This window comes from Pseudomonas sp. LBUM1653 (assembly GCF_059716115.1).
Genome location: NZ_CP166803.1, coordinates 2,293,501 through 2,405,615 on the forward strand (window position 1 = coordinate 2,293,501; position 112,115 = coordinate 2,405,615).

106 protein-coding genes, 1 tRNA gene and 2 pseudogenes (2 of these 109 only partly in view) are annotated in these 112,115 nt (G+C 59.2%); 51 read left to right on the forward strand and 58 right to left on the reverse strand.

Annotated features, from left to right (window positions below):
• On the reverse strand, positions 1-54 hold the beginning of the coding sequence (locus ACA054_RS10380) for a RidA family protein (protein WP_497689300.1). It extends 297 nt beyond the left edge of the window; 54 of the gene's 351 nt are visible here — the first part of the coding sequence; the start codon lies at positions 52-54; its stop codon lies beyond the left edge, outside the window.
• A 135-nt stretch (positions 55-189) separates the two neighbouring features.
• Between ACA054_RS10380 and ACA054_RS10385 the strand changes: the two genes are divergently transcribed.
• Positions 190-1,065, forward strand: a complete 876-nt coding sequence (locus ACA054_RS10385; protein WP_497689301.1) for a LysR substrate-binding domain-containing protein — start codon at positions 190-192, stop codon at positions 1,063-1,065.
• A 177-nt stretch (positions 1,066-1,242) separates the two neighbouring features.
• Here ACA054_RS10385 and ACA054_RS10390 read toward each other — a convergent pair whose 3' ends face one another.
• The 3 genes from ACA054_RS10390 to ACA054_RS10400 all read right to left on the reverse strand — a co-directional run bounded on the left by ACA054_RS10390 (position 1,243) and on the right by ACA054_RS10400 (position 2,836).
• Entirely contained in the window at positions 1,243-1,824 is a 582-nt protein-coding gene (locus tag ACA054_RS10390) for a hypothetical protein (RefSeq protein WP_497689302.1), read from the reverse strand.
• A gap of 110 nt (positions 1,825-1,934) precedes the next feature.
• A complete protein-coding gene (locus tag ACA054_RS10395) occupies positions 1,935-2,369 on the reverse strand; it encodes a VOC family protein (protein ID WP_497689303.1) in 435 nt (144 codons plus the stop codon).
• A gap of 53 nt (positions 2,370-2,422) precedes the next feature.
• A complete protein-coding gene (locus ACA054_RS10400) occupies positions 2,423-2,836 on the reverse strand; it encodes a hypothetical protein (protein ID WP_497689304.1) in 414 nt (137 codons plus the stop codon).
• 195 nt (positions 2,837-3,031) lie between these two features.
• Between ACA054_RS10400 and ACA054_RS10405 the strand changes: the two genes are divergently transcribed.
• Positions 3,032-4,492, forward strand: a complete 1,461-nt coding sequence (locus tag ACA054_RS10405; protein ID WP_497689305.1) for an MFS transporter — start codon at positions 3,032-3,034, stop codon at positions 4,490-4,492.
• A gap of 82 nt (positions 4,493-4,574) precedes the next feature.
• On the opposite strand, the gene ACA054_RS10410 is transcribed toward ACA054_RS10405, so the two are convergent.
• The 7 genes from ACA054_RS10410 to tspO all read right to left on the reverse strand — a co-directional run bounded on the left by ACA054_RS10410 (position 4,575) and on the right by tspO (position 12,649).
• Positions 4,575-5,195: a TetR/AcrR family transcriptional regulator gene (locus tag ACA054_RS10410; RefSeq protein WP_497689306.1), complete on the reverse strand. Its 621-nt coding sequence runs from the start codon at positions 5,193-5,195 to the stop codon at positions 4,575-4,577.
• A 91-nt stretch (positions 5,196-5,286) separates the two neighbouring features.
• Entirely contained in the window at positions 5,287-6,714 is a 1,428-nt protein-coding gene (locus ACA054_RS10415) for a purine-cytosine permease family protein (protein ID WP_497689307.1), read from the reverse strand.
• Between the two features lie 92 nt (positions 6,715-6,806).
• The gene (locus ACA054_RS10420; RefSeq protein ID WP_497689308.1) at positions 6,807-7,949 is read right to left on the reverse strand and encodes an acyl-CoA dehydrogenase family protein; all 1,143 of its coding nucleotides are present in this window, start codon (positions 7,947-7,949) and stop codon (positions 6,807-6,809) included.
• On the reverse strand, positions 7,939-9,105 hold the full coding sequence (locus ACA054_RS10425; RefSeq protein ID WP_497689309.1) for a CaiB/BaiF CoA transferase family protein: 1,167 nt from the start codon (positions 9,103-9,105) through the stop codon (positions 7,939-7,941). Before ACA054_RS10425 ends, ACA054_RS10420 begins: the two co-directional genes overlap by 11 nt.
• Before the next feature lie 142 nt (positions 9,106-9,247).
• Positions 9,248-10,927, reverse strand: coding sequence for a urocanate hydratase (gene hutU, locus ACA054_RS10430; protein ID WP_497689310.1), 1,680 nt, complete (start codon positions 10,925-10,927; stop codon positions 9,248-9,250).
• A gap of 393 nt (positions 10,928-11,320) precedes the next feature.
• Positions 11,321-12,073, reverse strand: coding sequence for a histidine utilization transcriptional repressor HutC (gene hutC / locus ACA054_RS10435; protein ID WP_492642560.1), 753 nt, complete (start codon positions 12,071-12,073; stop codon positions 11,321-11,323).
• Between the two features lie 135 nt (positions 12,074-12,208).
• Positions 12,209-12,649 carry a tryptophan-rich sensory protein TspO gene (gene tspO / locus ACA054_RS10440; protein ID WP_497689311.1) on the reverse strand — a complete coding sequence of 147 codons (441 nt, stop codon included), beginning with the start codon at positions 12,647-12,649 and terminating at the stop codon, positions 12,209-12,211.
• Between the two features lie 422 nt (positions 12,650-13,071).
• Here tspO and ACA054_RS10445 point away from each other — a divergent pair, with 422 nt between their 5' ends.
• The 5 genes from ACA054_RS10445 to ACA054_RS10465 all read left to right on the forward strand — a co-directional run bounded on the left by ACA054_RS10445 (position 13,072) and on the right by ACA054_RS10465 (position 19,050).
• Complete coding sequence (locus ACA054_RS10445) at positions 13,072-14,268, forward strand: OprD family outer membrane porin (protein ID WP_497690273.1); 1,197 nt, start codon at positions 13,072-13,074, stop codon at positions 14,266-14,268.
• A 41-nt stretch (positions 14,269-14,309) separates the two neighbouring features.
• Positions 14,310-15,665 (forward strand): spinster family MFS transporter, encoded by a 1,356-nt coding sequence (locus ACA054_RS10450; protein WP_497689312.1) that lies wholly within the window; start codon positions 14,310-14,312, stop codon positions 15,663-15,665.
• A 210-nt stretch (positions 15,666-15,875) separates the two neighbouring features.
• On the forward strand, positions 15,876-16,850 hold the full coding sequence (locus ACA054_RS10455; RefSeq protein ID WP_497689313.1) for an AraC family transcriptional regulator: 975 nt from the start codon (positions 15,876-15,878) through the stop codon (positions 16,848-16,850).
• Positions 16,851-16,945: 95 nt separating this feature from the next.
• Complete coding sequence (locus tag ACA054_RS10460) at positions 16,946-18,052, forward strand: NAD/NADP octopine/nopaline dehydrogenase family protein (RefSeq protein WP_497689314.1); 1,107 nt, start codon at positions 16,946-16,948, stop codon at positions 18,050-18,052.
• Complete coding sequence (locus ACA054_RS10465; protein WP_497689315.1) at positions 18,052-19,050, forward strand: 3-hydroxybutyryl-CoA dehydrogenase; 999 nt, start codon at positions 18,052-18,054, stop codon at positions 19,048-19,050. The genes ACA054_RS10460 and ACA054_RS10465 overlap by 1 nt, the downstream gene beginning before the upstream one ends.
• Before the next feature lie 128 nt (positions 19,051-19,178).
• Here the strand turns inward: ACA054_RS10465 and ACA054_RS10470 are convergent.
• Together ACA054_RS10470 and ACA054_RS10475 are read right to left on the reverse strand one after the other, a co-directional pair.
• Positions 19,179-19,316: pseudogene (locus tag ACA054_RS10470) on the reverse strand (GNAT family N-acetyltransferase); the annotation flags it as partial.
• A 53-nt stretch (positions 19,317-19,369) separates the two neighbouring features.
• Positions 19,370-19,909 (reverse strand): dihydrofolate reductase family protein, encoded by a 540-nt coding sequence (locus ACA054_RS10475; RefSeq protein ID WP_497689316.1) that lies wholly within the window; start codon positions 19,907-19,909, stop codon positions 19,370-19,372.
• A 107-nt stretch (positions 19,910-20,016) separates the two neighbouring features.
• On the opposite strand from ACA054_RS10475, the gene ACA054_RS10480 reads away from it, so the two are divergent.
• Both ACA054_RS10480 and ACA054_RS10485 read left to right on the forward strand, forming a co-directional pair.
• A complete protein-coding gene (locus ACA054_RS10480) occupies positions 20,017-20,214 on the forward strand; it encodes a hypothetical protein (RefSeq protein ID WP_497689317.1) in 198 nt (65 codons plus the stop codon).
• 24 nt (positions 20,215-20,238) lie between these two features.
• A complete protein-coding gene (locus ACA054_RS10485; RefSeq protein ID WP_497689318.1) occupies positions 20,239-20,838 on the forward strand; it encodes a CGNR zinc finger domain-containing protein in 600 nt (199 codons plus the stop codon).
• A gap of 34 nt (positions 20,839-20,872) precedes the next feature.
• Here ACA054_RS10485 and alr read toward each other — a convergent pair whose 3' ends face one another.
• From alr to ACA054_RS10505, 4 genes are all read right to left on the reverse strand, one after another.
• Entirely contained in the window at positions 20,873-22,102 is a 1,230-nt protein-coding gene (gene alr, locus ACA054_RS10490) for an alanine racemase (RefSeq protein ID WP_497689319.1), read from the reverse strand.
• 189 nt (positions 22,103-22,291) lie between these two features.
• Positions 22,292-22,963, reverse strand: a complete 672-nt coding sequence (locus ACA054_RS10495; protein ID WP_497689320.1) for a GNAT family N-acetyltransferase — start codon at positions 22,961-22,963, stop codon at positions 22,292-22,294.
• Between the two features lie 17 nt (positions 22,964-22,980).
• On the reverse strand, positions 22,981-23,427 hold the full coding sequence (locus ACA054_RS10500) for a GNAT family N-acetyltransferase (RefSeq protein ID WP_497689321.1): 447 nt from the start codon (positions 23,425-23,427) through the stop codon (positions 22,981-22,983).
• Positions 23,428-23,436: 9 nt separating this feature from the next.
• Positions 23,437-24,060 carry an FMN-binding negative transcriptional regulator gene (locus tag ACA054_RS10505; protein WP_497689322.1) on the reverse strand — a complete coding sequence of 208 codons (624 nt, stop codon included), beginning with the start codon at positions 24,058-24,060 and terminating at the stop codon, positions 23,437-23,439.
• Positions 24,061-24,150: 90 nt separating this feature from the next.
• Between ACA054_RS10505 and pdxR the strand changes: the two genes are divergently transcribed.
• Entirely contained in the window at positions 24,151-25,677 is a 1,527-nt protein-coding gene (gene pdxR / locus ACA054_RS10510; protein WP_497689323.1) for a MocR-like pyridoxine biosynthesis transcription factor PdxR, read from the forward strand.
• 47 nt (positions 25,678-25,724) lie between these two features.
• On the opposite strand, the gene ACA054_RS10515 is transcribed toward pdxR, so the two are convergent.
• The 7 genes from ACA054_RS10515 to ACA054_RS10545 all read right to left on the reverse strand — a co-directional run bounded on the left by ACA054_RS10515 (position 25,725) and on the right by ACA054_RS10545 (position 37,878).
• Positions 25,725-30,302, reverse strand: a complete 4,578-nt coding sequence (locus tag ACA054_RS10515; protein WP_497689324.1) for a hypothetical protein — start codon at positions 30,300-30,302, stop codon at positions 25,725-25,727.
• A 586-nt stretch (positions 30,303-30,888) separates the two neighbouring features.
• Positions 30,889-31,989, reverse strand: a complete 1,101-nt coding sequence (locus ACA054_RS10520) for a polyamine ABC transporter substrate-binding protein (RefSeq protein ID WP_497689325.1) — start codon at positions 31,987-31,989, stop codon at positions 30,889-30,891.
• Positions 31,990-32,006: 17 nt separating this feature from the next.
• Positions 32,007-33,035, reverse strand: a complete 1,029-nt coding sequence (locus tag ACA054_RS10525; RefSeq protein ID WP_497689326.1) for a histone deacetylase family protein — start codon at positions 33,033-33,035, stop codon at positions 32,007-32,009.
• 975 nt (positions 33,036-34,010) lie between these two features.
• The gene (locus ACA054_RS10530) at positions 34,011-35,003 is read right to left on the reverse strand and encodes an AraC family transcriptional regulator (protein ID WP_497689327.1); all 993 of its coding nucleotides are present in this window, start codon (positions 35,001-35,003) and stop codon (positions 34,011-34,013) included.
• A gap of 64 nt (positions 35,004-35,067) precedes the next feature.
• The gene (locus ACA054_RS10535; protein ID WP_497689328.1) at positions 35,068-35,697 is read right to left on the reverse strand and encodes a LysE family translocator; all 630 of its coding nucleotides are present in this window, start codon (positions 35,695-35,697) and stop codon (positions 35,068-35,070) included.
• Between the two features lie 71 nt (positions 35,698-35,768).
• On the reverse strand, positions 35,769-37,118 hold the full coding sequence (locus ACA054_RS10540; protein ID WP_033044696.1) for an NCS2 family permease: 1,350 nt from the start codon (positions 37,116-37,118) through the stop codon (positions 35,769-35,771).
• A 313-nt stretch (positions 37,119-37,431) separates the two neighbouring features.
• Positions 37,432-37,878, reverse strand: coding sequence for a MarR family winged helix-turn-helix transcriptional regulator (locus ACA054_RS10545; RefSeq protein ID WP_497689329.1), 447 nt, complete (start codon positions 37,876-37,878; stop codon positions 37,432-37,434).
• A gap of 82 nt (positions 37,879-37,960) precedes the next feature.
• On the opposite strand from ACA054_RS10545, the gene ACA054_RS10550 reads away from it, so the two are divergent.
• On the forward strand, positions 37,961-39,127 hold the full coding sequence (locus tag ACA054_RS10550) for an aminotransferase-like domain-containing protein (RefSeq protein ID WP_497689330.1): 1,167 nt from the start codon (positions 37,961-37,963) through the stop codon (positions 39,125-39,127).
• A 175-nt stretch (positions 39,128-39,302) separates the two neighbouring features.
• Here ACA054_RS10550 and ACA054_RS10555 read toward each other — a convergent pair whose 3' ends face one another.
• The 5 genes from ACA054_RS10555 to ACA054_RS10575 all read right to left on the reverse strand — a co-directional run bounded on the left by ACA054_RS10555 (position 39,303) and on the right by ACA054_RS10575 (position 42,088).
• Positions 39,303-39,674 carry a glutathione S-transferase N-terminal domain-containing protein gene (locus ACA054_RS10555; RefSeq protein ID WP_497689331.1) on the reverse strand — a complete coding sequence of 124 codons (372 nt, stop codon included), beginning with the start codon at positions 39,672-39,674 and terminating at the stop codon, positions 39,303-39,305.
• Between the two features lie 103 nt (positions 39,675-39,777).
• Entirely contained in the window at positions 39,778-40,323 is a 546-nt protein-coding gene (folE, locus tag ACA054_RS10560) for a GTP cyclohydrolase I FolE (protein WP_046815589.1), read from the reverse strand.
• A 77-nt stretch (positions 40,324-40,400) separates the two neighbouring features.
• Positions 40,401-40,958: a Smr/MutS family protein gene (locus ACA054_RS10565; RefSeq protein WP_497689332.1), complete on the reverse strand. Its 558-nt coding sequence runs from the start codon at positions 40,956-40,958 to the stop codon at positions 40,401-40,403.
• Between the two features lie 87 nt (positions 40,959-41,045).
• Positions 41,046-41,366, reverse strand: coding sequence for a hypothetical protein (locus tag ACA054_RS10570; RefSeq protein WP_008057273.1), 321 nt, complete (start codon positions 41,364-41,366; stop codon positions 41,046-41,048).
• A gap of 131 nt (positions 41,367-41,497) precedes the next feature.
• On the reverse strand, positions 41,498-42,088 hold the full coding sequence (locus ACA054_RS10575) for a cysteine hydrolase family protein (protein ID WP_497689333.1): 591 nt from the start codon (positions 42,086-42,088) through the stop codon (positions 41,498-41,500).
• A gap of 239 nt (positions 42,089-42,327) precedes the next feature.
• On the opposite strand from ACA054_RS10575, the gene prmB reads away from it, so the two are divergent.
• On the forward strand, positions 42,328-43,236 hold the full coding sequence (prmB, locus tag ACA054_RS10580; protein WP_497689334.1) for a 50S ribosomal protein L3 N(5)-glutamine methyltransferase: 909 nt from the start codon (positions 42,328-42,330) through the stop codon (positions 43,234-43,236).
• Between the two features lie 110 nt (positions 43,237-43,346).
• On the opposite strand, the gene ACA054_RS10585 is transcribed toward prmB, so the two are convergent.
• Together ACA054_RS10585 and ACA054_RS10590 are read right to left on the reverse strand one after the other, a co-directional pair.
• The gene (locus tag ACA054_RS10585; RefSeq protein ID WP_497689335.1) at positions 43,347-44,138 is read right to left on the reverse strand and encodes a hypothetical protein; all 792 of its coding nucleotides are present in this window, start codon (positions 44,136-44,138) and stop codon (positions 43,347-43,349) included.
• A 93-nt stretch (positions 44,139-44,231) separates the two neighbouring features.
• Positions 44,232-45,230: an alpha/beta hydrolase gene (locus ACA054_RS10590; protein WP_497689336.1), complete on the reverse strand. Its 999-nt coding sequence runs from the start codon at positions 45,228-45,230 to the stop codon at positions 44,232-44,234.
• 83 nt (positions 45,231-45,313) lie between these two features.
• Between ACA054_RS10590 and aroC the strand changes: the two genes are divergently transcribed.
• From aroC to ACA054_RS10605, 3 genes are read left to right on the forward strand one after another with little or no spacing between them, the layout of a single operon-like run.
• Positions 45,314-46,405, forward strand: coding sequence for a chorismate synthase (gene aroC / locus ACA054_RS10595; RefSeq protein WP_497689337.1), 1,092 nt, complete (start codon positions 45,314-45,316; stop codon positions 46,403-46,405).
• A gap of 1 nt (position 46,406) precedes the next feature.
• The gene (locus ACA054_RS10600; protein WP_497690274.1) at positions 46,407-47,573 is read left to right on the forward strand and encodes an MFS transporter; all 1,167 of its coding nucleotides are present in this window, start codon (positions 46,407-46,409) and stop codon (positions 47,571-47,573) included.
• A gap of 12 nt (positions 47,574-47,585) precedes the next feature.
• A complete protein-coding gene (locus ACA054_RS10605) occupies positions 47,586-48,128 on the forward strand; it encodes a 1,2-dihydroxy-3-keto-5-methylthiopentene dioxygenase (protein WP_497689338.1) in 543 nt (180 codons plus the stop codon).
• A gap of 78 nt (positions 48,129-48,206) precedes the next feature.
• On the opposite strand, the gene ACA054_RS10610 is transcribed toward ACA054_RS10605, so the two are convergent.
• The gene (locus tag ACA054_RS10610) at positions 48,207-48,482 is read right to left on the reverse strand and encodes a DUF3509 domain-containing protein (protein ID WP_497689339.1); all 276 of its coding nucleotides are present in this window, start codon (positions 48,480-48,482) and stop codon (positions 48,207-48,209) included.
• A gap of 343 nt (positions 48,483-48,825) precedes the next feature.
• Here ACA054_RS10610 and ACA054_RS10615 point away from each other — a divergent pair, with 343 nt between their 5' ends.
• A complete protein-coding gene (locus ACA054_RS10615; RefSeq protein WP_497689340.1) occupies positions 48,826-50,664 on the forward strand; it encodes a long-chain-acyl-CoA synthetase in 1,839 nt (612 codons plus the stop codon).
• A 109-nt stretch (positions 50,665-50,773) separates the two neighbouring features.
• Positions 50,774-51,292: an ankyrin repeat domain-containing protein gene (locus ACA054_RS10620; protein ID WP_497689341.1), complete on the forward strand. Its 519-nt coding sequence runs from the start codon at positions 50,774-50,776 to the stop codon at positions 51,290-51,292.
• Positions 51,293-51,333: 41 nt separating this feature from the next.
• Here the strand turns inward: ACA054_RS10620 and ACA054_RS10625 are convergent, their stop codons facing one another.
• The 3 genes from ACA054_RS10625 to ACA054_RS10635 all read right to left on the reverse strand — a co-directional run bounded on the left by ACA054_RS10625 (position 51,334) and on the right by ACA054_RS10635 (position 55,397).
• On the reverse strand, positions 51,334-52,674 hold the full coding sequence (locus ACA054_RS10625; protein ID WP_497689342.1) for a substrate-binding domain-containing protein: 1,341 nt from the start codon (positions 52,672-52,674) through the stop codon (positions 51,334-51,336).
• A gap of 579 nt (positions 52,675-53,253) precedes the next feature.
• On the reverse strand, positions 53,254-54,066 hold the full coding sequence (xthA, locus tag ACA054_RS10630) for an exodeoxyribonuclease III (protein ID WP_497689343.1): 813 nt from the start codon (positions 54,064-54,066) through the stop codon (positions 53,254-53,256).
• A 275-nt stretch (positions 54,067-54,341) separates the two neighbouring features.
• Entirely contained in the window at positions 54,342-55,397 is a 1,056-nt protein-coding gene (locus ACA054_RS10635) for an RHS repeat-associated core domain-containing protein (RefSeq protein ID WP_497689344.1), read from the reverse strand.
• 267 nt (positions 55,398-55,664) lie between these two features.
• On the opposite strand from ACA054_RS10635, the gene ACA054_RS10640 reads away from it, so the two are divergent.
• From ACA054_RS10640 to ACA054_RS10650, 3 genes are all read left to right on the forward strand, one after another.
• Positions 55,665-56,315 carry a GNAT family N-acetyltransferase gene (locus ACA054_RS10640; RefSeq protein WP_497689345.1) on the forward strand — a complete coding sequence of 217 codons (651 nt, stop codon included), beginning with the start codon at positions 55,665-55,667 and terminating at the stop codon, positions 56,313-56,315.
• Between the two features lie 63 nt (positions 56,316-56,378).
• Positions 56,379-58,106: an autotransporter assembly complex protein TamA gene (locus ACA054_RS10645; RefSeq protein WP_497689346.1), complete on the forward strand. Its 1,728-nt coding sequence runs from the start codon at positions 56,379-56,381 to the stop codon at positions 58,104-58,106.
• Between the two features lie 11 nt (positions 58,107-58,117).
• Positions 58,118-61,792: a translocation/assembly module TamB domain-containing protein gene (locus ACA054_RS10650; protein ID WP_497690275.1), complete on the forward strand. Its 3,675-nt coding sequence runs from the start codon at positions 58,118-58,120 to the stop codon at positions 61,790-61,792.
• Between the two features lie 171 nt (positions 61,793-61,963).
• On the opposite strand, the gene ACA054_RS10655 is transcribed toward ACA054_RS10650, so the two are convergent.
• Positions 61,964-62,716 (reverse strand): anti-sigma factor family protein, encoded by a 753-nt coding sequence (locus tag ACA054_RS10655; RefSeq protein ID WP_497689347.1) that lies wholly within the window; start codon positions 62,714-62,716, stop codon positions 61,964-61,966.
• Positions 62,713-63,219: a sigma-70 family RNA polymerase sigma factor gene (locus ACA054_RS10660; RefSeq protein ID WP_497689348.1), complete on the reverse strand. Its 507-nt coding sequence runs from the start codon at positions 63,217-63,219 to the stop codon at positions 62,713-62,715. Before ACA054_RS10660 ends, ACA054_RS10655 begins: the two co-directional genes overlap by 4 nt.
• 158 nt (positions 63,220-63,377) lie before the next feature.
• Here ACA054_RS10660 and ACA054_RS10665 point away from each other — a divergent pair, with 158 nt between their 5' ends.
• Positions 63,378-64,454, forward strand: a complete 1,077-nt coding sequence (locus ACA054_RS10665) for a catalase family peroxidase (RefSeq protein ID WP_497689349.1) — start codon at positions 63,378-63,380, stop codon at positions 64,452-64,454.
• Positions 64,451-64,996, forward strand: coding sequence for a cytochrome b (locus tag ACA054_RS10670; protein ID WP_497689350.1), 546 nt, complete (start codon positions 64,451-64,453; stop codon positions 64,994-64,996). The genes ACA054_RS10665 and ACA054_RS10670 overlap by 4 nt, the downstream gene beginning before the upstream one ends.
• A 348-nt stretch (positions 64,997-65,344) precedes the next feature.
• Here ACA054_RS10670 and ACA054_RS10675 read toward each other — a convergent pair whose 3' ends face one another.
• Positions 65,345-66,493 carry a M14 family metallopeptidase gene (locus ACA054_RS10675; RefSeq protein ID WP_497690276.1) on the reverse strand — a complete coding sequence of 383 codons (1,149 nt, stop codon included), beginning with the start codon at positions 66,491-66,493 and terminating at the stop codon, positions 65,345-65,347.
• Positions 66,494-66,845: 352 nt separating this feature from the next.
• On the opposite strand from ACA054_RS10675, the gene ACA054_RS10680 reads away from it, so the two are divergent.
• The 5 genes from ACA054_RS10680 to ACA054_RS10700 all read left to right on the forward strand — a co-directional run bounded on the left by ACA054_RS10680 (position 66,846) and on the right by ACA054_RS10700 (position 71,670).
• Positions 66,846-67,514, forward strand: a complete 669-nt coding sequence (locus ACA054_RS10680) for a GntR family transcriptional regulator (protein ID WP_497689351.1) — start codon at positions 66,846-66,848, stop codon at positions 67,512-67,514.
• Between the two features lie 147 nt (positions 67,515-67,661).
• The gene (locus tag ACA054_RS10685; RefSeq protein WP_497689352.1) at positions 67,662-68,468 is read left to right on the forward strand and encodes an ABC transporter substrate-binding protein; all 807 of its coding nucleotides are present in this window, start codon (positions 67,662-67,664) and stop codon (positions 68,466-68,468) included.
• 11 nt (positions 68,469-68,479) lie between these two features.
• On the forward strand, positions 68,480-69,247 hold the full coding sequence (locus ACA054_RS10690; RefSeq protein WP_020800364.1) for an amino acid ABC transporter permease: 768 nt from the start codon (positions 68,480-68,482) through the stop codon (positions 69,245-69,247).
• 1 nt (position 69,248) lies between these two features.
• A complete protein-coding gene (locus tag ACA054_RS10695; protein WP_497689353.1) occupies positions 69,249-70,028 on the forward strand; it encodes an amino acid ABC transporter ATP-binding protein in 780 nt (259 codons plus the stop codon).
• Between the two features lie 31 nt (positions 70,029-70,059).
• On the forward strand, positions 70,060-71,670 hold the full coding sequence (locus ACA054_RS10700) for a gamma-glutamyltransferase family protein (RefSeq protein ID WP_497689354.1): 1,611 nt from the start codon (positions 70,060-70,062) through the stop codon (positions 71,668-71,670).
• Positions 71,671-72,077: 407 nt separating this feature from the next.
• On the opposite strand, the gene ACA054_RS10705 is transcribed toward ACA054_RS10700, so the two are convergent.
• Positions 72,078-72,419, reverse strand: a complete 342-nt coding sequence (locus ACA054_RS10705) for a DUF6124 family protein (RefSeq protein WP_497689355.1) — start codon at positions 72,417-72,419, stop codon at positions 72,078-72,080.
• 129 nt (positions 72,420-72,548) lie between these two features.
• On the opposite strand from ACA054_RS10705, the gene ACA054_RS10710 reads away from it, so the two are divergent.
• A complete protein-coding gene (locus ACA054_RS10710) occupies positions 72,549-73,187 on the forward strand; it encodes a LexA family protein (protein WP_497689356.1) in 639 nt (212 codons plus the stop codon).
• Positions 73,188-73,226: 39 nt separating this feature from the next.
• On the opposite strand, the gene ACA054_RS10715 is transcribed toward ACA054_RS10710, so the two are convergent.
• The 4 genes from ACA054_RS10715 to ACA054_RS10730 form a co-directional block, all read right to left on the reverse strand.
• Entirely contained in the window at positions 73,227-75,182 is a 1,956-nt protein-coding gene (locus tag ACA054_RS10715; protein WP_497689357.1) for an acetyl/propionyl/methylcrotonyl-CoA carboxylase subunit alpha, read from the reverse strand.
• On the reverse strand, positions 75,182-75,997 hold the full coding sequence (locus ACA054_RS10720) for a gamma-carboxygeranoyl-CoA hydratase (RefSeq protein ID WP_497689358.1): 816 nt from the start codon (positions 75,995-75,997) through the stop codon (positions 75,182-75,184). The genes ACA054_RS10715 and ACA054_RS10720 overlap by 1 nt, the downstream gene beginning before the upstream one ends.
• A gap of 115 nt (positions 75,998-76,112) precedes the next feature.
• Positions 76,113-77,720 carry a carboxyl transferase domain-containing protein gene (locus ACA054_RS10725; protein WP_497689359.1) on the reverse strand — a complete coding sequence of 536 codons (1,608 nt, stop codon included), beginning with the start codon at positions 77,718-77,720 and terminating at the stop codon, positions 76,113-76,115.
• A gap of 12 nt (positions 77,721-77,732) precedes the next feature.
• On the reverse strand, positions 77,733-78,896 hold the full coding sequence (locus ACA054_RS10730) for an isovaleryl-CoA dehydrogenase (RefSeq protein ID WP_497689360.1): 1,164 nt from the start codon (positions 78,894-78,896) through the stop codon (positions 77,733-77,735).
• A 204-nt stretch (positions 78,897-79,100) separates the two neighbouring features.
• Between ACA054_RS10730 and ACA054_RS10735 the strand changes: the two genes are divergently transcribed.
• Positions 79,101-80,798 carry an AMP-binding protein gene (locus tag ACA054_RS10735; protein WP_497689361.1) on the forward strand — a complete coding sequence of 566 codons (1,698 nt, stop codon included), beginning with the start codon at positions 79,101-79,103 and terminating at the stop codon, positions 80,796-80,798.
• Between the two features lie 682 nt (positions 80,799-81,480).
• Here ACA054_RS10735 and ACA054_RS10740 read toward each other — a convergent pair.
• The 3 genes from ACA054_RS10740 to ACA054_RS10750 all read right to left on the reverse strand — a co-directional run bounded on the left by ACA054_RS10740 (position 81,481) and on the right by ACA054_RS10750 (position 84,037).
• Complete coding sequence (locus tag ACA054_RS10740; protein ID WP_497689362.1) at positions 81,481-82,380, reverse strand: hydroxymethylglutaryl-CoA lyase; 900 nt, start codon at positions 82,378-82,380, stop codon at positions 81,481-81,483.
• Positions 82,381-82,527: 147 nt separating this feature from the next.
• Positions 82,528-82,929 carry a MerR family transcriptional regulator gene (locus ACA054_RS10745; protein WP_497689363.1) on the reverse strand — a complete coding sequence of 134 codons (402 nt, stop codon included), beginning with the start codon at positions 82,927-82,929 and terminating at the stop codon, positions 82,528-82,530.
• 178 nt (positions 82,930-83,107) lie between these two features.
• Positions 83,108-84,037, reverse strand: coding sequence for a LysR family transcriptional regulator (locus tag ACA054_RS10750; protein WP_497638979.1), 930 nt, complete (start codon positions 84,035-84,037; stop codon positions 83,108-83,110).
• 154 nt (positions 84,038-84,191) lie between these two features.
• Here ACA054_RS10750 and ACA054_RS10755 point away from each other — a divergent pair, with 154 nt between their 5' ends.
• A complete protein-coding gene (locus ACA054_RS10755) occupies positions 84,192-85,421 on the forward strand; it encodes an acyl-CoA dehydrogenase (protein WP_497689364.1) in 1,230 nt (409 codons plus the stop codon).
• A gap of 38 nt (positions 85,422-85,459) precedes the next feature.
• Here the strand turns inward: ACA054_RS10755 and ACA054_RS10760 are convergent, their stop codons facing one another.
• Complete coding sequence (locus ACA054_RS10760; RefSeq protein ID WP_497689365.1) at positions 85,460-86,266, reverse strand: TatD family hydrolase; 807 nt, start codon at positions 86,264-86,266, stop codon at positions 85,460-85,462.
• Between the two features lie 235 nt (positions 86,267-86,501).
• Between ACA054_RS10760 and ACA054_RS10765 the strand changes: the two genes are divergently transcribed.
• Positions 86,502-87,923, forward strand: coding sequence for an MltF family protein (locus tag ACA054_RS10765; RefSeq protein ID WP_497689366.1), 1,422 nt, complete (start codon positions 86,502-86,504; stop codon positions 87,921-87,923).
• Between the two features lie 103 nt (positions 87,924-88,026).
• Positions 88,027-88,461, forward strand: a complete 435-nt coding sequence (locus ACA054_RS10770) for a DoxX family protein (protein ID WP_497689367.1) — start codon at positions 88,027-88,029, stop codon at positions 88,459-88,461.
• A gap of 63 nt (positions 88,462-88,524) precedes the next feature.
• Here ACA054_RS10770 and ACA054_RS10775 read toward each other — a convergent pair whose 3' ends face one another.
• Positions 88,525-89,808 (reverse strand): NAD(P)/FAD-dependent oxidoreductase, encoded by a 1,284-nt coding sequence (locus ACA054_RS10775; protein ID WP_497689368.1) that lies wholly within the window; start codon positions 89,806-89,808, stop codon positions 88,525-88,527.
• Between the two features lie 183 nt (positions 89,809-89,991).
• On the opposite strand from ACA054_RS10775, the gene ACA054_RS10780 reads away from it, so the two are divergent.
• Positions 89,992-90,068, forward strand: a tRNA-Val gene (locus ACA054_RS10780).
• Positions 90,069-90,322: 254 nt separating this feature from the next.
• Positions 90,323-90,634, forward strand: a complete 312-nt coding sequence (locus ACA054_RS10785) for a hypothetical protein (protein WP_497689369.1) — start codon at positions 90,323-90,325, stop codon at positions 90,632-90,634.
• 68 nt (positions 90,635-90,702) lie between these two features.
• Here ACA054_RS10785 and ACA054_RS10790 read toward each other — a convergent pair whose 3' ends face one another.
• A complete protein-coding gene (locus tag ACA054_RS10790; protein ID WP_497689370.1) occupies positions 90,703-91,413 on the reverse strand; it encodes a hypothetical protein in 711 nt (236 codons plus the stop codon).
• Between the two features lie 57 nt (positions 91,414-91,470).
• Between ACA054_RS10790 and ACA054_RS10795 the strand changes: the two genes are divergently transcribed.
• Positions 91,471-91,665, forward strand: coding sequence for a Rha family transcriptional regulator (locus ACA054_RS10795; protein WP_497689371.1), 195 nt, complete (start codon positions 91,471-91,473; stop codon positions 91,663-91,665).
• A 99-nt stretch (positions 91,666-91,764) separates the two neighbouring features.
• On the opposite strand, the gene ACA054_RS10800 is transcribed toward ACA054_RS10795, so the two are convergent.
• Positions 91,765-91,956 (reverse strand): hypothetical protein, encoded by a 192-nt coding sequence (locus ACA054_RS10800; protein ID WP_497690277.1) that lies wholly within the window; start codon positions 91,954-91,956, stop codon positions 91,765-91,767.
• A gap of 48 nt (positions 91,957-92,004) precedes the next feature.
• Here ACA054_RS10800 and ACA054_RS10805 point away from each other — a divergent pair, with 48 nt between their 5' ends.
• Complete coding sequence (locus ACA054_RS10805) at positions 92,005-92,403, forward strand: hypothetical protein (protein WP_497689372.1); 399 nt, start codon at positions 92,005-92,007, stop codon at positions 92,401-92,403.
• 143 nt (positions 92,404-92,546) lie between these two features.
• On the opposite strand, the pseudogene ACA054_RS10810 reads toward ACA054_RS10805, so the two are convergent.
• Together ACA054_RS10810 and ACA054_RS10815 are read right to left on the reverse strand one after the other, a co-directional pair.
• A pseudogene (locus ACA054_RS10810) lies at positions 92,547-93,314 on the reverse strand (tyrosine-type recombinase/integrase); the annotation flags it as partial.
• A 346-nt stretch (positions 93,315-93,660) separates the two neighbouring features.
• On the reverse strand, positions 93,661-93,810 hold the full coding sequence (locus tag ACA054_RS10815; protein WP_497689373.1) for a hypothetical protein: 150 nt from the start codon (positions 93,808-93,810) through the stop codon (positions 93,661-93,663).
• 49 nt (positions 93,811-93,859) lie between these two features.
• On the opposite strand from ACA054_RS10815, the gene ACA054_RS10820 reads away from it, so the two are divergent.
• The 4 genes from ACA054_RS10820 to ACA054_RS10835 all read left to right on the forward strand — a co-directional run bounded on the left by ACA054_RS10820 (position 93,860) and on the right by ACA054_RS10835 (position 98,607).
• Positions 93,860-94,132, forward strand: a complete 273-nt coding sequence (locus tag ACA054_RS10820) for a hypothetical protein (RefSeq protein WP_497690278.1) — start codon at positions 93,860-93,862, stop codon at positions 94,130-94,132.
• A gap of 94 nt (positions 94,133-94,226) precedes the next feature.
• On the forward strand, positions 94,227-95,729 hold the full coding sequence (locus ACA054_RS10825; protein WP_497689374.1) for an MBOAT family O-acyltransferase: 1,503 nt from the start codon (positions 94,227-94,229) through the stop codon (positions 95,727-95,729).
• A 1-nt stretch (position 95,730) separates the two neighbouring features.
• Positions 95,731-96,792: a hypothetical protein gene (locus ACA054_RS10830; protein ID WP_497689375.1), complete on the forward strand. Its 1,062-nt coding sequence runs from the start codon at positions 95,731-95,733 to the stop codon at positions 96,790-96,792.
• Positions 96,793-97,395: 603 nt separating this feature from the next.
• Positions 97,396-98,607: an EpsG family protein gene (locus ACA054_RS10835; RefSeq protein WP_497689376.1), complete on the forward strand. Its 1,212-nt coding sequence runs from the start codon at positions 97,396-97,398 to the stop codon at positions 98,605-98,607.
• Between the two features lie 223 nt (positions 98,608-98,830).
• Here ACA054_RS10835 and ACA054_RS10840 read toward each other — a convergent pair whose 3' ends face one another.
• A complete protein-coding gene (locus ACA054_RS10840) occupies positions 98,831-99,115 on the reverse strand; it encodes a hypothetical protein (RefSeq protein WP_497689377.1) in 285 nt (94 codons plus the stop codon).
• A gap of 404 nt (positions 99,116-99,519) precedes the next feature.
• Between ACA054_RS10840 and ACA054_RS10845 the strand changes: the two genes are divergently transcribed.
• Entirely contained in the window at positions 99,520-99,714 is a 195-nt protein-coding gene (locus ACA054_RS10845) for a hypothetical protein (protein ID WP_497689378.1), read from the forward strand.
• 63 nt (positions 99,715-99,777) lie between these two features.
• Here ACA054_RS10845 and ACA054_RS10850 read toward each other — a convergent pair whose 3' ends face one another.
• Complete coding sequence (locus ACA054_RS10850; protein WP_497689379.1) at positions 99,778-100,530, reverse strand: carbonic anhydrase; 753 nt, start codon at positions 100,528-100,530, stop codon at positions 99,778-99,780.
• A gap of 241 nt (positions 100,531-100,771) precedes the next feature.
• Here ACA054_RS10850 and ACA054_RS10855 point away from each other — a divergent pair, with 241 nt between their 5' ends.
• Entirely contained in the window at positions 100,772-101,227 is a 456-nt protein-coding gene (locus ACA054_RS10855) for a DUF2214 family protein (protein ID WP_497689380.1), read from the forward strand.
• 97 nt (positions 101,228-101,324) lie between these two features.
• Here the strand turns inward: ACA054_RS10855 and csrA are convergent, their stop codons facing one another.
• Positions 101,325-101,516: a carbon storage regulator CsrA gene (gene csrA, locus ACA054_RS10860; protein ID WP_008057174.1), complete on the reverse strand. Its 192-nt coding sequence runs from the start codon at positions 101,514-101,516 to the stop codon at positions 101,325-101,327.
• A gap of 251 nt (positions 101,517-101,767) precedes the next feature.
• Here csrA and ACA054_RS10865 point away from each other — a divergent pair, with 251 nt between their 5' ends.
• The gene (locus tag ACA054_RS10865) at positions 101,768-102,133 is read left to right on the forward strand and encodes an SPOR domain-containing protein (protein ID WP_497690279.1); all 366 of its coding nucleotides are present in this window, start codon (positions 101,768-101,770) and stop codon (positions 102,131-102,133) included.
• Positions 102,134-102,205: 72 nt separating this feature from the next.
• Here the strand turns inward: ACA054_RS10865 and ACA054_RS10870 are convergent, their stop codons facing one another.
• The 3 genes from ACA054_RS10870 to ACA054_RS10880 form a co-directional block, all read right to left on the reverse strand.
• Positions 102,206-102,895 carry an endonuclease gene (locus tag ACA054_RS10870; RefSeq protein WP_497689381.1) on the reverse strand — a complete coding sequence of 230 codons (690 nt, stop codon included), beginning with the start codon at positions 102,893-102,895 and terminating at the stop codon, positions 102,206-102,208.
• Positions 102,896-102,899: 4 nt separating this feature from the next.
• Entirely contained in the window at positions 102,900-103,190 is a 291-nt protein-coding gene (locus ACA054_RS10875) for a DUF1654 domain-containing protein (RefSeq protein ID WP_274076545.1), read from the reverse strand.
• Positions 103,191-103,326: 136 nt separating this feature from the next.
• The gene (locus tag ACA054_RS10880) at positions 103,327-104,415 is read right to left on the reverse strand and encodes an asparaginase (protein WP_497689382.1); all 1,089 of its coding nucleotides are present in this window, start codon (positions 104,413-104,415) and stop codon (positions 103,327-103,329) included.
• Between the two features lie 324 nt (positions 104,416-104,739).
• Here ACA054_RS10880 and ACA054_RS10885 point away from each other — a divergent pair, with 324 nt between their 5' ends.
• The 8 genes from ACA054_RS10885 to ACA054_RS10920 all read left to right on the forward strand — a co-directional run.
• Positions 104,740-105,171, forward strand: a complete 432-nt coding sequence (locus ACA054_RS10885) for a hypothetical protein (protein ID WP_497689383.1) — start codon at positions 104,740-104,742, stop codon at positions 105,169-105,171.
• A 142-nt stretch (positions 105,172-105,313) separates the two neighbouring features.
• Positions 105,314-106,270 carry a sugar ABC transporter substrate-binding protein gene (locus ACA054_RS10890; RefSeq protein WP_497689384.1) on the forward strand — a complete coding sequence of 319 codons (957 nt, stop codon included), beginning with the start codon at positions 105,314-105,316 and terminating at the stop codon, positions 106,268-106,270.
• A 54-nt stretch (positions 106,271-106,324) separates the two neighbouring features.
• Positions 106,325-107,878: a sugar ABC transporter ATP-binding protein gene (locus ACA054_RS10895; RefSeq protein ID WP_497689385.1), complete on the forward strand. Its 1,554-nt coding sequence runs from the start codon at positions 106,325-106,327 to the stop codon at positions 107,876-107,878.
• Positions 107,875-108,852, forward strand: coding sequence for an ABC transporter permease (locus ACA054_RS10900; protein ID WP_497689386.1), 978 nt, complete (start codon positions 107,875-107,877; stop codon positions 108,850-108,852). The genes ACA054_RS10895 and ACA054_RS10900 overlap by 4 nt, the downstream gene beginning before the upstream one ends.
• A gap of 3 nt (positions 108,853-108,855) precedes the next feature.
• Positions 108,856-109,875 (forward strand): LacI family DNA-binding transcriptional regulator, encoded by a 1,020-nt coding sequence (locus ACA054_RS10905; RefSeq protein WP_497689387.1) that lies wholly within the window; start codon positions 108,856-108,858, stop codon positions 109,873-109,875.
• Between the two features lie 76 nt (positions 109,876-109,951).
• Positions 109,952-110,869: a ribokinase gene (gene rbsK / locus ACA054_RS10910; RefSeq protein ID WP_497689388.1), complete on the forward strand. Its 918-nt coding sequence runs from the start codon at positions 109,952-109,954 to the stop codon at positions 110,867-110,869.
• Positions 110,866-111,270, forward strand: a complete 405-nt coding sequence (rbsD, locus tag ACA054_RS10915; protein ID WP_497689389.1) for a D-ribose pyranase — start codon at positions 110,866-110,868, stop codon at positions 111,268-111,270. The genes rbsK and rbsD overlap by 4 nt, the downstream gene beginning before the upstream one ends.
• A protein-coding gene (locus ACA054_RS10920) for a nucleoside hydrolase (RefSeq protein ID WP_497690280.1) crosses the window boundary here: on the forward strand, positions 111,270-112,115 show its 5' portion. It continues 111 nt past the right edge of the window; only the first 846 of its 957 coding nucleotides appear in the window; its start codon is at positions 111,270-111,272; its stop codon lies beyond the right edge, outside the window. Before rbsD ends, ACA054_RS10920 begins: the two co-directional genes overlap by 1 nt.

Genomic DNA, 112,115 nt, shown 5'->3' on the forward strand with positions numbered 1-112,115 from the left:
ATGCCGGACCATGTCCGAACGGCGTTTTATCGTGGCGAAACGTTCAATTTCCATTAGACATTCCTGATGGGTAGGAGCGACGACTCAGTGACTAAAGCATTTGCGAAAACCATCCTTGCAGTTCATTGTTCATAGATAAAATCGATTTATCGTATGCATGAATAAGTTGAACCTATAGAATGGCCATCCATGACGATCTCCCATACGCAGCTCAAGGCTTTCCACGCTGTGGCAATCAACGGCAGTTTCACTCGCGCGGCCGAGCAGCTCTGCCTGTCCCAACCGGCGGTGTCCGACCAGGTGCGCAAGCTTGAGGATTACTACGGTGTGATGGTGTTTTACCGAGACAAACGCCTGGTGCGCCTGACTGAAGTGGGCGAGCGGTTGTTCGGCCTGACCCAGCGCCTGTTTGATATCAGTGTCGATGCGCACGACATGTTGATGGACTACCGCACCCTGTCGACGGGGACCCTGAACCTGGCCGTAGACGCGCCCGTGCATGTACTGCCCTATGTCGCGCGCTTCTGCGCTCGATACCCCGGTGTCGATGTGAAAGTTGAAACGGCCAATACCGATGAGGTCCTGCAGCGGTTGTTCGGGCACCAGGCAGACATTGCCCTGCTGGGGCGCAATATCGAAGATGACCGACTGCTCAAGCTGCACCTTCGCAGCGACCCGATGCTCGCCTTCGTCGCCCATGACCATCCTTGGGCGCAACGAGAATCTATCTGCCTGGCCGATCTGGACAACACGCCCCTGGTGTTGCGCGAGCAGGGCTCGGTTACGCGGCTATCCCTGGAAGAGGAGATGGCTGCGGCGGGCTTGCGAATTCGCAAGGCCATTGAGGTGGAGGGGCGAGAAGCGGCGCGCGAGGCCGTAGCCATCGGCATGGGGGTCGGTGTTGTCTCGGCGGCCGAGCTCGGTTCGGATTCGCGGCTGCGCGGATTGCCGATCGTCGATTGCCAGCAACGCTTCACCGAGACACTGGTTTGCCTTCGGGCGCAGAGTTCCCGACGGATCCTGACGACCTTCTTTGACATTGTCAGAGAGGTGGCAGGCGGGTGATTTTCGTAAGTTCCTGAGCTCGTCAGTCGGGGCTTTTGTCACCACGACTACGGTTCAGCACAGTAAGGTACCCACCGCCCGCGCGCTTGAGTCATCGTAGCGCGGGGCAAAAGCCCCGGTCTTTAACCAGCTGACATTGGCCTATCGTGCCGTTAAGCAAGGTATGGGCTGTCTACGCTAAGTTAGCTCAAATCGCTCTAACGCATAATCCTTACCTGCCAAGGTTAGTTCAAAAGTGGTGGCGCCGAACGTACCCCTTGTCACTTTTTGCTTCACAAGACGCTTGGCTTGGAGCTGCTTTAGACCGGCTTCGACTTCTAGCGTGCTGAGTGAGACAAGCTTGCAAACCGAGTTTAAATTCGCAATTTTCCTGAAGTTCGCATGATAGGCTAAAGCTTCCATCAGTAACGTTTGGTTATCTGTCAGCTGTGGAAACTGTGGGTTGTTCTTTTTGTAAACTTTTCGCTCTATCTCATGTAACTCGCCGTAAGCTCCATCAGTGATGCGGGCGTAGTAAATCGCTACAGACAGCGTGCTGATTAAAATCGCGATAATCATCAGCAGCGACCAATTCGGCATTGGCGTTTCCAGCAAAAGCCAATCCACACAACGTAGCAGCCAGCCCGTGGTATCTGCCAACATTGTCAGGTCGAAGTAAGTGTCGAGCAGCTTCATGGCAGCCCCAGCGACAAGGAAAACTCCAGCCGAGTAGGCCAGAGCCTTGAACATGATCGGGGAATGTTTGCTTTGTGCTGCCATGCTACTCGTCTCTGGTATAGAAACAGTTGTTATCAGCATAGCAGTGGAAATGTGGCCCTATGGCTGCCGACCTGCAAACGATTGTCGTGCGCGCGAGCGAGCCGTCCGCCCTAGCCGAGTTGCTCGGCAAGCCCGACGATAATGCCCTCAGGCCCACGAATATAGGCGAGCCGGTACGATTTTTCGTACTGCATCTGGCCAATGAGTTCTGCGCCATGGGCCTGCATCCGCGCAACGACCGCATCGATGGCATCGACGGCAAACATGATGCGACGAAGTCCCAAAGCATTCACTGGCGTGTCCACGGGCCCAAACCGAACGGCGTCTGGCGTGTGGAATTTGTCCAGTTCAATTCCCTGCCCATCGGGAGTGCGCAGCATCGCGAGGGTCGCTCGCACGTTTCCCAGCCCTATGAGGCTCCCGATAGCAGGCCCTTCAACGGTGGTTTGGCCCTCAAGCTTGAGGCCCAACTCGATAAAGAACGCCTTCACCGCTTCAAGATCGTCGACAACAATCAAGACGTTGTCCATTCGCTTGACTGTCATGTCCTTCGCTCCCTGTTTCAACGGTGTCGTGTATTTGGGGAATTGGCGTGGCACTAGCGACGATAGTAGCGGCGATCGTCCTCGTAGCGATGGCGCATGGCCCGATCATGCTGGCGATCCCAATCACGATGGCGTTCAGCTTCTCGGCGGGCTTGCTCTCTACGCCACTGATCTTTTCGCCATTGGTCTCTACGCCAGTCGTCTCGTCGCCAATCGTCCCTGCGATCGTGCCAACGGCCGTCACGCCAGTATCGGTCGTCATGGGCAAGCAACGGCCCTGGCTGCTTGCCGGCCATACTGGCCAAGGTCGGCCAAGGGTTGCCGGCGGCCTGGACGGGCGTCTGAACGGCTGTGACTTCAGTTGCGAAAACAGGGGTTGAGGTCTTCATCTGTGTTGCTGATGCCGAGCCCATTGCCGCGAACGCGAACAGGCCGAGGAGCACCATCCGTGGGTCATGGAATTTCATGAGCGGATACAACCTCTGATTGACAATGGGACGTGTGGCCATCTGGCTGCGGGTTCGCGCTTGCCGGGGGATGTGCCTATCCAAATAGACCGATAAACAGGGAAAAGTTCTAGGGAGCCGCCGCTCAATTTTGAACTCCCGATCCAGAGGCCAACTCCTATCTCACAATGCACTGCAAGTGACCATGATGTGGCGATGACCCACCAACAGCTGCATAGCCGCGAGCTCGGCGAGATATTCGAAACAGATCTTCCAGCACGCCTGGACCGCTTGCCGTGGGGCCGTTTTCATACCCTGCTAGTGTTCGCGCTAGGCATCACCTGGTTGCTCGACGGCCTGGAAGTGACTCTGGCCGGCTCGGTGTCCGGCGCGCTGAAAAACAGCCCCGACCTGCGCATGAGCAACTTCGATATTGGCTTGGCCGGCGGCATCTACATCGCCGGCGCTGTAGTCGGTGCCTTGCTCTTCGGCTGGCTGACCGATCGCCTGGGGCGGCGCAAGCTGTTCTTCATCACTTTATGGCTGTATGTAGGCGCCACGGCAGCCACGGCGTTCTCCTTCAACCTGGAAAGCTTCCTGCTGTTGCGCTTCCTCACGGGCATGGGCATCGGTGGTGAATACACGGCGATCAATTCGACCATCCAGGAATTCACCCCGGTACGCTATCGCGGCTGGGTCGACCTGACCATCAACGGTACATTCTGGTTAGGCGCAGCGCTTGGCGCCGGCGGGGCCATCGTCCTGCTGGACCCGCACGTGGTCGGCGGCGACCTGGGCTGGCGCCTGTGCTTCGGCATCGGTGCGGCGCTGGGCCTGTTGATCCTGTTGATGCGCCTGTGGCTGCCGGAAAGCCCGCGCTGGCTGCTGGTCCATGGTCGGCACGATGAGGCGCGACACATCGTCGAAGGCATTGAAGCGCGTCTGCGCGAACAAGGCCATGAACTGCCGGCCGTGACCAGCAAACCATTGCGCCTGCACGCGCGGGACCATACGCCGCTGGCGGAGATCTTCCATACCCTGTTCATCAGGTTCCGCCGCAGGGCGCTGGTGGGGATGACCCTGTTGACCGCGCAGGCCTTCTTTTACAACGCGATCTTCTTCACCTATGCGCTGGTGCTCACCGATTTTTACCAGGTACCCGCTGAGCATGTCGGTTGGTACGTATTGCCCTTGGCACTGGGCAATTTCTGCGGGCCACTGCTGTTGGGGCGCCTGTTTGACGTAATCGGCCGACGCGTGATGATCAGCTTCACCTACGCGATGTCCGGGATATTGCTGGCGCTCAGTGGCTATGCCTTCCAGCAGAATTGGCTGGATGTCACCCAGCAAGCCGCGGCGTGGATGGTGATCTTCTTTTTCGCTTCGGCAGCGGCCAGCTCGGCCTACCTGACCGTCGCAGAAACCTTCCCACTGGAAATCCGTGCCTTGGCCATCGCCGTGTTTTACGCGTTTGGCACTGGCCTGGGCGGCATCATCGGGCCGATGCTGTTTGGCCAACTCATCCAGACCCAGCAGCGCAGCAGTCTGTTGATCGGTTATCTGATTGGCGCTGCGCTGATGTGTGTGGCAGCGGTGGTGCAAGCGGTTTGGGGGGTGGCTGCGGAGCGTCGAGGGTTGGAGCAGGTGGCCAGGCCTTTGTCGCAGGCTGGGGATTGAGGGGAGTACTATCAGTCAATGGGCCAAGGTGTTTGCCCGTTGGAGCTCCACAACGACTGGCAAAGGTTCAATCGTTACCGACTCAATATATTCCTTGTCGAGCATTCCCCTTGTTGCTTGCGATAATGCGCATGACGCAACCCGTGAGTAATTCCGTCAGGTGCTGTTGCGTAATACCCAACTCACTCCACTGCAACTGGCCATAGAGCATCCCCATCACTGCATGGGTGATCAGGCAGGTCTCGGCATCTGGCTTGCCCTTCACATCGTATTCATCGGCGATAATTTCGCTCAACAGCGCGCTGTGCGCACGCTTCAACTTATCCGCGTGGAGTTTGTGTTCCTCGTTGAGGTTAACAAACTCGCGGGTCACCAGTATCAATCGGTACTTTTCGTTGAGGGTAAAGCTGACGAAGGCCTGGACAAAGCGACGTACCCGTTCGGAAGGGGTCTTGGCGCCTTTCATGCGGCGCTTGGTCATGACCAGCAGGTCTGACAAAGCCGACTCGATGAGCTCGAACAACAAGCACTGTTTATTTTCGATGTGATGGTAAAGCGACCCGGCTCGCAACCCTATGTGGCCTGCTAGATCACGCAGGCCAATGGCCTGAAAGCCGCGTGTTGCGAATAGCTCGACGGCAGCGTGAACAAGCCGGTCGCGAGCGTTGAGTGGTGAAGTGGCGGATGCATCGACTTCAAGCATGGTGGTCCCATCAAGGAAAAAACTCGATCGATTGGTTTGATCAGTGTTACGTACGGGGCTGCCCTGGCGAGCAGCCCCGTTTTGAGGTGGATCAGACCGGGGTGGACTCTTGCGGAAGAATCAGTCGCGAAGGAATTCGTTGTTGCGATCCTCGCGCCACCCAGTAGTAAATGACGGCGGGAACGGTCAGGCCGATCAACCATGAAATATCGGTGCCGCCGAGGGTTTCGACCAAGGGGCCGGTGTAGAAACTGGTGGCAATGAACGGCATCTGAATCAGTACCCCGAGGATGTAGACCGCAATGCCGGGCAGGTTCCAGCGACCATAGCGGCCATCTGGATCGGACAGGGCGGGTATGTCGTAGCGCTCTTTGGTCACCAGATAGAAGTCCACCAGGTTGATAGCGCTCCAGGGGGTGAAAAACGCCAGCAGGAACAGGATGAAAGCGGAGAAGTCATGCAGAAACGAGTGCCGCCCCATCAGTGCCAGTGCCGTCGCCAGTCCGACCATGACCAGGATGTAGATCAAGCGCAACGTCCTGGAGATTTCCTGATTGCCGCGAAAGCCGCTGACGATCGTTGCCAGGGACATGAAGCTGCCGTAAGCGTTGAGGGTGGTGATGGTGACCTTGCCGAAGACAATGCTGAAAAACAGCAGCGACGCGACAAAACCACTCGCACCCAGGCCAACGATGTAGGACACCTCATGACCTGCAAACTGATCGCCCGCCAGCGCCGCGACGAACACGCCGAAGATCATCGAGATTTGTGTGCCAATCACCGATCCCAGGCCGACGGCGAGAAAGGTTTTCAAGGCTGATGTGGTTCTCGGCAGGTAGCGCGAATAGTCGGCGACGTAGGGGCCGAAGGCGATTTGCCAGGAGGCTGACAGCGAGATTGCCAACAGAAAACTGCTCAGTGAAAAATGCCGATTGGCCAGCAGTTCGCCGATGTCATGGGCCGACAGCAAGCGATAGAACAAGTAGAAGAACGACACCACGCCAATCAGGCTCGACAGCCGCCCGATCAAATGGATGGTCCGATAGCCGAGCACGGTCAGCACGACAATCATTGCCGCGAAAATGAGAATGCCGGTGCCATCACTGACGTTCATCAGTTGGCTGATGGCCTGGCCTGCGAGCACCGAACCACTGGCCGAAAACCCCACATACATCAAGCAGGCCAGCACGATGGGAATGACCGCGCCATAGACGCCGAACTGCACGCGACTGGAGATCATCTGCGGCAGGCCCAGCTGAGGGCCCTGGGCCGCATGCAAGGCCATGATCGCGCCGCCCAGCAGTTGCCCGATCAGCAGGCCGATCAACGACCAGAACACGTCACCGCCCAGCACCACGGCCAGGGCCCCGGTGACGATCGCGGTGACTTGCAGGTTGGCACCGAACCACAATGTGAACTGACTGAGCAGCCGGCCGTGGCGCTCCGATTCGGGGATGTAATCGATGGATCGCCGTTCTATATACGTCTTGCGCTGCGCACTTTCTTTGGAGGCGGACATGGCGGTTCCTCTCGGGTGTCGTGGGATACGACAGCCTTCTCGGGTTGGGATATCAAGGTTGAGGCCTGAGATCAGGCCCCGGTTTTCGTCGATTAACGCTGGGCGTCGAGCACGCTTCGCGAAATGATGATTTTCTGTACTTCCGAGGTGCCCTCGAAAATCCGCAGGATGCGTGCGTCGCGAACATAGCGCTCCAGCGGCAAGTCGCGAATGTAGCCATAGCCACCGTGCAGCTGCAGCGCGGCATCGGTGACGAAGCCGGCGCATTCGGCGGCGAACAGCTTGGCGGTGGCCGATTCCAGGCTGAAACGTTCACCACTGTCGCGGCGCGCGGCGGCTTTCCAGGTGAGCATGCGCGCGGCTTCCAGCTGAGCGTACATATCGGCCAGGCGCCATTGCGTGCCTTGATACGCCGCCAGCGGTTTGGGCCCGATCTGCCGTTCGCGGACCCAGTTCAGGCTTGCCTGCAACGCCGCATTGGCAACGCCCAGGGACATCGCAGCCACTTCGACACGGCCGCGATCAAGCACCGCCATGGCCGTGTTGAAACCGGCGCCTTCACTGCCCAGCAGTGCCGATGCCGGGAGCCAGCAGTCCAGGGCCAGTTCATAGATCGTACTGCCGCGCAGCCCCATGGTTTTTTCAGGGCTGGAAAAACTGATGCCCTCGGTGCCCTGAGGAATCATGAACGCACTGATACCTTTGTGCCCGGCATCGGCGTCGGTCTTGGCATAGAGCACGATGAATCCGGCTTCTCGGGCGTTTGTGATGTAGTGCTTGCTGCCGCGTATTCTCCAACCGCCGTTTTCAGGTACTGCGCGGCAGCGCATGTCGGCCGGGTTGGAGCCCGCTGCCGGCTCGGTCAGGGCGAAGGCACCGAGCAACTCGCCGCTGGCCGCGCGGGGCAGCCATTCCTGTTTCTGCGCTTCGGTGCCGCCGATCAGAATCGAGTCAGTCGCCAGGAAGTGCGCGGTCAAGGCCGACGCCGTGGAGGCGCAGGCACCGGCGACGGCCTCGACCACGCGGCTCATGGCCAGGCTGCCAATCCCCAGGCCGCCATATTCTTCGGGCAGGTTGATGCCCAAGCCGCCCAGCTCTGCCAAGGCTTGAAGACTCTCGGCGCAGAACGTCTCGGTTTCGTCGTAATGCTGGGCGCGCGGCTGGATCACTTCACGCGCCAGTTTTTCAGCTGATTCGATAACCGCCAGTTCGACCTGGTCCAATTCAAAGTTCATGGGAAAGCTCCTGTTTGTTCATTCCGAATGCCGCGTTGTCGGCGCCCAGGCGTGGGGCTTGGGTGAGGGCATGGGGTTTGTGGCCATTGAAGAAAACCGGTTGCGGGACCAGTGGCTGGGCTGCGCCTTCGGGGCGAATCAGTAGCTGTCGAACTTGCGCCTGTTCGCTGTCGGCGGCCTGGGCGAGGTTCCATACCGGGGAGGATGGCACGCCGGCATCGAGCAGAATGTCGCAAGCCCGGTCGACACTCATCTTGCGCGTCCAGTGTTCGATTTCGGCGCGTAAGGCGGGCTCGTTCAGCGTACGTTGCGGGTCATCGGCGAAACGTGGGTCGCTGGCCAGTTCAGGTTTGCCCATGCATTCGCACAACCGCAGGAACAGCTTGTTGCTGGCAACCGCAATGACCACCTGGCCATCCGCTGCGCGGTAAGTATCGAAGGGCGTCGACACCGGATGGCGGTTGCCGACCAGGCCGGGTGCGACGCCATTGGCAAACAGATTGGACAGGCCGGTCATTTGCAGGCTGAACAACACATCGAACATGGCGACGTCGATGTATTGCGGGCCCGGCGCGTGCCGCTCGCGGGCGAACAACGCCGAGCTGATTGCCCAGGCGGCATAAACCCCGGCACACAAGTCCCCGATTGCCTCGCCGCTGCGCGTCGGTCCTGTTTCGGCGAAACCGGTGACGCTCATCAGTCCGGACATCGCCTGCGCAACGATGTCATAGGCTGGATTGCGTGACAGGGGGCCATGCTGACCAAAACCGGAGATGCTCGCGTAGATCAACTTGGGGTTGTATTGCTTGAGGGTGTCGAAATCGATGCCCAGGCGATGGGTTACGCCGGGACGGAAGTTTTCCACGACGACGTCGGCGTCGCGCACCAATTCATACAGGCGAGCCAGGTCCTCGGTGGACTTGAAATCCATCTCGACGCTGCGCTTGCCGCGATTGATCAGGCCGAAGTAAACGCTTTCGCCATTCTTGAAGGGGCCCAGGTGGCGGCTGTCATCACCGTGCCCCGGCACTTCGAACTTGATGACGTCGGCGCCCAGGTCCGCGAGCATTGCGGTGCAGTGGGGGCCGGCCAGTACGCGGCTGAGGTCCAGCACGCGAACGCCCTGCAGTTGTTGGGTAAACGGGCTGCTGCTCATGGCAGATTCCTCGGGAAAGGGGCTGGATTGTTATTCTGGGTTGTGCACCCCCTGTAGGAGCCGGCTTGCTGGCGATTCAGACACCGCGAGGTGCCAGGCAAACCGCCATCGCCAGCAAGCCGGCTCCTACAGGGGTATTGCGTTATTTGCCGGTAATCATCGGCAGGTTCAGCCCTTGTTCCTTGGCGCAGTCGATCGCGATCTGGTAACCCGCATCGGCATGGCGCATGACGCCGGTCGCCGGGTCGTTGTGCAGGACGCGCGCGATACGCTCGGCCGCTTCATCGGTACCGTCGCAGACAATCACCATGCCCGAGTGCTGGGAGAAGCCCATGCCGACGCCGCCGCCGTGGTGCAGGGAAACCCAGGTCGCGCCGCTCGCGGTGTTGAGCAGGGCGTTGAGCAGTGGCCAGTCGGACACGGCATCGGAACCATCCTGCATCGATTCGGTTTCGCGGTTCGGGCTCGATACCGAACCGGAGTCCAGATGGTCACGACCGATCACGATTGGCGCGGACAGCTCACCGCTACGCACCATTTCGTTGAACGCCAGGCCCAGCTTGGCGCGCAGGCCCAGGCCAACCCAGCAGATACGGGCCGGCAGCCCCTGGAAGCTGATGCGCTCGCGGGCCATGTCCAGCCAGTTGTGCAGGTGGGCGTCGTCCGGGATCAGTTCCTTGACCTTGGCGTCGGTCTTGTAGATATCTTCAGCGTTGCCCGACAGCGCAGCCCAACGGAACGGGCCGATGCCACGGCAGAACAGTGGACGGATGTAGGCCGGTACGAAGCCTGGGAAGTCGAATGCGTTTTCCACGCCTTCTTCCTGGGCCATCTGACGGATGTTGTTGCCGTAGTCGAAGGTCGGCACGCCCATTTTCTGGAAGTCGAGCATCGCTTTGACATGAACGGCCATCGATTGCTTGGCGGCTTTGATCACAGCGGCCGGCTCGGTCTTGGCGCGAGCACGGTACTGATCCCAGGTCCAGCCGGCAGGCAGGTAGCCGTTGAGCGGGTCGTGGGCGCTGGTCTGGTCGGTGACCATGTCCGGGCGCACGCCGCGCTTGACCAGTTCCGGCAGGATTTCTGCCGCGTTGCCCAGCAGGGCGATGGAGATCGCTTTGCCTTCAGCGGTGTATTTGGCGATGCGGGCCAGTGCGTCGTCGAGGTCGCTGGCTTGCTCGTCGACATAGCGGCTTTTCAAACGGAAATCGATGCTGACCTGCTGGCATTCGATGTTCAGCGAGCACGCGCCGGCCAAGGTTGCAGCCAGAGGCTGGGCACCACCCATGCCGCCCAGGCCGGCGGTCAGCACCCACTTGCCTTTGAGGTCATCGTTGTAGTGCTGGCGACCCGCTTCGACGAAGGTTTCGTAGGTGCCTTGGACGATGCCCTGGCTGCCGATGTAGATCCAGCTGCCCGCGGTCATCTGGCCGTACATGGCCAGGCCTTTGGCGTCGAGTTCGTTGAAGTGTTCCCAGCTCGCCCAGTGTGGCACCAGGTTGGAGTTGGCGATCAGTACGCGCGGTGCGTTGGTGTGGGTCTTGAACACGCCGACCGGCTTGCCGGATTGCACCAGCAGGGTCTCGTCGTCGTTCAGGTTGGTCAGGCTTTCGACGATCTTGTCGTAGCATTCCCAGTTACGTGCCGCACGACCGATACCACCGTAAACCACCAGTTCTTTAGGGTTCTCGGCAACTTCCGGGTCGAGGTTGTTCATCAGCATGCGCAGCGGCGCTTCGGTCAGCCAGCTCTTGGCGGTCAGCTGGCTGCCGCGTGCAGCACGGATTTCGACGTCACGCAGGCGGGTGGTCTTGGCGGTCATGGTCATTTCCTCATTCAGCGGTCAGTGGCGTGGCATCGGCACACAAAGATGTACATGTATGCTTATACCAACCTGTATGTACAAGTGAATGCAAGTGAAAGGCCAAAATCGTTTTTGATGGCTTCAAAAAAAATCTTCAAGAAAGATAAGTCGATTAAATTCAAAGACTTATAAATAATGAGAAAAATTGAGCAATGCGAGGGAACAACAAAATTCTGTTGCAACTATGCGAGATTGTTCTGATGGGTTGAGCATTTCGTAACACTTTTGTGCAGGGGGAAACGCTGAGATGTCACCTTTTTGCCACTTTTTGCGCTGGCAGTAACAGCATCTGCAAAAGGTCTGCAACAACAGTCTTGTCGAGCGGCAAGCGGGGGCCGCTCGACTCGTGAATCAATTTCCGAACTTGCCTTCCAGTCGATAACGCGAACCGGGATAAACCAGCCGCGCACAACCGACCTGGCCTTTGGCTGCCCAGGTACGGCGGCGAATCAACAGGCATGGCTCATACCGTTTGATTTGCAACAGCTTGCACTCCGCGGATTTGGCATGGATCGACTCGACCACATGTTCGCCTTCGGTCAGCGGGGCCAACTGGATCAGGTAGGCGTAGGGCGTGACCTTGGTAAAGTCCTGCTGCAGATAAGCGGGTGCTACCTCGGCATTGACGAAGCGCTCTTCGATCTGCACCGGCACACCATTCTCGTGGTGCACCACAACCGAATGGAACAGGCGCTTGACCCCCTCCAGGGGGAAGGGCATGGATGCACGGGCGCGTTCGGGCATCTCCTCGAGCACGATCACTTCGCAGCGATGCTCATGACCTCGGGCCTCGATTTCTTCTGCGATGTTGTGGATCTCGAAAAGCGCGGCATGCCCCTTGGGCTCCGCCACGAAGGTGCCAACCCCTTGCATCCGCACCAGTGAGCCTTCAATAGTCAGCTCGCGCAATGCGCGGTTGATGGTCATGCGACTGACCCCCAGCAAATTCAGCAATTCGCTTTCAGACGGAACCTTGGAATTGGGCAACCAGGCACCGGAGCGAATCTTCTGCATGATGATTTGCTTGACCCGCGCATACAGGGGGGACGGGCTCTCGAGAGAAAAGGATTCGAGAGACGCATTGTCCTCAATAGATTTGGCCACGTTTATTCCTGAATTGAAAAAATTACCCCGACAAGCTTGCCCACCAGTTTACCGAGCTACGACAGATACGCCTATGCGTAGGCAAGCTGCCTGGAAAATCATGCGGTATTACCCCGGTAGACCCAGTGGCCAATTTCAACGGTTATTGCACCAGACGGAAAAGTTCAACGCGGCTGCTACACACAGCCAGGCAACGTAAGGAAAGAGGATCAGGCCAGTGATGACGTCAAGCCGCAATGCCATCACCATCATTGCCACGGCCACCAGCCAGAGCAGCGCCAGAATCATCATCGCGGCGAAGAGGCGGTGTGCGCCGAAGAACACGGGTGTCCACAGTGTGTTAAGTGCGATCTGCGCTGCCCATAAAGCCAGCACCGCCTGACTTCCAGGTATCAGGGTCAACCGGTACCCGGCCCAGGCGAGGAGCAGATAGATAATCGACCAAGCGACGGGAAACACCCACTTGGGTGGCGTGAAGCCGGGTTTGACGAGAGATTCGTACCACTGGCCCGGTTTGAACAGGATGCCGGTGCTTGCGGCAGCAGCGCAGGCGAGAAGAAAAATGAGAAATGTCATCACCAGTCCTTAGCTGAGGTCAGCTGTCCGGAGTTGCAAAGCCATGTCGGCCGTCTTAAAGAAAGGACGCTCAATCAAGCGAAAAGTTTGGATTGAGGGATGACTTTTTGCTGGTCATTGCACAAAGCCCTTTATTGAGAGGCTGTAGGCCGATAGCTGCCTTCCACGACCGCCGTTGCTTGAATAGCAACGGCCAGTCGACTAAGGGAAACCTTTAGCCGGGTTGGAGATTTCCCCCCTTCGGATGCTGTTCGTCTTGATACCGGCGCGGCGTCTACTCGCTTACCTTGCGTAGACAGGAGGCGTGTGGTCGTAGCGGATTGTTCCACTGAGCTCGCCTTGCGTTTACCTCATAACAATAAGAGTGGAGATGTCAGGTGAAGCAATCTTGCCGTGGGTTCGGTATTGCCAGTGCGATCGGGATGATCTGTTCGCCATTGGCAGCGCATGCCGATGTGATCGATGACAGTCACTTCAAAGTGGATACGCGTAACTTCTACCTGCACCGTAACTACACCAACACGAATGCACCGGTGTCTGAAGTGCACAGTTGGTCCCAGGGTTTCGATGCGCAGTTCACCTCTGGCTACACCGACACGGCGTTGGCCATCGGCCTCGATGTAGATGCGCAATACGCCGTACGCCTGGATTCGTCGGGCAACGACGCTTCGCTGCCATATAGCGTGAGCGATCAACAGACGGCCGATGACTACAGTCGCGCCGGTGCGACCTTCAAGATGCGCTATAGCAAGACCGAGTTGAAGGTCGGTGACCTGCGCCCGCAATTGCCGGTGGCGTTCGATGACCCCAGTCGACAACTGGATACCATCTATCAAGGGGTCGTGGTCGAGTCCAAGGAAATCGATGGATTGACGGTGACCGGCGGCCGATTCTGGTCTGCCGTGACACGGGAATCGTCCAATCACGAGAAACTCTACAAGTTTGGCTCCACCGATAATCTCGACAGCGACGGCCTGGATTTTGGCGGCGTGACTTACGACATCAGCAAGACGCTGCAAGCCAGTTATTTCTACGGCGTTTTGCACGATATTTATCAGCAGCACTATTTCGGCCTGATGCACATGGCTGATTTGGGCAATGGCTACAAACTTAAAACCGACTTGCGCTACTTCAATAACAATGAAGATGGCAGTGCGTTGAACGGTGAAATCGACAACCGTTCCTACGGTGCCTTGTTCACCTTGCTCAAAGGCGCCCACATGTTTGGCCTCAGTTACCAGCGCATGCTCGGTGACAGCGTGTTCCCGACCATGAGCGGTTATATCCCGCAACCTTACCTGGTGCACTGGTCGTCGCTGGGTTTTGTTCGTCCGGATGAAAAGTCCTGGGGGGCGCGCTACAGCTATGACTTTGCCGGGATGGGCATGCCAGGGCTGAAGTTCTACACCCGCTACATCAAGGGCACTCACTGGGACCGGGGCGGCAACTTGAGCGACAACCAGGAAAGTGAACGCTACCTGGGACTCAACTACGTGGTGCAGAGCGGGGCGCTGCAAGGCCTTGGGCTGGACCTGCGCAACATCGATGTGAAACAGAAATACGGCTACGACTACAACGAGTTCCGTGTCGCCACGACCTACACCTGGAAGTTCTGGTAAGCGCATTGACTCCATAACAATATCAAACGGAGCAAACACTAGTGAATATACAGGTCGATAACGCGGTCCTGCAGCGCAAGAAAACCTACGTTTACGAGTGGTACGTGGTCGCCCTGTGCATGATCGCCTACATCTTTTCATTTGTGGATCGGCAGATCCTGGCGCTGATGATCGAGCCGATCAAAGCCGACCTGCAGATCAGCGACACCCAGTTCAGCTTGCTGCACGGGCTGGCCTTTTCGTTGTTCTACGCCTTCATGGGCATGCCCATCGCCTATCTGGCCGACCGCTTCAGCAGGCCGAAAATCATCGCCGTCGGCGTGGTGTTCTGGAGCCTGGCGACGGCAGCCTGCGGCATGAGCAAGAACTTCCTGCACATGTTCCTCGCGCGCATTGGCGTCGGTGTCGGCGAAGCGGCCCTGTCGCCCTCGGCCTACTCGATGTTCAGCGATATGTTCCCCAAGGAGAAACTCGGCCGCGCCGTGGGCATCTACTCGATCGGCTCGTTCGTCGGTGGCGGTCTGGCCTTCCTGGTCGGCGGCTATGTGATCGCCATGCTCAAGGACATGAACACCATTGAGGTCGCCTTTCTCGGCGCGATGAAGGCCTGGCAACTGGCGTTCTTCATTGTCGGCCTGCCCGGCATAGTCGTCGGCCTGCTGATCTGGCTTACCGTGCGCAACCCTGCGCGCAAGGGCCTGCAGGTCGATGCGCAGGGCCGGGCGAAGAAGGTCGGTATGAGCGATGGCTTGCGTTTTCTCGGCCGCCACCGTGCCACCTTCACCTGCCATTACCTGGGCTTTTCGTTCTACGCCATGGTGCTTTTCTGCATGATGAGCTGGAGCCCGGCGCTGTATATCCGCAAGTTCGGCCTGACGCCGATGGAGGCGGGTTACATGCTCGGCACCGTGCTGTTATTGGCCAATACCGCCGGGGTACTGTTCGGTGGCTGGCTCACCGATTATCTGGCCAAAAAAGGTCATCAGGATGCCGCGATGCGCACCGGGGTGATTGGCGCACTCGGCATGGCGGTGCCGGCCGTGCTGTTCCCGCAAGCCGATCAACTGTGGCTGTCGGTGACCTTGTTGGTGCCGGCAATGTTCTTCGCCTCGTTCCCGATGCCGGCGTCCACGGCGGCGATGCAGATCCTCGCGCCGAATCAGGTGCGCGCACAGGTCTCGGCGGTGTTCCTGCTGATCAGCAATCTGCTGGGGTTGGGCCTGGGTACCACGCTGGTGGCGCTGTTGACCGACCGGTACTTCGGTTCGCCGGCAGCGGTGGGCTCGTCGATGTCGTTGGTGATCGCGGGTGCGTCGGTGTTGACGGTGGTTCTGCTGTGGCGTGGTTGCCGCCGTTTCCGCGAAAGCTATGCCCGGGAATATCCAGGTCAGGCCTGAGATAATGCTATTCACAGAAGCGAGGAGCCCCACATCTGTGGCGAGGGGATTTAGCGAACCGTCGCACCGCCCCGTTGGGCCGCGAAGCGGCCCTCAGCGTCGGTTCAAAAAGACCGAGTCGTTTGGATTTACGACTGCTCCGCAGCCGTACGGAGATAAATCCCCTCGCCACAAATTTTTTGCTCGCCTTGAACAGCAGGAGAGTTTCTGATGTTGAATGACGTACACCTGCTGGAACGGCATAGCCTGCTCAGCTCGGCCGATTACCGCGAGATCAAGGACAAGGTCAGCCATTACCTGTGTCCGCACAGCTTCAACGTCCTGCGTGACGAGCCGATCCATACCCGGCTCAACGGCGTATTCTTCGGCACTTCGGCGCTGCTTGACCTGCGCTATGGCGCGCCGGTGGAGATCAGCATCGGCGACATTGCCGATCAGTACCTGTTTCGCATTACCTTGCAGGGGCGTTGCGAAGTGGCCCACGGGCGGCGCAGTGCGGCGATGCAGTCGGGTTACCTGAGCGTTTCCTCGCCGTTCGCGCAAAGCCGCATCGTCACCGATGGCGAGTGCCGCAACCTGATCCTGCGCATCGACAGTGATGCCCTGCATTTGCAACTGCAACGCCTGCTCGGCCGCAGCCTGCGGCAGTCGGTGATCTTTGATGTCAGCGTCGACCCTCTGGGTGTCGGTGTCGTCAGCCTCTATCACACCCTGGACTACATCTGCCGGCTTTACGGCAGTGGCGTGGACGGTTCGCGGATCGCCAGCGGCCTGTCGGACTACCTGATGCAACTGCTGCTCACCCAGTTGCCACATAACCACTCGGCGGATCTGTTGATCGATTCGCGCGCGCCGCTGCCGCATCATGTGAAGAAGGCCCGTGACTACATCGAGGAACACCTCGACGAGCCGATCAGCCTGGCGACCCTGAGCGATCTCTGTGGCGTCTCGGCCCGCACCTTGCAGAACGGCTTCAGGCAGTTTCTCCAGCAAGCGCCGGTCGAGTACATCCGTGACCGTCGTTTGGCGGTGATCCACGAGTCGCTGCAGCAGGGCAATGCCTGCGAAACCGTCACCGATATCCTGTTGCGTCACGGCATCAACAGCTTCGGGCATTTTTCCAGTGCCTATCGGCAACGCTATGGCTGCCTGCCGTCGGACACCCTGCGCCGACGCAAGCATTGAGACTTCTGCGTAATCGGTCAGTTGGCTGCGCAATCGGGTAAGTCTGTGGCGGTGCAGCTCGATAGCATCGAGTCTCTTACAAGAGGAGCAACTCGATGAAGATTACTGTGCTGGGTGGTGGACACGGCTGTTACGCCGCTGCTGTCGAAATGGCTGAAAAGGGGCATCAGACCCGCCTGTGGCGTCGCGACGGCGCAGCGCTCAAGGAGCTGCTGGACATCGGCAGCCTGACCATCAAGGACTACCAAGGCACACGCAAATTGTCCGTCGGTAAACAGGGCGACAAACTGTCTTTGACTGACAACCTGGCCGAAGCCCTGGGCGACGCTCAACTGGTCATCATCCCACTGCCGTCGACCTCCCACGAAGACCTGGCCAGACACGTGGCGCCGCACCTGCACGACGGTCAGGTGGTGTTCCTGCCGCCGGGCACCTTCGGTAGTTACGTGTTCGCCAAGGCCATGGCCGATGCGGGCAACCAGAGCAAGGTCGCCTTCGCTGAAACCGGCACGCTGCCGTACCTGGTGCGCAAGCATGGCGCCAGCGACCTGGTGATCAGTTGCTACGCGACCCGCCTGCCGACCGGTGTGTTCCCCAGCAACCTGTCCGAGCACGCCTTCGCGGTGTTGCGCGAGGCCTACCCGAGCGTCGAACCGATTGAAGACGCCCTGAGCGGCGCGTTGATGAACGCAGGTCCCATCATCCACCCGCCGCTGATCATGATGAACGCAGGTCCCCTTGAGCATTTCGAGGCCTGGGACATTCACAACGAAGGCACCCAGCCGTCGATTCGCCGCGTGACCAACCAGCTGGATGCCGAGCGCATGGCCGTGCGCGAAGCACTGACCTACGGCGCACCGCACTTTCCCCTGGCCGATCACTACAACACCAGCGAAGGCGAGGAGTGGATGTACGGTCGCGGCGCGCATGGCAAGCTGACAGACAGCGGCGACTGGCGCGAAGACATCGACCTGCAGAAGCATCGCTACATGCTCGAAGACACCCGCCTGGGCCTGTCCTTCCTGGTGTCCGTCGGCCGTTGGGCCGGTGTGCCGACCCCGGTTGCGCAAGGCCTGTTGAGCATTGCCTCGGTCGTTGCCGAACGTGATCTCTACGCCGAGGGCCGCACCCTGGAAAACCTCGGTCTGGCTGCGCTCGACCGGGTGCAAATGACCGAGCTCCTGAGCAGGGGCCTCAACTGATGAACGCCGCGCTACCCCACGTCAGCGTCGTCGGCGCCGGCCGGATGGGCGAGGGCATTGCCCTGGCATTCATCCATGCCGGCCTGCCGGTCACCCTCATCGACATCAAGGATCGTGCCGGGGATGAGCGGCACGGCTACTTCGAACAGGTGCGCAACAACATCAGTCGCGAACTGCAGATGCTGGTGCGCCTTGGCGTGCTCCAGCTGGAGCAGGCAGACATCGCGCTATCCCGGTTGACCCTGCAATCCCGGGACCAGGCCGCAGGAGCATTGCGCCTGTGCGAGCTGGTGTTCGAAGCCGTACCGGAAGTCATCGAGGTCAAGCAGCAGACCTTCGCCTGGGTCAGCGAGCATGTCCCGGCGTCGACCATCATCGCGTCGACCACCTCGACCTTCCTGGTCACCGAGTTGAGCGAAATGGTCAGTGAACCGCAGCGCTTCGTCAACGCGCACTGGCTCAATCCGGCGCACCTGATGCCGCTGGTGGAGGTCAGCCGCAGCGCAGCGACCTGCTCACAGGTGGTCGAGCGGCTGTTGCAACTGCTCAAGCGGATCGGCAAGGTGCCGGTGGTGTGCAATCCGGTGGCTGGTTATATCGTGCCGCGCATCCAGGCACTGGCGATGAACGAAGCCGCACGGATGGTGGAGGAGGGCGTGGCCAGCGCAGAAGATATCGACACCGCGGTACGCGTGGGCTTTGGTTTGCGCTTCTCGGTGCTGGGCCTGCTCGAGTTCATCGACTGGGGTGGCGGCGACATTCTCTACTACGCCTCGCGTTACCTGAGTGGCGCGCTGGCACCGCGTTTCGAGTCGCCACAGGTGATTGCCGACAACATGCAAAACGGCCGCAACGGCTTGCGCGATGGCCAGGGTTTCTACGATTACCGTGACCTGGACGTGGACGCCTACAAGCAGCAGCGTATCGGCGCCTTCGTGCGCAAACTGGAGTCGTCGGGGTTGACGCCAGCGTTTGATGGGGCGTTGCGGCAGGGCTGAAAATGACGGTCGAATGCCAACCGCCACTGCCACTGTAGGAGCGAGCATGCTCGCGATGGTCGTCAACGATAACGCGTGTTTACTGGCTAAACGCAGCGCTCTTGATTCCATCGCGAGCATGCTCGCTCCTACCGAACAGCATTACGACACTCCGCCAGACCTTTGACCTGCCCCGACTCCGTATGGTTTTCGTCGCTCAACCAGCGTTCGAAACCCGCGCCAATCGCCGGCCACTTTGAATCGATGATCGAGTACCAGGCGGTATCGCTTCCTTTGGTTCCGACACTGCGAGTTTCGGTACACGATCGTCTTGCGGACGTTAATCCGCTTTCACGTCCAGGACGCATTCCATTGCACCGCTCTGCAACGTACGCTGTTCTCTGAGAACGACTTCAAGCGAACGGTCAACGGGCAGTACGGGAACGCCGGTGCCGATAAAGATTGGAATGGTGGTGATGAACAGCTGCTGCAATTCTCCGGCGTCGGCAAAACAGGCTGCCGTTTTCCCGCCACCGACCAGCCAGACATTCTTGCCCTTCGCCGCCTGTCTGGTCCTGGCCGCGACGGTCCCGGCGTCACCGCGTACGAAGGTGATATCCAAATTGGCGGGGGCTGACAGATTCCGGTTGCTCATGACAAAGGCGGGTACGTCCTGGTAGGGCCAGTCATCGGCAGCGTTCGACATGATCCATTCATAGGTCTGCGACCCCATGACCACCGCTCCGACCGTCTGATAAAAATCATCATAGGCCGTTGCGTCATCCCCCAGCGCAAAGTTCTCCAGCCAATCCAGTTTGTGTTGTTGAGTGGCAATATAACCATCCAGGGTGGCAGCTACGTAATAGACCAGCGTCGACATGTGTTTTCCTTGTAATCATGCAGGCGGGAAATGACCCGTAAATAAAGAGCCCCTCTGGAAAGTGGCAAGGGGCGATGGTGATCATTTATTTCGGGAAGGCGAAGATAATGCCTTCCTTGCTTTGGTTAATTGATGTTTCACGCAATCTTTTTTGCATCACGCTGTATCTATGCCGTCGGGGTTTCTACGATTACCGCGAGCTGGACGTGGACGCCCACAAGCAGCAGCGTATTGGCGCCTTTGTCCGCAAGCTGGAGTCGTCGGGGTTGACGCCAGCATTCGATGGGGCGTTGAGGCGGGCCTGAGCATCCGATTCCTTGGAGATTTCCATGCCTGACTCCGCCACCATCCTGGAACTGCCTGCGCCGTTGGTACTGGCCGATCACCCGGCACTGGAACTGCTGAACACCCGCATGATGGTCGAGGGCCAGCGACGAGACCTGCTCGGCACCGATGGCGATGCCGCGTTGTGGCTGCGGCAGATCGGTTTCGGTTCAACGACAGATGGGGAGGGGGGCGACGGGCATTTGCTCGCCCGATTGCGCAAGTTGCGCGACAGCATCGAGGACCTGCTCGCAACTCGCCGGGAAAATCGCGTGGCGGATCAGGCGGCACTGAATGCCTTTCTGTTGCGGGCGGTGCCGCAACTGGTTTGGGAGGGGGGCGCCGCGCCGGTACTGGATCGTTTCCGTCAGGGTGATACCGCCAGCCAATGCCTGAGCCGGCTGGCTTATGCCGCTGCCGAGTTATTGGCTGAAGGCGATTTCACTCTCGTGCGCAAATGCGAAAGCCCGGACTGTTCATTGATGTTTTATGACCGCACCAAGTCGCACAAACGGCGCTGGTGCAGCATGGCGCTGTGCGGAAACCGGCATAAGGTCGCCGAGTTCCGCAAGCGGCGTCAGGGTCCCGCTGGGTTAGCCGGGTAGTGGGGGTAACGTTCATCGGGTTTGGTACTGCGATTCACTTCTCGACCAGTATTTTCGGGTTGGCACTGCCCCAGACGGTGTAAAGGTCGGCCAGAAGCGCGCCGTTGATCTCTTCGATTTCAGCCTGGCTGACTTCGCTTGCGCCTTGCTTGCCAAACAGTATCACTTCGTCTCCCGACTTGACGTCGGATGCATCCGAGACATCGACCATCAGGGTGTTCATCGAAACCTTGCCCACTACCGGCACGCGATGACCATTGATCAATACCACGCCTTTGTTGGTGAACACGCGGCGATAGCCGTCGGAGTAACCGACCGTGATGTTGGCAAGTTTCGAATCACGTGTCAGGGTGAAGGTGCGGTCGTAACCCACTGTGTTTCCAGCGGGATAGCTATTGACCGAGGCCACACGCGACTTGAACTGCATCACGCGCCGATATTCAGTGCGCGAGATGACGGTATCGCCAAACAACGCGCCGCCCGTGCGCACCATGTCCAAGTGCGATTCGGGTACTTCCAGAGTGGCGAAGGAATTGGCCGCGTGCAGGGTAATTTTCTTGCGATCGAGCTGGGCCACATCCATCAGCCAGGCCGCTTGTTCGTTGAAGGTTGCCAGGCCCTTGCGCACGTCGTCCTTATCCTCCACTGCGAAGTGGGTCATGATCGCGACCACTTCCAGATTCGGTACCTTTGTGATTGCCACGGCGTCCTTCTTGCCCTGTTCGGTAGCCATTTCCACGCCGTTACGGCTCATGCCGCTAGAGTTGAGGCTGAGGTGCACCTGCAGTTTGCGACCGTGTTCATGTGCAAGGTCGGCCGCCTGGCGGGCGAAATCGAGGTTGCCAACCAGTTCCTCGACGTTGTACTGCAGAGCATTTTCCAGCTCACCCAGGGTGGCGTTGCGAACACGGATCAACTGGCCCTTGAAGCCGCTTTGGCGAACCACTCGAGCCTCTTCGTTACTGGCGATTGCCACACAGGGTACCCCCAGCGCGATCACCGAAGGCATCACCAGCCCAATACCATGACCATAAGCGTCGGCCTTCAGTACCGCGCAGAGTTTCGACTTGCCGGCCAGCTCCGCTTGCAAGGTACGAATATTGTGCACTAACGCGGTCTTGTTGATTTCAATCCAGGCATTGCTGATTTGCGCAGTCAGCTCGGAGTTGCCGTTGGTGAGCGACAGCGGCGGCGCCGCCTGGGCCTGACTTTGCGAAAAAATCAGGCCGAGGGACAACGCTAGAACAGTCCGTGTAAAGGGCATTTGAAACTCTCCGTGTAATCGGTCTTTTTGTTGTTCGAGTGCCGATTATAGGGAGGCAATGTAAGTTTTCTTTGTACGCGGGGTTCGAAGATGTAAGAGGAGGTAAGGAGTTTGTTCGCGCGCTTTATCCAAGGTGAACACCGAGGCCAAGGCACCTTGCGTGCCGAGAGCCTCGACGGCCACGTCAGTTTACCCCCGACACTCCGCCAAGCCTTTCACCTGCCCCGAATCCGTCTGGTTTTCGTCACTCAACCAGCGTTCGAACCCTGCGCCAATCGCCGGCCATTCCGAATCGATGATCGAATACCAGGCGGTGTCGCGGTTCTGCCCCTTGACCACCATATGCTGGCGGAAGACGCCTTCGAAGCTGAACCCCAGGCGCTCGGCGGCGTACTTGGAGCGGGCGTTGCCGTTGTTGCATTTCCATTCAAGGCGCCGATAGCCGAGGGCGAACGACTCTTTGGCCAGCAGATAGACGGCCTCGGTGCTCTTGGGTGAGCGTTGCATCGGCGCGCCGAAGGTCACGTGGCCAATTTCGATGCGGCCCTGGGCCGGGACGATCGACATCAGGCTGAGGATGCCTTGCACCTCGCCACTGGCGCGGTCGATCACGCTGAAGAAGTACGGATCGCTGCTGGCGGCGTGGTTGTTCAGCCAGTCGTTGAATGCGCTGCGTTGCGGGAAAGGACCGTAAGGCAGGTAGTCCCACAGTTTCGGATCTCTGCCTGGACCTTGCAGGGTGTTGAACAAGTCGTCGCCGTGGCGCGCCGGGTCGAGTTTTTCCAGGCGGATGAAACGCCCTTCGATCAATTGGACTGTCGGGGCCGGGACGCCTTTCCAGTCGGCGAGTGAAGTCGACATGCTGTTCTCCTTGAACCTTAAATGGCTTTGCGAAACTGGATGAAACCCGGACGCTCGGCGATGCGCTCGTAGAGCTGGATCGCGGTGGCGTTGGTTTCGTGGGTCAGCCAATGCACCTTGTTGCAACCGTCGGCCTTGGCCGTGGCGTAGACGAATTCGATCAGCTGGCGGCCAACGCCGGTGCCACGGGTTTCAGGTGCTACCAGCAAATCCTGCAGGTAGCAGGCGTTTTCAATGCTCCAGTTGGAACGATGGTAGATGAAATGCACCATGCCCACCGCTTTGCCGTCAACCCAGGCGAGGGCGGCATGGGTGGGTTCGTTCGGGTCGAGCATGCGCTGCCAGGTACTTTGGCTGACGGTCTCTGGCAGTTCGGTGTTGTAGAAGCGCAGGTAGGCCTGCCACAGCGGCAGCCACGCGGCGTGGTCGTCGGCGCTGACCTGGCGGATGTCGATCTGACTCATGTTCATTCCTTAGGGCATCAAGTGGGCGAGGGCTTGGTCGTGTGCGTCCGGGCTGGCAGCCAGCCCTTCGCGCACGCCGGCGATGTCGGCGGCGTTGCGGTTCTGGCTGAGCTTGCGTTTGCCTTCCAGACGCTGGATCGGCAGGGCGAAACCGACAATGGCCTTGAGCATGCCGTCGATGTAATCGGCGGGGGCATCGGCGACTTTCCACGGTTGCGCGCGACCGGCTTCATGGCGATCGGTCAAGGCGCTGACCAGTGCGCGCAGGCGATCGGCATCGGTGAACACTTCAGCACTGCCATAGGCATGCACGGCCACGTAGTTCCAGGTCGGCACGACTTTGCCGTCCGAGGCTTTGCTCGGGTAAAACCCGGGGCTCACATAGGCATCGGCGCCGGCAAAAATGACCAGGGCTTCGGCGCCGTCCTGCAGTTCCTTCCACTGCGGGTTGGCCTTGGAAAAATGGCCATACAGAGTACCGTTCGGACCTTCGTCGGTGTTCAGCAGCAAGGGCAGATGACTGGCTTGCAGGCCTTGTTCGCCATGGGTAACCAGCAGGGCGAGGCGGGTGCCGAGGATCTGTTGCTGCAGTTCATGCAAATCTTCGAGGGCAAAAGCGCGGGGCGTATACATGGAAATATTCCTTGGCAGATGCCTGCATCCTAGGCAGGCTATTGGTCTGTTGTAAGAGCCATTAACGACAAATTTCATAGGTCCATTGTCATGACGGATGCGCCGCTGTCCTTGTCCTTCAACCCGGCGGGTATCGAACTCGACCGCCGCCAGGGCTTGAGTCGCCAGCTCTATCAGGCCTTGCGGGTACGAGTGCTCGACGGGCGACTGGCCAGCGGTACGCGATTGCCGGCGAGTCGGGATCTGGCGGCGGCCCTGGCGATTTCCCGTAACAGCGTGGTGCGGGCCTACGATCAGCTCTACGCCGAAGGGTTTATTGAAGGACGGGTGGGTGACGGGACCTATGTCGCGCAATTACCGCAAGCACCGTTGCCGGGCAAGAAAACCGCGCCGAAACGTCCGCCGGACGCCTCTACCAAGGGCCTGGAGATACCTGTGGTGGCGGCCGAAAAAGTCATTCACAGCGGCGCATTGGCGCGGCTTGAAAATAACCATTTGCCGACGCCTCCGAGCGGTCCGCCGCGGGCCTTTCGGGTCGGCGTGCCGGCATTCGATCTGTTTCCGTTCGAGGTGTGGGCCAAGCTGAATGCGGCGTTCTGGCGCAAACCGGATCTGCAGCAGCTGTGTTATGGCGCGCCGCAAGGTGATGCGCGATTGCGCGGGATGATCGCGGCGTATTTGCGCAGTTCTCGCGGCATGCAGTGCACGGCGGAGCAAATCGTCGTGACCAGTGGCGCGCAACAGGGGATCAGCCTGTGTGCGCAGTTGCTGGTGGAACCGGGGGACGGGGTGGCGATTGAAAACCCGGGGTATCGGGCGGCCGGTCATGCGTTTGCGGTGGCCGGTGGGCAATTGCACGGTGTCGCGGTGGACAGCGAAGGCATTGACTGCAGCGAACTGGCGCGCCTGGGTGATTGTCGTCTGGCTTACGTAACGCCGTCGCATCAATACCCCACGGGCGTGGTGATGAGTCTGGCGCGACGCCTGGAATTGCTGGCCTGGGCCGAGCGTAGCCAAGGCTGGATCGTCGAGGACGATTATGACGGCGAGTACCGTTACAGCGGCGCACCGCTGGCGCCGTTGGCCGCGCTCGATCGTCACGGGCGGGTGCTGTATGTCGGTACGTTCGGCAAAGTGGCCTTTCCCGCCCTGCGCCTGGGCTATTTGGTGCTGCCGCCGGCATTGGTCGAGGCGTTTGCCCAACGGCGGGCGGTGGATGTCCGGCATTCCGAGGTGAGCACCCAGGCGGTGATGGCCGAGTTCATGGCCGCCGGGCATTTTCAGCGTCACGTGCGGCGTATGCGGCGTGCCGCGTTGAGCCGCCGCAACACGCTATTGGCCAATTGGCCCGCGGATATTTCGGGTGTCGGTCACCTGCCGAGCGTGGCAGCCGGATTGCACTTGACGGTGGCGGTCGACACTCAAGCCCGCGAACGAGAACTGATAGAGGCTGCGGCCAGCGTCGATGTCGAGATCAATGGCCTGAGCAGCTACTGGCTGCCGGATTCGAAAAACACGCCGGATCAACGCGCCGGGCTGGTATTGGGGTTTGCCGCGGTGCCGGAGGAGGCGATCGGCGCGGCACTCGAACGATTGAAAAAGATCTGGCGTGAATGAGGCCAGGACTCGCTGAACTTGCGAGTCCTGGCAGGCACGGTCGCCGCTCAGGAACCCGAAGCTGGTTGATTATTCCTCGACAAGAACAAATCATCCGCCAGTTTCGGGCTGATTTCGCTGCGATAAACAGCGATCAACTCGTGATTGGAGACAAGCGTGCGCTTATCCAATGCACCGCCGAGCTTGCGTTGGGATTCGGTTTTCAGGTGGGCGGCGGTGTAGGTTTTGGGCGCGGTGTCCGGGCCCGAATAGTGAAAGTGGGCGTACCAAAGGGCCTTTGCAGTGTCATGTTCACGTATCTCGTATTCTTCGAGATAGTCGTTTTTATGCCCCTTGAGTCGACGCCGACCGGGTGTCTTGACGATGGTTATCAGTTTCTTGCTCATCAGCCATTCAACGCGAGCCGCGGTGGGGGGCTGTTCCTTGGTCATGCGGATTCGGGCCAGGCGACCTTTATCAAAGAGCTCGGTCGCACGCTCGGTGAGCTGTTTGGCCAGTAGTGCGGCTGACGCCGGCCCTTCGTCAGTCGCATTTTTATCGGTGAGGGCGTCTTCGATCGTATCGGCCGCTTTTTGCAGGCGACCGGCTTGCTGGTGAAACATTTCCTCGATTTCCGTGGGATTGCGTCCCGCCACCTTCGAGTGACCCTCGGTTCGGCGGATGAACGACTGCAATTGATCCACCAGCATCTGTCCCTTCTGGACGCTGGTTTGCAGATCAGGTCGTACCTGAGCAGGTGCCTGCTCTGGCGCAGGCTCATGCTCGACCCAGACGCCGGGTGTTTTCTCATGGAATGTCGCGATGACCTTGTCGGTCAGTGGGGATGTCACGTCGACCCATTCGGTGTTGTCTCCCGCCGTGCGCACACGAGGTTTGCCGACCACCGTTCCTTTGTAACGGGTCTTGATGATGCGTTTCGAGACGGGGGCAGGGCGCGAAGGGCCCGGTGTCGGTTCGAGTGACTTGCGCTCATGCAGAAGGTCAGCGAGGTGTTTCACGCTGTGCTCCTTGAATGTTTCGATCCGCTGGCGCATGAGGTCCAGGGGTGTTTGCAGCAACTGCCGCGGATATTCGCCAGGCAGGTCGAGTATCCGCAGGTCGAGGATTGCGAACTGTTCCACCAACTCACTGAAGCCGTCGATCCGCTCAGGCAAGGGCAGTGCATCGTCCTGTTCGACGAGGTCCAGCGAAGACTGGATCGTCAGGCCCACATCTTCGACAAGTTGTCCCATGGCTTGTCGGGCTGGCGCCGTGTCCACCGCGGCGCTGTCACTCAGGCAGAGTTCCTGGGCAAGGCTGATCTGGAACAGTTTGAGATCCTTCAGCGCGAAATGGGGCAGTGCTGCCTGGCCCTCTCGGGCCATTTCGGCCGCTTCCTTGCCCAGCCGTTTCAGCTCTTCGATGCGTGCCTGGGCAAGCTCGATCTTGTCGATAAAGCCTTGGGTCAGATCACTGGTGAGCTGGTGGGTCTGGCGGGGCGTCTGTGTGCCGTCACCCGGCTCGTTGTCCAGCAGCGCGAGGGATCGACGCATGTGTTCGCCAAATACATGGTTTTGTTGAGTGAACCACTTCTGCGTCAGATATAGCTGATGACCCAGGTAGTCGACCAGGACCGCACGGTAGTTGGGGATCGATTCAATGCTGTTGTAAGTCTTGAGCCGTTCGGTGAAAGTGCCGAACTCGGCCAATTGCGCATCCAGTGTTTCGATCAGGCGTTGCCGATTTGGGTCGGCCACGTCGGTGGCGGGTGCCTTCACTGCCTTTTGCGCGGCATCGAGTTCCTCCGCCAGCTGGGCTTTGCGACTTTCAAACGTTGTCAGTTGTAGTTTGAGCGTGGCCTTGCGTTGCTGGTTTTCCAGTGCGAGCGCTTTTCGGCTGCGGCCTCCGCCGCGCAGTCGCAAGCGCGTATCGATGAACCATTGTCCCTGTGCGGAATGAGTCAGCAGCGGACCGCTGCGTGACGGTGTCATGCGCGAGTCGATGATTTGCACATCGCCATCGTCGTTGAGCCAGACCTCGAACCAGCGCTGGCCGACCTGGGCATACCACTTTTGCTGGTGCGGGCTTAGATAGCGGTAGGGGCCGGGTTCGTTCGACGGGTTTTCTAGCCCGGAGGGCTTGGCGATGGCCAGCCGGTCCAGCACGGACGCCAGGCTCGATTGCGACAAAATGCCCAAGGTATGCAAGGGTGTCGGGTGGTTGTCGGGCAGGTGGTGAGCGACGATATCGGGCGTTTGCGTCATGGTGATGGTCGCGACCGGTTTTTCGAGCGCTGGCGCGGCTTTCTCAAGGTGCGGGACGCGTGGTTTGTTGCGCGTGGCGGCGTGGTGCGCCAGGACCATGCCCAGGGTCAGAAACAGGTCGGTCAGCGCGGCCCATTCATGCTCGGAATCATTCGCTTGCGAAGCTTCACTCGCCTCGTCCAGATCGTCCATGATCTGCCAGATCCAGGCGGCAGTTGCAGCCGTACGCCCGAGAAAGGGCAACGTCACATTGAACAGCATCCAGGCCGCTTGCTTGAGGGTAGCCCAGCGGCTTTGCGCGTTGGACACCGACTGCCGGTCGGCCAGGGTGATCAAGGCGTTGGCGTTGACGGTAAACAGTACCGGCAAGGCGGGTTGCGGCACCGGCGCCGAACCCAGGGTCACTGCGCCCATCATCCCCAGCACCGAGGTTGGCTCGACTAGCCATTGGGACAACGTCCAAACGGAGGGCAACTCGCCGGGGAACACGTACTGCGAGTAGTTAAAGCGAACGTCATCCGCTAACCAGGCCAGGACCGACTGGCGCAACGACCTGTTGTGCTTGATGGCGTACAGCAGGTTCGCTTCGCCGGGGTATTGCAACATTGGATAATCGAGCAGTGGCCGATACAGCAGGCACGGCCCTTTTTCAGCTTGTCGCGGCCCGATCACGAACATGTTGGCGACTTCGTCAGCCTTGCCATCAGTCTGCCCGCCTGGAATAAAAGTCAGTGGACGGATGATGATTTCCAGACCTTCGACATAACGATCCGCCGCACTCTCCTGCAAGGCCGCGACGACATAGCGATAACCCAGGTCATCGATGCCGGCTTCGCCACGGATCTTCGATTGCAGCGTTTGCATCGGTAGCTGAATGCGCAGGTCATCGGCGTAGAGTTGCTGGCGCCGGGTCATTTCCTTCGGGTCGTCGAGCAATGTGCGCTTGATCAGCCTGGGGTAGGTTTCGCCGATGTTCACGGAGCTCACCAGGCTGTCCAGATAGGCCGGCGTCAACCATGGTGCAACTGCTGAGCCGTCGCTGTACTGCACGGTTTTTTCACCCCAGGGCAGGGCTGTCAGGTTCTGTAAAGCCAGATCGACGAGTGTCAGCGTGACGGTTTCGGTCTTGCCCGGCACCGCGAATGTCCCGAGGATCACAGGGCGAGTGCTGCTGATTTCAACGTCTTCCAGGCGCGGCATGGAGGCTTGCGGATGATCCTTTGTCATCTGGTCTCGCAAGGCCTCCAGGGTAAAATCGCGCAGCGGAGCAATGCCATCGAAAGACGTCTTCCCGGCATGCTGCTCGCGTAACAACGCCAGGTCCATCAAGTGTCGACTGTAGCGAGTGAGGTCTACCGTCGAGGCATCGAGCAGCCAGTCGTGTAAATGACGCTGTATCTGGCTGAAACGCGTGGGATGCTGTAGCACGAGCTTTTCGAAATCACCGGCCGCTGCTGCGATCCGTGGGGCCAGCATCGATACCGCCTGCTCATTGAGCGAGCCGATGGCCTGGATTTCCAGTGCGATCAACGCACAGGCCTGCTGGTGGAAAAAATCGCCCGTGGGTTGGTAAAGGCGCCACTGCAGCTGTTGAGCATTTGCCGATGAAGTGACGCGCCCGCGAAGGGCTTCGCCCAATGCCGCCAACGAGTCGTAGTGACCGAATCCCTCGGCGATCGAATGAGTAACGACCAGCGTGCGTTCCCCCAGCGTGCCGACAATGACGGCGGTATCCAGCAGCCGCCGGTGTTCGCTGCGCTGTTGATCGAGCTCGTCGAGGTCGATCAGGCAGGCGCGTGTCTGGTACTTGTCGTGGGCCTGGCGATCGGCCTGTTGCGGGTAGTCGTAGACGGTAAGGGCCAGGGCCCGTTGGTCTTCGTCCCAGTCATCGGGTTTGTCGTCGTTCCAGAGGCTGTGCAGGGCTTCGCTGATTTGATGCCAGCGAGGCTTGTCGGGGGCGATGGCTTCATTCCAGTAGTCCAGTTGTTGCTCCTGATAGGCCACGAAGAACGACCGGGCCAGGCGATTGAGCAGGCAGCCGATGGCATCGATCTTTACCGGTAACTTGATACTCGGCTCGACGCCCGGTTGCCGGGTCAGGAAGTGTTCCCCGTCGATGTAAGTGGCTGTCGCGCCGGACAAGGCGAGCCGTACCAGGGCGTCAGTCAGGGATTCGAACCGGCTGCTGCCGGGCAAGACCTGGTTGTCGGTGATGGTCCAGACGGGCGTAGCCACCATGGTCAGGTTCGGATCGATGTGCAGTTGCGGATACTCGATATCGAGGGCGGTGCGTATCGAGGTCGAAGCGACTTCCCTGATCGAAGGGCCGGTCACCAGTTGAGTCAGTATGTCGTCGGGATTGCTGGAGGGCGTGTCGGGCATGGCCGTTTCCTGTGTCCGGTGAAGCGCTGACGGGACAGCGCGGGGTTCGGGCAAGGTAGAGGGCCGGCGGGAGCGGGAGGTGGTAGATAGTTATCGCGGGTAAAAAAGAAGTGCCTGTGGGGGCTGGCTTTTCGGGTCGCCGCATCGCAGCGATGGCGGCCTTATAGCCTACCCGTCGTTCACGGATGTACCCGATCTACTGTAGGAGCCAGGCTTGCCGGCGAAGGCGGCCTCATAGCCAACCAGTTGCTCCCGGATGTACCTGATCTACTGTAGGAGCGAGCCTGCTCGCGATGGAGGTCAACGATGACGCGGGGAGCCTGACACCCCGTGGTGCTCTCAGGTTTTTCGCGAGCATGCTCGCTCCTACAGGGCCCGCCGCGATGGGCCATCGTTGGTAGAGGCGCCGATTGAGTCACAGGTTGACCGACAGGCTCAGGGCGTGATGGGCAAAGAAGATCAAAAGCAACAGCAACAGCCAAAGCGAGGCGGCCGACCGACCGACCGGCCTGGTCGGGAGCCGTGCGCATTTCACTCGCTGGCTCCCACAGGAATCTGCGTTTCGTTCAGTTCCCTACGTGTCGTTTCAAGTCCCCGACTTGATCTTGGTCCAGGCCCGGGTGCGTGCGCGTTCGGCATCGCGCGGCAGCGGTTGCAGGGTGTAGAGGGTGCCCATGGCCGTTTCGGTCGGATAGAGATTCGGGTTGTTGCGAATCGCCGGGTCGACCAATTCCGTGGCGTCCTTGTTCGGGTTCGGATAACCCACGAAGTCACTGACCGGTGCGATCACCTGGGGTTGCAGCAGGTAGTTGATGAAGGTGTAGGCGTCTTGCGGGTTCTTCGCGCCTTTGGGAATCGCGAGCATGTCGAACCAGATGGGCGCACCTTCCTTGGGCAGGCGCATGTCGACGACCACACCGTTCTTGGCTTCCTTGGCGCGGTTGGCGGCCTGGGAGAAACTGCCGGAGTATCCGACGGCGACGCAGATGTCACCGTTGGCGATGTCGGCCATGTACTTGGAGGAGTGAAAGTAGGTGATATGCGGACGGATCTTCATCAGCAGCGCTTCAGCCTTGTCGTAGTCCGCAGGCTTTTTGCTGTTGGGGTCCAGGCCAAGGTGTTGCAGGGCCAGGGGCAGGATCTCCGAAGGCGAGTCGAGCAGGGCGACGCCGCACTGCTTGAGCTTGCTGATGTTCTCTTCCTTGAAGATCAGGTCCCAACTGTCCACCGGCGCATTGTCACCGAGCACGGCCTTGACCTTGTCCGGGTTGAAGCCGATCAGGATGGTGCCGTACATGTACGGGACGGCGAACTGGTTACCCGGGTCGTTGGTCTCGATCAGCTTCATCAGCTTGGGATCGAGGTGGTTCCAGTTCGGCAGCTTGCTGCGATCCAGTGGCTGGAACACACCGGCTTCGATCTGCTTGGCCAGGAACACGTTGGACGGCACCACCACGTCGTAGCCGGAGTTGCCGGTCAACAGCTTGGCTTCCAGCGCTTCGTTGGTGTCGAAGATGTCATAGACCAGTTTGGTCTGGGTGTTCTGGACCTTGAAATCTTCCAGGGCCTTGGGGGTGATGTAGTCGAACCAGTTGTAGACGCGCAACGTTCGTTCTTCTGCGTGAGCGCCGCTACCGAGCACCGTGGCGCACAGGGCAGGAACGATAAACCGCTTGAGATTTTTCATTGTTTTGCGATTCCTTGTTAAGCGTTTTCAAAGCCTTCAAGAACGTTGACGGCGTTGATGCCGATCTCTTCTACCGCGTAACCGCCTTCCATCACGAACAGTGTCGGAACGCCGAGCCTGGCGATGCGTCTGCCCATGGCCAGGTAGTCGGGGCTGTCGAGCTTGAATTGGGAGATCGGGTCGTCCTTGAACGTATCCACGCCCAGGGAGACGACGACGATGTCGGCGCCATAGGTTTCAATCTCGTTGCAGGCCTGCTCCAGCGCAGCGCTCCAGGCATCCCAACCACTGCCGGCGGGCAAAGGATAGTTGAAGTTGAACCCTTCACCGGTGCCTTCGCCGCGCTCGTCCTCATAGCCGAGGAAGAACGGGAACTCGGCTTCCGGGTGGCCATGGATCGAGGTGAACAGCACGTCGCTGCGATCGTAGAAAATCGACTGGGTGCCGTTGCCGTGGTGGTAGTCGACATCGAGAATCGCGACCTTCTTTTGGCCCTGATCGAGAAAGGCCTGGGCGGCGATCGCAGCGTTGTTGAGGTAGCAATAGCCACCCATCAAATCGCTGGCGGCGTGGTGCCCCGGTGGCCGGCACAGGGCGAAGGCACTGCGGGCACCGCGCTGGATTTCTGCTTGAGCGGTGAGTGCGACTTGCGCCGCACTGTACGCTGCTTGCCAGGTACCGGCGGTGATCGGCGCGCCGCCGTCGAAGCTGTAGTAGCCCAGTTCGCCGTGCAAGCTGGTGGGCTTGACGCGACGCAAGGTGCGGGCCGGCCAGGTGTAGGGCAGCAAGTCACCGTCAGTGTTGAATTCGGTCCAGCGTGCCCAGGCACCTTTAAAGAAGTCGAGGTAGTCGCGGCTGTGGATGCGCTCGATCGGCCCCAGGCCAAAATCCTTCGGCGCTTCTACGGGGCCCAGATTCTGCTTTTGCACACGTGACAGCACATGATCGGCACGCGAAGGCATTTCAAAGCAGGGCTTGAGTTGCCCGTCGATGAGTTCGCAACGGCCGTGGTGCAGGTGGTGATCGTCCGAGTAGATCGTCAGCATTTTGTTGTTCTCCGCAGGCGGGTTCGGTTGCACACAGTCTTGCGGCGCGGACGATTTCGGAGAACGGCAGGCAAGGCCAAAAGGGGATTAATGTGGCCAAAATATTTGACCGAAATTCGTCCCCCTGGATGATGCGAATGTTGTTCGCTTTAGGTTGGGGGGCTGCAGGTGCATGTTTGGATTGGGTGTATATCCGTTGCTGCGGTCACGGCCACCTGGGGTTTCGCCCTTACGGCGAGTCACTTGGAAGAGCCCCAAGTAACCAAGGGCTCTTGCCCCTGGCGTTCGGTGCCTCGCTGTGGCTCGGCATGCCCTCGCTCCGGTCCTGCTCCGTGGGCCCGCCGCGATGGGCCATCCTTGGCCCAGCGCGGCTAACCCGGCATCCATGCCGGGTTGCCCACTGCGCAGAACCTCCACTCGGCCTCTCGATGTGGCAAGAAAATCAAAAGCCAAATCAAAAGCAACAGCCAAAGCGAGGCGGCCTGACAGCCGACCTGATGGCAGGTCTGTCCGCGATCCCATTGTGGGAGCGAGCTTGCTCGCGATGGACTTCCAGACAACGCGTTCATCCAGACAGGGCGCGTAATCGTTGACGTCCATCGCGAGCAGGCTCGCTCCCACAGGGGATTGGGGGATATCTGCAAAAATCAGGCCGGCTGTCAGGCCGCCTCGCTTTGGCTTTAGATTTGGGCGCCCCGTTAAACCACGATGGCCGAACGCAGGCATTGCGCAGTGGGTAAACCGGCAGGACGCCGGTTTAGCCGCGCTGGGCCAAGGATGGCCCATCGCGGCGACCCACGGAGCAATGCCGGAGTGAGGGCATGCCGAGCCTATGCGAGGCACCGAGTGGTGGGGCAAAGCCTTTTGCTTACTTTTCGGCGTTTGGAAAAGTGAGTCGCCGTAAGGGCGAAACCATAAGTGGCCGTTACCGCAGCAATGGATATCCCCCCAATCCAGTTCTTGGCCTTTTGCTCTTCAGGGCCGGAACTGGCTCGGCGCCACACCACTCCAGCGCACAAACGCATGGCGGAAACTCGCGGTCTCGCTGAAACCCAATGCTTCGGCGATACGGTAGATCGGCATCTGGTCTTCACAAAGCAACAGCTTGGCCTGCTCGAATCTGAGCTCATCGAGCAATTCCTGATAGCTGCAGCCCAGATCCTTGAGATGCCGACGCAACGTGCGTGCTGAACAATTCATCTGCTCGGCCAATCCTTCGAGCCCCGGTGCCGCATGCAATTGTGCACCGAGCAACTGACGGATCCGCCCCAGCCAGGCCTGGCGCCCGGTAAACTCGGTATTCTGCTTGCGGCAACGCTCGGTCATGGCCTGGTGGGTGATGACATCGGCGAGTGGCAAGGGTTGGTCGAGCCATCGCTTGTCGAACGCGAAGGCGTTGTCTTGCGCCCCGAAATGCAGGGGGCAGTTGAAGTGATCGTAATAGGACGCTTCATAGTCGGGCGCGGCATGCTCGAAGCGTGCAGCCAACAGCGGCAGTGGGTGACCGAGCAGGTCGTCGCAGGTGACCTTCAGCGACACCAGGCAGAACTCGGCGTTGAACGCCGCCAGCGCCGGATTCTCCCGGTAATCGGCGGCGACAAACCAGACGCGCTCGTCGTCCTCTTCCAGGCTCAGTTCGAAAAGTGTTCCCAACAGCGCCGGATAACGCATTGCCAAGCGCAATGCGTCACCGAAGGTGGCACTGGTGAGCAGGGCGTAGCCGAGCATGCCGTAGGACGAAACGTGCATGCGTCGACCCAGTTCCAGGCCGATATCGCGCTTGAGGGCGACGGCGTTGGCGCAGACCTGCATCTCTTGATTGGTGGTGATGCGCGTGTCCGCACGGCATAAATCCGCGGCGCTGATGCCACTGCCGGCGAGCAAGGTGTCGCTGGGCAGGCCTTCGGCCTTGAAGGTGTTGAGCACCAGGGAAACGGCGTTGAGGGTGGTGAGGTGGGAGTGGAGCATGCTCGATTCCGGTGTCGGGGTGCCAGAACCGAGCAACTTGTGTGCCGGTTTGCCTCAGGGGACCTTAATGACCACTGAGCAACGAAGCTGCGCCGGCACCGCCGAACAGTCCGGCACTGACCCGGTTGAACCAGCTCTGGCCCTTGCCACTGCGCAGATACCGCGCCGCGCCATGAGCGCCGAGGCCGTAGGCCAGCTTGCACAGCAGGTCCAGTACAGTCCAGGTGGCGATCATCACCAGCAGTTGCGGCAGGAACGGTTGCCCGGCGCTCAAAAATTGCGGCAGAAACGCGGCGAAGAACAGGATGTCCTTCGGATTGCTCGCGCCCAGCATGAAGGCGCGCCCGAATAGAGCGCGAAAGCGTGGCACCGCTGCGGCCTGAGGCACTTCGGCCCCGTGGGACGGTTGGCGCGACTGCTGCCAGCTCTGCCAGGCGAGGTAGAACAGGTACAGCGCGCCGACGATTTTCAGTGCGCTGAACAACTGTTCCGATGCCAGCAGCAGGGCGCCCAGGCCCAGCGCCGAAGCACTCAACAGGCAGATCGAGGCAATCACGCCACCGAGAAACGCCGGGTAAGAACGGACCAGGCCGTAATTCAAACTGTTGCTGATCATCAGCAAAGACAGTGGCCCCGGGATCAGGATCACCACCAGCGCAGCGCCGCTGAACAGCAGCCAGGTTTCCAGACTCATCACTTTCCTCCATTTGCACAAAAGCCTCACCCGACGGGGTGAGGCTGGTTTCAAGCGCGTACCGTCGAGCGTTACAGGAAGATGAACTTGGCAATGAAAATTGCGCAGAGCACCCACAGACTGACGGAAATTTCCTTGTACTTACCAGTGCCGGCCTTCAGCGCCACGTAGGTGATGAAGCCCAGCGCGATGCCGTCAGCGACCGAGAAGGTCAGGGGCATCATGATTGCCGTGACGATCGCCGGAATGCTGTCGGTCGCCTCGTCCCATTCGATGTGGGCCATGCCGCCCATCATCAGCATGGCCACATAGATCAGCGCACCGGCCGTTGCATAGGCGGGGATCATCCCGGCCAGCGGAGCGAAGAACATGGCCGCAATAAATAACACACCTACGGTCACTGCGGTAAGACCAGTCCGACCACCTGCTGCCACGCCCGCGGCACTTTCCACGTAGCTGGTGACGGGTGGAACGCCGACGACCGCACCAAAAACACTGGAAGCACTGTCGGCTTTCATGGCACGGGAGAGGTTTTCGATCCGACCGTCAGCGCCCACCAGGTTGGCGCGCTGGGCCACACCCATCAAGGTGCCGGCGGTGTCGAACATGTGCACGAAGAGGAAGGCCAGCACCACGCTGATCATGCTGACGTTGAACACGCCGGCAACGTTCATGGCCATCCAGGTCGGGGCCAGGCTCGGCGGGGCCGACATGATGCCCTCATAGTGCACCAGGCCCAGGCCCCAACCGGCCAGGGTCACGGTGATGATGCTGATGAGGATCGCGCCGAACACCTTATGGTAGCTGAGGATGGCGATCATCAGGAAGCACACGGCGGCGAGCAGCGGGCCAGGCTCGCGCAGGGAACCGAGCTTGATCAACGTGGCCGGGCTATCGACGACGATGCCCGCGGTTTTCAAGCCGATCAGCCCGAGGAACAGGCCTACGCCAGCGCCCATGGCGTAGCGCAAGCTGACGGGGATGCTGTTGAGCAGCCATTCGCGGATTCGCGAGAAGGTCAGGATCATGAACAACACGCCGGACACGAACACCGCACCCAGCGCGGTTTCCCAGTTGTAACCCATGGTGCCGACCACGGTGTAGGTGAAGAAAGCGTTCAGGCCCATGCCCGGTGCCAGGCCGACCGGCCAGTTGGCGTACAGGCCCATCAACAGGCAGCCCAGGGCGGCGGCAATGCAGGTAGCGACGAACGCCGCGCCATGGTCGATCCCGGCGTCCGCCATGATGTTGGGGTTGACGAAGATGATGTAGGCCATGGTGATGAAGGTTGTCAGACCGGCAATCAACTCGGTCTTCACCGTGGTGCCATGCAAGCTGAGTTTAAAGATGCGCTCCAGCCAGCCATTGCGTAAAGGCGGCGAGAGATCCAGCGTCGATGCTTCGGATTTGCGGCTTTCCACAGCGAGGTACTCCTCAAGAGTTTTATTGTTATTTCCAGGGCCGGACCCATGAGGGTGGCAGCGGCCCTTTGAGGCACTTGCGAATTTGTTGACCGTTAGGTCAGGAACTCGCACGAAGTGGATTATGCTTTTGTATACAAATAAAGCAAATAATGTTTTTGATTTTGTAGACGAAAAGTTTGGCAATAGGGATATATCGCCTGATAGGACGCCATCGCGAGCAAGCTCGCTCCCACAGGGGAATGCGATCAATTGTGGGAGCGAGCCTGCTCGCGAAGGCGATAGATCGATCAATGCAAATCTGAAAGAAGGCTCATTCAGCCGCAGGATGACTTTTCCCAAGCGCCTGATTCACCGCCAACCACCCATTCACCGCGGTCTCCCCGGCCTCGGCAAACACCCGCTCGAGCAATTTCACCTGCTCACGACGCAGCGACTGTTCAAAGCGCGCACCATCGTCGGTCAATTCCAGCAGCCGCTTACGCTTGTCGGTCTCGGACGCCACGCTGTTGACCAGATGCATTTCCAGCAACTGACGCAACGGCATGTTCAGTGCCTGTTTGCTCACCCCGAGTAACGCCAGCAACTCCTTGACGCTGAGGTTGGGGTAACGGGCGATGAAAAACACGATGCGCTGATGCACGCGACTCAAGCCGCGCCGCTCGAGCATTTCATCGGCCTTGGCGGTGAAGGCCTGGTAGCCGAAGAAAAACGCTTCCATGGCCTGCTGCTGGGAAATCGGGTTTTTAAGGTCAATCATGTTGACGTATCCGTTCGCGCTGTCGTAATTTCGGTCAACAAGTTTGACTCATTTTCCTCTGGCCTCGCTACCGGTGACCCCCATGGCTTTTTCCGAACGTGTCTCGCGCCTTAAAAGTTCTTTGATCCGTGAAATCCTCGCTGCCGCCCAGCGTCCGCAAGTGATGTCGTTCGCCGGAGGCTTGCCGGCCGAAGCCATGCTGCCGAAGGTCGAATGGGCCCAGATGCCGGTGTCCATGGGCCAATACGGCATGAGTGAAGGCGAACCGGCCTTGCGCGAAGCCCTGGCGGCACAGGCGCGAGCGCTGGGTGTGCCATGCGAGGCGAATCAGGTGTTGGTGGTCAGTGGTTCCCAGCAAACCCTCGATCTGGCAGCCAAGCTCTATATCGACAAAGGCACCGAGATTCTGCTTGAGGCTCCGACCTACCTGGCGGCGCTGCAGATCTTCCAGCTGTTCGGTGCCCATTGCCTGACCGTGCCGCTGCAAGCCGATGGCCCGGACCTTGCGCAACTGCGCGCGCGCCTGGAAGCACATCGCCCGGCGTTCATCTACCTGATCCCGACCTTCCAGAATCCGTCGGCGGTGCGTTACAGCGAAGCCAAGCGCGAGGCGGTCGCGGCACTGCTGGATGAGTTTGGCGTGACCCTGATTGAAGACGAGCCCTACCGTGAATTGACCTTTGATGGCGCCAGCGCCCAACCGATTGCCGGACGCCTGAAAAAAGCCAGCTGGATCTACACCGGCACGGTGTCGAAAACCTTGCTGCCGGGTCTGCGCGTGGGTTATCTGATCGCCAGTGCGGACCTGTTCCCGCACCTGCTCAAGCTCAAGCAGTCGGCGGACTTGCATACCAATCGGGTCGGCCAGTGGCAAGCGCTGCAATGGATCGGCAGCGAGCCCTACCAGCAGCACCTGAGTGAATTGCGTGGGTTTTACCGGGTGCGCCGTGACGCATTCCAGGCAGCGCTGCAAACGCATTTTGCCGATCTGGCGGATTGGAATGTGCCCCAGGGCGGGCTGTTTTTCTGGCTGACGCTCAAGCAACCGCTGGACACCCGTACGTTGCTCAATGCGGCATTGGCCAACGATGTGGCGTTCATGCCGGGTGAGCCGTTCTTCCCTGAGCCGGACAATCATCATGGGCATTTGCGGCTGAATTTCAGCCACATTGACCCGGTGCGACTGGAAGAAGGGCTCAAGCGGTTGGCGGCGGTGGTGCGGCAAGCCCAGGCGGCGCAAGCGGCGTGAGGGGAGGGCAGAAATGAATAAACCGGCCAATCGGCCGGTTTATTTTTGTTCGGGATTTGCGGTGGTTGTGCCGGCATCTTCGCGAGCAGGCTCGCTCCCACATTGGATCTGTGCAACTAGTTCCCTGTGGGAGCGAGCCTGCTCGCGAAAGCGTCAGTCAGAACACCGCAAAAAATCAGGCTGCCGCGAATCGCTTATCCAGATAATCAATGATCACCTTGGACTCATACATCCAGGTGGTCTGGCCATTCTCTACGATACGCAGGCAAGGCACCTTGATCTTGCCGCCGTGCTCGAGCAGGGCCTGGCGATCCTGTTCGTTGTTTTTCGCGTCGCGCAAGGCCACCGGTACGTTCAGGCGGCTCAGGGTGCGGCGGGTTTTCACACAGAACGGGCAGGCATGGAACTGATACAGGGTCAGGTCCCTGGCGGCAGCTTCGACCTGGGCCTGAGCGGCGGCAGGGCGCTGCTTCTTGCCTGGACGGGTGATGAAGTCGATGAAGATGATCAGTTGGCCAAGGCCGACACGAAGCGCTTTTACGAACACGTTGAAAGCCTCACGGTGCTAATGAGAAAGGCGCGCAGCTTACCTGATTTTTCCCGGACGAAAAAAAACCGGCGATGAATGCCGGTTCTCTTCGTGCGGCGAATTACTTGATCAAGCTGAGAAACTCGCTGCGAGTCGCGGCGTTTTCACGGAACTCGCCGAGCATCACCGAGGTGATCATCGACGAATTCTGCTTTTCCACACCGCGCATCATCATGCACATGTGCTTGGCCTCGATCACCACGGCAACGCCCAGGGCGCCGGTGACCTGCTGGACTGCATCGGCAATCTGGCGGCTGAGGTTTTCCTGGATCTGCAGGCGGCGGGCGTACATATCGACGATCCGCGCGACCTTCGACAAGCCCAGCACCTTGCCACTCGGGATGTAGGCCACGTGGGCCTTGCCGATGAACGGCAGCAGGTGGTGTTCGCACAACGAGTACAACTCGATGTCCTTGACCAGCACCATCTCGCTGTTGTCGGAGCTGAACAAGGCACCGTTGGTGACTTCTTCCAGCGTCTGTTCATAACCGCGGCAGAGGTACTGCATGGCTTTGGCGGCACGTTTTGGCGTGTCGAGCAGGCCCTCGCGGGAGGGATCCTCGCCCAGTTGGCCAAGGATCGCGGTGTAATTCTGTTCCAGGGACATGAAACTACCTGTGGGATTTTACGCAAAGGGCAAGGGTACGGTGACGGACACGACGCTGCAAGCGCGGCGCATCAGGTTTACTCGTCGCGGCCTTCCATCATGGTTCGCTTGAGCATCACATAAACGGCTCCGGCACCGCCATGTCTGGCTTGGCACGAGGTGAAGCCAAGTACCTGCGGATGCTGACGCAGCCAAGTGTTGACGTGGCTTTTGATCATCGGCCGCTTGCCATCCAGGCGCACGGCTTTGCCGTGGGTGACGCGTACGCAGCGGATTTCAAACTTGGTCGCTTCAGCCAGGAATGCCCAGAGGGTTTCCCGGGCTTTTTCCACGTTCATGCCGTGCAAGTCAAGGCTGCCTTCGAACGGAATCTGTCCGATCTTGAGCTTGCGCATCTGACTTTCCTGCACGCCGTCGCGCGCCCACATCAGTTCGTCTTCCGGGCCGACGTCGATGACGAACTGATCGGACAGCCCGTCAACAGTGGTGGCATCGGTGCGCACGGTGGCGGCCTGGCGCAACTTGGCGATGTGCGCGCGGTCTGCCTTGGGTTTGCCGGTTTCGGCGCGATCGTGCTTGATCGGCTTGACGCCTTGGATCGCACTTTTGAACAGGGAAAAATCGTCGTCTTGCATGTCAGCCTCCGCGAAGGGCGGCCAGTTTACCCAACTCGAAGCGAATCGGGCGCGAGAAAACGCGCGGCATTGGGCTGCGACTCGGGCTTAGTCGTGTTTTTTCATCAGGTGCGGGGAAATGTTCAGCGCGTTCGACTGGCGCGAGCGGCGGCGGCAGCGACGCCACAACCATATGCCGAGGTACAGCACGAACAGGCCTATGACCAGGATCACGGCCGCACCCGCCCGGTTGGTGTTCAACTCGCCCAGGGCGGGAGCGTGGCCGAACAGGCTGGCGGCACCGGCCATCGCCAGCAGCACGCCGCTGGTCGCCAGCAAGGCAGCGAATGCTGCGCCGATTCGAAAACGCCAGTTGCTTTGGCCTTTGGGCCGCAAGCGGCGAGCGTCAAAACCATCGGATAACTTCATTCCGACCTTCCTCAATGGGTATCGGCCCTTCGACCGGAAGTTGACCGGGATGTTCCTGAGGCTAAGACATTTACGGCATATGAGAGGCTTTTGCGGATGAGCGGCGGCATGCACCGCTCATGAACCGCCGATCAGACCAGGTCGTTGGTCAGGGCGAGGGCGGCAAAGTTGTCCGCCATGATCGCCATTTCGGTCTGCTGGACATGCTCGGCGCTCAGGACGCCGCCTTTGTATGGCAGATCACGGGTGGCGCAGGCGTCTTCGACTAGGGTGCAACGGAAACCCAGGTTCTTGGCCGCCCGCACGGTGGTACTGACACTGGAATGGCTCATGAAACCGCACACCACCAGATCCACCGAGCCCAGCTCTTCCAGACGTTTTTTCAGGTCCGTGCCATGGAACGCACTTGGCAGGATTTTTTCGATCTTGATTTCGCCGGCCAGCGGCTCCAGCCCTGGAATGAACTGGCCGCGTTCGCCGCGTGGGTCGAACAGCCCACCGACGGTGCCGAGATGGCTGACATGCACGATCGGCCGGCCCGCCGCACGGGCAGCAGTCACCAATTGCTTGATGTTCGCGACCGCCGCATCCATGCCGCTCAGGGACAGGGGACCGCTGAGGTACTCTTTCTGGGCATCGATAATGATCAGGGTCGCATGACTCAGTTTGGCCGCTGCATAACCGCGGCCGCTGAGTTGAAACATCGTTTGTGGAACGGACATTCTGGGGCTCCTTCGAGTGGGGCTTTTGCGACATTGTCCTCTGGCTGAGCGCTTCTGTGAATCGCTACTATCGTAGGCACCGTCGTTACTGGCGTGCAGCGTTGTCAAGTATGGAGTTTTGTTCAATAGCCAATGAAAAAACCAGAAGATTCCTACATTTGCCCCGGTATTTTTCCTGCGTCGTCGTGACGCCGTTTGACTGGTAGAATCGCCCGTCGATTTTTCTGGAGTTTACCGTCGTGATCACTTCCCGCCTTCGTACCCTGCGTGACCATATCCGTTGGGCCGTCAGCCGCTTCCATGGGGAGGATCTGTTTTTCGGCCATGGGACCGACAACGCCTGGGACGAAGCCCGTCAACTGGTGTTGGGTGCGCTGCACTTGCCGTGGGAAATCGCCGACAGTTACCTGGACTGCAATCTGGAAGAAGACGAACTGGCCCACCTGCAGCACCTGCTCAAGCGCCGGATCGAAGAACGCGTGCCGACCGCTTACCTGCTGGGTGAAGCCTGGTTCTGCGGCTTGTCGTTTATCGTCGATGAGCGCGTGCTGATCCCGCGCTCACCGATTGGCGAACTGATCGAAAACCGTTTCACACCCTGGCTGGGCACCGAGCCTGCGCGGATTCTCGACCTGTGCACGGGCTCCGGCTGCATCGGTATCGCCTGCGCCTATGAGTTCCAGAACGCTGAAGTGGTGCTGGCCGACCTGTCGTTCGAAGCGCTGGAGGTGGCGAACCAGAACATCGAGCGCCACGGCGTCGACGAGCGTGTCTATACCGTACAGGGCGATGGTTTCGATGGCTTGCCGGGGCAGCGTTTCGACCTGATCGTGTCGAACCCGCCCTACGTGGATGCCGAGGACTTCGCCGACATGCCGGATGAATACCAGCACGAGCCGGAACTGGGCCTGGCCTGCGGCGATGACGGCTTGAACCTGGTGCGGCGCATGCTTGCCGAGGCCGCGGATCACCTGACCGAGAAGGGCCTGCTGATTGTCGAGGTGGGTAACAGCCAGGTGCATGTCGAGGCCTTGTACCCGCAAGTCGATTTCGCCTGGCTGGACTTCGAGCGCGGCGGGCATGGCGTGTTCATGTTGACGGCCGAGCAGTGCCGGGATCATCAGGCATTGTTCGCGTCCCGCGTTTAAGCGTCAAAAGCTTCGCGAGCAGGCTCGCTCCCACAGGGGATTTGTGAACGACGCAGATCCAATGTGGGAGCGAGCCTGCTCGCGAATAGCCGCACCTGGGTTTCAAGCCTTCAACGGTGCGTTGCAATCCAGATCAACAACCCCGCCTGAAACACCGCAAACGCCACCAAACACGTAATGGTGAACCGCAAACCGGCATCCTCACGCTTGTATTTGCTGACCTTCTCTTCGTGTTTCTTGAGCTTGACCTCCTGCTCGGCCAGATTCTGCTCGGCTTGCTGGAGCATCTGCGCCGCCTCGAGAACCTCCACGACCTGTACTTTCTCGGGGTTCCAGTCACCCGCCAAGTCGCCGACCCTGACCTCTTGGACGCTGCCTTTCAAATGCTGGGCATCGGCATAGACCACGTCGAAACCGTGCACCCGCAAAAAGTGATCGCGGCGCAGGCGCGTGTCTTCGTTCAGCGCGTCCTTGTTGTTGAGGTCGGTGCCGTCGATGGTGTAGCCAGGCCATCTTTTCTTCGCCCAGTTGATGCCCTGGGCGGCCATGAAGCGGCCGATGCCGCGGTTCAGCGGTTCGATTTGCAGGCCGCTGTCAGGTGCGAAATGCACGCGTTTTTCGGCGTGATCGACCCACACGTCCAGATGATTCTGTTCCTTGCGCACCCGCTGGCCGGGCAGGGTGATGCGCATGCGCATCAGGCTGCGAACCTTGTCGTTGCGCTCGGCATAACCGAACTCGACAAAGCGCAGGGGCCGACCACCGGTACTGCGGTCGGTCTGCAGCGGCGCCAGACGGAGCATCTTGTTGTGCTCGACGTCGACATCCGCCCAGGGCATCTCGACCGCTGGCGGTGCGTCTATTTCAGCGGTGGTGTCGGGTGAAGTCTGGGTATCAGTCATAACGGCGAGATCCTGTCCAAGCTCTACTTGCCGCCAGCCAGTGCGCTGGCGACAAAGGCTTATCGGCCGTTTTCTACAAGACTGGAGCGCAAATTAACTGGAGCGAAGTTCGTCAATAAATCCGAGGATTCGCGTACCCAGTTCCGCCGCCAGGGGCAAATTGGGATCTTTGTAGGAGGCCAGCTGGCGTTTGACGTCGTTGGGCACGATGCGCATGACGTGGTTCATGCCTTCGATCAGCGCCAGTTCGGCGTCCGGTTTGGCCGCCTTGAGCAACCGGGCATCATTGACCCCCACCTGGATATCGTTGCTGCCCTGGATGATCAGCGCCGGCATTTTCAACTTTGCGAACGCCGCGGCAGGGTCCTGGCGAAACAGCGAGATCAGGTACGGCTGCACACTCGGACGGAAAATCACCTGCAACTGGGGCGGCACGTTGTCGTCGGTTTTCCCGGCCTTGAGGCTGTCGAGCAGTTCATTGCTGCGTAGCATCAACGGGGGAGGCAGGCGATTGCCTAGTTGCTGGCGCAGGACCTGATCGATCGGCCGGGCGCTGCCGGACATGGAAATCACCGCCGCCGCATCGACGCTCGGCGCCGCGAGGCTGGCGATCAAGGCACCTTCGCTGTGGCCCAGCAGGATCAGCTGGCTGAAGCGCGGATCGGTCTTGAGTTTTCGACCCCAGGCTTCGGTGTCGGCGACATAGGCTTCCACCGACAGATTACGTTCGTCAGGGGTGGCCGCCAGGCTCGCCGCCACGCCGCGCTTGTCGTAGCGCACGCTGGCGATGTTGTGTTTGGCCAGCACCCAGGCCAGGCGTTTGAGGCTGTCATTGCGCCCGCCTTCGGGATTGTTACCGTCACGATCGGTCGGGCCAGAGCCGGAAATGATCAGGACAACCGGCACTGGCGTGTCGGACTTAGGCAGCAGCAACGAGCCGAAAAGCTCGCCGGTGCCGGTGTCCAGGGTGATCGGCCGCTGCAGGACAGTGGCCTGGGCGAAGCCGGAAATCAGGGTAAGGCTCAAGGCTAGAACTCGCAGCATTGTCACGCCATCATCACAAAGGTGTCGGTTGGACTCACACGCACCCATAAGGTTCGAGGATGAACTACTTGGATAGCCTGCGTATACTGGCGCGCATTACGTATTCAGGTTCATTTCACGGAGCGTCCTGCATGTCCGGCAATACCTACGGCAAGCTGTTCACTGTCACCACCGCTGGCGAAAGCCATGGCCCGGCGTTGGTCGCCATTGTCGATGGCTGCCCGCCGGGCCTGGAGATTTCCCTGGAGGATCTGCAGCGCGACCTGGATCGCCGCAAGCCCGGCACCAGCCGCCACACCACCCAGCGCCAGGAAGCCGACGAAGTCGAAATCCTCTCGGGGGTGTTCGAAGGTCGCACCACCGGCTGCTCCATCGGCCTGCTGATCCGCAACACCGACCAGAAGTCCAAGGACTACTCGGCGATCAAGGACTTGTTCCGTCCGGCCCACGCCGACTACACCTACCACCACAAATACGGCGAGCGCGATTATCGCGGCGGCGGCCGCAGCTCGGCCCGGGAAACCGCGATGCGCGTGGCCGCCGGCGCGATTGCCAAGAAGTACCTGGCGACCCAGGGCATCGTCATTCGCGGCTACATGAGCCAGCTCGGCCCGATCGAAATTCCGTTCAAGACCTGGGACTCGGTGGAGCAGAACGCGTTCTTCAGCCCCGATCCGGACAAGGTGCCGGAGCTGGAAGCCTATATGGACCAGCTGCGTCGTGACCAGGATTCGGTCGGCGCGAAGATCACCGTGGTTGCCGAGGGTGTGATGCCGGGCTTGGGCGAGCCGATTTTCGACCGTCTCGACGCGGAACTGGCCCATGCCCTGATGAGCATCAACGCAGTCAAGGGCGTGGAAATCGGCGCCGGTTTCGCCAGCGTCGCCCAGCGTGGCACCGAGCACCGCGATGAAATGACCCCTGAAGGTTTCCTCAGCAATAACGCGGGCGGCATTCTCGGTGGCATCTCGTCCGGCCAGCCGATCGTGGCACACCTGGCGTTGAAGCCGACGTCCAGTATCACCACGCCGGGCCGTTCCATCGATATCCATGGCAACCCGGTGGAAGTCGTCACCAAAGGCCGTCACGACCCGTGTGTCGGCATCCGTGCCACGCCGATCGCCGAAGCGATGATGGCCATCGTGCTGATGGACCACTTGCTGCGTCACCGGGGCCAGAACGCCGATGTGCGTGTGAGCACGCCGGTGCTGGGCCAGATTTAAGATAACGGTGACGGCGCTCCCGTACTGGCGGCTCTCCAGCTTTTATCTGTTCTATTTCGCCTTGCTCGGTTCGACAGCGCCTTTTCTGGCGCTGTACTTCGATCACCTGGGATTCTCCGCGGCGCGCATCGGCGAGCTGGTGGCCATCCCCATGTTGATGCGTTGCGTGGCGCCGAACCTCTGGGGTTGGCTCGGCGACTACACCGGGCGGCGGCTGGCCATCGTGCGCTTCGGCGCGGTGTGCACGTTGCTGACGTTTTCGCTCATTTTCGTCAGCCAGACCTATGCCTGGCTGGCGATGGTCATGGCTTTGCACGCGTTCTTCTGGCACGCGGTGCTGCCGCAATTCGAAGTCATTACCCTGGCGCACCTGCAAGGCCAGACCTCCCGCTACAGCCAGATTCGCCTGTGGGGCTCCATCGGTTTCATCATCACGGTGGTCGCGCTCGGGCGCTTGTTCGAATCGCTCAGCCTCGACATTTACCCCGCGGCGCTGGTGCTGATCATGGCCGGGATCGTGCTCAGCAGTCTGTGGGTACCGAACGCGCAACCGGTCCAGGGCGAGCGATTGACCGGCGAAGGTTTTCTCGCGCAATTGCGCAGCCCCGGGGTGTTGGCGTTTTACGCGTGCGTGGCGCTGATGCAGATGAGCCACGGGCCCTATTACACCTTTCTCACCCTGCACCTTGAGCGACTGGGCTACAGCCGGGGCGTGATCGGCATGCTCTGGGCCGTCGGCGTGGTGGCCGAGGTCCTGATGTTCATGGCCATGAGCCGGATTCTCGCGCGTTTCTCGGTACGGCGCGTGCTACTGGCGAGTTTTCTACTGGCGGCGTTGCGTTGGCTGCTGCTTGGTTCGCTGGCCGAATTTCTCTGGGTGTTGTTGTTTGCCCAGGTGCTACACGCGGCGACGTTCGGCAGCTTTCACGCCGCGGCCATCCAGTTCGTGCAACGCAGCTTCGGCCCACGCCAGCAAGGGCAGGGCCAGGCGTTGTACGCCGCACTGGCCGGCACCGGTGGCGCATTGGGTGCGTTGTATTCCGGTTACAGCTGGAGTGCCCTTGGCGCACCCTTAACCTTTAGTATTGCCAGCCTCGCAGCGCTGGCGGCAGCCGTTATCATTGCCACACGAATGCAAGAGGACACGCGCTCCCTCTTGAACCCTTAAGGAGTTGTCCTGATGAGCAGCCTGTCCGTTTATCACGTTTCCAGTCCCGACGTACCCAACAAGGTGCTGACTCATTTCGAAGACATTGCCTCGACCCTTGCCGAGCAGGGCGTACGCTTCGACCGCTGGCAAGCCCCGGCGAAGATCCGCCCAGGTGCCAGTCACGAAGACGTCATCAGTGCCTGCCAGGAGCCGATGGATACACTGATGACCGAGCGTGGGTTGCGCGGGGTCGATGTGATCAGCCTCGATCGCGATCACCCGCAAAAAGAGCCGATACGCGCGAGCTTCTTCGCCGAGCACCGCCAAGACGAAGACGAAGTCATGCTGTTCGCCGCGGGCAGTGCATTGTTGTCTGTACACATCGACGATTACGTCTACGCCGTGTTGTGCGAGAAAAACGACTTGATTGCGCTGCCGGCCGGCACCCGGCAGTGGCTGGACATCGGCGAGCAGCCCTATGTGGTTGCGATTCGTCTGTCCAGGACCCAACCTTGGGTGGCCCATTTCACCGGCGACGACAGCGCTGGCCGATTCCCGCCAATGGATGACTGAAAGCTGTTGGTTTCCCACACACAATTCAGGCCGTGAAGCGAAGCTTGCACGGCCTGATGGTGTACCGCTGCGCGACTCTTACAACGAATGATAGGTCGGCAAGGCGAAGCGCTGCTGACTTTGTAGCATGGAGATTTGCGGCAATTCGCTGGCTTGTTCGGCCAGATCGCGGCGAATGGCGCTGATCACCCACGACAGTTGATCGCCATTGTGCAGCTGCTGGTAGGAAATCGAGCGTTTGAATTCCCTGCCTTCGCTGCGCAGGGTGAGCAGGATCCCGCCGTCGGGTCGATCCTGGGTGGTCACGTCGAAGTTGGAGAACAAGGAGGTAAATTTTTCTTGGATCAGGCTCATGTCTATCAGCTCCGTTAGCTCATGAATGGCAAGCATGGGGAGACTGTTGCAGTGATTGTGCCAGTATTTCTTCCTCTAAAATTATTATATAAATCAATGACATAGAATTTTTGAGGTTTTTCTGTGTCGTGCAATCTGCATGAATGGCTATCGTGCATCCTGCATTTTGCGTGGTCGTCGGCATCCCGATGGAACCATTTGGCGTGCACGTGCTCACGATTTCAAACGTCGTTGTCGCGGATACAAAACATTTCAAAAACCGCGTGTACAGCTGCAGAACCGTTGACGTATTTTCGGGGTCGATCAACGCCGCCCGACAATAAAAAATCGAACGGGAGCAGCCATGAGCCGCACGCAGCACGACACGATTACCTGGGGCATGATGCTCCGCAAGCTGCCTTCCATTGCCAAAGCCATTCCTCGTGTGGTCAAGGGCATGAAGGTCGCCAACGTCAAGGATCCGACCCAAGCGTGTGGCCTGGGCTGGAGTTTCGAGCAGGCCACCCTGCGTAACCCCGAGGGGCCGGCCTTGCTGTACGGCGAGGTGCAACTGAGTTACGCCCAGGTCAACCGTTGGGCCAATCGCATCGCCCATCACCTGATTGCCCAAGGCATTGGCAAGGGCGATGTGGTGGCGGTCTTCATCGAGAACCGCCCGGAACTGCTGGTGACCATTCTGGCGGTGGCCAAGGTCGGCGCCATCAGTGCGTTGCTCAACACCTCGCAAACCCGCGATACCCTGGCCCATAGCCTGAACCTGGTGACGCCCGCAGCCATTGTCGTCGGTGCGGAACTGGTCCCGGCCTACCTGGCGGTGCGCGAGCGGGTGTCGATCGAGAGGGCGCGTACCTGGTTCGTCGCCGATCAGGACACCTACAGCCACCCGGGCATCGCGCCCGACGGCTTCGTCAACCTGATGACGGCCAGCGTCGACGCCTGTAGCGACAACCCAGCCAACAGTCAGCAGATCTTTTTCGACGATCCTTGTTTCTACATCTATACCTCGGGCACCACCGGGTTGCCCAAGGCCGGGGTGTTCAAGCACGGACGCTGGATGCGCAGTTGCGCAAGCTTCGGCATGATCGCACTGGATATGCGCCCCGAAGACATCGTCTACTGCACGTTGCCGCTGTATCACGCCACCGGCTTGTGTGTGTGCTGGGGTTCGGCCATCAGCGGCGCCTCGGGGTTCGCCATCCGCCGCAAGTTCAGCGCCAGCCAGTTCTGGAGCGATGTGCGCAAGTACCGGGCGACCACCCTGGGCTACGTCGGGGAGTTGTGCCGCTACCTGGTCGACCAGCCTCCCAGTACCGACGACAGCCAGCACGCCGTGACCAAGATGATCGGCAACGGTTTGCGTCCCGGCGCATGGGGCGAATTCAAGACGCGCTTCGCGGTCGAGCATATCTGCGAGCTGTATGCTGCCAGCGACGGCAATATCGGCTTCAGCAACATCCTCAATTTCGACAATACCGTGGGCTTTTCCCTGATGTCCTGGGAACTGGCGGCGTATGACCACGACAGCGGTGCGCCGACCCGTGGCGCCAATGGTTTCATGCGCAAGGTCGGCAAGGGCGAGCAGGGGCTGCTGCTGGCCAGGATCGACGACAAGGCTCCGCTGGATGGTTACACCGATCCGCACAAGACCGAAAAAGTCGTGCTGCACGATGTGTTCGTCAAGGGCGACCGCTACTTCAACACCGGCGACCTGTTGCGCAACATCGGTTTCGGTCATGCACAGTTTGTCGATCGCCTGGGCGACACCTACCGCTGGAAGGGGGAAAACGTGTCGACCACCGAGGTCGAGAACATCCTGCTTCGCCATCCAAACATTTCCGAGGCCGTGGCCTATGGCGTGGAAGTGCGCAACACCAACGGCCGAGCCGGGATGGCCGCGATCACCCCCGCGGAATCCCTGGCCACCCTGGATTTCGGCGAGTTGCTGGCCTTCGCCCGGCAACACATGCCGGCCTACGCGGTGCCGCTGTTCCTGCGGGTGAAAGTGAAAATGGAAACCACCGGGACCTTCAAATACCAGAAGACCCGGCTCAAGGACGAAGCGTTCGACCCCGCCAGGACCGGCGATGACCCGATCTACGCCTGGTTGCCGGGCACCGAGACCTACGTGCGAGTCACCGGGCAGGTGCTGGCGGACATCCAGGGTGGCAAGCATCGTTATTGAATGTGGCTATTGACCAGGGCTATGGCCGCGCATCAGAAAAAACAAGTGACAGTGACGCCCACGCTCGGGAAACTGTCGGCTTTGCGAAAAACTGAAAGTGGAGCGTTCAATGTCAGACAACAGCCGCCAGATGACCCCCGAAGAAGCCGCCGAGTTTGCCGAACAGGTCTTCAACAAGGCGCGCGAGGGCGATGCGGCCATGATGGCTGCGCTGCTGAGCAAGGGCCTGCCGCCGAACCTGCGCAATCACAAGGGCGACACCTTGCTGATGCTGGCCGCTTACCACGGCCACGTGGACACGGTAAAAGTCTTGCTCGAACACAAGGCTGATCCGGAGATCCGCAACGACAACGGCCAGAGCCCGATTGCCGGCGCGGCATTCAAGGGAGACCTGGCCGTGATCAGGGCCCTGGTCGAAGGGGGCGCGCAGGTCGAGGGTTCGTCTTTCGACGGCCGTACGGCGCTGATGATGGCCGCGATGTTCAACCGCGTCGAAGTCGTCGACTACCTGATCAGCAAAGGTGCCGATCCGCGAGCCAAGGACGCCAACGGTATTACTGCGCTGGATGCCGCTAAAACCATGGGTGCCGTCGATACCCTTGCGCAACTGGAGAAATTGCTCGGCTGATACCGTTTCGGGCCAGGTCTGACCGACCTGGCCTGACAGGCTCAGTAAACCCAGACCTCGACCCGCCGATTTCTGATCCGCCCCTCATCCTCGCTGTTGGCCGCCACCGGCATCTCGGCGCCGAAACCGCGAACGTCACGCAGCACCACGCCACTTTTCACCAACTCGCGGCGCACCGCCATGGCCCGCAGTTTCGAGAGCAAGTCGGCGCGTGCCGGATCGAGCTTGGCATCGCCGAACCCGACCAGCGTGACCTGGCGATCGGTTTTGCCGTGCTGCTGCACATAGTCGAGGACCCGTGACAGGTCCTGTCGGGCCTTGTTGTCCAGGCTGGCGCTGCCTTCTTCGAAGCGAAAGTTCACCGTCAGGCGCATGGCGTGGCGGCTCAGTGCCTGGTAGCCCTCGGGCATCAACGCATTCGGCGTGACGCTCATGGCCTGGATCGTCTGGGCGATGAAGCCGTTGGCCGCGACGATCGCCTGGCCCTGCTGACTTTGCGCGAAGGCCACCAGCGCTTCGGCCCAAGGGTTGTTGCGCTTGGGCGGCAGGTAAAAGAACAAGCGCCGCGACAGTGGGTAATCTTCCGTGGCTATCAGGTTGTTGAGCGGCAGCATGGCCATGGACTGGCCGTCGGCAATCGCCACGGCCTTGGCCGAGCGCACGTAGGGCAGGGCGATAAAGCCGATGCCGTGCGGATCCTGGCTGACGGCGTCGGACAATTGTTCGCTGGATTCGAAACGTTTCGCGGTGGCGCTCAGGGTTTTGCCATGACCACTGAGGACCAGTTCCCTGAAGGTATCGTAGGTGCCGGACTGATCATCCCGTGCATAAAGATGAATGGCCCCGCCGTTGCCACCGAGCTCTTCCCAGGTTTTCACTTCGCCGCTGAAAATGCGCGCCAGTTGCACGGTGTCGAGTGTGTTCAACGGGTTTTGTGGATGCAGGATGATTGCCACACCGTCGATGGCGATGACCTGTTCGGCGGCGGCGCTTTTCAGGTCGCCCAATGGTTGGAGGCTGAACCGCTCGCTGTCCTTGATCGGCCTGGAAGAGGCGGCGAGATCGGCACTGGCGGTTTTCAGTGCGGTGAAGCCGGTACTGGAGCCGTGGGCCGCCAGCTCCACTTCGACCCGACGGCCTTGTTCGGTTTCACCGACGATACGTGATTCGTTGGGCTGCTCCGTCGCTTCGCGGTGCACCCTGAGCAGGCCCTGCTTTTTCATCAGGCCCTCGACCAGCGCCGGCCCCAATGCCGCGCCAATGGTGTTGGAGCCCTGGATACGCAGCACCGGACCTTGCCCGGGGATCGGCAAGGCGCTGGCCGCTACCGACAGTGGCAGCCAGGTGCTGAGCATCAACAGGAACAGCCCGCGCAGTGACATGCCGGCACCTTTCAAGACCAAGGGAAGTGCCGGGAGAATAAGTCAGAAGGATTTCCGAAAGATGACAGCCCTGTATGAGTACATATCCATTCCTGCGGTAACGGCCACCTATGGTTTCGCCCTTACGGCGAGTCACTTGGAAGAGCCCTGTAGGAGCGAGCATGCTCGCGATGAACCTGAGAACACCGTGGGGTATCTGGTGCCCAGCGTCATCGTTGACGACCATCGCGAGCATGCTCGCTCCTACAGAGCCCGCCGCGATGGGCCATCCTTGGCCCAGCGCGGCTAAACCGGCATCCATGCCGGTTTGCCCACTGCGCAGAACCTCCACTCGGCCTCTCGATGGGACAAGAAAATCAAAAGCCAAATCAAAAGCAAAAGAAAAAGCGAGGCGGCCGACCGGCCGGCCTGGTCGGGGGGAGGGTACGCGTCTGTGATCGTTCCCACGCTCTGCGTGGGAATGCAGCCAGGGACGCTCCGCGTTCCGCTGACGACGCATGACGTGAGCCGTGCGCAATGGTGACGCGGAGCGTCACAGGATGCATTCCTTTGCTGCGCGTGGGAACGATCAATGATCAACTAACTCAATTCCAACCAGATCGGCGCATGATCCGAAGGCTTTTCCATACCGCGCAACTCGTAGTCCACGCCCGCATCCTTGATCCGTGGCAGCAGCCCGTGGGACGCCAGGATCAGGTCGATCCGCAGCCCGCGCTTGGGCTCGTCTTCAAATCCGCGGCTGCGGTAGTCGAACCAGCTGAAGCGGTCGGCGACATCCGGATTGAGGTGGCGGAAACTGTCCACCAGACCCCAGTTCTTCAGCCGGCCCATCCACTCGCGCTCTTCCGGCAGGAAGCTGCACTTACCGGTCTTCAGCCAGCGTTTCATGTTGTCCGGGCCGATGCCGATGTCGCAGTCTTCCGGGGAAATGTTCACGTCGCCCATCACCACCAGCGGCTGCTCGTTCCTGAACTGGCTTTCCAGCAGCGCCTGCAGGTCGCTGTAGAAACGCTGTTTGGCCGGGAACTTGGTCGGATGGTCGCGGCTTTCACCTTGTGGGAAGTAACCGTTCATGATGGTCACGGGCACGCCGTTGGCGTCGGCAAAGGTGCCCCAGATAAAGCGTCGCTGAGCATCGTCCTCATCGGTGGCAAAGCCTTTGTGCAAGGCCAGCGGCTCCAGGCGCGAAAGCAGGGCGACACCGTAGTGACCCTTCTGCCCATGGAAATACACGTGATAGCCCAAGGCCCTTACTTCATCGAGTGGAAACTGATCGTCATGGACCTTGGTTTCCTGCAACCCGATCACATCGGGCTGATGCTTTTCGATCAGCGCCGCCAGCTGATGAGGACGAGCGCGCAGCCCGTTGATGTTGAAGGAGACGATCTTCATGCTCGGCAGTCCTGGCAAAAGGGCGATGCTAGCGGACATGCCTGCGTGGGGCTAGCTGTTGGTGCGCAAACGTACCACTGTATGTCTAAAGCTTGCCCACAGGTAATCATTGCAAGTCCAGATATCGAACATTCCAATCAGCGCGGCGTGTCCGCTTGTCGCGCGCGGCGAGCACTAACTTTCGAGGAGGCAAGAGTATAAGATCCAAAACCATGGATTTAAATCTATCCTTCTTCAAGCTCACTGAACTTGTTGTTGAGTTTAATTATTTTTCACTACCTTTTTTGACGTTTGTGAGGGCCTCTGTCTATATGCCAGAATCTTGGGAAGTCAAAATATGGATACGAAAGGCGGACCGTACTTAACTCGGCTATGATGTTCCTGATTTTTTGTGCTTCATCGATAGTTGTCCATAATTTGTTGTGAATAAAATTCATATTTGAATTTGGAGGAATGTCATATTCAAATTGTGTTTTTGGTAATTTTGCAATTTTGCCAATTGCGGTCTTAAATTGATCTTCCAGACTATTAGGTATGGATGGTAGTATTTTATTTAGTTTGACTTCCGCATTGACTAAAGGACTTCTTCTGCTTTCCAGCTCGTGTACTGCTTCTCTGACGATTTTTTTCTGGCCTCTCTTGGAATGCTTGGCTAAGTCGACGGTATATTGGGCGTCCTTGTTGAAAAGGATGGTAGCTTTGCCATTCTTAATCGTTACTTTGCCTGCGATGGCATCACGTGCAATGACGTTTGCTCTATAAGTTGAAGTATTAATCCTTCCTATTCCAATAATCCGCAAGCTACCATCGGGGTCTATCCAGTTTATCGGATCATTCCCACAATACACATAAGGATTAATCCCGCCATCCCCAAACGGACTCAACTTATCCGGACTATTAAACCTCATCAACACCGGATTGAACTGTCGATACCCATTCCCCAAATGATAATGCCCGGTGACCAAATCCGGTCGTTCACCGTTAAACCCGAGCAGGCTCAACAAACCGTTCCCGAGCGGCCGATGCCCATAAGGCGTGTAGGCAATACAATGAGCCTGGATCGAGTCCACCGCGTTCAATACTGAGCGTTGTTGGTCGGTTGCCAGCAGCGTGGTGTCCACCTTGTCCCCACAACGATTCTGTTGCGCCAACACCTGATCGTCATGCTGGAAGATGCTGCGCTGCGCGGCGTTCTGAATTTCCGTGGCTAGACGGTCTTTGCAGAAAAAGCGCTGGAGCCCGGCCTGCCGGTCTGGCGCCCAGGTGATGGAGCGATCCAGCGCATCGTAGCGGTAGTGACACAATACTGTTTGAAGAGGTGCTGTAGTCATAGCCTGATCTCCGGACAAGGCTCAAAAAGCGGTAATGCGAGCATCAGCTAATTTTCAGGTTCTGCCTACTATCAGAACTGCTAGTGCGTCGGGTGCCAGGTCCGCGCTTTCGCATCCCTGCGCACAGATCTAGAGCAGTTGGTCTATACCTTGTAGACCCAGCAAAACCGCTGTTTTGAAACCAACAAGGAACTGTGCCCGCACCCAGAGGCTCGTACCAACAAGAGCGCCACCTTTTTGAGCGGCGCGCCGGGGAGATTTTCCGTTATGCCCGAAACCTCGACCGCTATTGCCGATATCCACATGCTCGACAGCGGCTATTCCCGCGAAGCGCGTTCCCTGTTGTACCAGGCCTACCGCCACGAGCCGACGTTCAGCTACCTGTTCGAAGCCGAGCGTCCTGGCTATGAACAAAGGGTGCGCGCCACCGTGCGCGAGTTGGTCAAGCAACACTTTTTCCAGGAGTTGCCGGCCATCGGCTTGCTGGTCAACGACCGGCTGATCGGCATTGCCCTGATCGCGCCGCCGCAACGGCGCCTGGGGGTGACTGAAAGTTGGGCCTGGCGCCTGCGCATGGTGCTCAGTACCGGTTTTGGCTGCACCCGCCGCTACCTTGAATACCACGACGCCGTCGCTGCCTGCGTGCCGAACGACTCGGTGCACGTGCTGCCGTTGCTGGGGGTTCACCCACAATTCCAGGGCAAGCACTTTGGCGAGCAACTGCTGCAGGCGGTGCATAACTGGTGCGCGGTGGATGAAAACTCCCAGGGCGTGATTCTCGACACCGGCAACCCTCGTTATCTCGACTTCTATAAGCGCCAGGGTTATGAAGAAATCGGCGAGGTGGCCGTGGGGCCGATTCGCGAACACGTGTTTTTCCACGCCAATCCGCAGGTATTACATTCGGCAACGGCTTGAGGTCGAACTTTCTGTGCAAGCCAGGCTCTATCACGCTCCACGCTCGTGATAGCATCCGCGCCTATGAATTTTCCAGGAAGAATTACCAGTGGCGTGCTGATGCTGATTACCAGCTGCGCGGCGCTGGCGCAAAGCGAATTGGATGTGCGGATCAAACCGTCCAACGATGCATTGAAGGCCAATATTGAAGGCTATATCGGCAGTCTCGGCGATCGTGACGAAGAGGCCTTGCTGCGCTTCAGTCGTGGCGCCGAGGAACAGGCGCGCAAGGCCGCCCAGGCCTTGGGTTACTACCAGCCGCAAATCGACAGCGAGGTAAAGGCTGGCAAGACGCCCCGCCTGGTGCTGAATATCGAGCCCGGCGAGCCGGTGCATTTGCGCAACGTCACGATCCGCGTCGACGGCCCGGCTGCCAGCCTCAAAGCCTTTCGTGTCCCCAAGAGCAAGGCACTGCAAACCGGTGCGGTACTCAACCACGGTCAATACGAGGACGCCAAGCGCCTGATCCAGAACCAGGCATCGCGCTATGGCTTTTTCAGTGGCCACTTTACCCGTCAGAAGTTGTCGGTCGATCCGCGGGCCGGGGTGGCCGATATCGAGCTGATCTACGACAGTGGTCCGCGCTACTCGCTGGGCAAGGTCAGCTTCGAAGGCGACACACCGTTCGACGAAGACCTGCTGCAACGCATGGTGCCATTCAAGGCCGGTACGCCCTATGACTCCGAACTGATCGCCGAGCTCAACCAGGCGCTGCAATCGAGCGGCTATTTCGAAGGCGTGCGGGTTGACGCGGCACCGACGGCGTCCAAGGACGACGTGATCCCGGTGGACGTCAAGCTCGAAACCCGCAAGCCACGCACCATGGGCCTGGGCATTGGCTACTCCACCGACGTCGGCCCACGGGTCAAGGCCAACTGGACCCGGCACTGGGTCAACCCCCAGGGTCACAGTTATGGCTGGGAGACCGAAGTCTCGGCGCCACGGCAAAACGTCGGGTTGTTCTACGACATTCCCCTGGACCCGCCGCTGACCGACAAACTGCGCTTCGCCGGTGGTTACCAGAAAGAAGAAATCGCTGACAAGGACAGCCTCAGCAAGCTGCTGACCGTCGGCCCGGAGTGGCACAGCAAGTTGCCCAGCGGCTGGCAACGGGTGGTTTCGCTCAAGTGGCAGCGCGAGGAATACCGACTCGGCGACGACTCCGGTCTCAGTACGCTGCTGATGCCCGGTGTGAGCTATTCGTACCTGAAAAGCGACAACCGCATCGACCCGCACAACGGTTATCGCCTGCAGTTCGAAAGCAAGGTTGCCAAGGAAGGCCTGGGTTCCGATAACAACTTGCTGTACGGCACCGCGCTGGTCAAAGGCCTGACCACGGTGTTCGACAAGCACCGCTTGCTCGGTCGGGTGCAGGTCGGCGGCAGTGCCACCAACGGCTACAAATCGATACCGCCGTCGTTGCGCTTCTTCGCCGGTGGCGACCAGAGTGTGCGCGGTTACGAGTATCAGAGCCTGTCCCCGGAAAACAGCCAGGGTGATCGCATTGGTGGTCGCTACATGGTCGCCGCCAGCGCCGAATACCAGTATTCCGTTGCGGAAAAATGGCGCGTGGCGACCTTCGTCGACCAGGGCAACTCCTTTAATACACTTGAGCTGCCGAACCTCAAGACCGGTGTCGGTGTCGGCGTGCGCTGGATCTCTCCGGTGGGGCCGATCCGCCTCGACCTGGCCCATGCGCTGGACGACGATGGCGGCATTCGATTGCACTTTTCCATGGGGCCGGAGCTGTGAAGCCTGTGTATGTGAAGCGAGGCTTGAAAATAACGCTGCTGGCCATTCTTGCGCTGTTGATGCTGCTGGTCCTGACACTGACCACGGTGCTGGGCACGGCGACGGGCAGTCGCTGGGCGCTCGGTTTTGTGCCGGGTTTAAGCCTGGACAATTTTCAGGGTCGCCTGGGCGGACAGTGGAGCGCCGACCATGTGCTGTGGCAGCAAGACGCCAGCCGGGTCGAGCTTGATAAAGTCATCTTCGCCTGGTCGCCGCTGTGCCTGACGCGCATGACTTTGTGCATCGAGCAACTGAAGGCTGATCAGGTCAGCCTGCAAATGCCGCCCGGCGAGCAAGAACAGAGCAGTGGGCCGATCAGTCTTCCTGATTTGAAACTGCCCCTGGCGCTCGAACTGGGGGATATCCAGGTCGGCAAACTGCTGTTCAACGGCAGCGAACAACTCAAGGGCTTGCAACTGGCGGCGCACTGGACGGTCAACGGCTTGCAGATCGACTCGGTGCAATTGCAGCGCGATGAGTTGAGCCTGCACCTGTCTGGCCTGCTGCAACCGACCGGCAACTGGCCGCTCAAGGCTGAAGGCAAACTGACCCTGCCAGCACCCGGCACCGAACCTTGGGCGCTGGCCCTGAAGGTTGACGGCGACCTGCTGAAAACCCTGAACCTGAAAGCCGACAGCAGCGGCTATCTCAATGGGCAACTGACCGGCAAGCTGCAACCGTTGGTGGAAAACCTGCCGGCCACGGTGCGCATCACCGCCGACGGCTTCAAAGCCAGCGCCGATTTGCCGGACACCCTGCAACTCAATCAGCTTGAACTGACTGGCGCCGGTGACCTGAAAAACGGTTACCAGTTACTCGGCAAGGCCACGCTGCCAGCCGAACAAGGACCGGTCGAGCTGGCGCTGCAAGGCAAGGTCGACGCCAACGGCGCGCAGATCGCCGCGCTGGACCTGACCGCCAACGAGAAACAAAGCCTCAAACTCACGGGCCAACTGGACTGGAGCAAGGGCCTGAGCGCGGATGCCAAAGTCGCCTGGCTGGACTTCCCGTGGCACCGTCTCTATCCGCTGATCGACGAACCCCAAGTGGCCCTGCGCAGCTTCAACGGTGACGTCTCCTACACCGACGGCAAATACCTGGGTCACTTCGACGCCGCGCTGGATGGCCCGGCCGGGGCGTTCAGCCTGGCCAGCCCGTTCGCCGGCGACCTGACGAAAATCTACCTGCAACAGATCCAACTCGTCGCCGGCCAGGGCAAGGCCGAAGGGCACCTGAACCTGCAATTCGCCGACGGCATCGCCTGGGACACCGCGCTGGATCTTTCCGCGTTCGACCCGGCGTACTGGGTTGCGGAACTGCCGGGCACCCTGGCCGGACCGTTGCGCAGCAAAGGCGAGATGAAGAATGACAAACTCAGCCTGAGCGCCGACCTGGATCTGAAGGGCAAGCTGCGTGGCCAACCGGCCGTCCTGCAGGCCAAGGCCGATGGCGCTGGCGAGCAATGGAATCTGAACGCCCTGCAAATTCGCCTCGGCGACAACAGCATCAACGGCAAGGGCAGCCTGCAACAGAAACTCACCGGCCAGATCGACATCAAGCTGCTGCGCCTGGCCCAGCTCTGGCCGCAATTGCGCGGCCAGATCAATGGCCGGGTCGATGTCGCCGGCACGCTCAAGGCACCGCAAGGCAAGCTCGGGCTGCAAGGCACGCAATTGGCTTTCCAGGACAATCGCCTGCAAAGCCTGAACCTGGACGCGACACTCGATAGCGCACAGCGGGCGAAAATCGACCTCAAGGGCAGCGGTATCCAGGCGGGCGATACCTCGCTGGGCACACTGACCGCCAGCGGGCAGGGCGACATCAAGAACCAGAAACTGAGCCTCGACTTGCAAGGACCGAAGCTCAAACTCGCGCTCGGCCTCGACGGTGCACTGGACAAAGGCAACTGGCGCGGGCGCTTGGCCAGCGGCGATATCCAGGCCGGTGGCCAGGACTGGAAGCTGCAGGGGCCGGCGAAGCTGGAACGGCTGGCGGACGGAAAAATCAATTTCGGCGCCCATTGCTGGGCGTCTGGCCCGGCCAGTTTGTGCGGTGAAGACCAGCGCCTGATGCCCGAGCCGAAGCTGCGTTATCACCTCAAGCAATTCCCCATCGACAGCCTTGCACAGTGGCTGCCGAAGGATTTCGCCTGGCAAGGCCGGCTCAACGCCGATGTGCAACTGGACCTGCCGGCCAGCGGCCCGAACGGCGTGATCAGCATCGATGCCAGCGGCGGCACGTTGCGCGTGCGCGAGAAAGATCAGTGGCTGGACTTCCCGTACCAGACCCTGAAACTCACCAGCCAGCTGACGCCCAAACGCATCGATACCGAGCTGAATTTCGTCGGCGGAAAGCTCGGGGAATTGAGGGTGCAGGCACAGATCAACCCGTTGCCGGAGAACAAGCCGCTGACCGGTACATTCCGCTTGAGCGGTCTGGACCTGTCGGTGGCGCGGCCGTTTGTGCCCATGGTCGAGAAACTGTCCGGTCGCTTGAATGGCAGCGGCACGATTTCCGGTGGCCTGCTGGCTCCGCTGGTCAATGGCAATCTGTTGCTCAGCGACGGCGAGGTTTCCGGCGCCGAGTTGCCGATGGAGATTCAAGCGTTGCAGTTGCAGGCGCTGATCGCCGGCGAAACCGTGCAGCTCAACGGCGGCTGGAAAAGCGGCAAGAGCGGGCAGGGCAGCCTCAACGGCAACATCGCCTGGGGCCAGGCGCTGGTGGTCGACCTGGCACTCAAGGGCTCGCAGTTGCCGGTCAGCGTCGAACCTTACGCCAAGGTCGAAGTGGCCCCGGACCTGAAAATCTCGATGAAGGGTGATGAGCTGGCCATCGCCGGCAAAGTGCGGGTGCCCAAGGGTGACATCACCATTCGAGAGTTGCCGCCATCGACGGTCAAGCTGTCCGATGACACGGTGATCATCGGGCTGCAGACCGAAGAGGGCAAACCGCCCTTGGCGATGAAAATGGACATCGATGTAGTAGTCGGCGAAGAAAAGCTGAGCTTTGCCGGGTTTGGCCTGACCGCCAATGTGCAGGGGCATGTGCACATCGGCGACAACATGGACACCCGTGGCGAGCTATGGCTCAACGACGGCCGGTATCGCGCCTACGGCCAACGGCTTACGGTGCGCCGGGCGCGGTTGCTGTTTGCAGGTCCTCTCGACCAGCCGTACCTGGACATCGAGGCAATCCGCCAGACCGACGATGTGATCGCCGGCATCCGCCTGAGCGGCAGCGCTGAGCAACCGACCACGCAGATTTTCTCGGAACCGGCCCTGAGCCAGGAACAGGCGTTGTCCTATCTGGTATTGGGGCGTCCGCTGAGTACCAATGGTGAGGACAACAACATGCTCGCCCAGGCCGCGCTCGGTCTGGGCCTGATGGGCAGCTCCGGGGTGACCGGCGGCCTGGCGAAGAATCTGGGCATCGATGATTTCCAGCTCGACACCGAGGGCAGTGGCAACGCCACCAGCGTGGTCGCCAGCGGCAACCTTTCGGAGAAGCTCAGCCTGCGTTATGGCGTGGGTGTGTTCGAACCGGCCAATACCATTGCCTTGCGCTACAAGCTGAGCAAGAAGGTTTACCTTGAAGCGGCCGGTGGCGTGGCCAGTTCGTTGGATATTTTTTATAAGCGGGATTTTTGAGCCAGTCTAAATCCTGCGCGGCGGCCTTCGCAGGTGTCTGGGCAGGAATGAGAAAGAACGCGGTGCTAAACCTGTAGGAGCCGGCTTGCTGGCGATCGCGGTGTATCAGTCACATCAACGTCGACTGACACTCCGCGATCGCCAGCAAGCCGGCTCCTACAAGGGGGGTAGTCAGAATTGTACGGTTTGCCTCAGTATCTGTGCCGCCGGCGTATCCGCCGGGCTGACCATCGCATAGTTGTAGCCACCCCCCGACCAATACTCGGCCTGCAAGCCGCCATCACTACGGCTGCCCCTCGGCAGCAGGAAGTTCTTCGGACCCGGCGGACGCACGTAGAAGCTGATTTTCTGCCCGCCCTGATCCTCGTAGACCACCATCGCCGCCGGTCCTTGCTCGGTGCTGAGCAAGCGCCCGCTGGCCGGTTTGAATCCTGCGCCAGACAAGTCAGGCAGGCGATTGGCCTGGGTGAAATAACGGTCGAGCCAGCCCTGCATGTCACCGTCTTCCCCGGCCTTGTAGTCCGCCGGCAATAGCCCCTGCTCGGCAATCAGACGATAAGCCTGCATGGCATCGGCCATCGGCTGCGCTGCGCTGAGGAGGGTCATTTCCCGAGCCTGCCAGCCGCTGACCCCACCGATGCTGACGGCGATCAGCAATACCGCAGCGCTGGCCAGGTGGCGTCGGGACTGGCTCTTGAGGCGTCGGCGGATCTGCACCGGATCAAGGTCCGGATTGGCCGGTTGCTGCAAGGCGCCACTCAGGGCCGCGCGCAGTTGTTGGGCGTCCTGCTGCCAGGCGCGGACTTGTGCGGAAATTTCCGGGCTACTGGCCAGAAAGGTCTCCACCAGACGCCGGTCTTCCTCGCCGAGCTGATGGTCGACGTAAGCGTGCAGGTCGCGCTCGCTGGGGGGCATACTGATCATTTGAGTCTCCGCAGGGAAGGGCGGTTGATTTCGCCATCGCTGAGTTGGCGCAGGGCCTGGCGGGCCCGGGACAGGCGGGACATCACGATGCCGGTGGGCACGCCGAGAATCTCGGCGACCTCTTTGTAACTCAGGCCTTCTACCGACACCCACAGCAGCAGTGCACGCTGTTCCGTGGGGAGTTGATCAAAGGCGTTGAGGGTCGATTGGGCGATCACGGTACGCTCCACCGAAGGCTGCGCATCATCGCGTCCGGTAAAGAATTCGAGCATTCGCGCGTAGCGTCGGGAACGTCGGTGTGCATCGAGAAACTGTCTATACAGAATCGCAAACAGCCAGGCGCGCAAATCGCCCTCGACGCGCTTGTCGCCCCAACTCGACAGTGCGCGCTCCAGGCACGACTGCACCAGATCGTCGGCGCTGCTTGAGTTACGCGTGAGCGATACGGCGAAGCGGCGCAATCTGGGAATGATTTCTCTCAGTTGTTCGTCGATATCGTTCATGAATTTCTGGTTACTCACTACGCTTTGAACCAGGAAGACGCTTGGCGTGGGAGGTTATTCCACGCCCGGAAAAATAAATACCGGGCGATGGAATAAACCACCGCGAGGTTCGTCTGCCTGATTCTTCTCACTTGTGGCCGATGGCCCTGGAGTCTTTCATGGTAGATCGATCATCACCGCCACCCTTGAGTGCCGCGAGTCTGACGTTGCGTCTGGCCGGCATTGCTCTGGTCGTCGCCGCAGTGGCTGGGGCGTTTGCCTACGTCAACGGCACCTTTGACCCACAGCGCCTGACCCCGAAAAAGCTGATCAATGTGCTGGAAACCAATAACGGTGTGCATCCGGGATTTCGCCGCAATCACTCCAAAGGCGTGTGCGTGATCGGCCATTTCGAGAGCAGTGGTGAGGCGCGCAGCTATTCCACCGCGCAAGTGTTCAATGAGGCACGCACACCCGTGGTCGGTCGTTTTGCCTTGCCCGCGGGCAACCCTTATGCCCCGGACAGCGCCGTGCCGATCCGCAGCCTGTCGTTGCGTTTCACTCAGGCCAACGGCCAGCAATGGCGCACCGGGATGAACAGCATGCCGGTATTCCCGGTGGGTACGCCCGAAGCGTTTTATCAATTGCAGCAAGCTCAGTCGCCGATTCCGGCCACCGGTAAACCGGACCCCGCAGCCGTGCCCGCATTCTTCGGTTCGCATCCGGAAGCCGGACCGTTCCTGGCCTGGATCAAGACGGCCAAGCCATCGGCCAGTTACGTCACTGAAACCTACAACAGCGTCAATGCGTTTTACCTGGTCAACGAGGCCGGACAACGCCAGGCCGTAAGGTGGAGCATGGTCCCGGTAGCCCAGGACGCGCCGGGGGCCACGGCACCAGAAGGCACTGATTTCCTGGAGAAGGATCTGGTTCAGCGAATCGCCGCGGGTCCGCTGCGCTTTCAATTAAACATCACCCTGGCCAACCCCGGCGATCCGGTCAACGACGCCAGCAAGGCCTGGCCCGAGGGGCGCAAAGTATTGAACGCCGGCACCCTGATCCTTGAAAGCACCCAACCGCAACTCAGCGGCGAATGCCGTGACATCAACTACGACCCGCTGGTTTTACCCGCCGGGATAGAAGGTTCCGACGACCCGTTGCTCGCCGCTCGTTCAGCCGGTTACGCCACGTCCTACCTGCGTCGCACCAGCGAAGTCAGTCAGTTGCCCGCCACCACGAAGGAGGCCCAGCAATGAGCACTCAACCCAACCACTTCGCTCCCCTGGCGCGCCTGCTGCACTGGCTGATGGCGCTGATGATCATCGCCATGCTGTTTATCGGCGCGGGCATGGTCGCCTCGGTGTCCGAGCGTCATGAATGGCTGATTCACCTGCACAAGCCCTTGGGTGTTGCCATTTTGCTGTTGGTGATCGTGCGTATTGTTGTGCGTTTTTCGACTCGGCAGCCACCACTGCCGGCCGACCTTCCGGGTTGGCAGGTACTGGCGGCCTATGCGTCGCACTTCTTGCTATACGCCTTGATGCTGATTCTGCCGTTGCTGGGTTGGGCAATGATTTCAGCGTCGGGCGAACCGGTGATGCTTAGCAGCTCATTGCAGTTGCCGTCGATCGTACCGGCGAACGCGCAGGTGTTTGCGTTTCTGCGAAAAGCGCATGGGTATCTGGCGTATCTGCTGTTCCTGACCGTGCTGCTGCATCTGGCCGCAGCGTTGTTTCATGGTTGGGTGCGGCGCGATGACGTCCTGGATAGCATGTTACGAGGCAAAGACCGTTTGTAGGAGCCAGGCTTGCCGGCGAACCAGGCGCTGCGGTGTATCTGTAACACCGCATCATCGTTCTTCCCTGTAGGAGCCAGGCTTGCCGGCGAACCGGACGACGCGGTGTATCTGAAACACCGCGTCATCGTTCTTCCCTGTAGGAGCCAGGCTTGCCGGCGAACCGGACGACGCGGTGTATCTGAAACACCGCGTCATCGTTCTTCCCTGTAGGAGCCAGGCTTGCCGGCGAACCAGGCGCTGCGGTGTATCTGTAAAAACCGCGTCATCGTTCTTCGCGGGCAAGCCTCGCTCCTACAAGGGTTGTGTATGGGTTGAGCCCGACCCGCAGGAGACGGCGGTGCAGCGCAATCAGCGCAAGGTATCGACCATATCAGCCACCGTGGTCAACACATCCTTGCCCAGCTGCTTCGAACGCTTGCCCGACCAGCCGGTCAACGGGTTCGGATGATCGTCGTGATCCTTGAACGGCATTTCCAGGGTCAGCGACAGGCAGTCGTACTTCTGGCCAACACTGTTGCACGCCAGGGTCATGTTGGCTTTGCCCGGTTCATCACGGGTGTAGCCGTGCTTGGTCTGGAAGTCCTTGGTGGTGTGTTTCAGATGGCTGCGGAAGTGTTCTTCGAGTTTTTCGATGCGCGGCGTGTAGCCCGGATTGCCCTCGCAGCCGGCGGTGAACACGTGAGGGATTTCCTCGTCACCATGGACGTCGAGGAACAGGTCGACGCCGTACTTTTCCATCTGCTGCTGCACAAAAAAGACTTCCGGGCTGATCTCCTGGCTGGCGCTCTGCCAGGCGCGGTTCAGGTCCTGGCCCATGGCGTTGGTGCGCAGGTGGCCGTGGAAGGCACCGTCCGGATTCATGTTCGGCACCAGGTACAGGTCGGCGCTGGCCAGCAGTTTGTTCAGCACCGGGTCGTCGTGTTTTTCCAGGCGCTCGATCACACCCTCCATGAACCACTCAGCCATGTGTTCGCCAGGATGTTGCTGGGCAATGATCCACACCTTGCGCTGGCCTTCGGCCCCGGTACCTTTGCGCAGCAGCTGGATGTCGCGGCCTTCGACACTCTTGCCGGTGGCCAGCAGTTCGGTGCCGGCCTTGCTCAGCGCCTGCTCGATCAACCAGTCGTGGCGACCACGGCTGTAGGGTTCGAAGTAGGCGAACCAGGCGTGGGTCTGTTCAGCTTCCAGGCTGAAGCGCAGGCAGTCGCCCTCGAAAATGGTCGGCACACGGAACCAGTTGACGTGGTCGTAGGACGCCACCGCTTGATAACCGGTCCAGGCCTTGTTGTAGGAGGATTGGCTGGCATTGTTCAGGCGAAACCAATGGTCCTGGCCGACATGCAGGCCGCTGGCCTTGAAGTGGAACCACTGGAAATGGTTGCTTTTGGTATCGGGGCGGATGGCCAGGAGGGGCTTGAGCGGGTCGCTGACATCGATCACCTGGATGTTGCCGCTGTCGAAGTTGGCACTGATGTCGAGAGTTTTAGCCACGGTCAGGGTTCCTGATTAAGATTTTTATGGCGGCTACTTTACACGCAAGCGTAGAGGGCTGGCAGCGTAGATAAAACGTTTCACCGGTGATGCCAAGGATTGGGGGCGCGGTTCGGAAGTTCACCTGCACTGCATCCCCATTGGCCGTGTTACCACCCGCACCGTTTTGTGGCGGTTTGGTTACACCATGGTTCATTTCAACTCGTTCCCGTCCGGCGCCCATGGGCGCTACCGGCCTTTCTGATTTCAGTTATATCAATCCAATCAGACACCTGCACGCTTTGCGGCGAATCTGGCACGCAACGTGCTTTTTTGGCTTTATGGATAATTGGATACAAAAATACAAAAGGTGCATTTAATGAAATTCGCCCCTGTCTATGCCGAGCGCCAACCTGTTACCGCCGAGGAAGAGGCTTATAACTTTCTGCTGGAGGCCATCTGCAAAGGGCGCTACCGCACCGGGGAGCGGCTTATTGCCGAGGACATCGCCGGTGAAATCGGCATGAGCCGCATGCCGGTACGTGAAGCCTTCCGGCGTCTGGATGCCGATGGCCTCGTGACGCTACGGCCCAATCGCGGCGCCATCGTGCGCGGCCTGAATATCGAGGAAATGCGTGAGGTGTTCGAGATGCGCAGCGCCCTTGAAGGTCTCGCCATTCGGGTCGCCGTGACGAAACTCACCGAGCGCCATTTCAGTCACCTCGAGCGCCTGCTCGACGAGATGGACGACTACCGTGAGGACGGCGCCGAGTGGGTCAGCCGCCATCGCGCCTTCCATGAATACCTGTGCAGCCTGAGTGAACGGCCGCGCCTGATGCGGCAAATTTCGGCGCTGTATTCGGTGATCGAGCCGCACATGCGCCTGTGGCTGCAACACGCCGACAAACCTCGCAGCGCCCGGGACGAACACGCCTCGATCATTGAAGCATTGCGCTCCGGCGACCCGGACAAAGCCGCCGCCGTGGTGTGCGAACACATCGAGGGCACCATTCCGCGACTCATTCAGTTTCTCGAAGCCCACCCATAGAAGAAGCCCACATTCCCCTGTAGGAGCTGTCGAGTGCAACGAGGCTGCGATCTTTCGATTTTTAAAAACAAGATCAAAAGATCGCAGCCTCGTTGCACTCGGCAGCTCCTACAGGGGACTTACGTTGCAGCCACTTGGAGTTTTGCCATGCACAAGCCTTGCGCGTTAGTTGCCGTGTTTACCTTGAGTCTGTGTTCGCAATGGGCGTTCGCCGCCCCCGAGTTACCCGAGCGATTGAGCAAGAGCGAGAAGATCGTCTATTGCTCCGGCATGGATTCACCGCCGTTGGTGTCCTTTGACGTGAAGCAAAAACCGGTGGGGCTGCAGGTCGACATGGGCGAAGCGATTGCCCAGCGCCTGGGTGACAAGAAGGTCGAGTGGCGTATCTCGCCTTTCGCCGGGCTGATCCCGGCGCTGCTGGCGCAGCAGTGCGACATGATCGTCGATCAGTTGTTCGACAAGCCCGAACGTCGCGAGGTGATCGACATCGTCAACTTCATGTATTCCAGCCAATCCATCGTGGTGCCCAAGGGCAACCCGAAAGCGGTGACCACCCTGGAGGATCTGTCCGGGCTCAAGGTCGCGGTCAGCAACGGTTCGACCATCCGGGTGCTGCTGGGCAAGGAAAACGAAAAGCTCGAAGCGGCCGGCAAGGCGCCGATGAAACTGGTGGTGTACAACGTCGACGCCGATGCGTTCCAGGCCTTGCGCATCAATCAGGTGGACGCCTTCGGCACCACGGTCGAGTCCGCCGGCCATTATCAACAACTCGCCCCAGACCTGTTCCAGTCGGCGGTGCCGGCGTTCAACCGTATCCTCACCGGCTTTGGCGTGCGCAAAAGCGACCCGCAGCTGACCGTGGCGTTGACCGAGGTGTTGCAAGGCATGCGCGCCGACGGCAGTTACGCCGCGCTCCTCAGTAAATGGCATGTCGACAGCGACAAACTGGACTGAGGGCAAACCGGATGAATTTCAATTGGGATGTGTTCTGGCAGTACCTGCTGCAACCCAGCGATGTCTACCTGACGGGGTTGTGGCTGACCTGCCTGATCAGCGTGTCGGCGATGTTGCTCGGTTGCGTTCTGGGGCTGATCGCGGCGTTGATGAAGCTGTCGAGTAACCCGCTGTTGCAGTACCCGGTGCGCTTCTATGTCTGGCTGATGCGCGGCACGCCGTTGCTGGTGCAGATCGTCTTTCTGTACACGGCATTGGCGGCGGGGGGGATATTCCGCTTTGAAGACCTGGACCTCGGCTGGTTCATCGTGCCGGGCAACATCCAGGCGGCGATCATCGCCCTGGGCCTGAATGAAGGCGCGTACATGGCGGAGATCATCCGCGCCGGTATCGGTGCGGTGGACAAGGGCCAATACGAGGCCGGGCGCTCCCTGGGCATGACCTTTGCCAAGTTGATGCGGCGCATCGTCCTGCCCCAGGCGTTCCGGGTGATCGTGCCGCCGCTGGGCAACGAGTTCAACGTGATGTTGAAAAACACCACGCTGGTCAGCGTCATCGGGGTGCAGGAGTTGTTGCTCAGTACGCAAATGGTGACCTCGGCGACGTTCCGCGTGTTCGAGTTGTACCTGGTCGTGGCCATCTACTTCCTGGCATTGACCACGCTGTGGGGCTTTTTCCAGCGCTGGCTGGAAAAACGCTTCGGTCAGTCCGATCGTCCGGCACCGGCCGCCAGCCGGATGTTCGGCCGCAACACCATGAAACTGTTGAGGGGGCGTTGAGATGGCGCACATGAGTGAAGAACTGGTCATCGAAGCGCTGGATATCCACAAGTCTTTCGGTGACCTGGAAATTCTCAAGGGCATTTCCCTGCAAGTGAAGCGCGGTGAAGTGGTGGTGCTGATCGGCGCTTCCGGTTCCGGCAAAACCACCTTTATCCGCTGCATCAACCTGCTTGAAGACATCCAGTCCGGGCAGATCCGTGTCGGCGGTCGGCCAATGGGCTACCGCACCCGGGCCGATGGCAGCCTGGCCCGCGACTCGGAACGCAACATTGCCCGCCAGCGCCGGGACATCGGCATGGTGTTCCAGCGCTTCAACCTGTTCCCGCACATGACGGCCCTGGAAAACATCATCGAGGCGCCTATCCAGGTGCTCGGTGTGCCTCGCGCGGCGGCGGTGGAACAGGCGAGGGCGCTGCTCAAGCGCGTCGGGTTGGCGGAGAAGGCCGATCACTATCCGTCGATGTTGTCAGGTGGCCAGCAGCAGCGGGTTGCCATTGCCCGGGCGCTGGCCATGAAACCCCAGGCGATGCTGTTCGACGAGCCCACCAGCGCCCTGGATCCGGAGACGGTCGGCGAAGTATTGCAAGTGATGAAGGAACTGGCCGAGGAGGGCATGACCATGGTCGTGGTCACCCACGAGATGGGTTTTGCCCGCGAGGTGGCTGATCGGGTGGTGGTGCTCGATCAAGGTGAACTGATCGAGCAGGGGCCGCCCGAGCAAATCTTCAGCCAGCCGAAGCACGCCCGTACCCGAGCATTTCTCAGCCGCGTGCTTTGAGACCGTCAAACCCATTTGTGTGAGTCCTGCCATGTTCAAGTTTTCTGCCCATGAGTATCCCTACGCCTCACAACGCCAAAGTGTCTTCGCTAAACGCGGCATGGTCGCCGCCTCACAGCCATTGGCCGCCGAAGCCGGGATTGAAATGATCCGTCGCGGTGGCAATGCCATCGATGCGGCCATTGCCACGGCCGCGGCCCTGACGGTGGTCGAACCCACAGGTTGCGGGATTGGCGGCGACGCCTTTGCGTTGGTCTGGACGCAAGACAAGCTGCACGGCCTGAACGCCAACGGTGCCGCCCCGCAAGCCCTGAGCATCGAGGCGGTGAAGGCGGCCGGTCATGAAAAAATGCCCTTGCATGGCTGGACGCCCGTGACCGTGCCGGGTTGTCCATCCGCCTGGGCAGAGTTATCCACGCGTTTCGGTCGTCTGCCCTTTGCCGATTTGTTGCAGCCAGCGATTAGCCTGGCGCGGGATGGATTTCCGGTGTCGCCGGTGGTTGCGTTGCAGTGGCAAACCGCGCTGGAGGACTTCACCCCTGATCGTAGCGACGTACTCGAAAGCTGGTTCGAAACCTTTCTGATCGACGGCCGCGCACCGCGCGCGGGCGAACTGTTTCGCAACCCGGCCCAGGCACGCACCTTGAGCGAACTGGCGGCCACCGGTTGTGAAAGCTTTTATCGCGGGGCGCTGGCGCAACGACTGGACGCTCATTCACGCGCCACCGGCGGCTATCTGCGCGCCAGTGATTTGCAAGACTACCGCGCCCAGTGGGTCGAGCCGATCAAGGTCAATTATCGCGGTGTCGACGTCTGGGAGATTCCACCGAGCGGCCAGGGACTCGTGGCCTTGATGACGCTGAAGATTCTCGAAGGATTCGCTTTCGACCACCGTGACAGCCAACAGACCTGGCACCGTCAGCTTGAAGCCATGAAGCTCGCTTACAGCGATGGGCTGCACTACATCACAGATCCACAGCACATGCGGGTCGCCGTGGACGATTTACTGAGCGACGCCTATGCCAGCCAGCGCCGGGCACAGATCGGCGAACACGCGGCGGCACCGCAACCGGGCGACCCCCATGCCAGTGGCACCGTCTACCTGGCCACCGCCGACGCCGACGGCAACATGGTTTCATTCATCCAGAGCAATTATCACGGTTTCGGGTCCGGCGTGGTGTTGCCGGACAGCGGCATCGCCCTGCAAAACCGTGGCGAAGAGTTCAGTCTCGATCCCGGCCACGCGAATTGCCTGGCACCCGGGAAAAAGACGTTCCACACCATCATTCCCGGGTTTCTCAGCAAGGACGGTGAGGCGCTGGGGCCTTTCGGCGTGATGGGCGGCTACATGCAGCCGCAGGGGCATGTGCAGATGGTCATGAACCTGGTGGATTTCGGGCTCAACCCACAAGCGGCCCTGGACGCGCCGCGCTGGCAGTGGTTGGGCGAAATGAAGGTGGGTATCGAGCAGGACGCTTCGCGAGACATGGTGGCGGCACTGGCACGGCGCGGGCACGAAGTCGAGGTGGTGTGCGATCGCACGAGTTACGGGCGTGGCCAAATCATCCTGCGCGACCCTGTCACCGGTGTCTTATGTGGCGGGACCGAGCCGCGAGCGGACTCGCATATAGCCGTGTATTGATGACCTGAGGGGGGCGTCCTCCTTGACGCCGTCGCAGCTTAGAGATTGTGCGATTGATTCTCAAGTGCTATTTGCCATTAGTTTGCCCCAATGACATAAGGCCTCTCTTGCCAACTAACATTGTTTTGATATGATCCGCGCCATCGAATTTGCGACACATCAAGACTTCATTAGCCTGAAGCCATAAGCCAGAAAACTGGCAAAAAAAGACCCGGCAAAAAGCCGGGTCAAAAACCGTGATTAGCCTGATGAGGAGATAGTCCAGGAGACCGACCTAAGGTCCCCTGGTCCATCAACTGATCTCGCGACCAGCTGATGTAATAATAATCATTCTCGTTTGCAAGTCAAACGATTTTGTCTGCGCGTCAGGAAAATTCTTTCCTGTCCTTCTGTACAGCACCTTCCTCTTAGCCGTTCTTGCCGCCCTCCAGGGAGCGGTTCACCATTGCCTTTGCCATGTCGATCATATGCACGGTCGAGAGCGCCAGGTCTCGATGCGCACCGTGCAGGTGGCTGGCTGACTCGTAGGCGGTGGCGGCGGCGCAACGCAGCAGCCCTGAAGCATGCACCAGAGCTTCCTCGATGCTGACGTTACGGTTCACGTCAAAGAGATGCTCCTGAACTGCTTCCTCTGCAACAGCTGGTTTCAAGTAGTAATCCAGCGCTCGCTGTGCGGCGGCTGAGCCCTGGGGTGAGGTGAGGGACGTATCGATTTGCATGTCGGGCAAGTCGTTGCTGGGTGGATTCATGGTCAAGGCGAACTCCGTGATAAATTCAGATCCGTGAACTCATCCTAATACGTTACGTATTTGTGACAATAGTATTAATACTACATTTTGTGTTTTGCTGGGCGAGGGCCGCCACGTATCGTGCCGCACATGGATAAATGGATAGCATTGGTCAAGGCCAAGATGAGTGAGCTCAAGATCACTCAGGAAATACTCGCCGACCGCCTCGGGATGTCCCAGGGTGGTATAGGGCATTGGCTGACAAAACGCCGCCAGCCCGGCATCGACGACATGAATCGTGTGCTGCAGGCCCTGGGCCTGGACTTTCTCGAAGTGGCGCTGGTGATTCGCGAGCCTGGGCAGGAAGAGGACGACGAGGTTTGCCTGACGCAAAAGTACAACCCGTACTTTCGCTACCCGGTCAGTGACTGGCGGGACACCGCGCAGGTGCGCGATGGAGAGCGGGCGCCGTACCGTTTCGAACTGTCCGACTACCACGCCCGAGGCGCGGCGTTCTGGCTGACGGTGGTTGGCGATGCCATGACCGCACCCAGCGGCCCCAGCGTGGCCGAGGGCATGATGATCCTGGTGGATCCGGACGTGGACGCGGCGCCAGGCAAACTGGTGATCGCGCAATGGCCCGACAGCAGCGAGGCGATTTTCCGCAAGTTGAGCGAAGAGGGCGGGCAGCGTTACCTGGTCCCGCTCAATCCGACCTATCCGAAAAGCCTTTTCACCGACGAGTGCCGAATCATCGGCGTGGTGGTCCAGGCGACCGTGAAGTTCTAGTCAGGCCGGCCCGCGCCATGCGCAGGACCGGCCTGCCTGTCAGGCTTCTTCCAGTTCGACCAGCGCACTGCCTTCGCTGACCATCTCGCCTTCCTGGCAATACAGCGCCTTGATCACACCGGCGTGGGGTGCGCGGATGCTGTGCTCCATCTTCATGGCCTCCAGCACTACCAGTTGCGTCCCGGCCTCGACCGATTGCCCGGCCTCCACCAGCACGCGCACGATGCTGCCGTTCATGGGGGCGGTGAGTCCGCCGTGATGGGCGTGACTGGCTTCAACGGCGGTGATCGGGTCGTAGGTCTCGATGCGGCGCAGTTCGCCTTCCCATTGCAGGTAAACGTGGTCGCCACGGCGGATCGCCCGGTGCTGACGGCGCACGCCATCGTGCTCGGTCAGCAAGTGCTCGCCTGTGAGTCGAGCGCTGTGGGGCTGGGGGTTGCTTAGCGTCAACGCGCGGTCCTGGCCCTCGCAACTCAGGTGCAGGGTGATTTGCGCGGGCAAGCCGGCGCGCAGGCCGTTGCCGATAGCCCATGGCGAGCTCGGGTCATCGCTACGCGACGGGTTGAGCAGGCTCTGCGCAAATGCCTGGGCGGCGGCTTGCCAGAACTCGTCGCTGAGCGCCGCAGGCTGTGGCAACAGCTGCTCCTGGTAGCGCGGGATGAACCCGGTATCGAGTTCGGCCTGGGCAAACGCCGGGTGGCCGATGATTCGCCGCAGGAAATTGATGTTGGTCTTGAGCCCGCCAATGGCGAATTCATCGAGCATGCTCAGCAAGCGCAAGCGCGCCTGTTCACGGTCCTCGCCCCAGGCAATCAGCTTGCCGAGCATCGGGTCGTAGAACGGCGAAATCTCATCGCCTTCTTCAACGCCGCTGTCCACCCGGCGACCGGCACCCGGCGCGGATTCGCGATACAGCTCCAGGCGACCGGTAGCGGGCAAAAAGTCGTTGCCCGGATCTTCGGCATACAAGCGCACTTCAATCGCGTGACCGATCAGCGGCACCTGATCCTGGGTCATTGGCAAGGCTTCGCCGCGGGCCACACGGATCTGCCAGGTCACCAGGTCGAGGCCGGTGATGGCTTCAGTCACCGGGTGTTCGACCTGCAGGCGCGTGTTCATCTCCATGAAGAAGAACTCGCCGCACGCATCCAGCAAAAATTCCACGGTGCCGGCACCGACGTAACCGATGGCCTGCGCCGAACGCACGGCCGCTTCGCCCATGGCGCGGCGCAGTTCAGGGCTCAGGCCGGGCGCCGGCGCTTCTTCGACGACTTTCTGGTGCCGACGCTGAATCGAGCAGTCGCGTTCGTTGAGGTACAGGCAGTTGCCGTGCTGATCGGCGAACACCTGGATCTCCACGTGACGGGGTTTGAGCAGGTATTTCTCCACCAGCATCCGCGAGTCGCCGAACGACGATTGTGCTTCACGCTGCGCCGAGGCCAGGGCTTCGGCCAGCTGGCTGACGTCCTCGACCACTTTCATGCCCTTGCCGCCGCCACCCGCGGTGGCCTTGAGCAGCACGGGGTAGCCGATGCGTTCGCAGGCATCGCGGAAGGTCTCGAGGTCCTGGGCTTCACCGTGATAGCCCGGTACCAGCGGCACGCCGGCGGTTTCCATCAAGGCCTTGGCCGCGGATTTGCTGCCCATGGCATCGATGGCCGAGGCGGGCGGACCGAGGAAGATCAGGCCGGCGGCTTCGATGGCGCGGGCGAACCCGGCATTTTCGGACAGGAAACCGTAGCCGGGATGGATCGCCTGGGCACCGCTGGCCTTGGCGGCAGCGATCAGCTTGTCGATTTGCAGGTAACTGTCGGCGGCCTTGCTGCCGCCGAGGTCGACACGGATATCGGCTTCACGGCTGTGCCGGGCATCGCGGTCGGTGGCGCTGTGTACGGCCACGGTGGTCAGGCCCAAGGCCTTGGCGGTGCGCATCACCCGGCAGGCGATTTCGCCGCGGTTGGCCACCAGCAGGGTAGTGAGGACAGGTGCGCTCATCAACGCGGCTCCTTGGTGGTGGTTGCGGCTTGCCAGCTCGGCGGACGTTTTTGCAGAAAGGCGCGCAGGCCTTCCTGGCCTTCGGCGCTTACTCGGATGCGGGCGATGGCGTTCTCGGTGTAGCGTCGCAGGGACGGGGTCAGCGTGCCGTCGCCGACTTCACGCAACAGGTCCTTGCTGGCGCGCATGGCGGCTGGACTGTTGAGCAGCAGGTTGTCGATCCACTGTTCGATTTTCTGTTCCAGCTCGGCCGTCGGGTAACTCTCCGACAACAGGCCGATCTCCCGCGCCCGTTGCCCGCCGAAACGCTCGGCGGTCAAGGCATAGCGGCGCGTGGCGCGCTCGCCGATGGCTTGCACCACGAACGGGCTGATCACTGCCGGTGCCAGGCCGATACGCACTTCCGACAGGCAGAACTGCGCGTCATCGGCGCCGATGGCCATGTCACAGCAACTGATCAGGCCCAGGGCGCCACCAAACGCCGCGCCTTGCACCACGGCCAGGGTCGGGATTTTCAGCTTGGCGAGGTTGTACATCAGCTCCGCCAGCTCTCGGGCATCGTCGAGGTTGGTTGCGTAATCGAGCTCGGCCGATTGCTGCATCCAGGCCAGATCGGCACCCGCACTGAAGTGTTTGCCGCGGCCACGCACCAACAGGAAACGCAGGTTGGCATCGCTCGCTACCTTGTCCAGGGCGAGGATCAGTTCGCGGATCATCTGGGCGTTGAACGCGTTGTTCTTTTCTTCACGGCTGAGCCACAGCGTGGCAAAGCCACGAGGGTCGGTCAGCAGTTCGAGGGTGTTGAAGTCGCTCATGTTCATCCGTCTCCACGGTCCTTGTGGGAGCAGGCTTGCTCGCGAAGAACGATAACGCGGTGCATCAGATGAACCGCGGTGAATCCTTCGCGAGCAGGCTCGCTCCCACAGAAAATCACATCCGGAACACGCCGAAGCGGCTCGGTTCGATTGGCGCGTTCAACGACGCGGACAAGGCCAGTGCCAGTACGTCGCGGGTCTGGGCCGGGTCGATGACGCCGTCATCCCACAAGCGAGCGCTGGAGTAGTAGGGATGGCCCTGTTCTTCATACTGGTCGAGGATTGGTTGCTTGATCTCGGCTTCCTGCTCGGCGCTGAAAGCCTGGCCGGCACGTTCGGCCTGCTCGCGCTTGACCTGCACCAGTACCCCGGCCGCCTGTTCGGCACCCATCACGCCGATGCGCGCATTCGGCCACATCCACAAAAAGCGCGGATCGTAGGCCCGGCCGCACATGCCGTAGTTACCGGCACCGAAGCTGCCGCCGATGATCACGGTGAACTTCGGCACCTTGGCGCAGGCCACCGCGGTCACCAGTTTCGCGCCGTGCTTGGCGATGCCGCCGGCTTCGTATTTCTGGCCGACCATGAAGCCGGTGATGTTTTGCAGGAACAGCAGCGGGATGCCGCGCTGACAAGCCAGCTCGATGAAGTGCGCACCTTTCTGTGCAGCTTCCGCGAACAGGATGCCGTTGTTGGCGAGGATGGCGATCGGATAACCGTGCAGGTAGGCAAATCCGCAAACCAATGTGGTCCCGAACAAGGCCTTGAACTCGTCGAACACCGAACCGTCCACCAGCCGCGCGATGACTTCGCGCACATCGAACGGTTGCTTGGCATCGGCCGGCACGACACCGTACAACTCGTCGCTGCTATAGAGCGGGGCGATCGGGGTGCGTTGCTGCACTTCACCCAGCTTGCGCCAGTTGAGATTGGCAACGCTACGACGCGCCAGGGCCAGGGCGTGTTCATCGCTTTCGGCGTAATGGTCGGCCACACCGGAAATCTTGCAGTGCACATCGGCCCCGCCCAGATCTTCGGCGCTGACCACTTCACCCGTCGCGGCTTTCACCAGCGGTGGGCCGGCAAGAAAAATCGTCGCTTGCTCGCGCACCATGATGGCCTCGTCGGCCATGGCCGGTACGTAGGCGCCGCCCGCGGTGCAGGAGCCCATGACCACGGCAATCTGCGGGATGCCCTGTGCGCTCATGTTGGCTTGGTTGAAGAAGATCCGCCCGAAGTGTTCACGGTCCGGAAACACTTCATCCTGGCGCGGCAGGTTGGCGCCGCCGGAATCCACCAGATAAATGCACGGCAGACGATTCTGCTGGGCGATGGTCTGGGCGCGCAGGTGCTTCTTCACGGTCAGCGGGTAGTACGAGCCACCTTTTACCGTGGCATCGTTGGCGACGATCATGCACTCGACACCTTCCACCCGGCCGATCCCGGCAATCACGCCAGCGGCGGGAACGTCTTCGCCATACACCTCGTAGGCCGCCAGTTGGCTGATTTCCAGAAAAGGCGAGCCAGGGTCGAGCAGGCGGTTGATGCGCTCGCGGGGCAGCAGTTTGCCCCGGGAGGTGTGGCGTTCTTGCGCTTTCGGGCCGCCACCTTGTGCCACTTGGGCCAGCAGGGTGTGCAGGGCGTCGACCTGTTTGAGCATCGCCGCGCTGTTGGTCGCGAACTCCGCCGAACGGGGGTTGAGCTGGGTATGCAGGATAGCCATGGACAGCTCCGTTTAGCGGGTTTCGTTGAACAGTTCGCGGCCGATCAGCATGCGACGGATCTCACTGGTGCCCGCGCCGATCTCGTACAGCTTGGCGTCACGCAGCAGGCGACCGGCCGGGAATTCGTTGATGTAGCCGTTACCGCCGAGAATCTGGATCGCGTCGAGAGCCATTTGCGTGGCGCGCTCGGCGCTGTAGAGGATCACGCCGGCGGCGTCCTTGCGGGTGGTTTCACCGCGCTCGCAGGCCTGGGCCACCGCGTACAGGTAAGCGCGGCTGGCGTTGAGCTGGGTGTACATGTCGGCAACTTTGCCCTGGATCAGCTGGAACTCGCCGATGCTCTGGCCGAACTGCTTGCGGTCGTGGATGTACGGCACGATCAGGTCCATGCAGGCCTGCATGATCCCGGTCGGGCCGCCGGACAGGACGACACGTTCGTAGTCGAGGCCGCTCATCAGCACCTTCACGCCGCCGTTGAGCACGCCGAGGATGTTTTCTTCTGGCACTTCGACGTCATCGAAGAACAGCTCGCAGGTGTTCGAACCACGCATACCGAGCTTGTCGAATTTGTTGCTGCGGCTGAAGCCTTTCCAGTCGCGCTCGACGATGAAGGCGGTGATGCCGTGGGGACCTTTTTCCAGGTCGGTCTTGGCGTAGATCACGTAGGTGTTGGCGTCCGGACCGTTGGTGATCCAGGTCTTGCTGCCGTTGAGCACGTAGTGATCGCCGCGTTTATCGGCACGCAACTTCATCGAGACCACGTCGGAGCCGGCGTTCGGCTCACTCATGGCCAGGGCGCCGATGTGCTCGCCGCTGATCAGCTTCGGCAGGTATTTGGATTTCTGTTCGTGGTTGCCATTGCGGTTGATCTGGTTGACGCAGAGGTTGGAGTGCGCACCATAGGACAGGGCCACAGAGGCCGAGCCACGGCTGATTTCTTCCATCGCGACAACGTGCGCCAGGTAACCCAGGCCGGCACCGCCGTACTCTTCCGCCACGGTAACGCCCAGCAGGCCCATGTCGCCGAATTTGCGCCACAGGTCGGCGGGGAACAGGTTGTCGATGTCGATCTGAGCGGCGCGGGGGGCGATCTCTTTGGCGACGAAGGACTGAACCTGATCGCGCAGCATGTCGATGGTTTCACCGAGGGCAAAATTCAGGGATGGGTAGCTCATGGGTCACCTTTTGGCTTTTTTGTCGGTTGGTGAGTCAGTCAATCGGCTCTCACCTTTACGTTAACGTAAACCTGTGACGAAAGGCTGTCAATCGCCCTTTACGTTAACGTCAACTTGAGCGAGAGTAGAGGCAGTTCAAGATAGAACGCGCAACCATTTTGTGGGAGCGCGAGTAGCCCATTAATAAAGACAATAGGGGTCGTCATGGATCAACCCAGTGCAAGCCCGCAACGCAGTTACACCCGTGGTTCCCAGGACAAAGCCTTGTTGGCGATGACCATCGGCCAGGCGTTCGACAATACGGTCGCGCAGTACCCGGCCGGGGAGGCGCTGGTGGTGCGCCATCAACAGCTGCGCTACACCTGGCGGCAACTGGCGGATGCGGCAGACCTGCATGCCAGGGCGCTTCTGGCGCTGGGCCTGCAGGCCGGCGACCGTCTCGGCATCTGGGCCCCGAACTGTGCCCAGTGGTGCATTACCCAGATTGCCACGGCGAAAATCGGCGTGATCCTGGTCAACATCAACCCGGCCTATCGCAGTTCCGAACTCGAATACGTGCTGAAGCAGTCCGGCTGCCAATGGCTGGTCAGCGCCGGTGCTTTCAAGAGCTCCAACTATCACGCCATGCTGCAGGGCCTGGTGCCGGAGCTGGCGGAGCAAGCCATCGGCAAATTGCACAGCGAGCGCCTGCCGGAATTGCGCGGGGTCATCAGTCTCGACGCGCAGCCGCCGACGGGTTTCCTGCCCTGGTCGCAACTGACCGAGCTGGCGGGCAGCGTTTCGGTCGAGCAATTGCATGAGCGCCAAAACAGCCTGCACTTCGATCAGGCGGTGAACATCCAGTACACCTCTGGCACGACCGGCTTCCCCAAGGGCGCAACCCTCAGCCACTACAACATTCTCAATAATGGCTATATGGTCGGCGAAAGCCTGGGCCTGACCGCCATCGACCGGTTGGTGATCCCGGTGCCGTTGTACCACTGCTTCGGCATGGTCATGGGCAACCTCGGTTGCATCACCCACGGCAGCACCATGATTTACCCAAGCGACGCATTCGATCCGCTGCAGACCCTGAGCACCGTCGCCGAAGAAAAAGCCACCGCGCTCTACGGTGTGCCGACCATGTTCATCGCCATGCTCGATCAGCCGCAACGCGCCGAGTTCGACCTGTCGAGTCTGCGCACCGGAATCATGGCGGGAGCGACTTGCCCTATCGAGGTGATGCGCCGGGTCATCAATGAAATGCACATGAGCGAAGTGCAGATTGCCTACGGCATGACGGAAACCAGCCCGGTGTCGTTGCAGACAGGTCCCTCGGACGACCTGGAGTTGCGCGTGACCACCGTCGGCCGCACCCAGCCACAGCTGGAAAGCAAAATCATCGACGAAGCGGGCAATCCGGTGCCCCGTGGCACCATCGGTGAGCTGTGTACTCGCGGTTACAGTGTGATGCTCGGTTATTGGAATAATCCGCAAGGCACGGCGGAAGCCATCGACCAGGCCGGCTGGATGCACACCGGTGATCTGGCGAGCATGAATGACGAGGGTTACGTGTGCATTGCCGGGCGCAACAAGGACATGATCATCCGCGGCGGCGAGAACATTTATCCGCGCGAACTGGAAGAATTCTTCTTCACCCACCCGGCGGTGGCCGATGTGCAGGTGATCGGCATTCCTTGCTCGCGTTATGGCGAAGAGATCGTTGCCTGGATCAAGTTCCACCCCGGCCATAGTGCCACCGAACAGGAGCTGCAAGCCTGGTGCAAGGAGCGCATCGCGCACTTCAAGACACCGCGTTACTTCAAGTTCGTGGAAGAGTTTCCAATGACCGTTACCGGCAAGATCCAGAAATTCAGGATGCGCGAGATCAGCATCGAGGAGTTGCGCATCAACAAGGCGTGACACAAAACCTGTGGGAGCGAGCTTGCTCGCGATAGCAGTAGGTCAGTCGACATAGATGTTGAATGCCTTACCGCCATCGCGAGCAAGCTCGCTCCCACAGGGTTTTACATGATCTTCAGAATCGCAGACAGCACAAAGGGGAGCCGAAGCTCCCCTTTAATTTTCGTTGCGCGTGCTCTTTTTTTATTATTGAGGGGCGGTCTGTTTTTGTTTTTGGTGACCGTTGACCCTTTACCGCTGTTTTTTGTCGATCCCCATCCGGGATCAAGAGCAAACGTATTTTTTTGAGCGCTGATCTACTTTTTCGCTGAGCGATCCAACCAGTTCGGGAGCTACCTGAAGGTAGTTTTATTGTTCTCTGCCCGGTTGCGGGTAACTCCGAAAAGCACCCTGAAAAGCACATCCTCTCCAAAAAAATCTGTTAGCTGCGTCTCTGCCGTGTTGTTTTTGTTATGTCAGAGTCGTTACGTCTTGTTTTTATTGGGTTTGCCGCAATTTTTTTATTCTTGTTATGCGATAGATATAGCAGAAGCCGTGCCAACTTTTAAAAACCCTTTAAAAACAGGTGCTTAGGTTTTTATAAGGTTTTCGGCCTCAGGGAAAACCCTACATTCTGTTTCCGTGTTACTCGCTTGCGCCCACGTTTCCGCGGCTGCGGTAACACCCCCACACACCTGCACGTTCACTGAGCGCTACGCGCCTTCGCCACACGGGAACCGGTGGGGCGCCCCAGCACGGTACAAATTTGCTGGCCGGCCAGAATCAGCGCATCCAGGTCGATTCCGGTTTCGATCCCGAGGCCGTTGAGCAGGTAAACCACGTCCTCGGTGGCGACGTTACCGCTGGCGCCCTTGGCATAAGGGCAGCCACCGAGACCGGCGATGGAGCTGTCGAACACCGAGATGCCTTCCAGCAGGCTGGCGTAGATGTTGGTCATGGCCTGGCCATAGGTGTCGTGGAAGTGCCCGGCCAGTTTGTCCCGCGGCACATCGGCCGACACCACGTCGAACATCTTGCGCGTGGCGCCAGCGGTGCCCGTGCCGATGGTGTCGCCCAGCGACACCTCGTAGCAGCCCATGGCGTAAAGCTCCCGTGCGACCCGGGCGACTTGTTCGGGCGCGACGTTACCTTCATAGGGACAGCCCAGCACACAGGACACGTAACCGCGCACGCTGACGCCGTGCTGTCTGGCGGCATCCATGATGGGAACGAAGCGCTCCAGGCTTTCGCTGATCGAGCAATTGATGTTGCGCTGGGAAAACGCTTCCGACGCCGCGGCGAATACCGCGACTTCCTTGACCCCGCAGGCAAGGGCATCTTCAAAGCCGCGCAGGTTGGGGGCGAGGGCGCCATAGGTCACGCCCGGCTTGCGCTGGATCTGTGCGAACACCTCGGCAGACCCCGCCATCTGCGGCACCCACTTGGGCGAGACGAAACTGCCGACTTCTATATAGCCAAGGCCCGCGGCCGTCAGTGCATCGACCAATTGCACCTTGTCGGCAACGCTGATGGGTTGGGCTTCGTTTTGCAGACCGTCGCGGGGGCCGACTTCGACCAGGCGTACGTGGGTTGGAAGAGACATGGGATTCGACCTGTGCTGATTGTCTGAATGCTGAGAAAACCCTGTGGGAGCGAGCTTGCTCGCGATGGCGGTAGCACATGCGACATCGTTGTCGACTGACCCAATGCTATCGCGAGCAAGCTCGCTCCCACAGAGGATTGTGTAGGCCTATTGAAGCGATTCCTGACTCTTGAGGGTTTGTTCCAGCGCCTGCACGCAACGATCTTCAGCGGTATCGAGCTCCAGTTTCATCTGTTCGATGTCCAGTAGCTGCTGTTCCAGCTGTTCCCGGCGCTCGCTGATTTTTCCCAGCATGCTGTGCAGTTGCTTGGTGTTACCGCTGGAAGGATCGTAGAGCTCGATCAGCTCGCGGCATTCGGCCAGGGAAAAGCCGATGCGCTTGCCCCGCAGGATCAGCTTCAGACTAACCTTGTCGCGGGGTGAGTAGATGCGTTCCTGGCCACGCCGTTCGGGGCTGAGCAGGCCTTGTTCTTCATAGAAGCGAATGGCCCGGGTAGTGATGTCGAGCTCGCGGGCGAGGTCGGAAATGCTGTAGGTCTGGCTGCTCATGGGCGCGCTCGCAAAAGGTCATGGCGCTAAGCTAATGGCAGGTTGACGTTTACGTCAAGGGGCAGGGATTTTCGGTGTCTTTGCGGGCCTCTTCGCGGGCAAGCCTCGCTCCTACAAGATCCCCGCCGCCTGTAGGAGCGAGGCTTGCCCGCGAAGAACGATAATGCGGTGTAGAGCCCTACACCTTCTCCAGCTTCTTCTCCTGCGCCGTCACCTGCTGGCACAACTCGATCATCTGCTCGCGCATCCAGCGGTTCGCCGGGTCCTGGTCGGTGCTTTCGTGCCAGTAAAGGTGGGTTTCAACCGGCGGCACATCGTTGACTGGCAGATAAAAGGCGTGCAAATCGTTTCGACGCGCGAAGCGTTCTGGCACGGTCATGACCATGTCGGTCTGCTGCAACACTTGCGAGGCCATCAGGTAATGCTGGGAGCGCAGGGCGATCTTGCGCTGGATGCCCATTTTGCCCAGGGCCAGGTCGACATGGCCCAGGCCGCTGCGACGGCTGGAAATGTGGATGTGGGTCAGTCCCAGGTAATCATCGAGGGTGAATTTTTCCTTGCCCGCCAGCGGGTGCCCCTTGCGCATGGCGCACACGTAACGGTCCTCCATCAACTTGACGTGGCGCACCTGCGGGTCGGTGTTGAGCGGCGCGTCCACGGCGAAGTCGAGTCGGCCGGCGGCCAGCTCCTTGGTGGTCTCGCGGCGCTTGGACAAAAAACTTTCGATGATCACTGTTGGCGCAAGGCGGCGCAGGCGCTGGAACAGCGGCGGCAGGATCACAGCTTCAGTGAGGTCGGTCATGCTGATGCGGTAGGTCTTGACCGCCTGCAGTGGATTGAAGATGCGGCTTTCCTGCACCGAAACGCGCAGCAATGAAAGCGCGTTGCGCACCGGGCCGATAATGTTTTGCGCCATGGGTGTTGGCACCATGCCCTGGGCGGTGCGCACGAACAGCGGGTCGTTGAAAGTCTCGCGCAGTCGGGCCAGCGCGTTGGACACAGCAGGTTGGGTAATCCCGACAATCTGCCCGGCGCGGGTCAGGTTGGCCTCGGTGTAGATCGCGTCGAAGACGATGAAAAGGTTGAGGTCGACCTTGCTCAGATTCATTGCGCTGCACTCTTATTTTAGGTGGTCTCGATCAGTCGATCATATATCGGTGATGAATGTTTATACACGCCGAGAATAGGCTAGGTAAATTTTCATAGCTGTTCTAGCATCGATTGCATGACCTAAACAACCTCCTGCAAGAAGGTAGCTGCCCATGGATTTCGCTTATTCGCCCAAGGTGCAAGAACTGCGTGAGCGCGTGACCGCGTTCATGGACACCTACGTCTATCCCGCCGAAGCGGTATTCGAGCGCCAGGTCGCCGAGGGCGACCGCTGGCAGCCGACCGCGATCATGGAAGAACTCAAGCTCAAGGCCAAGGCCGAAGGCCTGTGGAATTTGTTTCTGCCTGAGTCCGAGCTCGGCGCCGGCCTGACCAACCTCGAATACGCGCCGCTGGCGGAAATCATGGGGCGTTCGCTACTGGGGCCTGAGCCGTTCAACTGCTCGGCACCGGACACGGGCAACATGGAAGTACTGGTGCGCTACGCCAACGAAGAACAGAAGCAACGCTGGCTCGAACCCTTGCTGCGCGGCGAGATTCGCTCGGCGTTCGCCATGACCGAACCGGACGTTGCGTCCTCCGACGCCACCAACATGGCCGCCCGTGCCGAGCGCGACGGTGACGAGTGGGTGATCAACGGCAAGAAATGGTGGACCTCCGGTGCGTGCGATCCGCGCTGCAAGATCCTGATCTTCATGGGCCTGAGCAATCCCGATGCACCGCGTCATGCGCAGCACTCGATGATTCTGGTTCCGGTGGATACCCCTGGTGTGAAAATCCTGCGTCCGCTGCCAGTGTTCGGCTATGACGACGCACCCCACGGTCACGCCGAAGTGCTGTTTGAAAATGTTCGGGTGCCGTACGAAAACGTTCTGTTGGGTGAAGGACGCGGCTTCGAAATTGCACAGGGCCGTCTGGGCCCGGGGCGGATTCACCACTGCATGCGTTCGATCGGCATGGCTGAACGAGCGCTGGAACTGATGTGCAAACGCTCGGTGAACCGCACCGCGTTCGGCAAACCCCTGGCGCGCCTGGGCGGCAACATCGACAAGATCGCCGATTCACGGATGGAGATCGACATGGCCCGCCTGCTGACGCTCAAGGCGGCGTACATGATGGACACCGTCGGCAATAAAGTGGCGAAGAGTGAAATCGCGCAGATAAAGGTGGTGGCGCCGAACGTGGCCTTGCGCGTGATCGACCGGGCGATCCAGATCCATGGCGGGGCAGGGGTGTCCAACGATTTCCCGCTGGCCTACATGTATGCCATGCAACGCACCCTGCGCCTGGCCGACGGTCCGGATGAAGTGCACCGCGCGGCAATCGGCAAGTTCGAGATCGGCAAGTACGTGCCTAAAGAAATGTTGCGCAGCAGTCACTAGGGTGACAGCTGTATCGCGGGCCCGATCCGGGCCCGCGTTCAATCCACGGTGGGCAGCCCGTAGAACGCCCGCGCGCAAGCCGTACTGTGGGCGGCCAGGTCTTCCTGGCTTTCCCCGCGGTGCAAGGCCACCTCACGTAACACTTCCGTCAGATACGCCGGCTCGTTGCGACCGTTTTTCGGTTTGGGGCGAAGGCTGCGCGGTAACAGATACGGCGCATCGCTCTCCAGCATCAACCGCCCGCGCTTGATCTCCTTGACCAAGGGGTGCAAATGCGTGCCCCGGCGCTCATCGCAGATCCAACCGGTAATGCCGATGTGCAAATCCAGGTCCAGGTAACTGAACAGCGCTTTCCTTTCGCCAGTGAAGCAGTGCACCACGGCCGCCGGCAATTGATCGCGGTAGTCACGGAGGATCTCCAGCAGGCGCTGGCTGGCATCACGCTCGTGCAGGAACACCGGCATTTGCAGTTCGACCGCCAGCGCCAGGTGTTCTTCGAGGACTTTCTCTTGTTGCGCACGCGGTGAAAAATCGCGGTTGAAATCCAGGCCGCATTCACCCACCGCGACGATATTCGCCTCCTTCAGCAGACTGCGCAGACGACGCGCGCTGTCGGCATTCCAGTCGCTGGCCGCGTGGGGATGAACACCGGCAGTGGCGAACAGCCGTTGCGCTGTTGCGTCCAGTTGCTGGCACAACTCCAGCGCCTGTTCGCTGCCCTCGACATTGGTGCCGGTGAGCACCAATTGGCAGACCCCGGCGGCATAGGCGCGGTCCAGTACAGCCTGGTGCTTGTCGGCAAAGCTGGGGTTGGTCAGGTTGACGCCGATATCGATGAGTTGCATGGTGCTACCTCGGGCCCAGGGCCGCAAAGCATATCAGAGCTCTGGATTTATAAGAAAAGCCAAGAACTACAACGGGTTATCGCTGTCTCTTAATGTCGCGAACAAGTCTGGGTGGTGGCGATGCCATCATTGTGCCAGTCTTTCGCGCGTTGCCAGCGCTTAGAGCGCTCTGTTTCTGTCGCTTGATTGCGTGATCCCATTCATGCGGTCGACCTGAATTCTTTGCGGAGAGTGGATGATTCGTCCCTCGGTTTTGCTACTGCTGTGTTGCTCGCTGCTGCTGCCAATGTCGGCGGTTGCGCGGCTGCCCGGGCCGCTGCAAGCCGTACCGGCGACCAAAGTCCGTGACCTGACGGACATCCGCAGCAGTCGCGTGCTGCGAGTGCTGGTCAACCAGAGCCGCAACAGTTCCGGCGAAGTCCAGGGTCAGGCCATAGGCGTCGAGTACCATCGCTTGCGCGCTTTCGAGCAATACCTCAACGGCCACGCCCGCGACGGCCAGGAAATCACCCTCAAGATCATTCCCAAAGCCAAGGATCAACTGCTCGGTGCGTTGCAGCGCGGGGAGGGCGACCTGGTGGCCCCTGGCGAGTTGCTGGACCTGCAGCCGGGCTTCGCCGTCAGCAGCAGTGAACCGGTTGCCAGTAACATCCCGTTGGTGCTGGTGGGGATCAAGGGTGAGCGTCGGTACACCCGTCTTGAACAGCTGTCAGGTAAAACCCTGGCGCTGCCCAACGGCAGCGCCGCCGGTGACGCCATCAGCCAGATCAATCAAAAGCTGGCGCTGCATAAACTGCCGCCCGTCAAGATCGAGTGGGTCGACCCGAGCCTGGCGGTCGAGGACGTGCTGGAGATGGTCCAGGGCGGGATCTTTCATCTGACCATCGTCGAACAACCGATTGCCGAACGTTGGGGCAAGATCCTGCCGAAATTGCGAGTCGATCGCCAAGTGATAATCAGCGAGCCAGGCGAAGAGTTCTGGTTCGTGCGCCGCGACGCGGCGATGCTGCGGGCCAGCATCGATCGTTTCCTGGCGGGCTATAAAAAACCATCGGACCAGGATGCCGCGTTCTTGCGCATCTATCGACGCCAGTACCAGGTCCACTATCCCCTGGCCAAGGCTGACCGCCAGCGCCTGGAAAAGCTGCGGCCGGTGCTGCAAAAACATGCGAGCGCCCAAGACATGGACTGGCTGAACCTGGCGGCGCTGGCGTTCAAAGAGTCCGGCCTGCGACCCGCGGCCCGCAGTGGCGGCGCGCCGACCGGCCTGATGCAGATCACGCCTTCAGCGGCACAACGTGTGGGTGTGAGCAACATTCAAGACCTGGATGCCAACGTGCAGGCCGGGGCCAAGTACCTGGCGATGATTCGCCGCAAGTTCTTCGCCAGCCCCAAGCTTAATGAACGCGAGCGCATGGCCTTTGTGCTGGCGGCCTACAACATCGGCCCGGAGCGGGTGCAAGGGATGCGCGCGGAAGCCAGGCGACGCGGGTTGAACCCCAACCAGTGGTTTTTCCAGGTTGAGCGCATCGCCATGGAGCAGGTGGGAATGGGACCTGTCAGCTATGTTAATAGCGTGAACAAGTATTACCTGGCGTTCGATCGGGAGCGGGAGTCGTTGGAGCCCCAAGGGCAAAAAGTTGCCCTTCGTAAATGATCGAATAAACTGATTGTTATTGCGGGTTTTTTGCGCTTTTAACATGAGATTTACTGATTAATATAGCGGCCAACCAACACACACTCTCAAGGGATGTCAAAGCATGAGCACACTGATCAACAAGGTATTGTTTACCCGCGCTGGCTACGGCCTGACTGTTTTGCGGATTTTCGTCGGCATCATCTTCGCTGCCCACGGTGCGCAAAAACTCTTCGGGGCATTCGGTGGCTATGGTCTGGCGGGAACCGCGCAGTACATGGAAAGCATCGGCCTGGCACCGGGCTACCTGATGGCGACGCTGGCGGGCGGTACCGAGTTCTTTGGCGGTCTGGCATTGATCATCGGCTTGCTGGCACGTCCGGCGGCGCTGGGCCTGACCTTCCTGTCACTGGTGGCGATTTTTACCGTTCACATCAGCAACGGCCTGTTCATGGCCAACAACGGTTATGAATTCGCCCTGGCGTTGCTCGGCGGCAGCATCGCGGTGCTGATCGAAGGGGCCGGCAAGCTGTCGGCGGACCGCGCCATCGCCGGGTAACGGTTTTCCAAGCAGATAAAAAAATGCCCATATCGTCAGATACGGGCATTTTTTGTTGGTGCATCAGAACCCGAATTTGTCGCGCAATCCGTAGTACCAGGCACCCAGCGCAGCGAAGGGGGTGCGCAGCAGTTGCCCACCCGGGAACGGGTAGTGGGGCAGGTCGGCAAAGGCGTCGAAACGTTCAGCCTGACCGCGCAATGCCTCGGCCAGGACCTTGCCCGCCAGGTGCGTGTAGGTGACGCCGTGGCCGCTGCAGCCCTGAGAGTAATAGATGTTGTCGCCCAGTCGCCCGACCTGAGGAAGACGCGACAGGGTCAACAGGAAATTGCCGGTCCAGGCGTAGTCGATTTTCACATCCTTGAGCTGCGGGAAAGCCTTGAGCAGCTTCGGACGAATGATCGCTTCGATGTTCGCCGGGTCCCGTGCGCCATACACCACGCCACCGCCGAAAATCAGACGCTTGTCGCCGCTCAGGCGGTAGTAGTCGAGCAGGTAGTTGCAGTCTTCGACGCAATAGTCCTGGGGCAGCAGGGTTTTCGCCAACTCATCGCCCAAGGGCTCGGTGGTGATCACCTGCGTGCCGCAAGGCATCGATTTGGCCGCCAGCTCCGGCACCAGATTGCCCAGGTAGGCGTTGCCCGCCACGATAATGAACTTGGCCCTGACCTTGCCCTGTGGCGTGTGGACGACCGGGCTGGCACCGCGCTCGATGCGCACCGCCGGCGACTGCTCATGAATGGTGCCGCCCAACGACTCCACAGCCGCCGCTTCGCCCAGTGCCAGGTTGAGCGGATGGATATGCCCGCCACTCATGTCGAGCATGCCACCAACGTATTGATCGCAAGCCACGACCTCGCGGATGCGGCGCTGATCCATCAACTCCAGCTGCGTATGGCCGAAACGCTCCCACAAACGCTTCTGGGACTCCAGGTGACCCATCTGTTTGGCGGTGACGGCAGCAAACATACCGCCGTCCTTCAAGTCGCATTGAATGTTGTACCTGGCCACCCGATCACGAATGATCTGCCCGCCCTCGAACGCCATCTGCCCCAGCAACTGAGCCTGACGAGGGCCGACACTGCGCTCGATCACATCGATATCGCGGCTGTAGCTGTTGACGATCTGTCCACCATTGCGCCCCGACGCACCGAAACCCACCCTGGCCGCTTCCAGCACCGTCACCCGAAAGCCGTGCTCCAGCAGGAACAGGGCCGAGGACAGCCCGGTATAACCGGCCCCGATCACGCAGACATCAGTCTCAACCTCACCCTGCAAAGACGGACGCGGCGGCACCGCATTGGCCGATGCGGCGTAATAGGACTCTGGGTAAGGGGTGTTCGCCATCCTGAAGCCTCTGTTTAATAAATTTAACGTGTGCGTTGATCCTACCCGAGTTGAAAAACCGCCGCCAGCCACCGGAAAATCTTCTTTGCAGCAGCAAAATTAAATATTTTGCATATTCATAGGGTTAGCGCGAAAAAAGGTGTTGACACCCTCCCGGAATTCCGTAGAATGCCGCCTCACAGCAGGCACGTAGCTCAGTTGGTTAGAGCACCACCTTGACATGGTGGGGGTCGTTGGTTCGAGTCCAATCGCGCCTACCAAACAAAATCCGCTCTGCTGGGCGGTCTGGAAGGGCTCACCGAAAGGTGGGCCCTTTTTTGTTATCTTGGATTTCATGCAGAACGTTCACAAAATATCGGGTTCGTTCACACTGGGCAATGTGAACGCCGTAAGCGTCCGTACTTGGGGTGAAATTCTTCCTCTACATCTCAGTCCTTTTCACCACCCGTCTTCTCGCTCTTGAGCGCCCTTCCTTGAATTTATACTGTTCGGATATACAGTATATGGTTCGTGCATGATGGAAGACGATTTGATCGATGACACAGGCTTTGAGCTGGGCATGCCTAAGCGCGTGGAGATGCTCCAGCACTACTGCTCGTTACTGGAAGCTGAGCTGGATACGACGCGGCAGGATCTACGCAGAGCCCACGAAACCATAGCTGGGATGATCGTCATGTACCGCGACGGGTCGAGGGAGCTTGCCGCACTGAAGATCGAACACGAGCGTCAGAAGTGGACGCTGAGCGACATCTACAGTCGGGAGAGGAAGCAGGATGCATCGCGGATGGGATATGCATATGGAGATCACACGAATAAAATCGCATAGAACTCAGACTAACCGTGTGAGGGGTAAGCTGCTTCCAAGGAAGCAGCCCAAACCATCAGCTCAGTCCATTATTCAGAAGCGATTTGCGATTCCTGCTTATCCGTGCCGATCAACGGAGGTTCACTCCCAGATGGCAAATCCTCAGCCCTCGACTGAGTAGCCCAGGTGATCTTGGTTATCTCGGAGATGCGGTCAACAATCGGCTTGAGATTCCCGCCAACCTTCTTGAGCATCACGCTCCCCTCGACGGTAAGGCCGTAGAAGTGATCAAGGTCAGACATCTTTTTATGCATCTCGGTCTGCAATTTCTCTAGACGCTTAAGAAGGCGACGTTTGTGCTGATCCTCCAATTCATCGTTATTGGAGATCAGCTGTCGCAGCTCGTTGATAAGCGTTTGGATGCGATTGACATCACCTTCGGTGAACTCATATGCGAATGCGTTTGATACGATTCCTGCGAACTTTCTTTGCAATGATTCCAGCTTGTGATTAGACAGTTGCTCCTCAAGCTCATTCATCACTTCAGTTAAGTAGGCCGCGATTGTTGTACAGGCATGATTGCGATCTCCCTCAATGTTGCCCGACGCTGCGAAGCACTTTATGAGTCCAGCGATTTCCATCGCCTCAATCAGTGCATAACCCTCCATGAGGATCTCATGTGTTTTCGGGCTCCACCCGGAACTACTCTCCACAGCCTCTAAAACGTATTCACAAGCTAAGAATGCCGCCTGTACGGGGTCACCTTGAATGTTTTCGATGATTTCGTCAGGGATGCTCATAGGCCCTCCATGATTGATTTGAAGGGAAGATAAGACAGGTCAAGATAGTTTGTCACCATGAGCAGTAAGGAGATTGCGGATCTGACGCGTAAGGAACACTACAACGTCATGCGCGACATCCGCAAAATGTTGGCGGAGATGGGTGAGGGAGGAGCCCTCAGTTTTGAGGCGTCCTACCTAAGCAAGCAGAACAAGCGGCTCCCGTGCTTCAATCTGCCTCGCCGGGAAGTGGACATCCTGCACACCGGCTAAAACATTCTCTAAGCGTCATAGAGCGCGCATGGACATAGCGATTCACAGAGCAAGGTGCTCAATAGGCGACCCCCGCGGTCAGATGGAGTGCTAAGGTGCCTACGACTGGCGTAGCCGCATGATGGCGTCTGTGATGCCTTGAGCATTCTTGTCCAGCGTTTTCATGGCGGTTGTTGCGTTGATGGCAACACTCGCTACCCCATTCTCAGCGAGCCATTTGGTGACCTCTTCAATGGCGGCATCTAAGACTTCTCTCTGAGTCGCTCCTATAAAGATACGAACTAGAGAGATGTCGGAGAGTGTGGCATTGTGCCATCCACCACACACGGAGGTAATGAGATGGCAGATAACGACGAGAAGAAATGTCCGTACTGTGCGGAGATGATTAAGGCGGAGGCGCTGAAGTGCAAGTTCTGCGGAGAGATGCTGGACAATCCCGGCGGTGGAAAGCATCAGCAAAAAGAGGTGACGAAGTCGGGCAGTAAGGCGGGTACGGTCTTTCTGTGGATCATCCTCACTCCCATAGTGGGCCTACTGGGGATGATGGTCCTAGGAGCCGCGATCAATGCCACGGACACCCCTGAAGACAAAGCTCGGAAAAGTTCGTCGCTGGCCATCGAGCTCTGCTGGAAAGAGGTAAAGGACGATTTGGAAGAGCGTTCAACCCGAAGGATTATGAGAACAGTCTGCGAGAAAATGGAGGACGACCACCGCCGGAAGTACAATCGTGCCCCGTAGATAGGAGCTTTTCTCAAATCCTGGCACTTACCAAACTTTTCAATTTTTTACAGTCGCCCTTGGCGATATCGGTCGTAAATCTGTGGCGGAAATATTAGTGGGGGAGTCTGGAGATTTGCTGAAACCCTGCACTATGTGGTGCAAAGGCGCACGGCCTGAGATACCGCGTGAGGAGTGACCGTGAAGATCAAGCCGTGTGGGTAGCGTTCCACAGTGGCCCACAGTTGGGCGAGTTCAAGAATCTCAATAGCACGGTGGGTGAGGGGGACTGATCGGGTGCCGCTCTTCCCGTCGATCACATCGGCAATGCGGTCATTGAGGTGCAGGCAGTCTTTCGTCAGTTTCAAAATTTCAGATCGCCTCATGGCAGTCTCGTAGGCGAGTTCAACGATGAGCTTCATGGTGGGAGAGAGCTTCGCTAGCAACCGCTCAAGCTCGCTTGCGCGGATCACCTTATCGGAGGACCGATCAGGCTTTGGCAGAGCAATATCACTGACAGGGTTGTGAATGTCGATCAGCAAACCGCGTTTGGCGAATCGATAGAACCGGGACATAAAGGCGAGCTGTGTCCTGCACGTAGAAGGCTTCACCTTCTTCAATCTCATGATCTTGAAGTCATTGATCATCTGCGGTGTGATTTCATGGATTGGCTGCGTGAAGTGCCTGCCTAGATGCTCGACGATCTTCAGTGCGTGGTCGTAGCTGCCTTTGCCCTTCAGCATCGTTTCGCAGTACGTCATGCCCAACGTATAAATGGTGTGGTGCTTGCGATCCATCGTCACGGCTTCGATCTGGTTCGCCCATGACTCTGCTTCTGCTTTGGTGCTGAAGGTTTTCGTCTGGGGAGAATTACCTTTTACCCGTACCTGTGCGTTCCAGTTGCCAGACGGAAGTAAGCGGAAATTGGCCATTTTTGACGCCTCATAATGTGAATGGGCGTTCTGTGAAAGGTAGGAGCACCACGGCTTGCAGCTTGCTCAAGCAGACATTGACATGGTGGGGGTCGTTGGTTCGAGTCCAATCGCGCCTACCAAACAAAATCCGCTCTGCTGGGCGGTCTGGAAGGGCTCACCGAAAGGTGGGCCCTTTTTTTTTGCCTGGGGTTTGGGCAACAGTAGGGAATATTTTGAGCGGCGCCCACCGAGGTACACCCTTCAGGTCAGCTTTGCCCTTCATTTAAAATAATGCGTCATCGCCTTGCCCCGCTTGAGAGCACTCGGTCGTCTTCACGTCCGTGTGATATATCAAGCCCCAAATCTATTCCTGCTCGAAACTCTGTTGCTCATACCGCCAGGCACCGAGTGCCATGATCTCCTGGAAAGTGGGGCTGTCGCCGGCAGGCATGTTTTCATAAGCCTTCGAATCGTCCCGTGCCTGGGCGAATGTCTTGGCCAGGTAGTCCGTCATCACTGCGGTCCAATGCAATTTGGCGTCGATCAGTCCCTCTCGCGCCTTCGTGAGTAGTCGGTCAGGTACAGGTAGTCGAGTCTGGCCGTACCCATTCCAGATGGGAGCCGGCACTGTGACCGTGCTGTTCGTGTGCGATGAGGGCGTACCCATCATCCCGTCGCCTGCCAAGGTTTCCGAGGTACAAGCCTGCATTGAGGAGTGCAGGCCGGCGGGCGCAGAAATCTTCGTCGTAGCGCCGATCTCAGATCCTCTCAGCACGAACAACCAGTTTTCGGCAAGCACCACTACGCACGGACCTGATAAGCCTGCGAAGGAATAGGATCGTGCCTAGTCCGCAAATTCAACGCGCAGGCTCTGTCTACCCTCAGGAAAGTGAAGTAGCATGTGCGCCATAATAATCTAGGCACGACGCCATGCTCTTCACTTCCTTCGAGTTTATTTTTGCATTCCTGCCAGTAGTGTTTGCTGGATTCTTCGTGATAGCTCGTTTTATCGGGCGCGAGGCGGCGGCCGTCTGGCTCGCAGCGGCGTCGGTGTTTTTCTATGGCTGGTGGAGTACTACCTATATTCCACTTCTGCTTGGCTCAATAGTATTTAACTACACGATCGGATACGTCGTGTCGAAATTCAGGGAGTCTAAGTCAAGGATCGCTTGGAGTGCCTTAGTAATTGGCGTAGTCGGCAACCTGTCTCTACTCTGTTATTACAAGTACTCCAATTTCTTCCTTGGTGAGATTGCAAAAGTTATTAGTGCAGATGCTCCTATGTTGCATCTCGTTCTACCGTTAGGTATCTCTTTTTTCACATTTACGCAAATCGCGTTCTTGGTTGACGCGTGGCGCGGTAAGGCGCACGAATACAGTTTCTGGCATTACCTTCTTTTTGTGACATGGTTTCCTCATTTGATCGCTGGGCCGATTCTGCATCATGGGCAAATGATGCCTCAGTTCCGGGACCCTGATGTATATCAGGTTCGCTACAGAAACATCGCGATTGGCATAGTATTGTTTACTGTCGGCCTGAGCAAAAAACTCTTGCTTGCCGACCCAATTAGTGCTTATGCAGATCCTGTGTTCCATGCCGCGTCCTTGGGTCACGATGTTGGGTTTTTCGCCGCATGGGTTGGAGCGCTGGCCTACACACTACAGATATACTTCGATTTCTCTGGGTATTCCGACATGGCTGTCGGATTGTCGATGATGTTCGGCATCAAACTGCCGATTAACTTTAACTCGCCTTACAAGGCGATCAATATCATTGAGTTCTGGAGGCGCTGGCATATGACGCTATCGCAGTTTCTTCGGGATTATCTGTACATTCCGCTTGGCGGCAATCGGCATGGCGAGTCGCGACGGTTGATCAATCTAATGCTGACAATGTTATTGGGTGGACTATGGCACGGCGCCAATTGGACGTTTGTTGTCTGGGGGGCTCTACATGGTGGTTATTTGTGCGTAAACCACGCGTTCAGAAAAATACCAGCACCCTGGCGACTGGAAGGGGTGCTGCCCAAATCTATTACAGGGCCAGCTAGCATTCTGCTGACTTTTAGTCTAGTTATCGTGGCCTGGGTGTTTTTCCGAGCAGATACGGTACATGCAGCGCAGTCAATCATTGAGGGGATGGCAGGACTCCAACAAGAGGCAGACTGGTCGACGATATTCAACGCTCACGAAGCTTTGGTCTTCTCCGCCTACCTCGCCATTTCTCTTGTTTTGGTATGGTTTTTTCCGAACGTGTACGAGTTCATTGAGCTGCTGGAACACAGGTTGTCGCTGCCCGGTGGAGAAAAGGATAAGGTCGTATCCTTTATCTGTGTTTCGTCCTCTATCGTCTGTGTGGCGCTGCTCAGCGCAAGTCTAATGTCTACTTTTGGCACTAGCTTTATTAGCCCATTCCTTTATTTTCAATTCTGATATGAACCTATTTCGAAAATTCGTCTGGTCGTCTGCTATTACTGCTGCCGTGATTGGTTCAGCGTTCTTCGCCGCGTTTAATTTCCAATTTGGTGCACCTATTGAAGCTTCTTACGATGTGGCTAATTGGCGCGTTCTGAAAGAGAACCTTGCAGCAAGCTCAGAAGGCCCGCGAGTGCTTCTGGTAGGTGATTCGAATATTCTTTTTGGGATGGACAGTGCCTATATGCAAAATAATATAGGGCTACCCGTAATAAATTTTGGTATGCACGGAGGCCTTCCGTTCGACTGGATTCTCGAAATGGCCTCGCGCAATACGCGTAGTGGCGATGTAGTCGTCTTGCCGCTGGTTTGGAATTATTACATTAATGATTATAAGGCACCAGAAGACTGGATGATTGATCAGGTGGTAGCCTGGAATCATGAATATTTTGAAGGGCTTAGTTTTTTTAGAAAGCTACAGTATGCAAAATCGATCTCAATCCCAAATCTACGTAGAAACATTGAAGCTAAAATTGGTCGCGAAACTGTTCTAAAAACGAACCCGCTTAGGGTAATAATGACGCCAGACGAAGCGATTGAAAAATACAATAAAACTTCAGCGACCAATCAGGACTTCTTGTATTCATATATCAATATGAACCTGCAAGGCGACATGAAAAATACATGCGGAACGCCAGCTCCGATTAGCGGCAGCAATTACTCGTTGAGTGCGGAGCTGAACGGAAATGCTCTTGAACTTTTGACCGATTTTGTTGCTGCTCAGCGCGAAAAAGGCGTCCGTGTATTTATCGCGGCACCGGTACAAGTTGACGACGGAGCGACCAGATCCGAGAAGTATCAGTTTATGTTGAACAGCCTCTGGAGGAGGCTTGGCGACCAAGGTTTCGACATGCTTGGCACGCCGACTGATTTTTTCTTTCCGGCAAACGCATTCTTTAACACGCCCTACCACCTGAACTGCGGCTCGGATAGAGAACGTTCAGTTCGGCTCAGCGCGCTTCTCAAACCAGCGCTGCAGGACGACAGGTCAGGCGTAAGCACTGCTGACACGAATCGGTAATAGTGTCAATCAGTCCAGTGCCCGCCTCGCGCGGGCTTTTTTTCGTCTGGAAACGATGACTAAAGTAGGGGGTGATCGGGACATTCTCGCGAGAACCCTGCGAAGAGAGGGTCGCAGTGAATTGCTGGCTGGCCATATCGCAGTCGGTTGGACGACTCGTAACAGGGTAAACAACGGCAAGGCCAAGTCCGTGTTGAGGTGAGGGCAATGAAGATGTTTACCAGATACCACACCCGTGCAGCTGCTGGAGCAGGAGTGCCCTGAATTTCGCCTGCGTGAGTGGCGCGAATCCGATCCCTTTCCGCGAGTTTGCCCGGGCGCAGATTGTCTGCTGACCAAGTAATGGCCAGAAAAGTGCCAGATCACACGGGTGGCAGTACGTACTACTACGCTACGACCATCCCAAAAGTTGCGGCCCGGGCTGTGCGAGCGCAACAAACGTTGGGCCTTGGGCGCCATGTACTCTTCAAGGAGGTGCCTTGAATGCCTCGTCGGGTATCCGACACGCGCTGCTCTTCATTGTAAAAACCTTTTCAATCGATCAACATGCGGATAGGAGACAGTGACCTCCAGATGAGGAGGTCGTGACCAAAAGGAAAATGCATGTTTTTTTATCTTCTCATTGGCTCTGTGTTCTGGGCTGCATCAGTTCCTGGATTTTTCGAAAAGAAAGCTTCTGAAAGTTTTATGTCTATTTTGCTTCTGGTTTCAGCATTTATTTTCTGGTTTGTTTGCTCATTTCGTTTTGAAACTGGATTCGATTGGTTGATCTATGAGCAGTATTTTAATGCCGTTCGCAGTTCGGCTTTTTTGGATCTGCCGGTAGATGTGCCCCCCATGGAGCCGCTTTTTTATCTGTTGAACTATATATTGTCTCTGTTTGGAAATTTTCAGCTGCTATTATTTGTTGTAGGGACATTTAATACTTTCTGCGCTGCAAGGTTTTTCTCAAAGTTTGGGATCAATGGGTCTTTCGGATTTGCATTTTGTTTTTGCTGGGTGTTTCTCCCGCTTCAGATGGGTACAATACGGCAGTCATTAGCCGTATCTTTGGTTCTACTATCCATGTGTTACGCAATTGGCCGTGAAAATAAGAAGTCCATTATTTTTTTTGCAGCAGCAGTTGGTTTTCAATATTCTGCATTGTTGTATGCGTTCGTTTTTTTTGATCGAGCCGTTAAATTTTTATTGGCGAAGGTTTGGTGGTTCGTTTTGATTTGTTTAGCGTTTTACCTTGTTGGTGTGGGTGTTGGTCAGCTTGCACTATCTATCGGTTCAACCATGCAGATTCCTTTTTTATCGGAAAAGCTAGCGCTTTATTCGAATTACGGTTTTTCAAAAAGAACTTTGCTTGGTGCCGGATTTCTTGTGCTTAACTGTGTCGTGTTGGTGGCGGCAAAGAAATATATACAAGTGATTGGGCGTCGAGAGTTGATAGCGATTGGGGCTTTGATTTGTCTTGTTGGAGTTCAGGCACTGTTTTTTGATTTTGCGCTCTTGTGGAATCGGATTCAATATCTTGCCTGTTTCTCTCAAGCAGTCATTTTATATTGGATTATGATGGAGTTAGAGGGGAGAAAACGGGTTGCGCTGACTATGGCTGTTATTCCGATAAGCACAGCCGCACTGTTTTTTTTCGTATCCTCTCCGGCAGCGACTACATTCATTCCATATCAGTCATATATAAAACACGCTATTACAGGTGAGGCTGGAGATGGCCGAGATCGGACATATCAGTATTACATGCGTTTCAATGAGCAAGCTCAGCGAACGATTGTAGTGTTGCCATCTTCGACGCCGGCGACCAAGGACTGATCGCCTTTGTGTGCCAAGTCTATATTTGGGATGCATCACGCTCATGGGGGAAATGGCTGGCGAACGGCTTCTCGCCGGAAATCATGCGAATTTTGATAGCTAGTTCATGATGTGCTTGTCCTGGGTCGCCGAGGCAGCTGCCTCGGTTGTCTACTCCTGAAGTAATGCAGTTTGTAAAGCCCGCACTCAAAACGCCAATTCGACGCTTTGCCCCAACCCCGCATCATTGGATATGTTTCAACCCCACCGCATTCCTCGCCAATTTGGCGCGCTCGCTCCAGGCGATAGTGTGGCTGGCCTTGTTCCATCGCACTTTCTTGATGTCGCGGCCAGTGGCTTTTTCAATGGCGTCAGCCATGAGCCGAATGTTGAGCGTGCTGCCCGCGCATTCTCCGTGATACAGGAGGGCCGCCTTCCAGGCTTCCAGGTCACACATGCTCGAGCGTTCGATGATGATGACTTCCTTGGATCCGCTGGCCACAAAATGGATCTCGTAACGTTCCCTCATTGACTTCGGCATCCCCGCCATTCATCTCCATATGAGAAATATTATCATTTGAAGGTGAGGTTTGGATAAGTCCGAATGAAAATCAGTTCGCCTCACGCTGAACTGCAAGCAGCCAATTGCATCAAAGCAGGACAGGCATCCGGGCGTTTCGTGGGTGCATTGAGACAGGAGGGTGGTGATGGGGAGGCGGACGATGATCAAGTTCTTTGCGGCTTACCTGGCCATCTGCCTTTTACTTCAATGGACGATGGTCGAGGCCTCTCCCTGGATTGCCACCCATGTGCTGCTGCGGTGGATGCTGTAGCCGCGTGGGTCAGAAACGGATCCGCCAGGGTGGGCCGGCGCCTTGATACGACGATTCAGGCGTAAGATAGGCAGTGTTATCTCATCTGAAGGAGTCGCATATGATCTCCGACCAAATGAATCGACAGGCATCCGATCACAAGGCTGTGTGGGATCAATATTTCTGCGCCGCGTTGATTGCCGAAAGCAATCTGACGGCACCCGTCGTCGGCGGGGCCACGCATGAAGACCGGCAGAATCTGTTGATTGAACGAGCCAAGGCGCTCGCGGACAAGATGATGGAAAACAGGAAATAACCAGAGCCCAGCCTTCGCGCTGGGCTCTTCACATCTGCGACGTGGCGACCTTGCCTGATCGATTCAGGCAATCAACTCGACTTTACCTGTCGCCAGGCGATAAATGCCCCCGACTATTTTCAACTGGCCCTTGCTGAGCGCGTCAGTGAGCAACGGAGTGGCTTGCTTGAGGCGCTCGATCGAGTTCTTGATATTTTGCACCGTCGCGTTTTCCACCAGGTCGCCGGGATGAGTGCTTACCTGCTCGATAGCGGATTTGAGTGCATCCGTAAGTGCAGGGATCTTTCCGGGGAATACCGTGTGATCCTTGACGGCTTTCACGCCAGCCTCGATGGCGCCGCAGCGCTCATGGCCCAATACCAGGATGAGCGGAGCACCGAGCACGGCCACGCCGTATTCCAGGCTTGCAAGACCTTCGTCCGTGACGAAGTTACCGGCGAGGCGTACGGCGAAAAGATCGCCCCGTGCGGTGTCGAAAGCGTATTCCGGTGCGATGCGCGAGTCGGAGCAACTCAGCACTGCCACGAAAGGGTTCTGACCGGAAACCAGTGCTTCTCGTTCATCCTTGAAATCGTGGGTTTGCGAGTTGCCGCTGACATACCGTTCGTTGCCCTCCATGAGTCTTTTCAGTGCCTCATCCGGGCTGATGACGTTTTTTGGTTTTGGCGGCGCGGAGGTTGTTTCGGCGGCGTGAATTATTCGGCTCGGCAGGGCGCCGGCCAATAGCAGGGCACCTGCTCCTAATCCGGCAAGACGAAGAAAGCGACGACGTTCATTGGCATTTGCTGGCGAGTTTGAATCACAGGATTCACACATGATGTTGTGTACTCAGGGCAATTTCGGTGGGAATGACTGCTATTGGGGTAGTGCTTCGAAGAGCTTCGGCACTGGAGTGTTGGAGTCTAGTAGGTCCGTAACATTATGTTTTACGCGGCCTGCAGAGATGGGCAACCGAACAGGCTTCGGCGAAAAGCCAATCGTCTGGCAGGTGCAAACCATGGGTTCATGGACTACTACTGACAGGCTGATCCGACTTCATCCCTACAGGAGTTTCCCGATGCTGACTCAGTGGTTGCTTGCAGCGATTCATCTTTTGGCGTTTGCGCTTGGATTCTGGGCCGTCCTGGTGCGTGGCACGGCTTTTCGGCGACTGGCTGTCGGTGCAGGAGAGGCTCGCGACGTATTGATGGCAGACAACATATGGGGCATTTCTGCAGTTGTCCTGCTGGTTACCGGCGGCATGCGGGCCTTTGGCGGTTTCGAAAAAGGCACGGATTACTACCTGCACCAACCGTTGTTCCATCTCAAGATGACGTTGTTCGTCCTCATCCTGCTACTGGAAATTGCGCCAATGGTGACGTTGATCAAATGGCGGGTTGCACGGTCGCGTGGCGCGGCTATCGATACCTGGCGTGCGACGCTGTTTGCACGAATCAGTCATATCGAGGCCGTGCTGGTGTTGCTGATGATGGTGGCGGCCAGCGGGATGGCGCGGGGGATCACATTCGGTTGATTGAGGGCGTTCGGGAAAGCGCAGGCAATATTACGCTTGAATCTTTAGCCAGCCGTCGTTGCGGGGCGAACGGGCTGGCTACTGACTGCAACAGGATTCAGGTTTGTGGCTTTTCCGGGGCGGTCAGGCCGGCCTGAATGCGCTGATAAATTTCTTCGCGATGCACTGCGACGTCTTTGGGCGCGTTGATGCCAATCCGGACTTGCTGGCCGCTTACGCCCAGGATGGTGATCGTAATGTCATCACCAATATTTATGCTTTCACCGACTTTGCGGGTGAGTATCAGCATGGTCTTCTCCTTGATTGCTTTGTGGGGCACCTGATTCGGACAGTGCAGAGGTCGGTGTTATGTATAGATTAGTGCGAAGTCTCACGGTTTGGGTGCCTCTTTCTGACGCGCAGATACAGCATTAATTCCCAAGGCGTAACTATACAGAGGCCGCCACTATCATTCTCGTTGTTTTGCGCCCATTTTGCGGCACTCGCGATGTATTCATGAATGCTAAAATCCCCCGCTTTAAGCATTCAGAGGGAAACGCTGTGCGCAAAATGGTCTTGGCAATCGCGGTATTGGTGCTGGCGGGATGCGGTGAGGGCAAGCGCGAGGAGGCACCAAAGCCGCAGCCTGCAGCGGCGGCAACGTCGGCGCAGGTAGCGGGGCCACAGTGGGATCTCGAAGTGCGGGGTGAAACACCTCAGGCCGTCAGCGATCTCAGCGGCTGGCTGATCGAGCACAGCTTCATGTCCAACGTGGTCAGGGAAAATGGCAAGACCCGCATCCTGATGGGGCCTTACAGCTCCAAAGAAGAAGCAGACGCCAAGCAGGCGCAGGTTAATGCCGCGCTGATCAAGGCAAAGAAGCAGAACATTGAAGTGCTGGTGCTGGAGCGCCCGACGGCTCAGTAAGGTACAAGCGGGTGGCTGAAATAACGAAGGCCTGGGGTTCTAACCTCAGGCCTTGTTTTTTTCAGCAAGCCTTTAACCGCAGGCTTTCATGTCGACCGGGCCGACGAACTCGTTGCCGCGCCCCATGACACACGCCACGCTCTGGTTGCGTTGGCGTTCCCAGGCTTGCACCGGGTAGGTCTTGTCCCAGGCCTGGTACAATTGCTGGTCCTGTTTCGACAGGCGCAAGCCATATTGCTTGCTCATGTAGAAATAGGTCCGGGCGATCATGCCGCGAATGGAAGGGCGGGGCATGACTTTTTTCGCCTTGAAGTCGACCTGGGTCAGGCACGAACCGTATTGCCCCGATTGCTCCGGCAGCCAGCCGAAACTGAAATTGCTGCGGTCACCATTGACCTCGCCGATGCTGGGCACCAGGTTGTGCAGGTCGGCTTCGGCCTTCTGGTAGGTCGGGTCGTATCGCGTACAGTTTTTACGCCCGCCCTCCTGCCAGCACTGACGCTGATGCCCGATTGCCCAGGCCGGAACAATGTGTTCCCACTCGATGCGGGCGGCGCGCTTGGCGTTTTTGCGCGGCACGTAACCGCACGCCGCGAGGTTCACCTTGTTACCGGTGTACTTGCAGCCGCAATAAAACTCGGTGGATTGCGGTGCATACAGCTTCCAGGCAACTTTCTTGGCTTCGTTGAAAGTGCGTGGCGCATCCGCCTGGGCGCCCATGGCAAACAACAGGAACAGCAAAGCAAAACAACGGACACTCATCGACTCAGTCTTCCTTCGGCACTACCCAGAAAATCTGCACACCACCGTCGTCGCGATAGGCGAGGGTGACGTTGTCGTTCTCGTCGATTTCTTCGAGCAGGCGTTCCCACTCGTCCACGGGCTCGTCTGGAAGGCGGAAGATCAAGGCGGCCCTGGCTTTTTGAGCGGTGGGGCCGTTGATGATTTTCTGAACGCGCAGGCCCATACGTACGTAGGTGTCTGGTGAGGCGGAGGTGCTGTCCACAGGATTGTCCTTATTAAGCTGTACGTGCATACAGTATTTAACTGTAGGCATTTTCGCAACTGCTTAAAATTCAAGAGAATCCTCTGACAGTGGTTTTTGCCGATTGGTGTAGGGGGAGGAGAGTTTTTTTTGTCAGGCGAGAGTTGGCGAGGGGTGCCCGACCGGAGTCGGTCGGGCGAGCGGCGAATCAATATTCCCAGAACATCCGTTGCAGCTCTTTGCTGTCATTGGTCTTGGTCAGCGCGACCATTGCCAGGATCCGGGCTTTCTGCGGGTTCAGGTCATGCGCCACCACCCAGTCGTATTTGTCGTCAGGCTGTTCGGCGTTACGCAGGACGAAACCACCGGCATTGACGTGGGAAGAGCGGATGATCTGCACCCCGTCCTTGCGCAGGGCTTGCAAGGCGGGCACGACCCGGGAAGAGACCGACCCGTTGCCGGTGCCGGCATGGATGATGGCCTTGGCGCCGGATTGAGCCAGTGCCTTGTAGGCGGTGTCGCCGACGTTGCCGTAGGAGTAGGCGATTTCGACGTCAGGCAGGCTCTCGATGGTCTTGATGTCGAATTCCGAGTCCATAGTGTGACGCTTGGCCGGCAGGCGGAACCAGTAGGATTTTCCTTCAACCACCATCCCGAGGGGGCCCCAGGCGCTTTTAAACGCCTCGGTCTTGATGTTGATCATTTTGCTGACATCGCGACCCGACTGGATTTCATCGTTCATGGTCACCAGCACGCCTTTGCCCCGCGCATCTTTGCTGCTGGCGACGGCGACGGCGTTGTACAGGTTCAACATGCCGTCGGCCGACATTGCCGTGCCCGGGCGCATTGAGCCCACGACAATGATGGGCTTGTCGGTTTTTTCCACCAGGTTGAGGAAGTAGGCGGTTTCTTCCAGGGTGTCGGTGCCGTGGGTGATCACGATGCCATCGACGTCCTTGCTGTCCGCCAGTTCGGCGACGCGACGGCCCAGCTGTAACAGGTTGTCGTTGGTGATGCTTTCGGAGGCAATCTGCATGACCTGTTCGCCGCGAACATTGGCCAATTGGCCGAGCTGCGGAACCGCGGCGATCAATTGTTCGATGCCGACTTTCGCCGCTTGATAGGTGGCGCTGTTGGCGGCGCTGGCGCCAGCACCGGCGATGGTGCCGCCGGTCGCCAGGACCACGACGTTCGCCAGTTTCTGTTGGGTTTCGACTTCTTTTGCCTGAAGGGCAGCGGGCAGGAGCAGCAGGAGGGCCAAGGTGCCCGGGAGAAGGTTTTTCAAAGCAGATGTCATTATTTTTCTCTCTTGTAGTGACGGTGCCGATGCAGGTTCATCTAGATGCGCCCCAAACGGATCTGAACCTTTGGGGTGCTAGAGAAGAGCACGACTCGTACCAGTTACAACTAGAATCAGAAAAAGTGTTTAAACTATTGATTTGTTTAACTATTTAAACGATGTGTTGAACATCGATCATCTTGTTTCGTCCGGCTTTCCGACTGTCCGAGGATTTTTCATTCGGCTTTCCGAAAGGATTACGACTCCCATTTAAATATCGACATTAAAGAAACCTGCTGGCAGGTCGATGCTTCAGTGAAGAATCATCTACAGGGAGTTCACATGTCGTTGACAGTCAGTTTGAACAATTCAGCGGTTATCAATATCGGTGGGAAACCCGCGGCAGCAGTGGACACCTCTAGCGAGGCGACATCTGCAACCTCGGCGCAACCGCTAGTGCAGGGTGAAAAGTCTGTCCGTATGGGACAGGGCCCGCAAGCAGGTGAAAAAGCCGAAAGCGCTGGCAGCCAGCAAAGCATTACGGTGCAAATGCTGCTCAAGCGCATGCAGGAACTGCAAGAGCAACTGCGCGAGCAGCAGCAACAATTAGCCGCCACCCAGGCCGCATCTTTTCAGTCTGAAGAGGCCAAGGCCACGGCTGTGATGTCTTTCCAGGCACAGATTGCCGATACCTCAGCGGCATTGATGCAGGTGGCCGCCAGCCTGGCGAAGGAGTTGACGGGTTCCGGCAGTATTGTCAGCACCACGGCGTGATCAGGCGCAACCTGCGAACGGGGTATGACGGTCGTTGACAAATTGCGGCAAGATTCGCATAGTCAAGGTTCGCAAACGTTTGCGAGGCCTCTTGTTGCCGCCGCGACGTTGCTCACAATAATCATAAGATCGGAGTGAATTCATGAAGCTGCCATTCGCTGGACGTCTTCTTGCTGTCGCAATACTGGCTGGCCCAACCGCCGCGCTGCCTGTTTCTTCGGCGTTCGCCCAGACGCCTGAAAAGCCTAAAGTCGCGCTGGTGATGAAATCCTTGGCCAACGAATTCTTCCTGACCATGGAAGATGGCGCCAAGGCCTACCAGAAAGACCACTCCGGCGAGTTCGAGCTTATCTCCAACGGCATCAAGGACGAAACCGACACCGCCAACCAGATCCGCATCGTCGAGCAAATGATTGTTTCCAAGGTCAATGCGCTGGTGATCGCGCCGGCTGATTCCAAGGCCATGGTGCCGGTGATCAAAAAAGCCGTCGACGCCGGCATCACCGTGATCAACATCGACAATCAGCTGGACCCGGCCGTGGTCAAGAGCAAGAACATCAGCGTGCCGTTCGTAGGCCCGGATAACCGCAAGGGCGCGCGCCTGGTGGGTGAGTACCTGGCCAAGCAGCTCAAGGCCGGTGATGAAGTCGGCATCATCGAAGGGGTCTCCACCACCACCAATGCCCAGGCGCGCACCGCAGGCTTCAAGGATGCGATGGAAGCCGCGCAGATCAAGGTCGTGTCCGTGCAATCGGGCGACTGGGAAATCAACAAGGGCAACCAGGTGGCCTCCTCGATGCTCAGCGAATACCCGAACATCAAGGCCCTGCTGGCCGGCAACGACAGCATGGCGGTTGGCGCGGTGTCTGCCGTACGTGCCGCGGGCAAGGCCGGTCAGGTCCAGGTGGTCGGTTACGACAACATCAATGCCATCAAGCCGATGCTCAAGGATGGTCGAGTATTGGCGACAGCCGATCAGTTCGCGGCCAAACAAGCGGTATTCGGCATCGAGACCGCGTTGAAAATCATCAAGGGCGAAAAAGTCGACAGCGGCACCAACGGCGTGATCGAAACTCCGGTAGAGCTGGTTACACAGTAATTTTCCGGCGACACAATGACGCTCGCCCGTCCCGGCGAGCGCATGGAGAGTTTTATGTCTGTTAGCGCCCCGCACGCTGTCCTCTCGGTCAGCGGCATTGGCAAGACCTACGCCCAGCCGGTCCTGGCCGGCATCAACCTCACGCTCATGCGCGGTGAGGTGCTGGCACTGACCGGCGAGAATGGCGCCGGCAAAAGTACGCTGTCGAAGATCATCGGCGGGCTGGTCACACCGACCACCGGCCAGATGCAGTTTCAGGGGCAGGATTACCGCCCGGGCAGCCGCACCCAGGCCGAAGACCTGGGGATCCGCATGGTCATGCAGGAGCTCAATCTGTTGCCGACCCTGTCGGTGGCGGAAAACCTGTTTCTGCACAAGCTGCCCAGCACCGCTGGCTGGATCAACCGCAAGCAACTGCGCAAGGCTGCGATCGAGGCCATGGCTCAGGTCGGGCTCGACGCGATCGACCCGGACACGCTGGTGGGCGAGCTGGGCATCGGCCATCAGCAGATGGTCGAGATCGCGCGCAACCTGATCGGTGATTGCCATGTGCTGATCCTCGACGAGCCGACCGCGATGCTAACCGCCCGTGAAGTCGAAATGCTCTTCGAGCAGATCACGCGCCTGCAGGCCCGTGGCGTGTCGATCATCTATATTTCCCATCGCCTCGAAGAACTGGCACGGGTGGCCCAGCGCATTGCGGTTCTGCGTGACGGCAACCTGGTGTGTGTCGAGCCGATGGCCAACTACAACAGTGAGCAACTGGTCACGCTGATGGTTGGGCGCGAACTGGGTGAGCACATCGACATGGGGCCGCGCGACATCGGCGCGGCGGCGTTGACGGTCAAGGGCCTGACCCGAGCCGACAAGGTGCGTGATGTGTCCTTCGAAGTGCGGGCTGGCGAGATCTTCGGCATTTCCGGATTGATCGGGGCAGGGCGCACCGAATTGCTGCGGTTGATCTTCGGCGCCGACACCGCGGACAGCGGCACGGTGGCGCTGGGATCACCGGCGCAGGTCGTGAGTATCCGTTCGCCGGTGGACGCGGTCGGGCATGGCATCGCCCTGATCACCGAAGACCGCAAGGGCGAAGGCCTGCTGCTGACGCAATCGATCAGCGCGAACATTGCGCTGGGTAACATGCCCGTTATTTCCAGCGGTGGCCTGGTCAACCCTGGCGATGAGGCGGGGCTGGCCCAGCGGCAGATCGATGCCATGCGCATCCGCAGTTCCGGTCCGGCGCAGCTGGTGTCCGAGTTGTCCGGTGGCAACCAGCAGAAAGTGGTCATCGGTCGCTGGCTGGAGCGTGATTGCTCGGTGCTGCTGTTCGACGAGCCGACCCGGGGTATCGATGTCGGCGCCAAGTTCGACATTTACGCGCTGCTCGGCGAGCTGACCCGCCAGGGCAAGGCGTTGGTGGTGGTGTCCAGCGACCTGCGCGAATTGATGTTGATCTGTGACCGCATCGGCGTGCTCTCGGCGGGGCGTCTGATCGACACCTTCGAGCGCGACAGCTGGACCCAGGATGATTTGCTTGCCGCCGCGTTCGCCGGCTACCAAAAACGTGATGCGCTGCTCAACGAAGCGGCGCCTAGGGATCTTCAATGAAAACCGCATCTTCGGCCGGCCAACGCAGCGGCAATTTCTACGGGCTGGGCACTTATCTGGGGCTGGCTGGTGCCTTGCTGGCCATGGTCGTGCTGTTCTCGGTGCTGAGCAGTCATTTCCTCTCCTACAACACCTTCAGCACCCTGGCCAACCAGATTCCGGACTTGATGGTGCTGGCGGTCGGGATGACTTTCGTGCTGATCATCGGCGGCATCGATCTGTCGGTGGGTTCGGTGCTGGCGCTGGCCGCGTCGACGGTCAGCGTGGCGATTCTCGGCTGGGGCTGGAGCGTGCTGCCCGCGGCATTGCTCGGCATGGCGGCTGCCGCGCTGGCGGGGACCGTCACCGGTTCGATCACCGTGGCCTGGCGGATTCCATCCTTCATCGTGTCCCTGGGCGTGCTGGAAATGGCCCGCGGCGTGGCGTACCAGATGACCGGTTCACGCACGGCCTACATCGGTGATGCTTTTGCCTGGTTGTCCAATCCGATCGCCTTCGGGATTTCGCCGTCGTTCATCATTGCCTTGCTGATCATTTTCATCGCCCAGGCCGTGTTGACCCGTACCGTGTTCGGCCGTTACCTGATCGGCATCGGCACCAACGAGGAAGCGGTGCGCCTGGCGGGGATCAATCCCAAACCCTACAAGATCCTGGTGTTCAGCCTGATGGGGTTGCTGGCCGGTGTGGCGGCGTTGTTCCAGATTTCTCGCCTGGAAGCGGCGGACCCCAATGCCGGCTCCGGCCTGGAGCTGCAAGTGATCGCTGCGGTGGTGATTGGCGGTACCAGTCTGATGGGAGGGCGCGGCTCGGTCATCAGCACCTTCTTCGGCGTGCTGATCATTTCCGTACTGGCGGCCGGTCTGGCGCAGATTGGCGCCACCGAACCGACCAAACGCATCATCACCGGCGCCGTGATCGTGGTGGCGGTGGTGCTTGATACTTATCGCAGTCAGCGCGCAAGCCGGCGGACCTGAGTCATGGCAACGATCAAGGATGTAGCAGCACTGGCGGGGATTTCCTACACCACGGTTTCCCACGTGGTCAACAAGACCCGGCCGGTCAGTGAAGAAGTGCGGGTCAAGGTCGAGGCGGCGATCAAGACCCTCGACTACGTGCCCAGTGCCGTGGCCCGGTCCCTCAAGGCCAAGACCACGGCAACCATCGGCCTGCTGGTGCCCAACAGCCTCAACCCGTACTTCGCCGAATTGGCGCGGGGCATCGAGGATTACTGTGAGCGCAATGGCTATTGCGTGATCCTGTGCAATTCGGACGACAACCCGGACAAGCAGCGCAGCTACCTGCGGGTGCTGCTGGAGAAGCGCATCGACGGGCTGATCGTCGCCTCGGCCGGTGGTGACAGCGGGCTGGCCCTGGGCCTGGCGGGCGTGCGCACGCCGATGGTGATCGTCGACCGCGGGCTCGAAGGCGTCGACGCGGACCTGGTGCGCATCGATCACGAGTACGGCGCCTACCTGGCGACCCGGCATCTGCTGGAGTTGGGGCATCGGGATATCGCCACCATCAGCGGGCCGGCGACCACCAGCGTGGCGCAGATGCGTTTGGCCGGGTTTTGCCGGGCCCTTGAAGAGGCGGGCATCAGTGTTGCGCGCGGGCGCATGCTGGAAAGCGATTTCACCAGCACCGGTGGTTACAGCGCCGCCGCCAAGCTGCTGGAAAAGAATCCGCCCAGCGCGATTTTTGCCGCCAACGACATGATCGGCATCGGCGTGCTGCGTGCCGCCGCCGAACGCAATATCCGCGTGCCGACGGATCTGTCGGTGATCGGCTTCGACGACATCCAGATGAGTCGCTATGTCTATCCGGCATTGACCACCGTGGGGCAGTCGATCCTGCAACTGGGCGAAATGGCGGCCGAGGTGCTGCTGCGCCGGATTGCCACGCCGGACCTGGCGACCGAACAACGGATCGTCACCCCCAGCATCGTCATGCGCGAATCGACCGCGCCGCTGGCTGGGGTGTTTGCCCAATTTCGTTAAACAAAAAGCATCGTTAAACAAAAAGCATCGCTAAACCAAAAGCACCGCTGAAACCGTCTTGATGAGTAGCAATGTAATGTCAGCAAAAGTAGTGGTAGTCGGCAGCTTGAACATGGACCTGGTGACCCGGGCGCCGCGCTTGCCCCGTGGTGGAGAAACCCTGATCGGCCAGTCGTTTGCGACAGTCTGTGGCGGCAAGGGCGCGAACCAGGCCGTGGCGGCCGCGCGCCTCGGTGCGCAGGTGTCGATGGTGGGCTGCGTGGGCAGCGATGCCTACGGGCAGGTGTTGCGCCAGGCGTTGCTGGACGAGGGCATCGATTGTCGGGCGGTCAGCGCCGTGGAGGGTACCAGTGGCGTGGCGTTGATCGTGGTCGACGACAACAGCCAGAACGCCATCGTGATTGTCGCCGGGGCCAACGGTGCACTGACCCCGGCGGTGCTCGGCTGTTTCGATGCGGTATTGCAGGAGGCGGATGTGATCATCTGTCAGCTGGAAATGCCGGACGCCACGGTCGGTCATGCACTCAAGCGCGGCCGTGAGCTGGGCAAGATCGTGATCCTCAACCCCGCGCCGGCCAGTCGACCGCTGCCGGCGGATTGGTACGCGTCCATCGACTACCTGATCCCCAACGAAAGTGAAGCAGCAAAGCTCAGCGGTTTGCCGGTGGACTCTCTGCAAACGGCACAGATCGCCGCCACTCGACTGATCGAGATGGGGGCGGGCAAGGTGATCATCACCCTCGGCGCCCAGGGATCGTTGTTTGCCGATGGCAAAGGTTTTGAACATTTCCCGGCGCCGAGCGTCAAGGCGCTCGACACCACGGCGGCCGGCGATACCTTCGTTGGCGGTTTCGCTGCAGCGCTGGGGGGTGGTGAAAGCGAAGCTCAAGCGATACGTTTCGGCCAGGTTGCCGCGGCGTTGTCGGTCACCCGGGCTGGCGCGCAACCCTCGATTCCCTCCTTGGCCGATGTGCAGGCGTTTAAAACACCATGAAAAAGACCCCTTTGCTCAATGTCGCGCTGTCGCGGCTGATTGCCTCCCTGGGACATGGCGACAAGGTGGTGATCGGCGATGCAGGGCTGCCGGTGCCGCCAGGTGTCGAACTGATCGACCTGGCCCTGACGCAGGGCATTCCGGATTTCATCAGTACCCTGAACGTCGTGCTCAGCGAAATGCAGGTCGAAAGCCATGTGCTGGCGCAGGAGATCCTCGAAAGGCAGCCACCGGCATTGGCGGCCCTGGACGCGCTCGATGCCGAGGGTGCCCTGGGGCGGCGCGAACTGCTCAGTCATGAGCAGTTCAAGGTTCTCAGTCGACAGGCGCGGGCGATCGTGCGGACCGGCGAATGTCAGCCTTACTGCAACATTGTGCTGGTGGCCGGGGTAACGTTCTGATGGGCGCCCAGTCGTCACAACCGATTGAATTGATCATCGATACCGATCCTGGTGCCGACGACGTGATTGCCTTGCTGTTTGCCCTGGCGTCGCCGCAAGAATTGAACGTGCGCGCATTGACCACCGTCGCCGGCAACGTGCGCCTGGACAAAACCTCGCGCAATGCACGGCTTGCCCTCGAGTGGGCCGGGCGCGAAGAGGTGCCGGTGTACGCCGGGGCGCCGAAGCCGCTGATGCGCACGCCCATCTATGCCGAGCACGTCCACGGCGAGGAAGGTTTGCCGGGTGTCGCGGTGCATGAGCCGAAGAAGGGGCTGGCCAGGGGCAGTGCGATCGACTTCCTGATCGACACGCTGCTGTCCGCCGGGCCCCATAGCATCACCATCGCCATGCTGGGGCCACAGACCAACCTTGCCCTGGCGCTGATGCGCGAGCCGCAAATCGTTCGGGGCATCAAGGAGGTGGTGATCATGGGCGGTGCGCACTTCAATTGCGGCAACATTACGCCGGTGGCGGAATTCAACCTGTTCGCCGATCCGCACGCTGCCGAGGTGGTGCTCAAGAGTGGCGCGAATCTGGTCTACCTGCCGCTGGACGTGACCCACAAGATCCTCACCAGTGACGCGCGCCTCGAGCAGATCGCGGCGTTGAACAACAATGCCGGCAAGCTGGTGGGCGATATCCTGCAAGAGTGCATCGGCGGTGATATGGCGCGCTACGGCATTCCCGGTGGCCCGGTGCATGACGCCACGGTCATCGCCTACCTGCTCAAGCCGACGCTGTTCAGTGGACGCTCGGTCAATGTGGTGGTCGACAGTCGCGAAGGTCCGACGTTTGGCCAGACC

What these genes read in the sequence shown, in the direction of transcription:
- ACA054_RS10385 (WP_497689301.1), top strand. Translation starts at nt 190, where the DNA reads ATGACGATCTCCCATACGCAGCTCAAGGCTTTCCACGCTGTGGCAATC.
- ACA054_RS10390 (WP_497689302.1), bottom strand. Translation starts at nt 1,824, where the DNA reads ATGGCAGCACAAAGCAAACATTCCCCGATCATGTTCAAGGCTCTGGCC.
- ACA054_RS10395 (WP_497689303.1), bottom strand. Translation starts at nt 2,369, where the DNA reads ATGACAGTCAAGCGAATGGACAACGTCTTGATTGTTGTCGACGATCTT.
- ACA054_RS10400 (WP_497689304.1), bottom strand. Translation starts at nt 2,836, where the DNA reads ATGAAATTCCATGACCCACGGATGGTGCTCCTCGGCCTGTTCGCGTTC.
- ACA054_RS10405 (WP_497689305.1), top strand. Translation starts at nt 3,032, where the DNA reads ATGACCCACCAACAGCTGCATAGCCGCGAGCTCGGCGAGATATTCGAA.
- ACA054_RS10410 (WP_497689306.1), bottom strand. Translation starts at nt 5,195, where the DNA reads ATGCTTGAAGTCGATGCATCCGCCACTTCACCACTCAACGCTCGCGAC.
- ACA054_RS10415 (WP_497689307.1), bottom strand. Translation starts at nt 6,714, where the DNA reads ATGTCCGCCTCCAAAGAAAGTGCGCAGCGCAAGACGTATATAGAACGG.
- ACA054_RS10420 (WP_497689308.1), bottom strand. Translation starts at nt 7,949, where the DNA reads ATGAACTTTGAATTGGACCAGGTCGAACTGGCGGTTATCGAATCAGCT.
- ACA054_RS10425 (WP_497689309.1), bottom strand. Translation starts at nt 9,105, where the DNA reads ATGAGCAGCAGCCCGTTTACCCAACAACTGCAGGGCGTTCGCGTGCTG.
- hutU (WP_497689310.1), bottom strand. Translation starts at nt 10,927, where the DNA reads ATGACCGCCAAGACCACCCGCCTGCGTGACGTCGAAATCCGTGCTGCA.
- tspO (WP_497689311.1), bottom strand. Translation starts at nt 12,649, where the DNA reads ATGACATTTCTCATTTTTCTTCTCGCCTGCGCTGCTGCCGCAAGCACC.
- ACA054_RS10445 (WP_497690273.1), top strand. Translation starts at nt 13,072, where the DNA reads ATGATCTGTTCGCCATTGGCAGCGCATGCCGATGTGATCGATGACAGT.
- ACA054_RS10455 (WP_497689313.1), top strand. Translation starts at nt 15,876, where the DNA reads ATGTTGAATGACGTACACCTGCTGGAACGGCATAGCCTGCTCAGCTCG.
- ACA054_RS10460 (WP_497689314.1), top strand. Translation starts at nt 16,946, where the DNA reads ATGAAGATTACTGTGCTGGGTGGTGGACACGGCTGTTACGCCGCTGCT.
- ACA054_RS10465 (WP_497689315.1), top strand. Translation starts at nt 18,052, where the DNA reads ATGAACGCCGCGCTACCCCACGTCAGCGTCGTCGGCGCCGGCCGGATG.
- ACA054_RS10475 (WP_497689316.1), bottom strand. Translation starts at nt 19,909, where the DNA reads ATGTCGACGCTGGTCTATTACGTAGCTGCCACCCTGGATGGTTATATT.
- ACA054_RS10480 (WP_497689317.1), top strand. Translation starts at nt 20,017, where the DNA reads ATGCCTTCCTTGCTTTGGTTAATTGATGTTTCACGCAATCTTTTTTGC.
- ACA054_RS10485 (WP_497689318.1), top strand. Translation starts at nt 20,239, where the DNA reads ATGCCTGACTCCGCCACCATCCTGGAACTGCCTGCGCCGTTGGTACTG.
- alr (WP_497689319.1), bottom strand. Translation starts at nt 22,102, where the DNA reads ATGCCCTTTACACGGACTGTTCTAGCGTTGTCCCTCGGCCTGATTTTT.
- ACA054_RS10495 (WP_497689320.1), bottom strand. Translation starts at nt 22,963, where the DNA reads ATGTCGACTTCACTCGCCGACTGGAAAGGCGTCCCGGCCCCGACAGTC.
- ACA054_RS10500 (WP_497689321.1), bottom strand. Translation starts at nt 23,427, where the DNA reads ATGAGTCAGATCGACATCCGCCAGGTCAGCGCCGACGACCACGCCGCG.
- ACA054_RS10505 (WP_497689322.1), bottom strand. Translation starts at nt 24,060, where the DNA reads ATGTATACGCCCCGCGCTTTTGCCCTCGAAGATTTGCATGAACTGCAG.
- pdxR (WP_497689323.1), top strand. Translation starts at nt 24,151, where the DNA reads ATGACGGATGCGCCGCTGTCCTTGTCCTTCAACCCGGCGGGTATCGAA.
- ACA054_RS10515 (WP_497689324.1), bottom strand. Translation starts at nt 30,302, where the DNA reads ATGCCCGACACGCCCTCCAGCAATCCCGACGACATACTGACTCAACTG.
- ACA054_RS10520 (WP_497689325.1), bottom strand. Translation starts at nt 31,989, where the DNA reads ATGAAAAATCTCAAGCGGTTTATCGTTCCTGCCCTGTGCGCCACGGTG.
- ACA054_RS10525 (WP_497689326.1), bottom strand. Translation starts at nt 33,035, where the DNA reads ATGCTGACGATCTACTCGGACGATCACCACCTGCACCACGGCCGTTGC.
- ACA054_RS10530 (WP_497689327.1), bottom strand. Translation starts at nt 35,003, where the DNA reads ATGCTCCACTCCCACCTCACCACCCTCAACGCCGTTTCCCTGGTGCTC.
- ACA054_RS10535 (WP_497689328.1), bottom strand. Translation starts at nt 35,697, where the DNA reads ATGAGTCTGGAAACCTGGCTGCTGTTCAGCGGCGCTGCGCTGGTGGTG.
- ACA054_RS10545 (WP_497689329.1), bottom strand. Translation starts at nt 37,878, where the DNA reads ATGATTGACCTTAAAAACCCGATTTCCCAGCAGCAGGCCATGGAAGCG.
- ACA054_RS10550 (WP_497689330.1), top strand. Translation starts at nt 37,961, where the DNA reads ATGGCTTTTTCCGAACGTGTCTCGCGCCTTAAAAGTTCTTTGATCCGT.
- folE (WP_046815589.1), bottom strand. Translation starts at nt 40,323, where the DNA reads ATGTCCCTGGAACAGAATTACACCGCGATCCTTGGCCAACTGGGCGAG.
- ACA054_RS10565 (WP_497689332.1), bottom strand. Translation starts at nt 40,958, where the DNA reads ATGCAAGACGACGATTTTTCCCTGTTCAAAAGTGCGATCCAAGGCGTC.
- ACA054_RS10570 (WP_008057273.1), bottom strand. Translation starts at nt 41,366, where the DNA reads ATGAAGTTATCCGATGGTTTTGACGCTCGCCGCTTGCGGCCCAAAGGC.
- ACA054_RS10575 (WP_497689333.1), bottom strand. Translation starts at nt 42,088, where the DNA reads ATGTCCGTTCCACAAACGATGTTTCAACTCAGCGGCCGCGGTTATGCA.
- ACA054_RS10585 (WP_497689335.1), bottom strand. Translation starts at nt 44,138, where the DNA reads ATGACTGATACCCAGACTTCACCCGACACCACCGCTGAAATAGACGCA.
- ACA054_RS10590 (WP_497689336.1), bottom strand. Translation starts at nt 45,230, where the DNA reads ATGGGTGCGTGTGAGTCCAACCGACACCTTTGTGATGATGGCGTGACA.
- aroC (WP_497689337.1), top strand. Translation starts at nt 45,314, where the DNA reads ATGTCCGGCAATACCTACGGCAAGCTGTTCACTGTCACCACCGCTGGC.
- ACA054_RS10605 (WP_497689338.1), top strand. Translation starts at nt 47,586, where the DNA reads ATGAGCAGCCTGTCCGTTTATCACGTTTCCAGTCCCGACGTACCCAAC.
- ACA054_RS10610 (WP_497689339.1), bottom strand. Translation starts at nt 48,482, where the DNA reads ATGAGCCTGATCCAAGAAAAATTTACCTCCTTGTTCTCCAACTTCGAC.
- ACA054_RS10615 (WP_497689340.1), top strand. Translation starts at nt 48,826, where the DNA reads ATGAGCCGCACGCAGCACGACACGATTACCTGGGGCATGATGCTCCGC.
- ACA054_RS10620 (WP_497689341.1), top strand. Translation starts at nt 50,774, where the DNA reads ATGTCAGACAACAGCCGCCAGATGACCCCCGAAGAAGCCGCCGAGTTT.
- ACA054_RS10625 (WP_497689342.1), bottom strand. Translation starts at nt 52,674, where the DNA reads ATGTCACTGCGCGGGCTGTTCCTGTTGATGCTCAGCACCTGGCTGCCA.
- xthA (WP_497689343.1), bottom strand. Translation starts at nt 54,066, where the DNA reads ATGAAGATCGTCTCCTTCAACATCAACGGGCTGCGCGCTCGTCCTCAT.
- ACA054_RS10635 (WP_497689344.1), bottom strand. Translation starts at nt 55,397, where the DNA reads ATGACTACAGCACCTCTTCAAACAGTATTGTGTCACTACCGCTACGAT.
- ACA054_RS10640 (WP_497689345.1), top strand. Translation starts at nt 55,665, where the DNA reads ATGCCCGAAACCTCGACCGCTATTGCCGATATCCACATGCTCGACAGC.
- ACA054_RS10645 (WP_497689346.1), top strand. Translation starts at nt 56,379, where the DNA reads ATGAATTTTCCAGGAAGAATTACCAGTGGCGTGCTGATGCTGATTACC.
- ACA054_RS10655 (WP_497689347.1), bottom strand. Translation starts at nt 62,716, where the DNA reads ATGATCAGTATGCCCCCCAGCGAGCGCGACCTGCACGCTTACGTCGAC.
- ACA054_RS10660 (WP_497689348.1), bottom strand. Translation starts at nt 63,219, where the DNA reads ATGAACGATATCGACGAACAACTGAGAGAAATCATTCCCAGATTGCGC.
- ACA054_RS10665 (WP_497689349.1), top strand. Translation starts at nt 63,378, where the DNA reads ATGGTAGATCGATCATCACCGCCACCCTTGAGTGCCGCGAGTCTGACG.
- ACA054_RS10670 (WP_497689350.1), top strand. Translation starts at nt 64,451, where the DNA reads ATGAGCACTCAACCCAACCACTTCGCTCCCCTGGCGCGCCTGCTGCAC.
- ACA054_RS10680 (WP_497689351.1), top strand. Translation starts at nt 66,846, where the DNA reads ATGAAATTCGCCCCTGTCTATGCCGAGCGCCAACCTGTTACCGCCGAG.
- ACA054_RS10685 (WP_497689352.1), top strand. Translation starts at nt 67,662, where the DNA reads ATGCACAAGCCTTGCGCGTTAGTTGCCGTGTTTACCTTGAGTCTGTGT.
- ACA054_RS10690 (WP_020800364.1), top strand. Translation starts at nt 68,480, where the DNA reads ATGAATTTCAATTGGGATGTGTTCTGGCAGTACCTGCTGCAACCCAGC.
- ACA054_RS10695 (WP_497689353.1), top strand. Translation starts at nt 69,249, where the DNA reads ATGGCGCACATGAGTGAAGAACTGGTCATCGAAGCGCTGGATATCCAC.
- ACA054_RS10700 (WP_497689354.1), top strand. Translation starts at nt 70,060, where the DNA reads ATGTTCAAGTTTTCTGCCCATGAGTATCCCTACGCCTCACAACGCCAA.
- ACA054_RS10705 (WP_497689355.1), bottom strand. Translation starts at nt 72,419, where the DNA reads ATGAATCCACCCAGCAACGACTTGCCCGACATGCAAATCGATACGTCC.
- ACA054_RS10710 (WP_497689356.1), top strand. Translation starts at nt 72,549, where the DNA reads ATGGATAAATGGATAGCATTGGTCAAGGCCAAGATGAGTGAGCTCAAG.
- ACA054_RS10715 (WP_497689357.1), bottom strand. Translation starts at nt 75,182, where the DNA reads ATGAGCGCACCTGTCCTCACTACCCTGCTGGTGGCCAACCGCGGCGAA.
- ACA054_RS10720 (WP_497689358.1), bottom strand. Translation starts at nt 75,997, where the DNA reads ATGAGCGACTTCAACACCCTCGAACTGCTGACCGACCCTCGTGGCTTT.
- ACA054_RS10725 (WP_497689359.1), bottom strand. Translation starts at nt 77,720, where the DNA reads ATGGCTATCCTGCATACCCAGCTCAACCCCCGTTCGGCGGAGTTCGCG.
- ACA054_RS10730 (WP_497689360.1), bottom strand. Translation starts at nt 78,896, where the DNA reads ATGAGCTACCCATCCCTGAATTTTGCCCTCGGTGAAACCATCGACATG.
- ACA054_RS10735 (WP_497689361.1), top strand. Translation starts at nt 79,101, where the DNA reads ATGGATCAACCCAGTGCAAGCCCGCAACGCAGTTACACCCGTGGTTCC.
- ACA054_RS10740 (WP_497689362.1), bottom strand. Translation starts at nt 82,380, where the DNA reads ATGTCTCTTCCAACCCACGTACGCCTGGTCGAAGTCGGCCCCCGCGAC.
- ACA054_RS10745 (WP_497689363.1), bottom strand. Translation starts at nt 82,929, where the DNA reads ATGAGCAGCCAGACCTACAGCATTTCCGACCTCGCCCGCGAGCTCGAC.
- ACA054_RS10750 (WP_497638979.1), bottom strand. Translation starts at nt 84,037, where the DNA reads ATGAATCTGAGCAAGGTCGACCTCAACCTTTTCATCGTCTTCGACGCG.
- ACA054_RS10755 (WP_497689364.1), top strand. Translation starts at nt 84,192, where the DNA reads ATGGATTTCGCTTATTCGCCCAAGGTGCAAGAACTGCGTGAGCGCGTG.
- ACA054_RS10760 (WP_497689365.1), bottom strand. Translation starts at nt 86,266, where the DNA reads ATGCAACTCATCGATATCGGCGTCAACCTGACCAACCCCAGCTTTGCC.
- ACA054_RS10765 (WP_497689366.1), top strand. Translation starts at nt 86,502, where the DNA reads ATGATTCGTCCCTCGGTTTTGCTACTGCTGTGTTGCTCGCTGCTGCTG.
- ACA054_RS10770 (WP_497689367.1), top strand. Translation starts at nt 88,027, where the DNA reads ATGAGCACACTGATCAACAAGGTATTGTTTACCCGCGCTGGCTACGGC.
- ACA054_RS10775 (WP_497689368.1), bottom strand. Translation starts at nt 89,808, where the DNA reads ATGGCGAACACCCCTTACCCAGAGTCCTATTACGCCGCATCGGCCAAT.
- ACA054_RS10785 (WP_497689369.1), top strand. Translation starts at nt 90,323, where the DNA reads ATGATGGAAGACGATTTGATCGATGACACAGGCTTTGAGCTGGGCATG.
- ACA054_RS10790 (WP_497689370.1), bottom strand. Translation starts at nt 91,413, where the DNA reads ATGAGCATCCCTGACGAAATCATCGAAAACATTCAAGGTGACCCCGTA.
- ACA054_RS10795 (WP_497689371.1), top strand. Translation starts at nt 91,471, where the DNA reads ATGAGCAGTAAGGAGATTGCGGATCTGACGCGTAAGGAACACTACAAC.
- ACA054_RS10805 (WP_497689372.1), top strand. Translation starts at nt 92,005, where the DNA reads ATGGCAGATAACGACGAGAAGAAATGTCCGTACTGTGCGGAGATGATT.
- ACA054_RS10815 (WP_497689373.1), bottom strand. Translation starts at nt 93,810, where the DNA reads ATGACGGACTACCTGGCCAAGACATTCGCCCAGGCACGGGACGATTCG.
- ACA054_RS10825 (WP_497689374.1), top strand. Translation starts at nt 94,227, where the DNA reads ATGCTCTTCACTTCCTTCGAGTTTATTTTTGCATTCCTGCCAGTAGTG.
- ACA054_RS10830 (WP_497689375.1), top strand. Translation starts at nt 95,731, where the DNA reads ATGAACCTATTTCGAAAATTCGTCTGGTCGTCTGCTATTACTGCTGCC.
- ACA054_RS10835 (WP_497689376.1), top strand. Translation starts at nt 97,396, where the DNA reads ATGTTTTTTTATCTTCTCATTGGCTCTGTGTTCTGGGCTGCATCAGTT.
- ACA054_RS10840 (WP_497689377.1), bottom strand. Translation starts at nt 99,115, where the DNA reads ATGAGGGAACGTTACGAGATCCATTTTGTGGCCAGCGGATCCAAGGAA.
- ACA054_RS10845 (WP_497689378.1), top strand. Translation starts at nt 99,520, where the DNA reads ATGATCTCCGACCAAATGAATCGACAGGCATCCGATCACAAGGCTGTG.
- ACA054_RS10850 (WP_497689379.1), bottom strand. Translation starts at nt 100,530, where the DNA reads ATGTGTGAATCCTGTGATTCAAACTCGCCAGCAAATGCCAATGAACGT.
- ACA054_RS10855 (WP_497689380.1), top strand. Translation starts at nt 100,772, where the DNA reads ATGCTGACTCAGTGGTTGCTTGCAGCGATTCATCTTTTGGCGTTTGCG.
- csrA (WP_008057174.1), bottom strand. Translation starts at nt 101,516, where the DNA reads ATGCTGATACTCACCCGCAAAGTCGGTGAAAGCATAAATATTGGTGAT.
- ACA054_RS10870 (WP_497689381.1), bottom strand. Translation starts at nt 102,895, where the DNA reads ATGAGTGTCCGTTGTTTTGCTTTGCTGTTCCTGTTGTTTGCCATGGGC.
- ACA054_RS10875 (WP_274076545.1), bottom strand. Translation starts at nt 103,190, where the DNA reads ATGCCTACAGTTAAATACTGTATGCACGTACAGCTTAATAAGGACAAT.
- ACA054_RS10880 (WP_497689382.1), bottom strand. Translation starts at nt 104,415, where the DNA reads ATGACATCTGCTTTGAAAAACCTTCTCCCGGGCACCTTGGCCCTCCTG.
- ACA054_RS10885 (WP_497689383.1), top strand. Translation starts at nt 104,740, where the DNA reads ATGTCGTTGACAGTCAGTTTGAACAATTCAGCGGTTATCAATATCGGT.
- ACA054_RS10890 (WP_497689384.1), top strand. Translation starts at nt 105,314, where the DNA reads ATGAAGCTGCCATTCGCTGGACGTCTTCTTGCTGTCGCAATACTGGCT.
- ACA054_RS10895 (WP_497689385.1), top strand. Translation starts at nt 106,325, where the DNA reads ATGTCTGTTAGCGCCCCGCACGCTGTCCTCTCGGTCAGCGGCATTGGC.
- ACA054_RS10900 (WP_497689386.1), top strand. Translation starts at nt 107,875, where the DNA reads ATGAAAACCGCATCTTCGGCCGGCCAACGCAGCGGCAATTTCTACGGG.
- ACA054_RS10905 (WP_497689387.1), top strand. Translation starts at nt 108,856, where the DNA reads ATGGCAACGATCAAGGATGTAGCAGCACTGGCGGGGATTTCCTACACC.
- rbsK (WP_497689388.1), top strand. Translation starts at nt 109,952, where the DNA reads ATGTCAGCAAAAGTAGTGGTAGTCGGCAGCTTGAACATGGACCTGGTG.
- rbsD (WP_497689389.1), top strand. Translation starts at nt 110,866, where the DNA reads ATGAAAAAGACCCCTTTGCTCAATGTCGCGCTGTCGCGGCTGATTGCC.